Source organism: Streptomyces hawaiiensis, assembly GCF_004803895.1.
GTDB lineage: Bacteria > Actinomycetota > Actinomycetes > Streptomycetales > Streptomycetaceae > Streptomyces > Streptomyces hawaiiensis.
This window is the reverse complement of sequence record NZ_CP021978.1, coordinates 7,966,862-8,079,967: the sequence shown is the minus strand read 5'-3', so window position 1 is coordinate 8,079,967 and position 113,106 is coordinate 7,966,862. Positions and strand designations below refer to the sequence as shown.

At 71.3% G+C, this 113,106-nt stretch carries 102 protein-coding genes and 6 pseudogenes (2 of these 108 only partly in view); 50 read left to right on the top strand and 58 right to left on the bottom strand.

Going from position 1 to position 113,106, the window contains the following annotated elements:
* Positions 1 to 1,510, bottom strand: the 5' portion of a protein-coding gene (locus tag CEB94_RS36715) for a 3-hydroxyacyl-CoA dehydrogenase family protein (protein ID WP_175436257.1). Its footprint begins 224 nt before the window's first position; 1,510 of the gene's 1,734 nt are visible here — the first part of the coding sequence; the start codon lies at positions 1,508 to 1,510; its stop codon lies off the left edge, out of view.
* 33 nt (positions 1,511 to 1,543) lie between these two features.
* Positions 1,544 to 2,878: a crotonyl-CoA carboxylase/reductase gene (gene ccrA / locus CEB94_RS36710; protein ID WP_175436256.1), complete on the bottom strand. Its 1,335-nt coding sequence runs from the start codon at positions 2,876 to 2,878 to the stop codon at positions 1,544 to 1,546.
* Positions 2,879 to 3,130: 252 nt separating this feature from the next.
* Between ccrA and CEB94_RS36705 the strand changes: the two genes are divergently transcribed.
* The 5 genes and pseudogenes from CEB94_RS36705 to CEB94_RS41350 all read left to right on the top strand — a co-directional run.
* On the top strand, positions 3,131 to 3,883 hold the full coding sequence (locus CEB94_RS36705; RefSeq protein ID WP_175436255.1) for a thioesterase II family protein: 753 nt from the start codon (positions 3,131 to 3,133) through the stop codon (positions 3,881 to 3,883).
* A 571-nt stretch (positions 3,884 to 4,454) separates the two neighbouring features.
* A pseudogene (locus CEB94_RS42355) lies at positions 4,455 to 4,859 on the top strand (tyrosine-type recombinase/integrase); the annotation flags it as partial.
* 782 nt (positions 4,860 to 5,641) lie between these two features.
* Positions 5,642 to 5,797 (top strand): DUF6131 family protein, encoded by a 156-nt coding sequence (locus CEB94_RS36695; protein WP_175436254.1) that lies wholly within the window; start codon positions 5,642 to 5,644, stop codon positions 5,795 to 5,797.
* A 150-nt stretch (positions 5,798 to 5,947) separates the two neighbouring features.
* Positions 5,948 to 6,166, top strand: coding sequence for a hypothetical protein (locus CEB94_RS36690; RefSeq protein ID WP_175436253.1), 219 nt, complete (start codon positions 5,948 to 5,950; stop codon positions 6,164 to 6,166).
* Positions 6,167 to 6,303: 137 nt separating this feature from the next.
* Positions 6,304 to 6,411, top strand: a pseudogene (locus tag CEB94_RS41350) (anti-sigma factor antagonist); the annotation flags it as partial.
* A gap of 117 nt (positions 6,412 to 6,528) precedes the next feature.
* On the opposite strand, the pseudogene CEB94_RS41345 reads toward CEB94_RS41350, so the two are convergent.
* A pseudogene (locus CEB94_RS41345) lies at positions 6,529 to 6,705 on the bottom strand (ANTAR domain-containing protein); the annotation flags it as partial.
* A gap of 509 nt (positions 6,706 to 7,214) precedes the next feature.
* Here CEB94_RS41345 and CEB94_RS36680 point away from each other — a divergent pair.
* A complete protein-coding gene (locus CEB94_RS36680) occupies positions 7,215 to 7,793 on the top strand; it encodes a thermonuclease family protein (protein WP_246112028.1) in 579 nt (192 codons plus the stop codon).
* Between the two features lie 116 nt (positions 7,794 to 7,909).
* Here CEB94_RS36680 and CEB94_RS36675 read toward each other — a convergent pair whose 3' ends face one another.
* From CEB94_RS36675 to CEB94_RS36645, 8 genes are all read right to left on the bottom strand, one after another.
* Positions 7,910 to 8,842 carry an anti-sigma factor RsbA family regulatory protein gene (locus CEB94_RS36675; RefSeq protein WP_175436251.1) on the bottom strand — a complete coding sequence of 311 codons (933 nt, stop codon included), beginning with the start codon at positions 8,840 to 8,842 and terminating at the stop codon, positions 7,910 to 7,912.
* Positions 8,842 to 9,177 carry an STAS domain-containing protein gene (locus CEB94_RS36670; RefSeq protein WP_175437318.1) on the bottom strand — a complete coding sequence of 112 codons (336 nt, stop codon included), beginning with the start codon at positions 9,175 to 9,177 and terminating at the stop codon, positions 8,842 to 8,844. Before CEB94_RS36670 ends, CEB94_RS36675 begins: the two co-directional genes overlap by 1 nt.
* Positions 9,155 to 10,435, bottom strand: a complete 1,281-nt coding sequence (locus CEB94_RS36665; RefSeq protein ID WP_281292591.1) for an MFS transporter — start codon at positions 10,433 to 10,435, stop codon at positions 9,155 to 9,157. The genes CEB94_RS36670 and CEB94_RS36665 overlap by 23 nt, the downstream gene beginning before the upstream one ends.
* Entirely contained in the window at positions 10,417 to 10,902 is a 486-nt protein-coding gene (locus CEB94_RS41795; protein ID WP_281292549.1) for an MFS transporter, read from the bottom strand. The genes CEB94_RS36665 and CEB94_RS41795 overlap by 19 nt, the downstream gene beginning before the upstream one ends.
* Positions 10,903 to 11,073: 171 nt before the next feature.
* On the bottom strand, positions 11,074 to 11,280 hold the full coding sequence (locus CEB94_RS41340; RefSeq protein ID WP_246112027.1) for a substrate-binding domain-containing protein: 207 nt from the start codon (positions 11,278 to 11,280) through the stop codon (positions 11,074 to 11,076).
* 643 nt (positions 11,281 to 11,923) lie between these two features.
* On the bottom strand, positions 11,924 to 14,683 hold the full coding sequence (locus tag CEB94_RS36655; RefSeq protein WP_175436250.1) for a helix-turn-helix transcriptional regulator: 2,760 nt from the start codon (positions 14,681 to 14,683) through the stop codon (positions 11,924 to 11,926).
* Between the two features lie 258 nt (positions 14,684 to 14,941).
* Entirely contained in the window at positions 14,942 to 16,426 is a 1,485-nt protein-coding gene (locus CEB94_RS36650) for an RICIN domain-containing protein (protein WP_175436249.1), read from the bottom strand.
* 11 nt (positions 16,427 to 16,437) lie between these two features.
* Positions 16,438 to 18,645, bottom strand: a complete 2,208-nt coding sequence (locus tag CEB94_RS36645; protein WP_175436248.1) for a sulfatase family protein — start codon at positions 18,643 to 18,645, stop codon at positions 16,438 to 16,440.
* Positions 18,646 to 18,849: 204 nt separating this feature from the next.
* On the opposite strand from CEB94_RS36645, the gene CEB94_RS36640 reads away from it, so the two are divergent.
* The 4 genes and pseudogenes from CEB94_RS36640 to CEB94_RS36625 all read left to right on the top strand — a co-directional run bounded on the left by CEB94_RS36640 (position 18,850) and on the right by CEB94_RS36625 (position 24,072).
* Complete coding sequence (locus CEB94_RS36640) at positions 18,850 to 19,722, top strand: formylglycine-generating enzyme family protein (RefSeq protein ID WP_175436247.1); 873 nt, start codon at positions 18,850 to 18,852, stop codon at positions 19,720 to 19,722.
* Positions 19,723 to 20,353: 631 nt separating this feature from the next.
* A complete protein-coding gene (locus CEB94_RS36635) occupies positions 20,354 to 21,847 on the top strand; it encodes a glycoside hydrolase (protein ID WP_175436246.1) in 1,494 nt (497 codons plus the stop codon).
* Between the two features lie 95 nt (positions 21,848 to 21,942).
* A pseudogene (locus CEB94_RS36630) lies at positions 21,943 to 22,287 on the top strand (carotenoid oxygenase family protein); the annotation flags it as partial.
* A 294-nt stretch (positions 22,288 to 22,581) separates the two neighbouring features.
* Entirely contained in the window at positions 22,582 to 24,072 is a 1,491-nt protein-coding gene (locus CEB94_RS36625; protein ID WP_175436245.1) for a family 43 glycosylhydrolase, read from the top strand.
* A 72-nt stretch (positions 24,073 to 24,144) separates the two neighbouring features.
* Here CEB94_RS36625 and CEB94_RS36620 read toward each other — a convergent pair whose 3' ends face one another.
* From CEB94_RS36620 to CEB94_RS36570, 11 genes are all read right to left on the bottom strand, one after another.
* Entirely contained in the window at positions 24,145 to 24,957 is an 813-nt protein-coding gene (locus tag CEB94_RS36620) for a DeoR/GlpR family DNA-binding transcription regulator (protein WP_175436244.1), read from the bottom strand.
* Positions 24,958 to 25,021: 64 nt separating this feature from the next.
* Positions 25,022 to 27,274 (bottom strand): FAD-dependent oxidoreductase, encoded by a 2,253-nt coding sequence (locus CEB94_RS36615; protein ID WP_175436243.1) that lies wholly within the window; start codon positions 27,272 to 27,274, stop codon positions 25,022 to 25,024.
* A gap of 118 nt (positions 27,275 to 27,392) precedes the next feature.
* A complete protein-coding gene (locus CEB94_RS36610) occupies positions 27,393 to 29,156 on the bottom strand; it encodes a glycoside hydrolase family 35 protein (RefSeq protein ID WP_218945954.1) in 1,764 nt (587 codons plus the stop codon).
* Positions 29,157 to 29,218: 62 nt separating this feature from the next.
* Entirely contained in the window at positions 29,219 to 30,175 is a 957-nt protein-coding gene (locus CEB94_RS36605; protein WP_175436242.1) for a MurR/RpiR family transcriptional regulator, read from the bottom strand.
* Between the two features lie 168 nt (positions 30,176 to 30,343).
* Positions 30,344 to 31,684: an ABC transporter substrate-binding protein gene (locus CEB94_RS36600; RefSeq protein ID WP_218945953.1), complete on the bottom strand. Its 1,341-nt coding sequence runs from the start codon at positions 31,682 to 31,684 to the stop codon at positions 30,344 to 30,346.
* 128 nt (positions 31,685 to 31,812) lie between these two features.
* Positions 31,813 to 32,781 carry a carbohydrate ABC transporter permease gene (locus tag CEB94_RS36595; RefSeq protein WP_175436240.1) on the bottom strand — a complete coding sequence of 323 codons (969 nt, stop codon included), beginning with the start codon at positions 32,779 to 32,781 and terminating at the stop codon, positions 31,813 to 31,815.
* Entirely contained in the window at positions 32,781 to 33,698 is a 918-nt protein-coding gene (locus CEB94_RS36590; protein ID WP_175436239.1) for a carbohydrate ABC transporter permease, read from the bottom strand. Before CEB94_RS36590 ends, CEB94_RS36595 begins: the two co-directional genes overlap by 1 nt.
* A 132-nt stretch (positions 33,699 to 33,830) precedes the next feature.
* Positions 33,831 to 34,307, bottom strand: a complete 477-nt coding sequence (locus CEB94_RS36585) for an ATP-binding protein (RefSeq protein WP_175436238.1) — start codon at positions 34,305 to 34,307, stop codon at positions 33,831 to 33,833.
* 214 nt (positions 34,308 to 34,521) lie between these two features.
* A complete protein-coding gene (locus CEB94_RS36580) occupies positions 34,522 to 34,749 on the bottom strand; it encodes a helix-turn-helix domain-containing protein (RefSeq protein ID WP_175436237.1) in 228 nt (75 codons plus the stop codon).
* 340 nt (positions 34,750 to 35,089) lie between these two features.
* The gene (locus CEB94_RS36575) at positions 35,090 to 35,992 is read right to left on the bottom strand and encodes a Gfo/Idh/MocA family protein (RefSeq protein ID WP_175436236.1); all 903 of its coding nucleotides are present in this window, start codon (positions 35,990 to 35,992) and stop codon (positions 35,090 to 35,092) included.
* A gap of 181 nt (positions 35,993 to 36,173) precedes the next feature.
* Complete coding sequence (locus CEB94_RS36570) at positions 36,174 to 38,405, bottom strand: alpha-L-fucosidase (protein ID WP_175436235.1); 2,232 nt, start codon at positions 38,403 to 38,405, stop codon at positions 36,174 to 36,176.
* 449 nt (positions 38,406 to 38,854) lie between these two features.
* Between CEB94_RS36570 and CEB94_RS36565 the strand changes: the two are divergent.
* A pseudogene (locus CEB94_RS36565) lies at positions 38,855 to 39,040 on the top strand (CorA family divalent cation transporter); the annotation flags it as partial.
* A 236-nt stretch (positions 39,041 to 39,276) separates the two neighbouring features.
* Here the strand turns inward: CEB94_RS36565 and CEB94_RS36560 are convergent.
* Positions 39,277 to 40,242 carry a pirin family protein gene (locus CEB94_RS36560; RefSeq protein ID WP_175436234.1) on the bottom strand — a complete coding sequence of 322 codons (966 nt, stop codon included), beginning with the start codon at positions 40,240 to 40,242 and terminating at the stop codon, positions 39,277 to 39,279.
* 165 nt (positions 40,243 to 40,407) lie between these two features.
* On the opposite strand from CEB94_RS36560, the pseudogene CEB94_RS41325 reads away from it, so the two are divergent.
* The 3 genes and pseudogenes from CEB94_RS41325 (at position 40,408) to CEB94_RS36550 (ending at position 41,348) form a co-directional block, all read left to right on the top strand.
* A pseudogene (locus CEB94_RS41325) lies at positions 40,408 to 40,669 on the top strand (hypothetical protein).
* A complete protein-coding gene (locus tag CEB94_RS36555) occupies positions 40,666 to 40,938 on the top strand; it encodes a hypothetical protein (protein WP_175436233.1) in 273 nt (90 codons plus the stop codon). Before CEB94_RS41325 ends, CEB94_RS36555 begins: the two are co-directional and overlap by 4 nt.
* Before the next feature lie 50 nt (positions 40,939 to 40,988).
* Positions 40,989 to 41,348 carry a tetratricopeptide repeat protein gene (locus tag CEB94_RS36550; RefSeq protein ID WP_175436232.1) on the top strand — a complete coding sequence of 120 codons (360 nt, stop codon included), beginning with the start codon at positions 40,989 to 40,991 and terminating at the stop codon, positions 41,346 to 41,348.
* Positions 41,349 to 41,414: 66 nt separating this feature from the next.
* Here CEB94_RS36550 and CEB94_RS36545 read toward each other — a convergent pair whose 3' ends face one another.
* Positions 41,415 to 42,818: a PepSY-associated TM helix domain-containing protein gene (locus CEB94_RS36545; RefSeq protein ID WP_175436231.1), complete on the bottom strand. Its 1,404-nt coding sequence runs from the start codon at positions 42,816 to 42,818 to the stop codon at positions 41,415 to 41,417.
* A gap of 154 nt (positions 42,819 to 42,972) precedes the next feature.
* On the opposite strand from CEB94_RS36545, the gene CEB94_RS36540 reads away from it, so the two are divergent.
* The gene (locus CEB94_RS36540; RefSeq protein WP_175436230.1) at positions 42,973 to 43,617 is read left to right on the top strand and encodes a peptide deformylase; all 645 of its coding nucleotides are present in this window, start codon (positions 42,973 to 42,975) and stop codon (positions 43,615 to 43,617) included.
* 148 nt (positions 43,618 to 43,765) lie between these two features.
* Positions 43,766 to 45,358, top strand: a complete 1,593-nt coding sequence (locus CEB94_RS36535) for an ABC-F family ATP-binding cassette domain-containing protein (RefSeq protein WP_175436229.1) — start codon at positions 43,766 to 43,768, stop codon at positions 45,356 to 45,358.
* A gap of 45 nt (positions 45,359 to 45,403) precedes the next feature.
* On the opposite strand, the gene CEB94_RS36530 is transcribed toward CEB94_RS36535, so the two are convergent.
* Positions 45,404 to 46,834 (bottom strand): dihydrolipoyl dehydrogenase family protein, encoded by a 1,431-nt coding sequence (locus CEB94_RS36530; protein ID WP_175436228.1) that lies wholly within the window; start codon positions 46,832 to 46,834, stop codon positions 45,404 to 45,406.
* A gap of 119 nt (positions 46,835 to 46,953) precedes the next feature.
* Between CEB94_RS36530 and trxA the strand changes: the two genes are divergently transcribed.
* A complete protein-coding gene (gene trxA, locus CEB94_RS36525) occupies positions 46,954 to 47,340 on the top strand; it encodes a thioredoxin (RefSeq protein ID WP_175436227.1) in 387 nt (128 codons plus the stop codon).
* 9 nt (positions 47,341 to 47,349) lie between these two features.
* On the opposite strand, the gene CEB94_RS36520 is transcribed toward trxA, so the two are convergent.
* The 3 genes from CEB94_RS36520 to CEB94_RS36510 form a co-directional block, all read right to left on the bottom strand.
* Positions 47,350 to 48,786 carry a benzaldehyde dehydrogenase gene (locus tag CEB94_RS36520; RefSeq protein ID WP_175436226.1) on the bottom strand — a complete coding sequence of 479 codons (1,437 nt, stop codon included), beginning with the start codon at positions 48,784 to 48,786 and terminating at the stop codon, positions 47,350 to 47,352.
* An 838-nt stretch (positions 48,787 to 49,624) separates the two neighbouring features.
* The gene (locus CEB94_RS36515) at positions 49,625 to 50,662 is read right to left on the bottom strand and encodes a LacI family DNA-binding transcriptional regulator (RefSeq protein WP_175436225.1); all 1,038 of its coding nucleotides are present in this window, start codon (positions 50,660 to 50,662) and stop codon (positions 49,625 to 49,627) included.
* A gap of 94 nt (positions 50,663 to 50,756) precedes the next feature.
* Positions 50,757 to 51,425, bottom strand: a complete 669-nt coding sequence (locus tag CEB94_RS36510; protein WP_175436224.1) for a TetR/AcrR family transcriptional regulator — start codon at positions 51,423 to 51,425, stop codon at positions 50,757 to 50,759.
* A 128-nt stretch (positions 51,426 to 51,553) separates the two neighbouring features.
* On the opposite strand from CEB94_RS36510, the gene CEB94_RS36505 reads away from it, so the two are divergent.
* Positions 51,554 to 52,117, top strand: a complete 564-nt coding sequence (locus CEB94_RS36505) for an NAD(P)H-dependent oxidoreductase (RefSeq protein ID WP_175436223.1) — start codon at positions 51,554 to 51,556, stop codon at positions 52,115 to 52,117.
* A 530-nt stretch (positions 52,118 to 52,647) separates the two neighbouring features.
* On the opposite strand, the gene CEB94_RS36500 is transcribed toward CEB94_RS36505, so the two are convergent.
* The 4 genes from CEB94_RS36500 to CEB94_RS36485 are packed head-to-tail and all read right to left on the bottom strand — an operon-like array spanning position 52,648 to position 57,416.
* Positions 52,648 to 53,778 carry an XdhC family protein gene (locus tag CEB94_RS36500; RefSeq protein ID WP_175436222.1) on the bottom strand — a complete coding sequence of 377 codons (1,131 nt, stop codon included), beginning with the start codon at positions 53,776 to 53,778 and terminating at the stop codon, positions 52,648 to 52,650.
* On the bottom strand, positions 53,771 to 55,885 hold the full coding sequence (locus CEB94_RS36495; RefSeq protein WP_175436221.1) for a xanthine dehydrogenase family protein molybdopterin-binding subunit: 2,115 nt from the start codon (positions 55,883 to 55,885) through the stop codon (positions 53,771 to 53,773). The genes CEB94_RS36500 and CEB94_RS36495 overlap by 8 nt, the downstream gene beginning before the upstream one ends.
* Positions 55,882 to 56,874, bottom strand: a complete 993-nt coding sequence (locus CEB94_RS36490) for an FAD binding domain-containing protein (protein WP_175436220.1) — start codon at positions 56,872 to 56,874, stop codon at positions 55,882 to 55,884. Before CEB94_RS36490 ends, CEB94_RS36495 begins: the two co-directional genes overlap by 4 nt.
* Complete coding sequence (locus CEB94_RS36485) at positions 56,871 to 57,416, bottom strand: 2Fe-2S iron-sulfur cluster-binding protein (protein ID WP_175436219.1); 546 nt, start codon at positions 57,414 to 57,416, stop codon at positions 56,871 to 56,873. The genes CEB94_RS36490 and CEB94_RS36485 overlap by 4 nt, the downstream gene beginning before the upstream one ends.
* 168 nt (positions 57,417 to 57,584) lie before the next feature.
* On the opposite strand from CEB94_RS36485, the gene CEB94_RS36480 reads away from it, so the two are divergent.
* A complete protein-coding gene (locus tag CEB94_RS36480) occupies positions 57,585 to 58,163 on the top strand; it encodes a TetR/AcrR family transcriptional regulator (RefSeq protein ID WP_175436218.1) in 579 nt (192 codons plus the stop codon).
* A 123-nt stretch (positions 58,164 to 58,286) separates the two neighbouring features.
* Here CEB94_RS36480 and CEB94_RS36475 read toward each other — a convergent pair whose 3' ends face one another.
* On the bottom strand, positions 58,287 to 59,192 hold the full coding sequence (locus CEB94_RS36475) for a LysR family transcriptional regulator (RefSeq protein ID WP_175436217.1): 906 nt from the start codon (positions 59,190 to 59,192) through the stop codon (positions 58,287 to 58,289).
* A gap of 115 nt (positions 59,193 to 59,307) precedes the next feature.
* Here CEB94_RS36475 and CEB94_RS36470 point away from each other — a divergent pair, with 115 nt between their 5' ends.
* The 4 genes from CEB94_RS36470 (at position 59,308) to CEB94_RS36455 (ending at position 63,523) form a co-directional block, all read left to right on the top strand.
* On the top strand, positions 59,308 to 59,547 hold the full coding sequence (locus CEB94_RS36470; RefSeq protein WP_175436216.1) for a hypothetical protein: 240 nt from the start codon (positions 59,308 to 59,310) through the stop codon (positions 59,545 to 59,547).
* 297 nt (positions 59,548 to 59,844) lie between these two features.
* On the top strand, positions 59,845 to 60,819 hold the full coding sequence (locus tag CEB94_RS36465; RefSeq protein WP_175436215.1) for an alpha/beta hydrolase: 975 nt from the start codon (positions 59,845 to 59,847) through the stop codon (positions 60,817 to 60,819).
* Positions 60,820 to 60,900: 81 nt separating this feature from the next.
* Entirely contained in the window at positions 60,901 to 62,091 is a 1,191-nt protein-coding gene (locus tag CEB94_RS36460) for a helix-turn-helix domain-containing protein (protein WP_175436214.1), read from the top strand.
* 241 nt (positions 62,092 to 62,332) lie between these two features.
* A complete protein-coding gene (locus tag CEB94_RS36455; protein ID WP_175436213.1) occupies positions 62,333 to 63,523 on the top strand; it encodes a CaiB/BaiF CoA transferase family protein in 1,191 nt (396 codons plus the stop codon).
* Between the two features lie 16 nt (positions 63,524 to 63,539).
* Here CEB94_RS36455 and CEB94_RS36450 read toward each other — a convergent pair whose 3' ends face one another.
* From CEB94_RS36450 to CEB94_RS36440, 3 genes are all read right to left on the bottom strand, one after another.
* Entirely contained in the window at positions 63,540 to 64,520 is a 981-nt protein-coding gene (locus CEB94_RS36450) for a TerC family protein (RefSeq protein ID WP_175436212.1), read from the bottom strand.
* Between the two features lie 84 nt (positions 64,521 to 64,604).
* The gene (locus CEB94_RS36445) at positions 64,605 to 65,249 is read right to left on the bottom strand and encodes a phosphoribosyltransferase (RefSeq protein WP_175436211.1); all 645 of its coding nucleotides are present in this window, start codon (positions 65,247 to 65,249) and stop codon (positions 64,605 to 64,607) included.
* 93 nt (positions 65,250 to 65,342) lie between these two features.
* Positions 65,343 to 66,002, bottom strand: coding sequence for a dienelactone hydrolase family protein (locus CEB94_RS36440; protein ID WP_175436210.1), 660 nt, complete (start codon positions 66,000 to 66,002; stop codon positions 65,343 to 65,345).
* Positions 66,003 to 66,120: 118 nt separating this feature from the next.
* Here CEB94_RS36440 and CEB94_RS36435 point away from each other — a divergent pair, with 118 nt between their 5' ends.
* The 5 genes from CEB94_RS36435 (at position 66,121) to CEB94_RS36415 (ending at position 70,283) form a co-directional block, all read left to right on the top strand.
* Complete coding sequence (locus CEB94_RS36435) at positions 66,121 to 67,101, top strand: GlxA family transcriptional regulator (protein WP_175436209.1); 981 nt, start codon at positions 66,121 to 66,123, stop codon at positions 67,099 to 67,101.
* 5 nt (positions 67,102 to 67,106) lie between these two features.
* On the top strand, positions 67,107 to 67,709 hold the full coding sequence (locus CEB94_RS36430) for a DJ-1/PfpI family protein (RefSeq protein ID WP_175436208.1): 603 nt from the start codon (positions 67,107 to 67,109) through the stop codon (positions 67,707 to 67,709).
* A gap of 56 nt (positions 67,710 to 67,765) precedes the next feature.
* Complete coding sequence (locus CEB94_RS36425; protein WP_175436207.1) at positions 67,766 to 68,221, top strand: archease; 456 nt, start codon at positions 67,766 to 67,768, stop codon at positions 68,219 to 68,221.
* A gap of 211 nt (positions 68,222 to 68,432) precedes the next feature.
* Positions 68,433 to 68,885: a YbhB/YbcL family Raf kinase inhibitor-like protein gene (locus tag CEB94_RS36420; protein WP_175436206.1), complete on the top strand. Its 453-nt coding sequence runs from the start codon at positions 68,433 to 68,435 to the stop codon at positions 68,883 to 68,885.
* A 138-nt stretch (positions 68,886 to 69,023) separates the two neighbouring features.
* A complete protein-coding gene (locus tag CEB94_RS36415; protein WP_175436205.1) occupies positions 69,024 to 70,283 on the top strand; it encodes an MFS transporter in 1,260 nt (419 codons plus the stop codon).
* 71 nt (positions 70,284 to 70,354) lie between these two features.
* Here CEB94_RS36415 and CEB94_RS36410 read toward each other — a convergent pair whose 3' ends face one another.
* Entirely contained in the window at positions 70,355 to 70,783 is a 429-nt protein-coding gene (locus CEB94_RS36410; RefSeq protein ID WP_175436204.1) for a VOC family protein, read from the bottom strand.
* Between the two features lie 278 nt (positions 70,784 to 71,061).
* Complete coding sequence (locus tag CEB94_RS36405; protein ID WP_175436203.1) at positions 71,062 to 71,511, bottom strand: hypothetical protein; 450 nt, start codon at positions 71,509 to 71,511, stop codon at positions 71,062 to 71,064.
* A gap of 247 nt (positions 71,512 to 71,758) precedes the next feature.
* On the opposite strand from CEB94_RS36405, the gene CEB94_RS36400 reads away from it, so the two are divergent.
* Positions 71,759 to 72,949: a hypothetical protein gene (locus CEB94_RS36400; protein ID WP_175436202.1), complete on the top strand. Its 1,191-nt coding sequence runs from the start codon at positions 71,759 to 71,761 to the stop codon at positions 72,947 to 72,949.
* A 63-nt stretch (positions 72,950 to 73,012) separates the two neighbouring features.
* Here CEB94_RS36400 and CEB94_RS36395 read toward each other — a convergent pair whose 3' ends face one another.
* The 4 genes from CEB94_RS36395 to CEB94_RS36380 form a co-directional block, all read right to left on the bottom strand.
* Entirely contained in the window at positions 73,013 to 74,566 is a 1,554-nt protein-coding gene (locus CEB94_RS36395; RefSeq protein ID WP_246112026.1) for a serine/threonine-protein kinase, read from the bottom strand.
* The gene (locus tag CEB94_RS36390; RefSeq protein WP_175436201.1) at positions 74,563 to 75,360 is read right to left on the bottom strand and encodes a serine/threonine protein kinase; all 798 of its coding nucleotides are present in this window, start codon (positions 75,358 to 75,360) and stop codon (positions 74,563 to 74,565) included. The genes CEB94_RS36395 and CEB94_RS36390 overlap by 4 nt, the downstream gene beginning before the upstream one ends.
* Before the next feature lie 87 nt (positions 75,361 to 75,447).
* On the bottom strand, positions 75,448 to 75,927 hold the full coding sequence (locus tag CEB94_RS36385; protein WP_175436200.1) for a hypothetical protein: 480 nt from the start codon (positions 75,925 to 75,927) through the stop codon (positions 75,448 to 75,450).
* Between the two features lie 60 nt (positions 75,928 to 75,987).
* On the bottom strand, positions 75,988 to 76,902 hold the full coding sequence (locus tag CEB94_RS36380) for an SCO2400 family protein (protein WP_175436199.1): 915 nt from the start codon (positions 76,900 to 76,902) through the stop codon (positions 75,988 to 75,990).
* Positions 76,903 to 77,249: 347 nt separating this feature from the next.
* Between CEB94_RS36380 and CEB94_RS36375 the strand changes: the two genes are divergently transcribed.
* Complete coding sequence (locus CEB94_RS36375; protein ID WP_175436198.1) at positions 77,250 to 77,699, top strand: spore-associated protein; 450 nt, start codon at positions 77,250 to 77,252, stop codon at positions 77,697 to 77,699.
* A gap of 59 nt (positions 77,700 to 77,758) precedes the next feature.
* Here CEB94_RS36375 and CEB94_RS36370 read toward each other — a convergent pair whose 3' ends face one another.
* Positions 77,759 to 79,144, bottom strand: a complete 1,386-nt coding sequence (locus tag CEB94_RS36370; RefSeq protein WP_175436197.1) for a glycoside hydrolase family 43 protein — start codon at positions 79,142 to 79,144, stop codon at positions 77,759 to 77,761.
* Positions 79,145 to 79,384: 240 nt separating this feature from the next.
* Here CEB94_RS36370 and CEB94_RS36365 point away from each other — a divergent pair, with 240 nt between their 5' ends.
* The 4 genes from CEB94_RS36365 (at position 79,385) to CEB94_RS36350 (ending at position 83,143) form a co-directional block, all read left to right on the top strand.
* Positions 79,385 to 80,812 carry an amidase gene (locus CEB94_RS36365; RefSeq protein WP_175436196.1) on the top strand — a complete coding sequence of 476 codons (1,428 nt, stop codon included), beginning with the start codon at positions 79,385 to 79,387 and terminating at the stop codon, positions 80,810 to 80,812.
* 19 nt (positions 80,813 to 80,831) lie between these two features.
* Positions 80,832 to 81,050, top strand: coding sequence for a hypothetical protein (locus CEB94_RS36360; protein WP_246112025.1), 219 nt, complete (start codon positions 80,832 to 80,834; stop codon positions 81,048 to 81,050).
* A 134-nt stretch (positions 81,051 to 81,184) separates the two neighbouring features.
* Positions 81,185 to 82,654: an SPFH domain-containing protein gene (locus CEB94_RS36355; protein ID WP_175437314.1), complete on the top strand. Its 1,470-nt coding sequence runs from the start codon at positions 81,185 to 81,187 to the stop codon at positions 82,652 to 82,654.
* Between the two features lie 42 nt (positions 82,655 to 82,696).
* On the top strand, positions 82,697 to 83,143 hold the full coding sequence (locus tag CEB94_RS36350; protein ID WP_053673727.1) for a type II toxin-antitoxin system PemK/MazF family toxin: 447 nt from the start codon (positions 82,697 to 82,699) through the stop codon (positions 83,141 to 83,143).
* Here the strand turns inward: CEB94_RS36350 and CEB94_RS36345 are convergent.
* Positions 83,106 to 83,951 carry a TIGR02452 family protein gene (locus tag CEB94_RS36345; RefSeq protein WP_175436195.1) on the bottom strand — a complete coding sequence of 282 codons (846 nt, stop codon included), beginning with the start codon at positions 83,949 to 83,951 and terminating at the stop codon, positions 83,106 to 83,108. The genes CEB94_RS36350 and CEB94_RS36345 overlap by 38 nt on opposite strands.
* Positions 83,952 to 84,242: 291 nt before the next feature.
* Here CEB94_RS36345 and egtA point away from each other — a divergent pair, with 291 nt between their 5' ends.
* The 5 genes from egtA (at position 84,243) to CEB94_RS36320 (ending at position 88,960) form a co-directional block, all read left to right on the top strand.
* Positions 84,243 to 85,544 (top strand): ergothioneine biosynthesis glutamate--cysteine ligase EgtA, encoded by a 1,302-nt coding sequence (gene egtA / locus CEB94_RS36340; protein WP_175436194.1) that lies wholly within the window; start codon positions 84,243 to 84,245, stop codon positions 85,542 to 85,544.
* Positions 85,541 to 86,878, top strand: a complete 1,338-nt coding sequence (gene egtB / locus CEB94_RS36335; protein ID WP_175436193.1) for an ergothioneine biosynthesis protein EgtB — start codon at positions 85,541 to 85,543, stop codon at positions 86,876 to 86,878. The genes egtA and egtB overlap by 4 nt, the downstream gene beginning before the upstream one ends.
* The gene (gene egtC / locus CEB94_RS36330) at positions 86,878 to 87,669 is read left to right on the top strand and encodes an ergothioneine biosynthesis protein EgtC (RefSeq protein WP_175436192.1); all 792 of its coding nucleotides are present in this window, start codon (positions 86,878 to 86,880) and stop codon (positions 87,667 to 87,669) included. Before egtB ends, egtC begins: the two co-directional genes overlap by 1 nt.
* Positions 87,666 to 88,628 (top strand): L-histidine N(alpha)-methyltransferase, encoded by a 963-nt coding sequence (egtD, locus tag CEB94_RS36325; protein WP_175436191.1) that lies wholly within the window; start codon positions 87,666 to 87,668, stop codon positions 88,626 to 88,628. The genes egtC and egtD overlap by 4 nt, the downstream gene beginning before the upstream one ends.
* A 116-nt stretch (positions 88,629 to 88,744) precedes the next feature.
* The gene (locus CEB94_RS36320) at positions 88,745 to 88,960 is read left to right on the top strand and encodes a dodecin (RefSeq protein ID WP_175436190.1); all 216 of its coding nucleotides are present in this window, start codon (positions 88,745 to 88,747) and stop codon (positions 88,958 to 88,960) included.
* Between the two features lie 35 nt (positions 88,961 to 88,995).
* Here CEB94_RS36320 and CEB94_RS36315 read toward each other — a convergent pair whose 3' ends face one another.
* Complete coding sequence (locus CEB94_RS36315) at positions 88,996 to 89,490, bottom strand: phosphatase domain-containing protein (protein ID WP_175436189.1); 495 nt, start codon at positions 89,488 to 89,490, stop codon at positions 88,996 to 88,998.
* Between the two features lie 336 nt (positions 89,491 to 89,826).
* On the opposite strand from CEB94_RS36315, the gene CEB94_RS36310 reads away from it, so the two are divergent.
* From CEB94_RS36310 to rpmF, 3 genes are all read left to right on the top strand, one after another.
* Entirely contained in the window at positions 89,827 to 90,273 is a 447-nt protein-coding gene (locus CEB94_RS36310) for a DUF485 domain-containing protein (RefSeq protein WP_175436188.1), read from the top strand.
* The gene (locus CEB94_RS36305) at positions 90,267 to 91,862 is read left to right on the top strand and encodes a sodium/solute symporter (RefSeq protein ID WP_175436187.1); all 1,596 of its coding nucleotides are present in this window, start codon (positions 90,267 to 90,269) and stop codon (positions 91,860 to 91,862) included. The genes CEB94_RS36310 and CEB94_RS36305 overlap by 7 nt, the downstream gene beginning before the upstream one ends.
* A gap of 105 nt (positions 91,863 to 91,967) precedes the next feature.
* Positions 91,968 to 92,138, top strand: a complete 171-nt coding sequence (rpmF, locus tag CEB94_RS36300) for a 50S ribosomal protein L32 (RefSeq protein ID WP_031108795.1) — start codon at positions 91,968 to 91,970, stop codon at positions 92,136 to 92,138.
* On the opposite strand, the gene CEB94_RS36295 is transcribed toward rpmF, so the two are convergent.
* Positions 92,121 to 92,831: a nucleotidyltransferase domain-containing protein gene (locus CEB94_RS36295; protein WP_246112024.1), complete on the bottom strand. Its 711-nt coding sequence runs from the start codon at positions 92,829 to 92,831 to the stop codon at positions 92,121 to 92,123. The two genes, rpmF and CEB94_RS36295, sit on opposite strands and share 18 nt — an antisense overlap.
* A gap of 132 nt (positions 92,832 to 92,963) precedes the next feature.
* Here CEB94_RS36295 and CEB94_RS36290 point away from each other — a divergent pair, with 132 nt between their 5' ends.
* From CEB94_RS36290 to CEB94_RS36280, 3 genes are read left to right on the top strand one after another with little or no spacing between them, the layout of a single operon-like run.
* Positions 92,964 to 93,950, top strand: a complete 987-nt coding sequence (locus CEB94_RS36290) for an LLM class flavin-dependent oxidoreductase (RefSeq protein ID WP_175436186.1) — start codon at positions 92,964 to 92,966, stop codon at positions 93,948 to 93,950.
* Between the two features lie 11 nt (positions 93,951 to 93,961).
* The gene (locus CEB94_RS36285; RefSeq protein ID WP_175436185.1) at positions 93,962 to 96,307 is read left to right on the top strand and encodes an ATP-binding cassette domain-containing protein; all 2,346 of its coding nucleotides are present in this window, start codon (positions 93,962 to 93,964) and stop codon (positions 96,305 to 96,307) included.
* 34 nt (positions 96,308 to 96,341) lie between these two features.
* Positions 96,342 to 96,488, top strand: coding sequence for a hypothetical protein (locus tag CEB94_RS36280; protein ID WP_175436184.1), 147 nt, complete (start codon positions 96,342 to 96,344; stop codon positions 96,486 to 96,488).
* Positions 96,489 to 96,678: 190 nt separating this feature from the next.
* On the opposite strand, the gene CEB94_RS36275 is transcribed toward CEB94_RS36280, so the two are convergent.
* The 5 genes from CEB94_RS36275 to CEB94_RS36250 all read right to left on the bottom strand — a co-directional run bounded on the left by CEB94_RS36275 (position 96,679) and on the right by CEB94_RS36250 (position 102,421).
* Positions 96,679 to 97,494, bottom strand: coding sequence for a lysophospholipid acyltransferase family protein (locus tag CEB94_RS36275; protein WP_175436183.1), 816 nt, complete (start codon positions 97,492 to 97,494; stop codon positions 96,679 to 96,681).
* On the bottom strand, positions 97,494 to 98,261 hold the full coding sequence (locus CEB94_RS36270) for a GNAT family N-acetyltransferase (RefSeq protein ID WP_175436182.1): 768 nt from the start codon (positions 98,259 to 98,261) through the stop codon (positions 97,494 to 97,496). The genes CEB94_RS36275 and CEB94_RS36270 overlap by 1 nt, the downstream gene beginning before the upstream one ends.
* A 760-nt stretch (positions 98,262 to 99,021) precedes the next feature.
* Complete coding sequence (locus CEB94_RS36260; RefSeq protein WP_175436181.1) at positions 99,022 to 99,768, bottom strand: succinate dehydrogenase/fumarate reductase iron-sulfur subunit; 747 nt, start codon at positions 99,766 to 99,768, stop codon at positions 99,022 to 99,024.
* Positions 99,765 to 101,714, bottom strand: coding sequence for a fumarate reductase/succinate dehydrogenase flavoprotein subunit (locus tag CEB94_RS36255; RefSeq protein WP_175436180.1), 1,950 nt, complete (start codon positions 101,712 to 101,714; stop codon positions 99,765 to 99,767). The genes CEB94_RS36260 and CEB94_RS36255 overlap by 4 nt, the downstream gene beginning before the upstream one ends.
* A gap of 2 nt (positions 101,715 to 101,716) precedes the next feature.
* On the bottom strand, positions 101,717 to 102,421 hold the full coding sequence (locus CEB94_RS36250; RefSeq protein ID WP_175436179.1) for a succinate dehydrogenase: 705 nt from the start codon (positions 102,419 to 102,421) through the stop codon (positions 101,717 to 101,719).
* 82 nt (positions 102,422 to 102,503) lie between these two features.
* Here CEB94_RS36250 and CEB94_RS36245 point away from each other — a divergent pair, with 82 nt between their 5' ends.
* Complete coding sequence (locus CEB94_RS36245) at positions 102,504 to 103,388, top strand: LysR family transcriptional regulator (protein ID WP_175436178.1); 885 nt, start codon at positions 102,504 to 102,506, stop codon at positions 103,386 to 103,388.
* Between the two features lie 99 nt (positions 103,389 to 103,487).
* On the opposite strand, the gene CEB94_RS36240 is transcribed toward CEB94_RS36245, so the two are convergent.
* The 4 genes from CEB94_RS36240 to CEB94_RS41320 all read right to left on the bottom strand — a co-directional run bounded on the left by CEB94_RS36240 (position 103,488) and on the right by CEB94_RS41320 (position 108,497).
* Positions 103,488 to 105,632 (bottom strand): putative bifunctional diguanylate cyclase/phosphodiesterase, encoded by a 2,145-nt coding sequence (locus CEB94_RS36240; protein ID WP_175436177.1) that lies wholly within the window; start codon positions 105,630 to 105,632, stop codon positions 103,488 to 103,490.
* Complete coding sequence (locus tag CEB94_RS36235) at positions 105,629 to 106,441, bottom strand: SAM-dependent methyltransferase (protein WP_175436176.1); 813 nt, start codon at positions 106,439 to 106,441, stop codon at positions 105,629 to 105,631. Before CEB94_RS36235 ends, CEB94_RS36240 begins: the two co-directional genes overlap by 4 nt.
* Positions 106,442 to 106,771: 330 nt before the next feature.
* Entirely contained in the window at positions 106,772 to 107,761 is a 990-nt protein-coding gene (locus CEB94_RS36230; RefSeq protein ID WP_175436175.1) for an SCO0930 family lipoprotein, read from the bottom strand.
* Positions 107,762 to 108,056: 295 nt separating this feature from the next.
* Positions 108,057 to 108,497, bottom strand: a complete 441-nt coding sequence (locus CEB94_RS41320; RefSeq protein WP_175436174.1) for a hypothetical protein — start codon at positions 108,495 to 108,497, stop codon at positions 108,057 to 108,059.
* Positions 108,498 to 108,525: 28 nt separating this feature from the next.
* On the opposite strand from CEB94_RS41320, the gene CEB94_RS41790 reads away from it, so the two are divergent.
* The 3 genes from CEB94_RS41790 (at position 108,526) to CEB94_RS36215 (ending at position 110,211) form a co-directional block, all read left to right on the top strand.
* A complete protein-coding gene (locus tag CEB94_RS41790; RefSeq protein ID WP_281292547.1) occupies positions 108,526 to 108,657 on the top strand; it encodes a hypothetical protein in 132 nt (43 codons plus the stop codon).
* Positions 108,658 to 108,681: 24 nt separating this feature from the next.
* Complete coding sequence (locus tag CEB94_RS36220) at positions 108,682 to 109,446, top strand: bestrophin-like domain (protein ID WP_175436173.1); 765 nt, start codon at positions 108,682 to 108,684, stop codon at positions 109,444 to 109,446.
* Positions 109,447 to 109,671: 225 nt separating this feature from the next.
* Entirely contained in the window at positions 109,672 to 110,211 is a 540-nt protein-coding gene (locus CEB94_RS36215; protein ID WP_175436172.1) for a hypothetical protein, read from the top strand.
* 112 nt (positions 110,212 to 110,323) lie between these two features.
* On the opposite strand, the gene CEB94_RS36210 is transcribed toward CEB94_RS36215, so the two are convergent.
* Entirely contained in the window at positions 110,324 to 110,812 is a 489-nt protein-coding gene (locus CEB94_RS36210) for a hypothetical protein (RefSeq protein ID WP_175436171.1), read from the bottom strand.
* Positions 110,813 to 111,164: 352 nt separating this feature from the next.
* On the opposite strand from CEB94_RS36210, the gene CEB94_RS36205 reads away from it, so the two are divergent.
* On the top strand, positions 111,165 to 111,833 hold the full coding sequence (locus CEB94_RS36205) for a class F sortase (protein WP_175436170.1): 669 nt from the start codon (positions 111,165 to 111,167) through the stop codon (positions 111,831 to 111,833).
* A gap of 36 nt (positions 111,834 to 111,869) precedes the next feature.
* On the opposite strand, the gene CEB94_RS36200 is transcribed toward CEB94_RS36205, so the two are convergent.
* Positions 111,870 to 112,715 carry a polysaccharide deacetylase family protein gene (locus tag CEB94_RS36200; protein ID WP_175436169.1) on the bottom strand — a complete coding sequence of 282 codons (846 nt, stop codon included), beginning with the start codon at positions 112,713 to 112,715 and terminating at the stop codon, positions 111,870 to 111,872.
* A gap of 89 nt (positions 112,716 to 112,804) precedes the next feature.
* A protein-coding gene (gene lysX, locus CEB94_RS36195; protein WP_175436168.1) for a bifunctional lysylphosphatidylglycerol synthetase/lysine--tRNA ligase LysX crosses the window boundary here: on the bottom strand, positions 112,805 to 113,106 show its end. 2,983 nt of this gene lie beyond the right edge of the window; only the last 302 of its 3,285 coding nucleotides appear in the window; its start codon lies off the right edge, out of view — the gene reads right to left on this strand; its stop codon occupies positions 112,805 to 112,807.

Below are 113,106 nucleotides of genomic sequence, written 5' to 3'. Positions count from 1 at the left end.
CGCCGTACCGGTCCAACAGGCGTATCGCGTCGGCGAGATAGGGGAACAACAGGCGGTTGACGATGAACCCGGCCTCGTCCGGACACTCCACGGCGACCTTGCCGAGCTGATCGCAGAAGGCACGCGCAGCCGCCATCACCTGGTCGCCGGTGTCCGGGGTGCGGACCAGCTCGACGAGCTTCATCACGGGCGCCGGATTGAAGAAGTGCAGGCCGAGGACATCACCGGGCCGATCGGCCGGCCCGGTACATGTGGCGACGGACAGGCTGGACGTCGTGGTGGCGAGCAGCGCACCGGGGCGGCAGACCGAGCCGAGCCGCGCGAACAGGCTCCGCTTGAGCGGCAGGTCCTCGGCCGTCGCCTCGATCACCAGGTCGCAGTCGGCGAGGGCCCCGAAGTCCTCGGCCCCGTCGAGGACAGCGAGCGCCCCGGCCTTCTGATCGGGGGTGACCTTGCCGCGGCGCACCGCCTTGGTGAGCGAGGCGTCGACGGAGTCGAGGGCGCGGCGTGCCTTCTCCTCACTGCGCGCCACCAGGGTCGTACGCAGTCCCGCGACCGCGCAGACCTCGGCGATGCCACGGGCCATGGTGCCGGACCCGAGCACACCGACGCGTGCCACGGGCTGCGCGCCGGGGGCGTCGCTCCCCGCTCCGTCGGTGCCACCGCCCGGGTACGCCCGGCCCTCGTCGTCGTAGCGGTAGAAGCCCTCACCGCTCTTTCGCCCCAGCGCGCCGCCGCGGACCATGGAGGTCAGCAGGGGGGTGGGCCGGAAGGCGTCGTCGCCGGTGCGCGCCCACAGCTCGGACAGGTGGGCGTGGACTCCGTCCAGGCCCAGTTCATCGAGGAGTTGCAGCGGCCCGGCGGGCAGTCCGCAGCCTAGGCGCATGGCCGTATCCACGCTCTGCGCGGGGACGAAGCCCTCCTCGACCAGGGCGACCGCGCGGTTGAGGCTCGCGTACACGAGTTCGGTGGCCAGCGGGCCCGCGTGTGTGCCGACGGCCGTCGGTGCGAGACCCAGCTGCGCCACCAGTTGCTCCACGGTGCTGATGGCGTCGTCCAGGCTCATCGAGGTGAACACGGACTCGACGGCACCACCGACGACCGGCGGCCTGAACAACCGCAGTCCCCCGGTCCGCTCGGGGCGGCCCGAGGCGATGGCGAGGCGGGGCAGCGGAAGCGAAGCCGTGGTGGAGAGGAGCACCGTCTCGTTCGGGCACAGGCTGTGCAGGCGGCGCAGGACATCGACCTTGGTGGCCAGGTCTTCGTCCACGGCTTCGATCACGACGTCGGCGCGGGCCAGGAGCGCCGTATCGTTGGTCAGCGTGCAACCGTCCTTGTCCCAGGTGTGGCCTCCTGACCTGGCCTTCATACGTCGCTCGACGCGGGCCAGCACGTCGAGTTCCCGATCCACCCCCACGGCCGTGTATCCCGCGTCGGCCACCAGGCGCAGCATCGCCTCGCCGACAGCCCCGAGACCCACCACCCCGATGACGCTGGGCTTCTGTGTCATGTACTGCATCCTTGCGTTCTCGTAGACGGTTGATCAGGTGCGGAAGCGGTTGACGGCGTCGAGGTGTTTGGCGCGCATCCCCTCGTCGCGCACGCCCATGCCCTCCTCGGGCGCCAGGCACAGCACACCGACCTTGCCCTGGTGGAGGTTGCGGTGCACGTCGTACGCGGCCTGGCCGGTGTCCTCCAGCGAGTACACCTTCGACAGCGTCGGGTGGATCTTCCCCTTGGCGACCAGGCGGTTGGCCTCCCACGCCTCGCGGTAGTTGGCGAAGTGTGAACCGATGATCCGCTTCAGCGACATCCACAGGTAGCGGTTGTCGTACTCGTGCATGTAGCCCGAGGTCGAGGCGCAGGTGGTGATGGTGCCGCCCTTGCGGGTGACGAAGACGCTCGCGCCGAAGGTCTCGCGGCCCGGGTGCTCGAAGACGATGTCGATGTCCTCGCCGCCGGTGAGCTCGCGGATGCGCTTGCCGAAGCGCTTCCACTCCTTGGGGTCCTGGGTGTGCTCGTCCTTCCAGAACTTGTAGCCCTCGGCGCTGCGGTCGATGATCGCCTCGGCGCCCATCGAGCGGCAGATGTCCGCCTTCTGGTCGCTGGAGACGACACAGATCGGGTTGGCGCCGCCGGCCAGCGCGAACTGGGTGGCGTACGAGCCGAGTCCGCCGCTCGCGCCCCAAATGAGGACGTTGTCGCCCTGCTTCATGCCGGCGCCGTTGCGGGAGACCAGCTGCCGGTAGGCGGTGGAGTTCACCAGACCGGGCGCGGCGGCCTCCTCCCAGCTCAGGTGCTGGGCCTTCGGCATCAGCTGATTGGACTTGACCAGCGCGAGCTCTGCCAGGCCGCCGAAGTTGGTCTCGAAGCCCCAGATGCGCTGCTCGGGGTCGAGCATCGTGTCGTTGTGGCCGTCCGAGGACTCCAGCTCGACGGACAGACAGTGCGCGACGACCTCGTCGCCGGGGCGCCAGGCGTTGACGCCCGGGCCGGTGCGCAGGACGACGCCCGCGAGGTCGGAGCCGATGATGTGATATGGCAGGTCGTGGCGCTTCGTGAGCTCGGAGAGCTTGCCGTACCGCTCCAGGAAGCCGAACGTCGGCAGCGGCTCGAAGATCGAGGTCCAGACGGAGTTGTAGTTGACCGAGCTGGCCATCACCGCAACGAGCGCCTCGCCGGGGCCGAGTTCGGGCAGTGGCACTTCGTCCAGATGAAGCGACTTGCGGGGGTCCTTCTCATGACTTGGAATGCCCGCGAACATCTCCGTATCCTCTTTGCGGATGACAACGCCCCGGTAGCTGTCCGGGAGTCGCAGCGCCGCATAGTCGGCAGCGGTCGCCTCACCGGAGAGGACGGCGTCGACTATTTCCTTCACGTGGGTTTCCTCCCGAAGCGAGCATGACTGCGGCGCATGTGCGCACCACGGTGCGACCCTAGGGGGCGACCCGAAATCTGAGAACCCTTAGGAAATGCTCCCCCCTTAACGCGGCCGCACTGACATCCACAGGGAACGAATGAAGATAGGGGGTCGGGAATTAGGGGGATTTGCAGGTTGCCGCACTGCATACACGTCCTGCAGTGTGAAGTGCTGCAGGACGGTAATCGGGAACGGTCACAGGGAAAGAAATTGAGCGACAGTTACGACGACGGCGCAGCGTGGGTCCGGCGTTTCCACCCATCCGACGGGGCGCCAAGGCGACTCTTCTGCTTCCCGCACGCCGGGGGCTCGGCCAGCTTCTTCTTCCCGACGTCGAGGTCCCTGGCCCCGGGCACGGACGTCCTCGCCGTCCAGTACCCGGGTCGGCAGGACCGGCGCAACGAGCCGAACATCCCCGACATGGCGCAGATGGCCGATCGGGCCGCTGCGGCGCTGCTGCCCTGGACGGACCTCCCGTACGCGCTGTTCGGCCACAGCATGGGGGCCACCCTGGCGTACGAGGTCGCCCGCCGGCTGCAGTCGGCGGGCCGACCGGCGCGCGCGCTGTACGTTTCCGGCCGCCGGGCCCCGCACCGCGTCCTCGACGACGGTCTGCACCAGCTCTCGGACGCCGAAATGGTCGCCGACATCAGCGCGTTGGACGGCACCGGATCACAGGTGTTCGGCGACGCGGAGCTGATGGACATGATCCTCCCGGCGATCCGCAGCGACTACCAGGCAGCGGAGACCTACTGCTACGAGCCTGGGCCGGCGCTCGACTGCCCCATCCACGCCCTCACGGGTTTCTCCGACCCCCGGGTCCCCGTGCGCGAGCTGCACCACTGGAGCGAGCACACCAAGGACTCCTTCGACCTGCGTGTTTTCTCCGGCGGCCACTTCTATCTCGTGGAGCACCACGAGAGCGTCCTGGAGTGCATCGCCGAGGGGCTCCGGGCAATATGACCGTGTACTCGCCAGCTCCGACGTAGGGCGGCATCGGCGCCCTGGGCGCGGGCTCGTACCTGCCGACACGGATCGTCCCGAACGACGAGGTGGCGGCGTCGGCCGGAGTGACGGCCGGGTGGATCGCACGCAAGACCGGCATCAGCGAACGGCGCTATGCCGCACCGCACGAGGCCACCTCCGACCTGGCCGACGAGGCAGCCGCGCGAGCCCTGGACGACGCCGGGGTTCAGGCCCGGGACCTGAGCTGGATCGTGGTGGCTACCTCGACACCCGACCAGCCCCAGCCGGCCACCGCCGCCTTCGTCCACAACCGGCTGGGCGCGACGCGCTCCGCATGCTTCGATGTCCTGGGTGAACTCCGGGAACTCGTTCTCCTGCTCGAACGGCAAGGTGGACGCTCGCGCGTCACAGGGCTCCGACCTGGACTCACTGGCAAGAGTCCTGCCACAGCCACCACAGACGGAGACACCGTGGAATGGCGCAGCACCGCGCATCGGGCGCGCAACGCGCCCAGCCGCCCTCCCGCACACGATGGAACTGCGGAAGACAACGCACGGCGGCGAGTCAGTACGAGCGGCTCAAGCACCGCAAGGTGGGCGAGTACCGGGATGTGCCCCTCCCGGCGCGGGTGCGCCAGACGATCGAGTGGTACGCCGACAAACACGGCACCGTCGACGGCTACCTGCTCCGCCACCCCGGCGATCCGACCCGCACCTTCCCGCATTACCACATCGCCAACCAATGGCAGCGGATCAAGAAGGCCGGCCAGACCGACATCCCCGGCGGGATGGTCGTCTACGGCCTGCGGCACTTCTTCGCCTCCAACTGCCTCACCCACCACATCCCCATCACCGACGTCGCCGAGTGGATGGGCCACAAGACCATCGAGATCACCTTCAAGATCCACCGCCACCTCATGCCCGGCTCCATCAGCAAAGCCGCCAAAACCCTCAACCACAGCCTCGCGGCATAGCTCATCGCCGCAAAAGACCTCACCGAACGCATCAAGGCGACCTTCGTCTACACGGGCATCGACGCCGCCGCCACACCTCTGTTCACCGGAGTCCGCGGCGCCCAGCTCGCGGGCCGCGCCAGCCTCATCACCTGCGGCCCCCTGCCCGCCCGCCCTGGCGCCCGCCGGCCTTTCACCGACCTCACGGTGCGTGAAGCAGTTGGTGGTCCGGCTCATCACCTGGGACCGGGCGAATGCCGCGGTCAGTGAGGGCTTGGTCGACGGCGCTGAGGTAGGCAGTGCGGCAGCCGGTGTGAGCAGAGCTGTTACCAGCCGCACGCGCCCCACCTCCACACGGCTGGACGGGGCTGGGTCATGAAGCGTGGCGGGACGCTGCGGCCGGACCGATGACGTCCGGCCTTCTTGTCACGCACACGGTCGACGGCAGCTTCGACCACCAGATGCTTCGCGGGCGGTATCGAGACTGATCTTCTCGGCGACCTGGTCCGCGTCAAGGAGGTCCTGCAGGTCACGACCGTGCGCGGACAGCGCGCAGGCCCTGTCCTGCCATGGTTTCCCGGGCGACCACGACGGTTGCGGTCTGAATTGGCGCTGGAACGGCTGATAAACCATGCCCCGAGAGCAGCAGGCTTCCGGTGGCGGCAGCCCACCCATGGGGGCCCGGTTACCGCTTCCACCACATAGACGTCTGGCCGATCTCGGGTCGAAAGGTGCACGCCCCTTCCCTGCCGCGGCGTCGCGGTCCACAGTGAAAGCAGCACTACCGCACACCGGAGGCCGTCATGCTCCTTCTCGGCATCATCTTGCTGGTCGTCGGCTTCGTCACCGGCATATCGATCCTGTGGACGATCGGAATCATCCTCGCGGTCATCGGCGCGATCCTGTGGATCATGGGCTCCATGGGACACGCGTTCGCCGGCCGCCGACACTACTGGTGACGTCCTCCAGGGGAGCGCCGGGCTGCGGCCCGGCACCAGCGTCCCCACCGCGTTGCCGGTCGTACCCGGCGTCGGAGGCGGTACGCGACGAGCGCACTCATCCGTAGCGGGTGATGCCTGCCGGGCGTCGGCCGGGTTTGCTTTTGACCCATGCCAGATGATATTGCGACGCGCGCTTATGAGTTCCGTGTCGCCGGCCCAGTCCCGCAGGACATAGCGGAGACGTTCCCCGAGCTGGACACTGTGGCGATCGGCACCCAGACGGTGTTCTACGGCGACGTCGTGGACGAAGCGCATCTGTGGGGCCTGCTGAACCGCTTCCAATTGTGCGGGCTGCTGATCGTTGAAATGCGGCCACGCCCCTCATAGCTAGGTTCGACAACGCGCTCTCCCGGCCCACCGCGCGCTACAGAGGGTCCCGGCCGGCGATCTCACCGGCCCGGTCGGCGAGCAGAGCGATCCGGGCGGTGATGCGCTTGCCGACCGGTTCCTGCTCGATGAACAGGGTGCGGATCGCCGGCGCCCAAAGGTCCGTCCTGCGGGTTCTGGAGCTGGTCGGCATCGACGCCCTCATCACCTGTCACCCCAGTATCGAGCAGGCTCTGAGCGCCTGACCGCCCCTGTCGGGGCCCGTCCGAGGCGTTTCCTTGGCGACGCTGCAGGGCTGCGTCCAGCTCCTGCTCCACCGGCCCGGGAAGCGGCTGCCCCAGCGCCCAGCCGATCACCACTTCAGCGACCGCGTGCAGTTTGAGGTTGGTGTGTTGGGAGACCTCGCGCAGCACCTCGAACCCGGCCGCCGATGCTATCTGGTGGGTCGCGATGAGGATGCCGATGGCCTGGTCGACCGTCGCGTGGGAGTCGACCGCGTGCCGCAGCTGGGCGTTCTCCTGCTCCAGGCGGGACAGCATGGCATCACGACTGTCCTCGGGTCGGGGCCGTTGCGTACGGGAGGTCGTCATCACCAGTCTCCATCGGGGGCAACATCCCCAGTGCGCCTGCCCCGGACGGGAGCTGCAAGACACCCTCGGCACAGCGCGAAGGGTCACAATGGTGTGTGAAGGACTCTTCGCCGTCCGTGGACGGCGAAGAGTCCCAGAGGCTGTATCCCCTCTCCTGCCGAGTCGCCTTCCCGTCCCGGCTCACACCCGCCTTGCGGGCCGAAGCCCGGGGCCCGTGATGTGTCCGGGCCGGAGTCAGATCTCTCCGGCCGCCGTCCGCGAGATTGAGAGTGAGCAGCTCAATCGGGCGCTGGAGAGCCGACCGGTCACGGCTCATTGCCGCCCACGGTATCCGGGTCGGGAGACGCTTCCGTTCCCTCACGAGCTGGCTGGGCAGGCGTCCCCACAGCCCAAGGGCCACGCCGACCACGCCGGCCGCGAAGCCGAAGCCACCTTCGACAGCTCCACCGGGCGTGGTAGTGCACCGCATAATCGACGGTGACACCCTCGAGGTGCGCGGCGACGGCCGGGTCCTGCCGAAGGACACCGTGGCCCGGGTGCGGCTTCTGGAGATCGACACCCCGGAGGGCGGTGCCTGTTTCGCTGACGACGCCACCGCCCGCACCGCCACGCTCCTGCCGCCGGGCAGCCACATCCGCGCCGAACGGGACGTCGAACTCACCGACCGCTATGACCGGTACCTGTTGTACGTGTGGAACGAGCAGGGCACCTTCGTCAACGAGGCCCTCGTTCGCAGCGGTCACGCCGAGGCGGTCCTCTATCCGTCCAACGACAAGTACTGGACAAGGATCTCTGACGCCGAGGACGCCGCCCAGCAGGCCGGAGCCGGCCTGTGGACCGCCTGCCCAGAGCAGCCGGAGACCTCCCTCGCTCCCCCGGACTCGCCTGCCCCGGCACGCCCAGATCTCCCGGGCGGGCCTCCCGCCGGTGTCCCCGATGTGGACTGCTCGGACCTGTCAGGCCCCGTCTGGGTCGGCCCCGACGACCCGCACCGCCTGGACCGGGACGGTGACGGCATCGGCTGCGAGGCCAACTGATCCGCTGACCGACCACGGTGCGAATAGCGCACGCTGCGAATACTGCCTCTTCACCAGTAGGTCCGCGAGACGAGCGGGGCGGGCGGCCACCCGGGCAGGTGGCCGCCCGCGCGTTGTCACAGGCTGAGGTAGAAGCGCACGGTGGTGCCGTCGTCGCTGGTGTGCACGCGCACCAGGTCGGCCACGTAGTGGACCAGCATCAGGCCCCGGCCGCCCAACTGGTCGCGCTCCGGCGGGCGGCGGCCGGCCAGCGGATCGGCCAGTCGGCCCGCATCGCGGACCTCACACACCAGCTGCCGATGCTCGGCCCAGACCGCGAGTGTCCCGCGGCCTCCGCCGTGGACCACGCTGTTGGTCGTCAGCTCCGCGACCGCCAGCTCCACATCCATCAGCCGCTCCCCGGCCATGCCCACCCGCATCGCCTGAGCGAGAGCGAACTGGCGGACCGCCGGAAGGTCCTCACCACCGTAGGAGAAGGCCGCGGCGTCCGGTGCAGGCGCAAGCGCCTGGTTGTACCGATCGACGACCGCCTGCCAGTCGTAGACGTCGCTGACCGACTCACGGCCCTCCCCACTGATGAGGGTCGGGTGGGTAACCCGCGCATCGGCGATCACAAGCGGATCCAGCCGCACCTCGTCGTAGGGGCACAGGATCGTCACCGCCCGGCCCTCGAACGCGGCGTTGATCAGCGCCTCGTGCTGCGCGCACGCCGGGTACTCCACCGCGCTGCGCCCAGCCCAGATCGGCTCGCCGATGATCCGCACACGCCCCTTCGGGTGGGCGTCGGCGAATCCGCGCAGCACCTTGGGGATGATCCGCCCCGGGTTGCGGCCGGCCTCGGTCATGTCCAGGAACAGGATGCCCTCGGCGTCTCCGCCCAGACCTGCCTTGATCAGCTCCAGGTTGGGGCCGGGCACCGCCACAGCCATCGGCTCGCCGTTGGTCAGACCCTCGCGCAGGAAGGCCACCGTCTGCTGCGTGTACTCCTGCTCGGTGCGGTAGAAAAGGGCCGGGTGCACGAACGCCTCATGGGTGGTCACCGTGCTCATCACAGAGCCACCTCGATCCGGTCCAGGCCCGGCCAGAACATCTCCAGAACCCGCGGCAGCTGCGGCGGGGGATTCTCGACCACAACCCTCCCGTCGGGCAGGTTCATGGCGGTGACCGCCAGCGCGGTTACCCCGGCCACGTCGACGAACGCCACATCCGACAGCTCCACGTACGACACGCCCGCGTGCCGCCCAGCAAGCTCGGACAGGGCCTCCTCCCAAGACGGGCGAGTGAGGGCGCTGATCTCACCGCGGGCACGTATCCCGGAACGACCGGGCAACAGGCTCACCTCCAACGCGGCCCTCCCGGGCTCAGCCGGGGCGGGCCCGCCCACCGCATGTGGGGCATCCACGCTCGGACTCCTTCACATCAGCCGCCTGCCAACCGTCCCGGCACGCGCAGAGGAAAAGCTCCCCCGACAGGGCAGTGTATCCAGGCGGCAGACACGCCTGGTTCTGTAAGTGGGAGCGAGTAACGCTCATCGAGGTTTCGGACAGTGCTCGGGGATCGCGCCGCCCGTGCGGCCCGGTCCACTGCGTAGCGCAGCGCCTCGTCGCCAGTGAGCACCACGGCGTCTGCCTCGTGCAGCAGTTGTAGCCGTCGGCGAGAGCCCGTTCGGTGAGCGGGGCGAGTTTGGCGCTGAGCGGGCCGAGTTCGGCGGTGTGCAGAGCGATGGGCCCGCCCGCGTCGAGGACAGCGGTGGCGGTTCCGTGTTCGGCGGACGTGAGTCCCGCGCCCGCGAGGCTGTCCGTCAGCTTGTTGGTGGCCATGCCGAGGGCGACGGCGCCGACGAGAGCCGGGCCGAGGGTCTGGCCGAGGTCGCGGACGAGGCTGGTGGTGGCGCTGGCCATGCCGGTCAGACTCGGCGGTACGACGTTGACGGCGGCGGTGATGGCGGCGACGACGAGGCCGAAGCCGACGCCGTTGAGGATCAGCGGGCCGAGGAGGGGAACCAGGCCGGTCTCGTGGATCGGCACCTCTCGCAGCCAGAGCTGGGCGGCGGCGAGCGCCGTGAAGCCGGCGACGAGCATCAGTCCGGGACCGACCCGGTGCAGCAGCCGGACCAGTAGCGGCCAGATGAACGGAGTGATGCCCTGGATCACCAGGAAGGGCACCGCGGTCTCCAGCGGGCTCTTGTGCTGGATCACGCCGAGCCGAATGCTCAGGTCGTAGGCCCCGCCCAGGAAGCCGAACATGCCGATGATTGCCATCGCGGCCGAGGCGGCGAAGGCCGGGATGCGAAACAGCTCCAGGCGCAGCATCGGCGAGCCGCTGCGGTTCTCCGCCCAGATGAAGGCTCCGAGCAGGGCTGCCGCGGTGACGAAGGACAGGACAACGGGCGCCGAGCTCCAGCTGTCCGAGGGGCCCTGGATGATGCCGTACAGCAGGGCCAACAGCGACAGCGCGACGGTGATCTGCCCCAGCCAGTCCAGCGAGCGGCCCTCGGGGGCGCTGGACTCGCCGGTCAGGAGCCACGCCGCTGCCGCCGCCACGAGCGCGAGCAGTCCGGTGGCGGCGAACGCCCAGCGAAAGGAGGTGTGTTCGACGATCGTGCCGGAGAGCAGCGGGGCGATCAACGCTCCGAGGGACAGGGCGGTGGTCCACGAGGCGAGCGCGCGGGCCCGGGCGGCGGCGTCGGAGTACTCGCGGTGATCACGGCCAGCGAGGCGGGGAAGAGGGCGGCGGCGCCGATGCCGGAGAGCGCCTGACCGGTGATCAGCTGCGCCGCGGAGTGGGAGGTCGCGGAGACCGCGTACCCGATGGCGGCCAGCAGCGCGCCGCCCACCAGCAGCTTCTTGCGTCCGTACAGGTCACCGAGGACGCCGAAGGTCAGCGCGAGCACGGCGGCCGGGACGAGGAACGCGTCGCTGATCCAGGTCAGTTCGGCGCCGGAGGTCTGGAGGGAGTGCTGGATTACGCCGTTGATCGCGGCGGGCAGCACCAGGCCGATCTGAGCCAGGCACACGGCCAGACAGCCGGCGACGATCGTCGCGGTGTGCCGGGGCGTCGGAGCGGCCGACGGGTCGGCGGGTGGGTCGTAGGCAGGGCTGGAGACCATGTCTCCTCCTTGGGATGGTCACAGGGCGGACGGTCCGGGGAATGACCGGCGGCTCAGAAAGCGGTGCGGGCGCAGGCGAGTTCGGCCATGCGGCCGAACAGGCCGGGGCCGTCGAGGAGAGGCAGGGAGGGGTCGAGGTCCCGGTAGACGGTGTGCACGTTGACGGCGAGCTCACCCCGTGGCCGACGGGGGCCCGCTGCTGTCCCGTACGACGAGCTCGGTGGCGACCTCGGCCCTGATTGTCTCCGGCTGCTGTCCGGACAGTAGCCGGAGCACCATGCGGGCGGCGAGGACCGTCATGTCGGCGAGCGGGGTACGCACGGTCATCAGACGCGGGGTCACCCAGTCCGCGAAGGGTAGATCGTCGAAGCCGACCACACTGACGTCGTCCGGAACGCACAGCCCGAGCGACGCAGCGGCGCAGCTCCAGAGCGTGCTGATGCGCGAGGCCGTGGGTGAAGTCGCCGTAGCGCACCAGGCCAGGATCGAAGGGGGGCGTGGTGACGCCACGGATCTTCAGGTCCGGATGCGCCTTCTTGTACTGCTGGGCCGCGGGTGTGCGGGCGTTGTCCATCCAGACCAGCAACTCCCCTTCGCCGCCGCCCGACATGCCGCTGCCGCCGCCGGTGCCTCCACAGCCGGAGAGCAGGAGGAGAGCGGGGTGGGGAAGACGATGTCTGGCCAGCCGCTCTTGGTGCGGTTGGCGAGTGACACCTTCATGGGGACGTAGCCCGCGTCGCCCGCCGAGGCCTCGACACTCGCCTCCGAGGAGTTCGACTACGCGGCCCCGCTCGGCGACCTCGTACCGAAGTCCACCCGTAGCGGCTTCGCTCCCGGGGCCCTGGACACCGGCACCTTCGGCGGCCGGACGTACTGCCTGCGCAACGACATCGCGCCGACCGTCCTGTGGTACGACGCGAAGCATGGGCAAGCAGAGGCGGAGCTCAGGGCATGAACGCTCAGGGAAGCCGATCGTTTGGGCCGCGTCAGGGCCGCGCGAGTGCCTCGGCGGTCCATACCGTCAGGGTGTTCGTACGTACTGCTGGATGAGATCGCGGAGTTGGCGGCGGCCGTCGAGACCAAGCTTGGCGTAGACGTTGCCAAGGTGGTACTCGACGGTCTTGCTGCTGATGAAGAGCCGTCCGGCGATCTCCTTGTTCGTCAGGCCCTTGCCGACGAGGTGGGCGATCTCCCGTTCCCGGACGTTGAGGCTGTCCGGCACGGCGACGCCGCCGGGCGGGGTCACGGTGGTCCCGAGGTCGGCGAGATCGGCGTCGCAGCGCCCGAAGTAGGCGGTCGCGTTCATCTCTCCGTATCGCCGCCGTGCGCGCTCGAGCCAGGTCCGCGCCCGCTGGGCATGCCCGGTGGCGGTCAGGTGACGACCGTAGGCGTGCTCGAGGAAGGCTCGGTGGAGGGAGTTGTCGTTCTCACCGGCGCTCGCGGCAAGGCCGGTCTCGTAGGAAGCACGGGCAGCGTCGATGGCCCCCCGGGCTTCGGCGAGCTGTCCGGACAACCATGCGGCTGCCACGGAGAGGGCGGGGTGGGCGGCGGTCATGGCCCGTAGTCCGTCGACCTCGGCCGCGGCTTCGACCAGGCGCCCCGTACGGATGAGCGCCTCGGCGTGCAGTGGCTTCCAGAGCACTCGGTGTTCGGCGTTGTGGATCAGTGGGTCACGCGGCGACCTGTTCACCGCTTCGAGCATCGCGGGCCAGTCGGCTCGTGCCTGCGCCTCCAGCGCCCGTCCCACGTGGAGTAGGCCAGCCTGGTACGGCAGGATGTGCTGCTCGGCCGCGTCCAGGAAGTACCGCGCGCGATCGGCGTCCCCCCGGCCGGCCGGAACCCAGGCGGAGACCGCGTAGATCCCGCCGTACGCGTACAGGCGGTGTTCGGTCGTGGCGGTGGTCAGGGCGGCTGCGGCGTGGATGGCCGCGTCGTCCCACGCACCTGTCCAGTGGCAGGCGATCGCGAGGTAGAGGAGGGCGGTCTCCTCCAGCCCTTGACCTGCTCCGGTCTCACTTACTTCCAGTGACCGCACAAGGTCCTCACGCCCCCGGGCCGGCAGGCCGCACAGGACGTGGGTGCAACCCCGCAGGATCAGCGTCCACGCATGGTCCGGGGTGACGTCGCGCGCCGATGGGAGCGGGGAGACGGCCTGGAGTTCCCTCAGTCCCGCCTGTGGCCCGTCCGCGCTCATGCGCCCGAGGACAAGAGTGCACTTCGCCCACATCGTGAGGGAGGCGTCGAGGTCGTCCAGGGAGAGCACCTGCCGGGAGACCCGTACGGTGTCCTCCCCGGGTGCACCGCTGAAATAGTGCGTGTAGCCCAGCCCTCCCCCGGCTACGCCGGCGATCCAGTGCAAGGACGGATCGGCCCGGGCCCCGTCGAAGGCTTCGGCGAGATCCGGTCCGGCCGCGTCCAGCCTCCCGGTCGACATCGCGTACAGGCCGGTCACCAGAGCGCGCAGAGGGTTGCGGGCACAGGGCCGGACGGCGTCGATCAGCGGCGCCACACGACCGACTCGGGTGGCGATCGCGAGATGCGCGGCGGCGGTGAGCAGCAGACGTTCCCGCTCCCCGCGGGTGGGGACGAGGTCGGCGGACCAGAGCAGGAGGGTGGCGGCACGGTCGACGTCGCCCGAGGTCAGGCACATGCGGGCGGCGCGTTCCAGGTCCTGGGCGAGAGCGGGGTCCGGGCCGTCGGCGGCGGCGACCTTGTGACGCCATGACGCGCCGCTGGCGACCAGACCGGCCGCCCGGGTGTGCAGGGCGCGTCTGCGGAGGGGGTCCATCGCTTCGAGGACGGCGTCCTGCTGGAGGGCATGAGTGACCTCGACCGGGCAGAAGGGTTCCGCGGGCCACCACCGAAGCAGATCGGCCCGGAGCGCCGGTGCCAGGGCGGCGGACGGCTCGGAGACCTCGGCCAGTTGCCCCACCGTGCGCAGGGGCCGGCGGCCACCGAGTACGGCGGCCGCTTCCACCACGGCGCGCGCGTCGGGCGTCAGCCCGGCCAGCTGCATTCGAATGGCCGAAGCCAGACTGGTGGGCACGGGCAGGGACCGGTCGGGATCGCTGTGCAGCCGGTCGGCCGGCACCTCCGACAGAATGGTGCGCAGATAGAGCGGGCTGCCGCCGGTGTGCCTCCAAAGCCGTCGTACGACCGCCGGATCGAGTTCCCGGCCAGTGGCGGTCCGGGCGAGGTCGGCCACCGCGTCCTCCTCCAGCCCGGCGAGCGCCAGCACACCGTCCCGCTCGATCGCCGGCCTGCGCAGCTCATCGGGAGCGGAGGGACGGGCGGTGAGCACCGTGAGGATGCGATCGGCCTCCAAGCGCCGCAGCACGAATCCGATGGCCTGCAGCGACCTCTCATCGGCCCAGTGCACGTCCTCCACCACCACCAGGACCGGCGACTGTCCTTGCAGGTCGTCGAGCAGCCCGAGCATCTGGCCACCGACCTGCACCACGGACGCCCGGACCGACGGAGCGCCCCTCAGGAGCGTGTACCGGTCGAGCAACGCGGGCGGCGCCTTCCTCGCCAGCTGCTCCACCACGCCGTACGACACATCCGACTCGGCGAGGTCGCAGGCCGCCCGGAGAACGAAGAAGCCGGAGGAGCTGGCGCCCGTCAGCCACCGCCGCAGCAAGGCGGTCTTCCCGACGCCCGCTTTGCCCTCCACCAGGACCACGCCCATGCGGCCGGCCCTGGCGGCTTGCGCCGCCCGGTCGAGGACGGCCAGCTCGGCGCCGCGCCCCACGAACAGCGGCTCGGCGGCTGCAAGGTCCATGCGCACCACACCTCGGAGAGCCGTTAGTGCTTCGACTCCCAAGGTAGATCAGGGGACGCGACGCCGTGCTGTCGAGCGACGGACTCATGGCGGGCGGGGACGTCGGTGCGGTCGAACCAGCGGGGCGCAGGTTTTCCAGTCCAGGCCGGGGTCCCGTACGTCCCGCTCGGCCGCGCGGTGCTCTTCGCTCAGCGGACGCGCGTGGTCCGGGGCCGGACGGCATCGTCGACCGGCCCCGGACCACGGGGGAAGGAGGGATCACACCGTGAGGCGCTGGAACTGCTGGTTGGTGGCGCTGCCGCAGGTGTACTGGATGAGCCGGGCGCCGTTGGCGACGGAGGCGCTCGCCACATCGAGGCACTTGCCACTGTGCCGGGCCACGAGGCGGTAGTGGCCGTTCCCCTGGTCCTGGAACTGCCACTGCTGGTGGGTGGCGCCGTTGCACGGGTACTGCTTCACCGCTGCGCCGTCCGTGGTGACGGCACCTCCCACCTCGAGGCACTTGCCACTGTGCTGGGCGATCAGACTCACGTAACCGTTGCCCGCGTCCTTCGTCCTCCACTGCTGGTTGAGTCCGCCGGTGCAGGTGTACTGCAGGGCAATCACGCTGCTGTTGGAGGAGGCCTCGCTGATGTCCACGCACTTGCCGCTGTGGCGGGCGACGAGGCGGTGGTACGGCCCTCCCCCGACGCCCTTGATCGTGCCGGCCGCGGTGTCGATGGACACCTGCGGATACCAGGGCAGGACCATCGTCGTGGGGCTGGGGAAGAGGAGGGGCAGCCAGATGTACTGGGAGTCGTTGACCGTGCCGTTGATGAGGCTGGAAGCGCCGTGGCGGTCTCCCATGTAGAGGTACGACGTGCCCGCCGTGCCCTGGACCGGCAGCACGAACGTGGTCTGGGAGCCGTACCCCGTGGGGTCGCCGACGGAGGCCATGGTGGTCCAAGGGCCGCGAATGTCCGTGGCGGTGGCGTACTGCTGCTGGTTCGGTTCCCAGCCGCTGTTGCCCGACGTGAGCATGAAGTACACGCCGTTGCGCTTGAACAGGGCGGGTGCCTCGCGGTACTTGCCGTCCCATGGGTTGACGACCGAAGTGCCGGTGTCATACCCGGTGTAGTCGGCGTTCAGCTTGTAGATGTGCAGGTCGGCGTTGCCGTCGGCGGACGTGACCTGGTAGGCGGTGCCGTCGTCGTCCTTGAACAGCGTCTGGTCGCGGGAGGTGGTGCCGCTCGGCGGGCGGAAGCTGCCTTTCCAGGTGTAGGCCCCGTCGACGGTGTCGGACACGGCGACCGCGGCCCGGCCCTCCGTGTAGTTGACGCCGTTCTCCTTGTGCATCCACATGACGAACGTGCCGGTGCTGCTGTTGTAAATGACCTTCGGTCGTTCGATGTTGGCCACGGCCAGCTCGGGGTCGCTGGCCTGGGTCAGTACGTCCCGCCGGAACTCCCAGGTCTTCAGGTCGGTCGACCGGTATACGGAGACGGCCTTGAAGGTCCAGTCGGGGTTGCGGTTCTCGCCGAACCAGTAGTAGTAGGAGCCGACTTTGATCATTCCGCCCGCATGGGCGTGGATCACGGTGCCGTCGGTGGTCGTGAACTGGGTCGCGTTGGTGACGGTGACCGGGGCGGCCTGCGCCGGCGCGCCCGTGGCGAGCAGGGTGAGCACGCCGAAGCAGGCGACCAGGAGCCGCAGAAGGGTGCGTACGAACGTCGAGCGCTCTTCGCCCCAGAGCCGAAATCGCATGGTGTCTCTCCTCAGAGCGTGATGAATGCGGAGGCCCACGAGGTGTGGTCGTAGGAGCCGAGGTCGTTGGCGTCCTGCACGATCAGCCTCAGAACCTGTACACCCGTCACGTCCACGTCGACCTTCTTGCCTCCGGACGCGGCCGTGATCTTCAGGCTGTCGAAGATCTGCGCACCGTCAGCGACCACGGTGGCCCGGACGCAGCCGGCAGTGGACTGGTTGGCGGAGAAGTCGTCGATGCCTACGGTGGCGGTGAACCGCTTCGCCTTGCCGCCCAGGTTGTAGAGGATCTCGGAGGGCGCGTGGACGCCCAGCCCCTTGGTGTAGGTCGTCCCGGCGATGCTGATCGCCGGACCGTCGCCCGCCCCCTGTTTGCCGTTGCTCATGTCCCGCTCGACCGGCCCCCATCCGTTCTTCGCCCAGACCCACGGCAGGTCGCTCAGATACGCGCTGGCCGTGGGCGGCGCGGGGATGGTGGAGACCACCTCGGTCAGTTCCTCGTCGGTGAACTTCACGGGGTTCCCGTTGTAGGTCGCGGTGGCCTCGGCGCGCAGGGTGACCGGCGCCGGCGCCGCGGCCGAGGGCGGCGTCACCTCCCAGGTCACGACGGAGGAGCCGCCGGCGGCTATCTGGGGCTGCGTCGTCGGGGTGGTGGCACGGACCTGCCAGCCGGTCGGCGCGGTGAGCGTCACCAACGGGTTGGTCCAGGTGGACGTGGAGGCGTTGCCGACGGTGGCGCTCACGGTGAAGGTCTTGCCGGGAATCGCGAGGCCGGGACCCTTCAGGTTCAGTCCGAAAGCCTTGCGGATGTACTTGTCCACCCACGAGGACCGCATCAGCGCGGTCATCGCCGCGACGTCCGTGGGGCGGGAGGCCGCGATGTTCGTCGCCTCCCCCGGGTCCGTCGCCAGGTCGTAGAGCTCGAAGTGCCACTGGGAGTCCGGCGCCGTCCTGTCGCGCGCCGGGGCGAAGCGGACCGCCTTCAGGGGGCCCTTGCGGACGGCCTCCGCGACGCGGTTCCACCGCCCGCTGTCCGCCTGACCGGAGAGCGTGCTGCTGTACGGATCGTTGCGCATCCAATACAGGTGGTTGTGCCACTGCGACGAGGTGCTGCTCAGCAGGGAGACCACTGAGATGCCGTCGATGTCGCTGGGTGCCGGCGCGCCGGCCAGCTGGGCGAACGTGGGCAGCAGGTCGGTCAGCGGAGTGGGACGGTCCGTGCTGCCCACCCGCACCTTCCCTGGCTGCCAGGCGATGAGCGGGACGCGCACGCCGCCTTCGTACAGGTTGCGCTTGATGCCGCGCAGCGGACCGTTCGCGTCGAACGTGTTCGGGTTGACGCCGCCTTCCTCGTGCGGGCCGTTGTCGCTGGCGATGAGGACCAGCGTGTCCTGGGCGATACCGAGGGCCTTGAGGCGGTCCACGACCCTGCCGACCATGGTGTCGAGCCGCGTGACCTGGGCCGCGTGCTTCTTGTCCGCGGAGGACCAGGACTCGCCGGCGTACTGGTCGGCGTGGGGGATGTCCGAGGGGGCGTGCGGAAGAGTGGGGGTGAGGAACAGCAGGAAGGGCTCGGTCGAGTGAACGTCGATGAAGTCCAGCGCTCGCTGCTCCATCAGATCGGGCGCGTACGTGCCCATGGCACCGTTCGCGTTCTCCGGGATGTCGACCTTCTGGCCGTTGTGCCACAGGTACGTCGGGTAGTACTCGTGAGCATGGCCGTGGTTGATGTAGCCGTAGAACTCCTCGAAGCCTCGTGCGTTGGGGTGGCTCGGCTGGTCCGCCAGGTCCGGCCCGAAGCCCCACTTGCCGATGCAGGCCGTGTGGTAGCCGCGGGACCGCAGCACCTCCGCGAACGTGGTGTCGCCCTCCACGAGTGAACCCTGCGGACCGCTGAACGGGTTCTGGCGTACGGTGGCGTGCCCGGTGTGCAGACCGGTCAGGAGTGAGCAGCGGGAGGGTGCGCAGACCGCCGCCGGCGCGTACGCCCGTGTGAAGCGGAGGCCCTGCGCGGCCAGCTCGTCGAGCCTGGGGGTGTCGATGAGCTTCTGGCCGTAGGACCCCAGCTCGCCCCAGCCGAGGTCGTCGGCGAGGACCAGCACGATGTTGGGCGCCCGGCCGGCGGTGGTCGTCGCCGCCGCCGCGGTCGGAGCCCCGGGCAGGGTGGCGAGGGCCAGCGCGGCGGCGGACCCGGAGAGGAACTGGCGGCGACTGGGCAAGGCGACTCCCTGGGATGTAACTGACGGGCGGATCCAGCGTTGGATCACGGCGGTTTTTGTTGAGGCCGAATGATGGTGGCTGATAATCCATGTCCGACTCGGAGGTGTCCATTGACCGCTCATGACAGTGATGCGACTGCCGGCAAGGGGCTTGACTCCTGCTGCGCGCCGGCCGGAACGGAGCGAGCCCGTCCGGCGCCCCTCATGCCGCGAGCGCGGCGGGCTTCCGGCGCGGGGATGGTGACGCTGCCCGGCGGCATGTTCCGCATGGGGAACGAGGACGCGTACGCCAACCCCGGCGATGGAGAAGGGCCGGTGCGCGAGGTCACCGTCCCGGCTTTCCGCGTGGACGAGAAGGCCGTCACGAATGCCCGGTTCGCCGCGTTCGTCAAGGACACCGAATACGTCACCGCGGCTGAGCGTTTCGGCTGGTCCTACGTCTTCGCCGGGTTCCTCGCCCCCGAGCAGGTGCGCGCCACCCGGGGCGCGGCGAGCACGCCATGGTGGCGGGGGGTGGAAGGTGCCTGCTGGCGGACTCCCGAGGGCCCGGGCTCCGGCGTCGACGACCGGGCCCACCATCCTGTCGTCCACGTGACCTGGGACGATGCCTGGGCGTATGCGGCGTGGGCGGGCAAGCGGCTACCGACCGAGGCCGAGTGGGAGTACGCGGCGCGCGGCGGCCTGGATCAGGCGCGGTACCCGTGGGGCGACGAACTGACCCCTCGTGGCCAATGGCGCTGCAACATCTGGCAGGGCGATTTCCCGGTCGTCAACACGGCCGACGACGGACACCTGGGTACAGCTCCCGTCGATGCGTACCGTCCCAACGCGTACGGCCTGTTCAACATGGTGGGCAACGTATGGGAGTGGGTCGCCGACCGGTTCACCGCTGCCCACTCGGCGGCCCCTTCCACCGACCCGCGCGGCCCGGCGGAGGGCGACCGACGCGTCATGCGCGGCGGCTCCTACCTGTGCCACGACTCCTACTGCAACCGCTACCGGGTGGCCGCCCGCACGGCCAACACGCCGGACTCCAGCAGCGGCAACTGCGGTTTCCGCTGTGCGGCGGACGTCTGAGGCACGGAGCGCACACCGCTCAGGCGATCTGAGCGATCCGCTGCGGCCGGGCGAGCCGTGACAGCGCGACGGGGGCCGTCACTGGATCGCATCCTCGCAGGTCATACGGTGGTACGCGGTCGATGCCCGGGACCCACCGGGTGCGTGGCGGCGATTGCCGTAGGGAGTCCGCTGGGCGGCGGGCGCTTCGGCACGAGGATCGCGATGGAATGCTGGGACACGACCTGCCCCGCCCGAAGCTGGCACGCCCTCTACCGAAGGCGGTCACAGGCCCGGCCCGCCGGATCACGCCGTCCGCTCCCCCGAGGCCGGCACCGATCCGGCGGTCCGGAACCCCGGGGCGCGCCTCTCGGCATCTGGGGCAGGCACGGCACGTCGGGTCTCTCCCCGGAGGGCCCGACGTGCCTTTCTGCTTTCGGCTCGACCCCGCGACCAGAGCCGCGGCGACGTGACCCTCGGCGGTCCGGTGTTGTCGTACGGGCCGTGTCACCGCTCATCGGTCGTGAGCACTTCGCTGATGAAAGCGCACAGGACTGGACGAGCTCGCACATCGACGCTGATGCTCCTCGCCAACCAGGTCTGCCGGATAACCAGTCCGACCACCGGTGACCGATCGAACGGAGACACCCTGATGACGCGAAGAAGAACACTCTTGGCCGCAGCGGGCGCCGGTGTCCTCGGCAGCATGCTGGGCATGGGCACGGCGCGCGCGGACGCGACGATCGCCGTCGACCCCTCGAAGGACTACGGCACTTGGGAGGGCTGGGGCACGTCCCTTGCCTGGTGGGCGAAGGTCTTCGGGAACAGTGCCGAGTACGCCGACGTCTTCGCCGACCTCTTCTTCACCGACAAATGGGTGAACGTCAACGGCACGTCGCTTCCCGGCCTGAATCTGAACATCGCCCGCTACAACCTCGGCGCGTGCAGTTGGAACGACGTGAACGGGGCCCGGATGGTCGCCTCCCCCAACATCCTCCCCCACCGGCAGATCGAGGGCTTCTGGCAGGACTGGCGGAACGAGGACCCGACGTCCTCGGCCTGGAAGTGGGGCGCCGACGCCGCGCAGCGGGCCATGCTGGTCAAGGCGACGCAACGGGGAGCGATCAGCGAGCTGTTCGCGAACTCCCCGATGTGGTGGATGTGTGTCAACCACAACCCGTCAGGGGCGCCCAACCCGTACCAGAACAACCTGCAGTCCTGGAACTACCGACAGCACGCCTCCCACCTTGCCGCAGTGGCGCTGTACGCCAGGCAGAACTGGGGCGTCGACTTCGTGTCAGTGGAGCCCTTCAACGAGCCCAGTGCCTCCTACTGGTACGCGACGTGCAAGCAGGAGGGCTGCTACATGAGCCGGGACGTGCAGGCCGCCGTCCTCTCGCACCTCCGCCGCGAACTCGACAGGCGCGACTTGACGTCGATGCGCATCGCGGCGTCGGACGAGACCAGCATCGACCACGCGCGCGCGACCTGGAGCGCCTTCAGCTCCTCGACCAAGGCCCTCGTGGACCGGGTGAACGTTCATGGCTACCAGGAGGGCGGAGGGCCCCGCGGCTTGCTCTACGACGAGGTTGTCAACGCCTCGGGCAAGAGCCTGTGGAGCTCCGAGAACGGCAACGCGGACCCCGGAGGATTCTCCATGGCGGCGGGCCTGCTGAGCGACCTGTACGCGCTGCATCCGACGGCCTGGGCGTATTGGCAGCCGCTGGACACCAACGAGAACTGGGCCATGATCCAGTACACGCCGCCGAACGCCACGAACCCGGTGCCGACGGTGGGTGCGGTGAAGAGCAAGTACCACCTCATGGCCCAGTTCAGCCGGCACATCCGCCCCGGGATGAAGATGCTGGACACCGGTGTCAGCTCCGCGGCCGCGGCTCTCGACGAGAAGGCGAACAAGCTTGTCATCGTCGCCGCCAACAACTCGACCACCACGCTCACCAACCTGACCTTCGACCTCTCGCGCTTCACCACGGTCACGGGCAGGAACGGTGTGGTGAACCGTTGGAACACGGGCGCCGGCGATGCCTACGCCGCCCGTTCGGCGACACTGAACGGCAAGTCGCTGACCGTCCCGATCAATGCTCGGTGTGTCCAGACTGTGGAGGTGGAGGGCGTCTTCAGGTAGGGCGAGGGCAGCGCCGTGCCCGGGGCACGAGTGGCAGGGGGCAACGGCCGGTACTTGACTGTTCGAGTGCCCGTATGCGGCCTCGGGAGGATGCCATGGCCGCGCGCACCGCCTTCGACCCCACGCGTACAGCACACCTGAACGGACGCTTCGCCCCTGTCACCGAGGAAGTCGACGCGGTGGATCTTGAGATCACGGGAGAGCTGCCTGCCGAGCTGGACGGCGTCTACCTGCGCAACGGTCCCAACCCCCGTTTCACGCCGGTCGGCAGCTACCTGTATCCGCTCGACGGTGACGGCATGATCCACGGCGTGTGGCTGTCGCAGGGCCGCGCCCGCTACCGCAACCGCTTCGTGCGCACTCCCGCCATGATCGCCGAGGAGAAGGCCGGACGGGCCCTGTGGGGCGGTCTCGAATCCATGCTGCTCCCCGGGCCCGACGCCGACGACCCCGCCCATGGACCGGTCGCCCGAGTCCGCATCCCCGTCCGTGTCCCCCTGGGGCTGCACGGCACGTGGCTGCCCACCGAAGAGTGAGCCAGAGGGACGGCGACCGGCCCCCGCGCCGCGCGACTGCTCACCACGCCCGAGCAATCGGCGCGGAGTGAGGCTTCAGCAGGGCTCCGTCGTGGACGCAGGCTTTGCGGGGGAACAAATCTCTTTCAGTAGCGGCTCAATATCGCTGTCATCGTGATAATTTCTTGCAACTTTGAGCCGCTGTTCACTGGAGAACCCATGAACGTTCGAACACGCGCCCCTTACCTCACGACTCTGACCGCCGCGCTGGCCCTTGCGCTGACCGGCAGCCTCAGCGCACCCGCGCATGCGACGGTCCCCGACTCGGTCATAGCCAACGACACCGTCTGGAAGGACACCGACGGCAACCCGATCCTCGCGCAGGGCGGCAACGTCCTGAAGGTGGGCTCGACCTACTACTGGGTGGGCCAGAGGCTGGTGAAGGGGCAGCCCAAGGCGGTCAACCTGTACAGCTCGACCGACCTGGAGAACTGGAAGTTCGAGGGCCCCATCCTGAGCCAGTCCGGCACGACGGGCCCCCTGGCGACCGGTCGGTGGCTCGGACGCCCCCAGCTCATGCGCAACCCGAACGGGACGTTCGTCCTGGTGGTCGAAGTCAACGACGGTCCGGGCGGACGCAACCAGATGCTCTTCGCAACAAGCCCGACGGTCGACGGAACCTACACGCCGACGACCCAGAACTCGGTCAAGGTCAACGGCAACACCACCGGCGACCACTCGGTCTTCGTGGACGGACCGAACGCGTACCTGGTCTACATCGGTGACACCAGCACCGGCATCAACCAGACGGTCAATATCGCGCGGCTGAACGCCGACTGGACCGCGGTGGCCGATGAGCCGCCCATCTGGTCCGCGAGCAACTCGGCCCACACCGAGGCGCCCGCGATCGTCAAGGTCGGTGCGACCTACTACCTGTTCGCCTCGGGCATGGACTGGTGGGACGCCACGCCCACGTCGTACCGCACCAGCACGGCCATGACCTCGGCCGGGTGGAGCCAGGGCTCCTGGCAGCGCGTGGTGACACGGCCCGGGTCGGCCAACTCTTTCGGCACGCAGTTCGAACAGATCATTCCCGTCGTCGGCTCGCAGGGGACGTCGTACCTCTACAACGGCGACCGGTACTCGCAGTTCTACTGCGACGACACCACGAAGGCGCCCGGAGGCGTCGGCCTGAACGCCTGGTACCCGCTGACGTTCGAGGCGGGCGCGCCGGTGCTGCACGGCAACACCGACGTCGATGTCGACGTGGTGAGGGGGAAGATCACCGGCAACCGGGTCGCCAACGGCCGTTTCGACCAGGCCGCCGCCGGCCCCGTGACCAACTGGGTGGTCAAGGCCGGTTCCTCGGCCGAGACCCAGGAGTCCAGCGCGGTCCCCTGCACGGATCGCAAGAACCGGCAGCTCAGCGTGTACTCCGGGTACGTCAGCCAGCACCTGTCCCTGCCGAACGGCACCTACGAACTGTCCTTCGACTACCGGTCCAGCGGGGGGCAGAAGAACGCCTACGTCGAGGTGAAGAACCACGGTTCGACCACGCCCGTCCGAGTCCACGTGAACACGAGCCAGTACGAGTGGGCGACGAAGAAGATCACCTTCACCGTGACCTCGGGCAAGGCGGACCTCGGGGTCTGGGCGGACGCCGGAGGGTGGCTCAACATCGACAACGTCTCGGTGTGGCCCACGACCTGAGCGACCTCGAACAGATCGCCGCGGCGTCCCTCGAGGGACGCCGCGGCGACGGGCTGAGCGCTCCGGCCGGGGTCAGGCCGAGCGCATACGTGAGCTCGCGACGCCGGCCGGAATCATCACGAGCGTCGTGTGGACGCCGATCCGGCGGAGCGCGGCCACCATCTCCGCGTTCGCCTGCGAGTCGGTGACGACGGTGTCGATGGATCTCATGTCGGCGGTCTTCGCCTGCTGCACCCGGCCCAGTTTCGAACTGTCGACGACCACGATGCCGTGCTCCGCCTGTTCCAGCATGACGCGGTCGATCTCGGCACCGCGCGAGCTGTACCTGGTGGGCCCGAACTCCGGGCCGAGCCCGTCCGCACCGACCACCGCGAAATCGAACCGGTAGGAGCGCAGAGTCTTCTCGGCGGCTTTTCCGACAAGGTCGTTGGACAGCGGTCGCGCGGTACCACCGGTGACCACGACATCGACCACCTGCCGCGCCATGAGCGACGACGCCGTGTCGAGGCTGTTCGTGACGACCGTCAGACCCGACCGGCCGGCCAGACTCCTGGCGACGAAGCCCACGGTACTGCCGCCGCCGAGCGCCACGGTGAGAGGGCGGGACGGAATGAGCGAGGAGGCCAGGGCCCCGATGCGGCGCTTCGCCTCGACGTTCCGCGAGCGGCGCAGGCTCACGGGCAGTTCCCCGTCGCGGCGCGCCGCGGCAATCTTGCCGTACGACCGCCGAATGAGCCCCGTCTCCTCCATCACTGCCAAGTCCCTGCGGACGGTGGCCCCGGAGACGCGGAGCATCGCGGGCAGCAGACGAACCTGTAGCTCTCCCCGTCGCGCGAGAAGGGTCAGGACCATGGAGATGCGCGCATCCTGTGTTCGGCCACTCATCGGTTACTCCACACGCCGTATAGAACCCGGCGTTCGCGGACCGGGGTCCGCGAACGCCGTGACATCAGTGCTCCGTGGCGAAGACGCGCAGAGCGACGACCGTTGCCCACTCCGATCCGTTGGTGGCCAGGACCGTCAGCCGCAGGGCCGTGGCCCGGAGCCTTTCCCCGAGCACGTGCGACCGCCGCCGCTCGCGGTTGTCCTCGACGGTGACGACCGTCTGCCAGGCCCCGTCGACCAACGCCTCCACCCGGTAGTCCCTGACCAGTTCGGGCATGACGGGAAAGGGGGTGCGATGGTGGTGGAGGTTGATCAGGTCGATGTCGACGTCGTCGTTGAAGATGATGTCGAAGGAGCCGATCTCCTGCACCTCGTCCCAGTCGAGCCTGACCCACGGCCGGGGATCGATGGCGAGCGCTTGGGACGACCACATGCGCGGTCCGTGGTACGGACGTTGCAGCGGGCCGGTAACCTGCACCGCGGCGAGCGCGCTGCTGTCGCCGTGCACCACCACCGCCGGGCAGCGCCGCCGCAGTTCCTCCGCGGACCACGCGTTGGACTGCGGCCGCCCGGTGACCGTCCGGGGGGTACGGCTCACCAGTGCCAGGACGCCGTAGGGCCCCGGCCGGTCGACGACGAGGAGGGCCGCTGCGGGGTTGCGCCGGAGCAGGAGGACCACGTTCTCGCCGTCGGGGGCCTTGTGACCGAACGGCGCGCGCACCCAGTGGGTGCCGGCCTCGGCACGGGCCACCGCCTCGTCCAGTTTCTCGACCGGTATGTGGTTCTCGCCACCGCCCGTGGACCACAGTTCGAGCCGCACGCCGGTCGCCTCGGACGCCTCCAGGAGCACCTCTACGGACTCGATGGCCGGCTGGACCGGGAGGACCAGTCCCACGTCCTGCCCGTCCAGCGAGTGGCGGCTCGGCTCCTCGCCCGGGCGTGGCCGTACGGACAGCGTGCGCAGTTCGCTCGACGCGGTGACATGCGCGGACGCGGCCAGATCGGCCGGATCGTGCCATTCGACACCGAGCAGCGAGGCGTCGTTGCGCAGGAGCGTCCGCTGGAGGAGATCGATGTGGTCCGTGGCCAACTGGCGGGGACTCAGGCCGTCCCGTACGCAGAGGCCCGCCGCGGCCCCCGCGGCCTCGCCCGTCACGGCGCAGGTGGCCATCACCCGTGTGGTGCCGAACGCCACGTGGGTCGCCGAGATGTCCCGGCCGGCGAAGAGGAGGTTGCCGGTGTTGCGGGAGTACAGGCTGCGGAAGGGGATGTGGTAGAGGCCGGCCGGGTAGAGGTGCTTGGAACCGTCCTCCTCGGCGTACATGCCACCTGCCGGATGTAGGTCGATGGACCAGCCGCCGAAGCCGATGGTGTCGGGGAACCGGCGCTGCTCGATGACGTCCTGCTGCGTGAGCACGTGGTCGCCCACGAATCGTCGGTACTCCCTTTTCCCCGGCACCGAGCCGACCCACTCCAGGGTCAGGGTGTCCGCGTCGAACTCCCCTGAGTTCTTGATGTGGTCCCAGATGCCGTAGATCACGGCCCACAGTTCGTCGCGGATCTCCTCGTGGTCGGCGACGACGTCGCGGTCTCCGCCGTACTCGATCCACCAGTAGTCGCATCCGTTGGCATTCGCCCTGATGGGGCGCCTGCGCACGATCGAGGTGGCGGCGACGTCCTTGGCGATGGAGGGCGGGACGAAGCGCACCGGCTCCCCGGTGTCCTTCGTGTAGAAGAACATCGTGCTGCCGAGCATCTCGGAGTCGGGCTGGTCGGGTGCCCACTCCTCGCCGTACTCGTGCGCCGCCTCCCGACCCGTGCGGTGCCACGCTCCGGCAAGAGCGCCGACCAGGCCGTCTCCGGTGGCGTCGACGAACATGCGCGCGGAGAAGCGGATGATCCGCTCCGAGCCCATCTGCCAGCCGGTGACGGCGCGAACGGTCCGTCGGTCGTCGCTGCCGTCGGCCTCCACCTCGCGCACGTCGGTGTTGAGGTAGAGCCGGATGTTCGGCTCGGCGCGGACGGCGTCGAGCACGACCTGGTCCCAGAGGAAGGGGTTGCCCTCCGGGTTCCGGTACTGGTTCTCACGGAACAGTTCACCCATGACGCCGGTCTCGCGCGCGTACTTCTGAGCGCCGTGCGCGGTGGCCCCGCACACCCAGACCCGTACCTCGCTGCTGGCGTTGCCGCCGAGTACGGGACGGTTGTTGATCAGGGCCACTCTGGCACCGGTCCGGGCCGCGCCGATGGCGGCCGCGACACCGGCGAGGCCTCCCCCTACGACGGTGACGTCGGTGTCGACCGAGAGCCGTTGCATGGCAGCTCGCCTTCTTGCGCGGATGCGCTCTTGGTTCGGAGTAAAGTGAAATGGATTATCTGTCTGCGTATAACTGTGCATGATCTCAGCAAAAAATTTGCGCGAAACCCGTGCGTACTCACTCGGGAAAACCGAGGTCCGCCGTCTGGCGCAGATGGGCCACCGGGTCGCCGACGCCGTGCAGTTCGAGCAGAACGATCTCGTTGGCTCCCTCGCGCAGCACCGGCCCGGGCATGTACAGAGAACGCTGCGGACCCCGTGACCAGTAGCGGCCGAGCGCGAACCCGTTGATCCAGGCGTTGCCCTTGCTCCAGCCCGGAAGGTGGAGGAACGAGTCAGCGACCTGGGGCACGTCGAAGGTACCCCGGTGGAAGGCCGGGCCGGGCTCGATGTCCTGACCCTCGTACGACAGGCCGTCGAGGGCCGTCAGGGGCAGCGGCGTGACGGTCCAGCCGGTCAGGGTGTCCCCCTTGAAGGTGACCGGTCCCGCGATTCCCTTCCAGTCCCGAAGACGGGGACCGTAGTTCACCCGCCCCTGGTTCTCGACGAGGATCGAGAGCCTGGCGTTCGGGGCCGGCGACCTCAGACTGAGGGCGGTCTCCTCGCTCTCCCGCTCCAGGGTGCCGATCGGCTGCCCGTCCACGAAGACCTGGGCACGGTCGTGTACCCCTGCCGTACGGAGCATGCCCGCACCTGCGCTCGGCAGCACCGTCTCGTACAGGACGAACCCGAAGTTCTGGCCCAGCTCTTCCATCGTCGGGGGCGTCGTCGCTCGCCGCGGGGCGCCGAGCCGGCTCGCCTGCGCCAGCAGCGAGGCGTGTTCGGTGAGCCGGATGCCTTCGAGGGCGAGCTTGGGTCCTGCCGCGGGCACCGGTTCCGCGGCCAGGGGCGCGTACTTGGCGATCGTGTCGCGGAAGAGCCAGTACTTCTCGGTGGGGTCTCCGGCCTCGTCGAGCGGGGAATCGTAGTCGTACGACGTGACGGTGGGCCGATAACGTCCCTTGTCGTTGGCGCCGTTGGTGAAGCCGAAGTTGGTGCCGCCGTGCACCATGTAGATGTTCACGGAGGCCCCGGACGACAGCATCTCGTCCAGGGACTCGGCCTTCGCCGCGGCCGACCGGGTCTCGTGCCCGCCGCCCCACCTGTCGAACCAGCCCGACCAGAACTCCGCGCACATGAGCGGGCCCGCGGGCTGGTGCTCGCGCAGGGTCGCGAGGTTCTTCATGGCGTTGCCACTGAAGTTCACGGTCCGCAGGATGTCCGGCAGACCACCGTCGGCGAGGTCGCCCGCCTGGTCCGATGTGAACAGCGGGACGTCGACGCCGCCCGCGCGGAGCGCGGCGACCAGACACTCCAGGTAGGCGGTGTCCCGCAGTCCCGAGGCCCCGTACTCGTTCTCGACCTGGACGGCGATCACCGGGCCGCCCTGGGTCGCGAGGTGGGGGCGCATCAGCGGCAGCAGCTGCTCGAAGTACCGCTCCACCGGCTCCAGGTAGCGAGGGTCGGAGGTGCGCAGTCGTATGTCGGGTTCTGTCAGCAGCCAGGCCGGCAGGCCGCCGGCCTCCCACTCGGCACAGATGAACGGGCCGGGCCTGAGCAGTACGTACAGGCCCTCCGCGGCGGCCAGGTCCAGGAACCGGGGCAGGTCCAGTCCCTCCTCCATGGTGAGGGGGCTGCCCCGGTGCGGCTGGTGGAGGTTCCACGGCACGTAGACGTCGACCGTGTTCAGGCCCATCAGGCGTGCCTTGCGCAGCCGGTCGGCCCATTGTCCGGGGTGGATCCTGAAGTAGTGCAGGCTGCCGGAGATGATCTGCAGTGGTTCGTCGCCGATGCGGAAATCCGTGTCGGTGATGGTCAGTTCGGGCATGGGTGTGGTGTCCATCCGGTCAAGGTGGCTCATGTGGGTGTGGCGTGAGGTGAAGGGCAGGGGTGGAGTGCATCAGGTCAGTGCATCGTGTCCTTGAAGAAGTCCTGACCGCGGGCACCAGGCCCGGAATCGTCACCCCGGTTCATCCGGTCGTAGATCCGGTCGGGGACCCGCTGGGCTACCAGCGCCCACAGAAGGGCGCCGACCAGGGAGTCGCTCGACCTTCCCGCGAAGTAGTCCGTCCAGGAGTTCCCCGTTCCGGTGCCGGTGTGCAGGGGCACATCGACCGCCGCGGCGAGCGGGGACTGCGGATCGCCCGTGATCAGCACGGTCAGTGCGCCGTGGTCGCGGGCCACCTCGACGAACTTCATGGCGATGGGGCTCTCGCCCGACCGGGAGACGACCAGGGCCACATCTCCTTCGCCGAGCAGGCTCGCGCCGACCTGGGCGAAGTAGGCGCCGTCGTCGAACCAGACCGGGATGCCGATCCGGAACAGCCGCAGGTACAGCTCCTGGGCCGGCGGGGCGTCCCCCCACTCGCCGAAGAGCTGCACGCGGCCGGCCGACACGATGCGGTCCGCCACCTGTGCCATGGCCTCCAGGTCCACCGACGCCGTCGCGTTGCGGGCCGCGCTGAACTGGTTCGCGGCCAGCGTGCTGAGCACCTTCGCGGGAGTATCCTCCGGGGTGATGGCGGAGCCGATGTCCTTCTCCCAGCCCGCCTGCATGTCCCGTCCGTGCTCCCGGGCGAGGGCGGCCCGCAGTTCCGGGAATCCGTCGAAGCCGAGCGCGGTCGACAGGCGGGTGATGGTCGCCGCGGAGGTCTGGGCCTCCTGCGCGAGCCACGTGATGGAGCTCCGGCCCGCGACGGTGGGATTGCGCAGAATCACCTCGGCGACGCGCAGCTTGGCTCCGGTGAGGTCCGGCAGTTCGGTTCTCAGCAATTCGAGCGGGCTGACCTCGCCCACTCCTTCGGCGCGCCTTCTCCCCGCGGGAGCCGAGTCGTCCCGGCCCCGGTTCGGTGTGCGGCTCACAGACTGCTCCCCCATGACGACTCGAACAACTTTTCACTCCTCCAGGACGTCCCGATCGGAGTGCCAGGTTATGCCTGCTCGGACGACCGGTCACCGGACCGGGCCCGGCCTCCGCCGACGGCGGTGACGGGGCCGCCCCTCCGGACGGCCCGCCCTGTTCCGCCTTCGTCAGTTCATGGCGAATCCCTGGTCGGTGCCGTACGCGACCAGCGCCTTCTGCCAGGCGTTCAGGCCCTCCTGCAGCGTGAGCGATCCGGTGAACGCCTTGCCCACCTTGTCGTTGAAGATGCTGATGGCGTAGACGTCGTAGGGAAGGTACTGCCAGCCCTCGTGCACGGCGCCGAGCGAGGAGGTGAAGATGCGGTTCACTTCCTGGCCGCCGAAGTACGGGTCCTTCTCAGCGAGGAACTTCTCGGACTCGAGCACCTTCGTGCGGGCCGGGAAGGAACCCGTCGCCTGGGTGATGTCCGCGCCCTTGCCGGCGCTCACGTACCGCAGGAAGGCCGCGGCGGCGAGCTGCTTCTCGCTCTGCTTCAGCATCGCCAGGCTGCCGCCGCCGTTCACGGAACTCGCCGGCTTCCCGTCGTACGTGGGCAGAGGGGCCACCCGCCAGTCACCGGCCCCGTCGGGCACGCCGGACTTCAGCGTGCCCCCCATCCAAGCTCCGGACAGCAGCGTGGCGATGTTGCCCTTGGCCAGGCCCGCGTACCACTCGTTGCTCCAGCCGGCGACGGGTGACAGCAGCTTCTCGTCGATGAGCTTCTGATAGGTCGTGGCGAACTTCTTGGTGCCGGCGTCCTGGAGGTTGATGCTCACCTTGTCGCCGTTGGCGCTGAAGGGCTTTCCGCCGGCCGCCCAGATGAGGCTTTCGGTGAGGCCGGCGTTGCCGTTGTCCGCAGCGATGTAGCTGTTCGGATCGGCGGCGTGCAGCTTGCGGCCCGCGTCAATGTACTCGTCCCAGGTCTTCGGCACAGCGATGTCGTGCTTGTCGAAGGTCTTCTTGTTGTAGAAGAGCGCCATCGGGCCGGCGTTGAGAGGAAGCTCGTAGAGGCCGTCGTTGACGTTTACGGCGTCCCAGGTGGCCTTGGTGAATTCCTTCTCCAGGCTGCCGAACTCGAACCTGTGCAGGTCGACCAGCGAGCCGGACAGGGCGAACTGCGGTATCGCGCTGTACTCGACGGTGGCTAGGTCGGGCCCACCGGAGCCCGCCTTGATCGCGTTCTGGAGCTTCGTGTACTGCTCCGCGCCGGTGCCGACGTTCTGCACCTTGATCTTGATCTTCGGGTGCTCCTTCTCGAAGGCCTTGGCGACGTCGGGGAGGCTTGCGGACCAGCTCCAGACGGTGAGCTCCGTGGGCTTGTCGAGGGCCTTCTGGATCTCCTCCTCGCTGACGATATCCGGCTTGGAGGCGTCGTTGGTGCCGCCGCCGCATGCGGCCAGACTCACCGCGGTGAGTGCCGTGCCGAGGAGCACGGATGTCGTTCTGAGCAGGCGAAGTCTGTTGTTCACGGGGATGTCCCTTTCCATGGAGCTGGAGCGCCCGGACGAAGCTCTTTCCGGGGTGTAGGTGTCACAAGGCACTGCGAGGGGTGAGAGGAGACCGGGTGGCGATGGCGGAGTGTGCCGTCGCTCCGGCGTCAGCCCTTCGTGCTGCCGGCGGCCAGGCCGGAGCGCCAGAAGCGCTGAAGAACGAGGAAGATGATGATCAGCGGGATGATGGTCAGGAACGAGCCCGTGATGACGAGGTGGGTGATGACCTCGCCGTCGGCGGTGGCCGCCTGGTTGTTCCACTGGTTCAGGCCGACGGTCATCGGGAACCACGAGGGGTCGTTGAGCATGATGAGCGGCAGGAAGTAGTTGTTCCAGGCGCTCACCACTTCCAGCAGGAAGATGGAGACGAGCGCGGGGGAGAGCAGGCGCAGCGCCATGGTGAAGAAGATGCGGAACTCGCCCGCGCCGTCGACGCGGGCGGCGTCGAGGATCTCGTTCGGTACGGCCTCGTTGGCGTAGCTGTACAGGAGGAACAGGCCGAACGGGGTGACAAGGAGCGGGATCAGGACCGCCCAGGGCGTGTTCGTCAGGCCGAGTTCGCCGAAGAGCAGGAAGGCGGGCACCGCCAGTGCCGTGCTCGGTACGGCGACGGCTCCCACGACGACGGCCAGGAAGGCGCGCCGGCCGGGAAACTCGTACTTGGCCAGTCCGTATCCGGCGAGTGCCGCCAGGAGGGTCGCCCCGATGGCGCCGACCGCCACGTACAGCACCGTGTTGGCGAGCCACCGTAGGTAGATGCCGTCGTTGTACGTGAGGACACCGACGATGTTGTCCCACAGGGCGAAGTCGTCGCCGAACCAGAGCCCGAACGTGGAGAAGAGCTGCTCGCGTGACTTGGTCGAGTTGATCGCGAGCCAGACGAGCGGCATCAGGCTGTAGAGGAGCGGAAGCGTCATCAGCACGGTCAGCAGGACCGAGCGGCGCGGCTTCTTCGATCCGCCGTCGGGCTGCCGGCGCCTGACGCGGCGGGCCGGTGGCTGGGTGCGCCGACTGTCGGGCGCCGCGTGGGCGGCCTCGGTGTGGACCGGGTTCGGGTTCGGGTTCGCGGTGAGCATCACGCCACTCCCCTCATGCCGCGCCGCTGCACGACGAACGCGAACACGCCGGTGACGACGCCCATGATCACCGCGACGGTGGCGGCGGCGTTGTACTGCTGTCCGGCGAAGGAGAGGCTGTACGCGTACATGTTGGGCGTGAAGTCACTCGTGATGACGTTGGGCACCAGTCCTCGCAGAATGTTGGGCTCGTTGAAGAGCTGGAATCCGCCGATGACGGAGAACATCGTGGTGACCGCCACCGTGGAGCGGATGGCCGGCAGCTTGACGTGGACGATGACGTGCCAGGTCCTGGCCCCGTCGAGCTTGGCCGCTTCGAAGACCTCGGAGGGGATCGCCTGGAGCGCGGCGTAGATGACGAGCATGTTGTAGCCGACGTAGAGCCACAGCACGATGTTGCCGATGGACGGAATGACCAGGGTGCTGGACAGGGGGTCCGGCAGCGCGATGCCGAGGTATTGCTCGACGTCCCCGACCAGGCCGAACTGGGTTCCGTAGATGTAACCCCACAGCAGGGTGGCCACCACACCCGGCACGGCATAGGGAAGGAAGATGCCGAGCCGGAAGATCGCCGGTGCGTACAGCTTGACGCTGTCGATCGCCAGGGCCGCGGCCAGCGCCAGGAGCATCATCAGCGGCACCTGGATCAGCAGGTAGAGGCCGACCCGGGCGACCGCGGCCCAGAACTGGGGATCGCTGAGCTGGTCGCGATAGTTGTCCAACCCCACGAACGACACTCCACCGATGAGGCGCTCCTGGAACAGGCTCAGACCGAGGGTGTAGAGGATCGGCGCGACGACGGCGAGCAGGAACGGCGCCGTGAAAGGCAGGACGAACGCCCACCCGGTGAGCCGTCGCCGCAAGGGCTGCCGCGCGGCCGCGGGCACCCCGAGGGCTGATGGGCCCGACTTCTTCATAGGAACTCCAGAGCTGCTGAGACGCACGACGGCAGGGACCTGGCGTTGCGCCGACCAACCGAAGGGATTCAAATTTATTTCGCAGACACTTCATCTGCATAGCCCTACGGATAATTTTTTTCACGTGCCCGCTCACGTGGAGACGGTGACCCAATGCGTGGCCATGCCGTCCGCACGAATGAGCGTGCCCTGGCCGTCGGTGAGCGCCTCGACGATTCCGAGGCCCCTGCCGTGCTCGTCATCAGTGCATGAGGTGGTCCACGGACCGTGGTGCGACGCGGGTCCGCCGTCGGAGACTCCCACCCACACCTGCTGCGCGATCGGATCACGACGCAGGTGCAGGGCCAGTGGAGGCAGAGCGTGCTCGATAGCGTTGGTCACCAGTTCGGAGACGACGAGCACCACCGTGTCGACCTCGGCGACCTTCAGGCGACCCAGCAATCCCTCCACCATGCGCCGGGCCGTGGCAACGGCCTCCGCGGAGTGATCGAGCGGGCGGATCACGTCTGCCGCCCCGGGGTGGCGGAACTGCTCGGCGAGACGACGAACACCCTCTTCGGCATGCCTCGCGCCATGATCACTGGTCCTGCCGGTGTCCGTGACGTACATGGCGATCACCTCGACGACCTTCCCTGGAGCCGTACCTCTTACGAGCTATGTGATCTATGAGAACTCCGACTTCGGCCTCGGGTCCCCAGGGAAAGTCCCTAGCCTGGGCCGCCGGCCCTCGAGTCACCGCCCTGTGCCCGGCCGGGCACGCCGAGTGTTCGTCGAGGCTCCTGCTCACCTCTGGCCGCCCACGGTCACTGGCGGCTCGCGCCCCTCACCCGAGGAAGGCACTGTCCTGCTGGACCAAGTTGCGGAGCTCGCGGCGCCCGAAGAGGGACAGTTCTTGGCAGATGTGGCTGAGGTGGTACCCCACCGTCTTCCTGCTCACGAACGGCCGTGCGGCGATCTCCCCGTTGGTGAGCCCACCGCCGATGAGCTGGGCTATGTCGCGCTCGCGGTCGATCAGCTCCGGGACGGAGACGCCACCCGCACGGTGGCGCAAGGGGGGTGGTCCGCGAAGTCCTCGCGGTACCGCGGGAGGAACGGCTGGGCTCCCAGGCCCGCGAACAGGTCGCGGGCCTGGGCGTAGCGGGCGGCTGCCCGTCGAGGCTCCCCCGCCCCTCCAGCAGTGGATACCGGCCCAGGGGCACCTGATACCCGCTGGGCTGGACGAGCACGCTCGACGCCTTGCCGGACTGCGCCTCCCGCAGACACTGGGTGATGCTCTCCAGCCCACAGGCCCGACGAATGTGCTGCCGCCGACACCGGCCGTCACGGGGCGCAGCTCCGGTAGGGCGGAGGGCGCGCCGCGGGCGCGAACGCACGGACCTCGATCAGCGCCCTCACACTGGATCACCACCTGGCGAACCCTGGACGGTCCAGTCCCGCACTCCCCCATCCCACGAGCTGTGGACGCTCACCGTCGTACCGCGGTCGGGTCGGCGTCGACGTCGGCCGGCGGCGATGCAGCGGGCCGCTTCGGCAGCCTCGTAGCACAGCCCGCCCTCGATCAGCTCGGGAGTGAAGGTGTCGAGCATCTCGTGGTCGGGGCTGATGAGGTGCACGGCCGCCGGTGCGTAGAAGTGGCCATCGATTTCCAAGCGAGCACGTGTACCCGAGATCGACGCCTTCGTCGGAGTGCGGGCGAAGAGCGACGTGTTCAACACGCCGTGCACCCCCGACTCACCCGTGACGATGATCGAGGCCTGCCCGTCGACGCCGGTGAAAGCCTTCGTACCCACGGCAGTAACGGACGCGAAGGGGCGCAGCACCCTGTGGGCGAAGGCAACCGGGTAGACGCCCAGGTCGAGCAGGGCGCCGCCGGCCTGGTCGGGGTCGAAGTGACGGTGCGTCGGGTTCGGCTTCCCGGGCAGAACGTGGTCGGCCATGACCGTCTGCACCTCACCGAGCAGCCCCGACTCGAGGACCTGGCGTACGGCGTCGATGTGCGGTAGGAAGCGCGTCCACATCGCCTCCATGAGGAACACGCCCCGCTCCCGGGCGGCCTCGATCACGTGCGCGGCCTCGCGAGCGTTTCGGGTGAACGCCTTTTCCAGCAGCACGTGTCGGCCGGCCTCGATCGCCTGCAAGGCCTGATCGTGGTGACCGGAATGCGGCGACGCGATGTAGACGATGTCCACGTCGTCGTCGGCGAGAAGTTCCTCGTAGCTGCCGTAGGCCGCCGGGATGCCGTACCGGTCCGCAAAGGTGAGGGCCCGCTCGGCGTCGCGCGACCCGACCGCCACCACCCGCTGCTGGGTTTACGTCTGCAGCGCCTCGACGCAATAGCCTGCGATCCACCCCGGGGCTATCACTCCCCAGTTCAGGGCCGGCGCTTCTTTGGGGGAAGGCGTCCGTGGCGCTCATGAGTCATGAGTAGTTCCCCGCCGACGGACGCGCCCTTTGCCCCGGGCTTGCGCTGCGCGCTCAGAGTGCCGTGAGAACCCAGATCTGGTCCGTGGTCTCCTCCTGCTTCCGCTGAATGAGGACCGATCCGGAGGCGGCCTTGCCGTTTCCGTCGAGGCGCAGGCCCGTGGCGCGGTTGGCGATCGTGAAGAGGCCGTCCCCTACGGATTCGATCGTCCACTGCTGGCTGGCGGCCCCGTTCCAGGCCGCTTGCTTCACGGCGGAGTCGTCGGCTGTGGCGTTCCAGCCGTCGGCGACCATTCCGTTGGCTCGGTTCACGATCTTGTACGCACCGTTGCCGACGGCGACCAGCTGCCACTGCAGGTGGGTGCTGCCGTTCCACGTCCATTGCTTGAGGGAGGAACCGGAGGCCACGACGCCCCCGCTGTCCACCGCCAGGCGGTTGGTGAGGTTCTCGATGCGGAAATAGGCCGTCGGGGAGAACTGCACCTTCAGTGAGGTCACCGTGTCGTTGGTGCCCGTCGTCCTCATGTCGCTGTGATCGATCGTGAAGGTCCACGCCGAGCCCGAGAAGTTGTCACCGGCGTAACCGATGAGACGGTAGCCGCGAGCCAGCCAGAGGGAGGAGAGGCTGGCCGCGGGCAAACCGACGGAAGCCAGCTTCTGTGCCGTGTATTCGCCGACGGCGAGGCCCGCCGGGGTGCCGACATAGCCGGCCTCCTGGAAACCGACGGCTCCGGACATCCGCCTGAGCGGGGGAATGGCACCGGAGAACGTCAGCTTCACCACGTACGCGTTGGCCGTGTACGGCGCGGTGGACGGCAGGGTGACCTTGAGTCCGGAGGCGTCCTGGGTGGGCTTCGCCAGGCTGATGTAGGTGCCTGCGGTCGAGCCGAGCAGCTGTGCCGAGACGAGCGGGGACATGTTGATGCGGTCGGAGTTGAGCGACTTGATGGTGAGTGCCGCGCCCGGCCACCCCAGGACCGTTGCGTAGAGGACGTTGTTCGCCTTGTTCCGGGTGAAGCGGATGTCCTGTGTGGTGCCGGCCGTGGGCGAGGTGAACGTACCGCCGCCCATGAGCGTCGGGCCTTCGCCGTACGCCGTCCAGGCCCTCGTGGCGTACACCGACTCCCCGAAGCGCTTGAGGTGGTCGCCTATGCCGAGCAGGATGTTCTTCTGCCCCTGGGGGATGGTGCCATCGGCCATCGGCGCGATGTTCAGGAGCATGTTGCCGTTCTTGCTGACGCGGTCGAGGAGCGCGTGCAGGACCTGCTTGGTGGTGTAGTAACCGATTCCCTGGGTGTAGCACCAACTGCTGCTGGAGACGCTGTCGTCGGTGAGCCAGTAAGGGGTGGTGATGTCGATCGGGCCTCCGCGCTCGTAGTCGAAGACCGCTCCCCCCTGGTTCAGTCCGTCCTTGTAGGTGGCGACGACCTCACGGCCCCAGCCGGCGGCCTGGTTGTAGTAGTACGACAGGAACTCGAGACGCTTGGTCTCGTCGACCCCGCTGAGCGCGAAGTCCTGCCAGAGGATGTCGGGCTGGGAGCGGTCGATGACCTCCTTGAGCTTGTCGTACCAGAGCTGGTTCTCCTCCGTGGCGCTCAGCCGGCCGTACAACTTCTTCAGGCTGGGGTCCGTCTGCGCGGGGGCGAACTCGAAGAAGCCCCTGTAGTTGTACGCGTGGTGCATGGCGACCAGAAGCTTCAGACCCTTGCCGCGGATCGCCGTGGTGAAGAGGTTCAGGAGGTCGAGCTTCGGCCCCTTGTCCACCGAGTTCCACTCGTTGACCTGGCTGTCCCACATGGAGTAGCCGTCATGGTGCTCGGCGACCGGACCCGCGAACTTGGCGCCGGCGTCGACGAACAGCTGGGCCCACTCATGGGGATCGAACGCGCCTCCCGCCGACTTCAGCTTCGGCGCGAACTGGACATGGTTACCCACCAGGTCCGGCGCCCCGTTGATGAAGTTGTGGTACTGCCACTCCGTCGGGGGCCCGTACTTACCGGCATGGTAGGTGTTGGTCGGGTTGCCGGCCTTGTACATGGTCCGCGGGTACCACTCGCTGCCGTAGGCGGGGACGCTGAAGACACCCCAGTGGAAATAGATGCCGAACTTAGCGTCCTGGAACCACTCCGGAGCCGGCTTGTGCTGACCGACCGAGCTCCAGTCGGGGGTGTAGGTGTTCGCCACCGCCCGAGCGCGGCCGGCGGAGAGCACGCCTCCGGCAAGGGCAGTGGCAGCGACGGCCGTTGCGCCGGCCAGGAACTGACGTCTGTTGACGGAACTCGGCATGAGGCATCCCTGATCTGAAGCACGACGACAATGGACGAGCAGGACGCTGGGCGGATGCCGACCGGGCCCCCAGGGCGCCGGTCGCTCGTGACCGGTCGGCCTCCACACGGTGAGACGGGTACTGACGGGAGGCCGGAGGGACCAGGCATCACCCAGCGTTCGCAAATAATTATCACGAACGCACGAAATTTCACCTTGTCGTGCAAGAGATTTTTCGAAGCGGGGTGCCGGGTGTTCCAGCGATGCACCCTGCAGCTCCCGCCGGATGGGTCAGCGTCGGAAGGCGCCGGTGAGCCTGTCGGGACCGTTGCGGTTCATCCACTCGATGGCGTTCTCCGTCCCTGCGTCCCGCGCCGCGGCCAGGGTCCGGTCGACGAGTTCCTCGAGCAGCGCGACCGGCTGGGATCGGGAGGACCGCCTGGTCGCTGACGGGCGGTGGCTCCGCGACACTCAAGAAGATCGCCTCGTGGGCGGCCATTCTCCTTGCACCCACCCTCGTGGGAACGATCTACGGCATGAACTTCGACCTCATGCCGGAGCTGCACTGGGTGTACGGCTGTCCGTTCGCGATCCTGCTGACGGCGGTGGTGTGTTCGAGCCTGAACGTGGTCTTCAAGAAGCGGGACTGGCTGTAGAAGTCGGGCCGGACGCGCCAACCTGAATTCGCACCGCGAACGCGGCGGAACGGCCGTTCTGGCCCCTTGGGGAGAACGCGCCGCGCGGCTGCCCACGGCGCTTCTCCCCCGCCGGCCCTGTTCTACGTCTACCGGCGCAGCCACCCTCATCGGCACATGACTACGCGACGTAACGAAACTCGGTCAGGCCCTTCTGGTGTCCCGGGGACAGCTGAGTCTCTGTCAGTTCCTACAGGTCAGCGAGCCCTTCCGCGCGGCTTAAGCGGCACTGGAGGCAGCGCAGGAGCAGGCAGCGGAGCGCCGTCGTAGCCCTTCACCTCGCCGAACCGTGTCCCTTCCATCCAGCCCTGACGAGCCTGTACGATCTCCTCCTGCGACCGTCCGATCCAGTTCCAGAACATGATCAGCTCCTCCTCGAACGGTTCGCCGCCCAGGAGCATCAGGCCCGCCTCCGACTCCGCCCGCAGGGGCAGTTCGCTGCGGCCGCAGCCGAGGTAGAGCATGGAGCCGGGCAGGACCGGGACGCCGTCGACGTGGGCCTCGCCGGACATGGACAGGACGGCGTACTCGAAGTCCGGTTCCAGGGGGAGGCGTACGTCCGCCCCTCGCGTCAGGGCCAGGTCGGCGCCGACGATCGGGGTGTACGCGGTGCCGGGTGAGGTCGCGCCGTCGAGGCCGCCGAGGATCAGCGTGGCCGTGACGCCGGGTGCCGTGACGACCGGCAGATCGGCGTGGTGTTCGAAGCGCGGCTCGGTGTGACGGTAACTGTCGGGGAGGGCGACCCAGAGCTGCGCGCCGTGCAGGAAGCGGGCGTGCGAGCGCGGGCTCTCCTCCGAGTGGCTGATGGCCCGGCCGGAGGTCATCAGGCCGAGTTCGCGCGGGCGGATCGTCTGGAGGCTGCCGGTGGAGTCACGGTGCAGCACCTCTCCCTCGTGCAGCCAGCTCACGGTCTGCAGACCCATGTGGGGATGCGGCGGCACCTGCATGCCGGGCTCGTTGGCGATGTCGTCGGGACCGTAGTGGTCGACGAAGCACCAAGCCCCGACCATCCGGCGGCCGAGGTTGGGCAGCAGCCGGCGGACCTCACTGGACTCGCCCAGCCTGACCTGGCGAGGGCTGAGGAGTTCCCGCACCGGCTCCGCCACCACGAAGCCACGGCCACCGCACAAGGAGGGGGCCGCCTCGCGCTCTAGATTGCTCATGGCGCACAACCTAGTGCGGCACAAGGGCTTGCGTCAGCGCCACGTTCGGGTCGCGCCGCAGACCAGCAGAATGGCAGCCATGTACATAGTAGCCATGTACTGTATTTGCTGCGGACCACCGTTCCGAAGGTGCGACGCCCCGGGTTTCTGGTGTGGCGGCTGTCGATGAAGTGGCGGGTCGCGGTCGACCGCGCGGTGGCCCCGCTGGGACCCCCGCGCCCCGCGCGCGGTCCAGCTCGCGCTCACCGAGCAGGGCAGCGAGGTCACCCAGCGGGCGATCACGGTCGTCCACGGGCTTCTCCAGCAGCTCCTCGACCCGCTCGGCGGCCTCGGCAGTGCCCGCGCTCGTGAGTTCACACGCGAACTGACGGCCCTGCTCGACGCGCCTCTCGACCCTTCCCCCGAGAACGAGACGGAGCAGTCATGACCACCACCGCGCCCCTGCTCGACCCGCGTGTCATCGCCCTGGCCCACTACGCGGTGCTCGAGAGTGTGCTGACTGGCACGGGCGTACGGATCACGGACGCCGGGCGGGAGCGGTACGCCACGACCTCCGGCGAGACGGCACCGATCACCGCCCGGATCTACGACGGCATTCCGGCGGAGGATCTCGCCGTCGCCGGCCGGGTGCTGAGACTGATCACCGGGCGGGCGGATGCCGAGCCGGCGGCGCTGCGCGGTGAGCCGGACCGGTAGTGGAATATTGAACCAATGAGTTCGGTTGTCGGCCTCGAAGGAGGCCCCGAGTGAACACCACGCAGGACACGACGTACTACGCCCACGGAACCCCGGCCGAGCGCTGGGAGCGCGCGCAGCTGTTCTTCGACGCCAAGGACTACGCCGCCGCCGCGCGCGTCCTGGCCGGGCTGGTCGAGGAAGTCCCCGAGCAGACCGGGCCCCGGCTGCTCCTGGCGCGCTCGTACTACCACTCGGCCCAACTGCGGCGCGCCGAGGGCGAGTTGCGGATGATCGTCGAGCGGGACCCCGTGGAGCACTACGCCCGCCTGATGCTCGGCCGCACACTCCAGCGGCAGAACCGGCACGAGGAGGCGGAGTCACACCTGCGGATCGCCTCGGCGCTCGCGGGTGACTTCGAGCAGCGCTGACCCACGCCGTACAAGGAAGATGCCCGGCTCCGTGGGGAGCCGGGCATCCGTGTGTCGGCGGGTCCGCTACCCGACCGGCGTCCCGTACGACCGCCGCCCCCGCCGGTGGGCGATCTCCCCCAGCAGGATGTCGACGGCGAGGAAGGCCGCCAGCGGGATGCCGAACAGGGGCAGGAAGTACCCGAGTACGGCGACCCCCGCCAGCAGCGGTACGAGGATCTGCGGCGGGACCTGCTGCCAGGCACCCCGTGGGACCGGGCGGCCGAAGGCGGTGCCGCGGCCGCGCTGCCACCACATGCGGTAGCCCCAGACGATCAGCAGGATCAGGGAGAGCGCGAGCAGCATCAGGGCGATCTGGTTGGCCAGGCCGAAGAGGATGCCGGTGTGCAGGTCGATGCCCCATCGGGTGAGCTTCGCGAGCACGGGATGGTCGGCGAACCGCAGCACGTCCGTGACCTCGCCGCCGGCCGGGTCGATCGCGACGGCGTCCTGCTTCGAGGGCCAGCTGCGCTGCACCTGCCGGACCACGTACGCCGAGTTCGCGTCCGCGGGCGGCACGATCTCCACCGGGTCGCCGAGCCCCTCGGCCCGCGCAGCGGCCAGGACCTTGTCCAGGCCCACGCCGTGCGCGGCATCGCCCGCCTGCCCCGCGGCGGCACCGTGGCCGTCGTGCTCGCCTCCGGCCGCCGCCGACACCGACGGGGTGGCCTGGCCCAACGAGGTCCGCAGCTCGTCGATGCTTGCCCCGGCGTGGGCCGACCAGGTCAGGCCGGTGGCCGAGAGGAAGAAGAACCCGGCCGCCGCCCACACGCCGACACCGCCGTGCAGCCCGAGGGTGCGACGCCGTCCCTTGACCCCCCGCACCTTGCGCAGGGCACGGCGGCGGGAGAACCACAGCACCAGCCCGCCCGCCGAGATGACCCACAGCCAGCTGGCCGCCAGCTCGCTGTACAGCCGCCCCGGCTCACCCAGGCGCAGGTCCCGGTGGAACTCGTCGATCCAGGTGCGCAGCGGCAGCGCGCCGGTCGAGCCGTACTGTTCGAGGGAGCCGCGCACCTGCGCGGTGTACGGGTCGACGAACACGGCGAGCGTGTGGCCCTCGTCGACGCCCGGGACGCCGGACAGCAGCACCCTGGTCGTCGCGTCGGCCTCGGGTGAGGGGCGTACGGCCGAGACCGTGCCCTCGGGGTGGGCCTTGCGGGCGGCGGCCACCTGCTCGCTGATCGGCAGCTTCTCCTCTCCTGCGGGGACGGTCAGTTCGTGGTCGTACACGAGCTTCTCGGCCTGGAAGGAACCGGCGTACAGCAGGCCGGTGACGGCCGCGACGAGGAGGAACGGCGCCACCAGCACCCCGGCGTAGAAGTGCAGGCGGAGGATCAGCGGGCGCAGGGGGGCCCATCTGTTCTTCGACGGTGCCGGGGCGGCTGGCTGCGGGGCCTCGTCCGTGGTGGGCGAGGGAGCGGTGGTCATCGGCGGGCTTCTCCGGGGGACGTCTTCTGGGCCGTTGCGGTGTGGGCGGTGGCCGTTGCGGTGCAGTAGTCGGGGCGGCGGGGCGTTCAGTTCCCGGAAAGCATGTATGACGTGTGCCACACAGGGGTGGGGGGCGCCGTGCCATCCTGACGCGATGGGAACTCCGAGCGATCGCGCACCTCTGGCCGAGCGGGTCGGGCAACTCCTCGACAGGGGCCTGCCGTTGACCATCGTCGCGGCCGGTGACCCGGTGCTGCGGCACGGCACCGAGCCGTACGACGGTCAGCTGGAGCCCGCTCTGCTGGCCCGGTTCGTCGAGGCCCTGCGGGTCACCATGCGCGCGGCGCCCGGAGTCGGCCTGGCGGCGCCGCAGGTCGGTGTGCCGCTCCGGATCGCGGTGATCGAGGATCCGGCGCCGGTCCCGGAAGAGGTGCGCCTCGCGCGCGGGCGGGTGCCGCAGCCGTTCCGCGTGCTGGTCAATCCCGCCTACGAGTCCGTCGGCGAGGGGCGGGCCGCGTTCTTCGAGGGCTGCCTCAGCGTGCCGGGCTGGCAGGCGGTGGTGGCGCGCCACGCCGAGGTGCGGCTGACCGGGCAGGACGAGTACGGGCGGGCCCTGGACGAGGTGTTCACGGGCTGGCCGGCCCGGATCGTGCAGCACGAGACGGACCACCTCGACGGCGTCCTGTATCTGGACCGCGCCGAGCCGCGTTCGCTGTCGTCCAACCAGGCGATGGCGGAGCGCTGGGCCCAGCCGACGCCGTCGAAGGCGGCGCGGGCGCTCGGCTTCGAGCTGCCGTAGCGCTCAGGGCCGTCCGGCCGAAATCCGGAGGCGCCCGGCGAGGCGCCTCCGTTACCGTGACCGCATGTCTACGCCCCGAATCTCCTAGCCGAGGACCCACTCCCACGCCACCCGTGCGCGTCCTCTTGCTTGTTCGGAGCGTTTTCTCATGATCACCGTTCGTGACGTCGACGTGCGCGTGGGCGCGCGTCTGCTGCTGTCCGGCGTCTCCTTCCATGTCTCCCCCGGCGACCGCATCGGCCTGGTCGGCCGCAACGGCGCCGGGAAGACGACCCTATTGCACACTCTGGCGGGCGAACTGCGGCCCGCCGCCGGCTCGGTCGTCCGCTCGGCGGATGTCGGGCATCTCCCCCAGGACGCCCGCGCCGCCGACCAGTCGGTCACCGTCACCGACCGCATCCTGTCCGCGCGGGGCCTGGACCGTGCCGTACGGGCGCTGCGCCACGCGGAGAGCGCGATGGCCGACGGCACGGAGCGGTCGATGAACGCCTATGTGCGGGCCGAGGCCGAGTTCCAGGCCCGCGGCGGTTACGCGGCCGAGGCGGAGGCCGCCCGGGTCGCGGCCGGTCTCGGTCTGCCGGCGGGGCTGATGGAGCGGCGGCTCAGCACACTGTCGGGCGGTCAGCGCCGGCGCGTGGAGCTGGCCCGCATCCTGTTCGCCGGGCACGGCACATTGCTGCTGGACGAGCCGACGAACCATCTGGACGCGGCCTCGATCACCTGGCTGCGCACCTTCCTGACGAGCCATCAGGGATGGTTGGTGATGATCAGTCACGACACCTCCCTGTTGGCAAGCACCGTGAACCGGGTCTTCCACCTGGATCCCGGCCGGGCCGCGCTCGACATCCACAACACCGGCTGGGACACCTACCTCGCGCAGCGGGACGCCGACGAGCGGCGCCGGGTGCGCGAGCGGGCGAACGCCGAGCGCAAGGCGGCGGCGCTGCACGCCCAGGCCGGCAAGATGCGGGCCCGGATGTCGACGGCGGTGGCCGCCCGGAACATGGCCCGCCGCGCCGACCGCCTGCTCGCGGACCTCGAACCGGCCCGGCGCGCCGGGAAGACGGCCAGGATCCGGCTGCCCGAGCCGGCGCCCTGCGGCCGGATCCCGCTCGGCGCCGTGAGCCTGACCAGGTCGTACGGCGGCCGGCACGTCCTGCGAGGTGTCGATCTGGCCGTCGACCGGGGCAGCCGGCTGGTGGTGCTGGGGCCCAACGGTGCCGGGAAGACCACCCTGTTGCGCATCCTCGCCGGGCACGACAGGCCCGACGGTGGCCGGGTGGTCCACGGACACGGTCTGCGCCTGGGCTGTTTCGCGCAGGAACACGACACCCTGGACCCGGAGTCGACGGTCCGCGAGCACCTGGCCGGTGCCGCCCCGCACCTCACCGACGGTGAAGTCCGCCAGGTCCTGGGCGCGTTCCTGTTCACCGGCGACGACACCGGCAAGCGCGTCGGCGTCCTCTCCGGCGGAGAGAAGACCCGGCTCGCGCTGGCGGGCCTGGTCCACTCGGGCGCGAACGTCCTGCTCCTCGACGAGCCCACCAACAACCTGGACCCGGCCTCGCGCGCCGAGGTCCTGGCGGCGGTGGGCACCTACCCGGGCGCGATCGTCATGGTCACGCACGACGAGGGCGCCGTCGACGCGCTGCGCCCGGACCGGGTGCTGCTGCTGCCGGAGGCGGAGGAGGACGTGTGGGACGACGCCTACCGGGATCTGGTGGTGCCCGCGCACGCCTGACCCGGGCCGGGCCTGCCGCGCACGGGGCCCGGGACGAGCCGCGGGTCAGGCGTCCCGGTACGCCTCCAGCAACCGCAGCCACACCTCGCTGATCGTCGGGTAGGACGGGACGGCGTGCCACAGGCGGCTGATCGGGACCTGGCCGGCGACCGCGATGGTCGCGGAGTGGATGAGTTCGCCGACGCCGGGTCCGACGAGGGTGACGCCGCGCAGGATCTCTTCCTCGAGGTCGACCACCATGCGGGCGCGGCCCTGGTAGCCGTCGGCGTACAGGCCGGCTCCGGAGACGGAGGACAGGTCCACATCGACGGCCTTCACCCGGTGCCCCGCCTGCTCGGCCTCGGCGAGGGACAGGCCGACGGCCGCCACCTCCGGGTCGGTGAAGACGACCTGGGGGACGGCCGCGTGGTCGGCGGTCGCGGCGTGGGCGCCCCAGGGCTGGGCGGCGAGGGTCTCCCCGGTGGCCCGCGCGGCGATGGCGGCGCCCGCGACGCGGGCCTGGTACTTGCCCTGGTGGGTGAGGAGGGCGCGGTGGTTGACATCGCCGACCGCGTACAGCCAGTCGTGGCCGGTCACGCGGAGGCTGTCGTCGACCGGCAGCCAGGATCCGGCGTCGAGGCCGACGGTCTCCAGGCCGATGTCGTCGGTGCGCGGGGCACGGCCGGTGGCGAAGAGGATCTCGTCGGCCTCGATGCGGTCGCCCGTGCCGGTGACCGCCACGACCGTCCCGTTCTCACGGGTCACCGACTCCACCGAGGTGCCCGTACGGATGTCCGCTCCGGCCTCCGTGAGCGCCTCGGCGATCAGTTCGCCGGCGAAGGGCTCCATCCGGGGGAGCAGGCCCTCGCCGCGGACCAGCAGGGTGACCTTCGAGCCGAGGGCCTGCCAGACCGTGGCCATCTCGGTGGCGACCACGCCGCCGCCGATCACGATCAGCCGGCCGGGGACGGTCTTGGCGCTGGTGGCCTCCCGGCTGGTCCACGGCTTGACCTCGTCGAGCCCGGGCAGGCCGGGCAGGGCGGCGCGGCTGCCGGTGCAGACGGCGACGGCCTGCCGGGCGGTCAGGACGCGCTCGCCGCCGTCCGGGCCGGTGACCGTCACCGTGCGCGGGCCGGTGAGGCGCCCGTGGCCGCGGTACAGGTCGGCGCCGATCGAGTCGAGCCACCCGACCTGGCCGTCGTCCTTCCAGTGGGAGGTGAAGTAGTCCCGGTGGGCGAGGACCGCGGACGCGTCCAGGGGCCCCTGCACCGACTGGCTCAGGCCCGGCACGCGGCGGGCGTCCGCACGGGCGATGACCGGCCGCAGCAGGGCCTTGCTGGGCATGCACGCCCAGTAGGAGCACTCGCCGCCGACGAGTTCGCTCTCCACGACCGCGGTGGTCAGTCCGGCGGCGCGGGTGCGGTCGGCGACGTTCTCCCCCACGGGCCCGGCCCCGAGCACCACGACGTCGTACGCGTTGGTTTCCGTTTCCGTCATGGGGTCAGTCTGGTGGGTGGTGTGCGCCCTGGCCACATGGGTAGGGGCGCGGAATACGTGTCCGGTCGGCCGTGTTGTGCCGACGGCTTGACCCCACACCAGGAAGAGGGATTTACGCCATGAGCAGCACCGTGGAGCTCACCAAGGAGAACTTCGACCAGACGGTCACGGACAACGAGTTCGTCCTGATCGACTTCTGGGCCGACTGGTGCGGGCCGTGCAAGCAGTTCGCCCCGGTCTACGAGAAGGCGGCGGGAGAGAACCCGGACCTGGTGTTCGGCAAGGTGGACACCGAGGCGCAGCCCGAGCTGGCCGCGGCCTTCGGTATCCAGTCCATCCCCACGCTGATGATCGTCCGTGACCAGGTCGCCGTGTTCGCCCAGCCGGGCGCCCTGCCCGAGGCCGCCCTGACGGACGTCATCGGGCAGGCCCGCGACCTCGACATGGGCGAGGTCCGCAAGGCGATCGCCGAGCAGCAGGCCCAGGAAGGCCAGCAGGCGGGCTAGCGGACGCTCCTAGAAGGGATACGGAGCCACGTCTCCGCGTACCGTCGTCCAGCGCAGTTCGGTGAAGGCCTCCAGATTGGCCTCACCGCCGAAGCGGGCGCCGGTGCCGGAGGCGGCGACTCCGCCGAAGGGCGCCACGGCCTCGTCGTTCACGGTCTGGTCGTTGATGTGGACGATGCCGGTCGGGATGCGCTCGGCGAGGTCCAGGCCGCGGGCCGGGTCCCTGGTGACGATGCCCAGGGAGAGGCCGTACGGGCTCTGCGCGGCCAGGGCCGCCGCCTCGTCGGCGGTGGTGAAGGAGCGGACGGGCGCCACCGGGCCGAAGACCTCCTCCGTGTAGGCGGGGGTGCGGTCGTCGACATGGGCGAGGACCGTCGGCCGGTAGAAGAGCCTGTCGTGGGTGCCGCCGGCGGCGAGCTTGGCGCCCGCGCTGGTGCTGGCCTCGACCAGGCCGCTGATCTTGGTGAGCTGGCCCGAGTCGATGATGGGGCCGAGGTGGACCTGGTCCCGGTACGGGTCGCCGACGGCGAGGGAGTCCGCTTTGGCGGCCAGCCGCTCGACGTACTCGTCGTAGAGGGACACGTGGACCAGATGGCGTCCCGTGGTCATGCAGATCTGACCCTGGTGGAAGAACGAGCCCCAGGCTGCCGTGGAGATCACCGCGTCGAGGTCGGCGTCCTCCAGCACGATCATGGCCGAGTTGCCGCCCAGTTCCAGGTGGGCCCGCTTGAGGTGGCGTCCGGCGGCCTCGCCCACGGCCCGTCCGGCGGCCGTGGAGCCGGTGAAGGAGATGATCGGCACGCGCGGGTCGGCGACCAGAGCCTGTCCGGCGTCCGGTCCGCCGGGCAGCACGTGCAGCAGGTCCTCCGGCAGGCCCGCGGCGGCGAAGACCGCGGCGAGGGACAGCCCTCCGCAGACGGCCGTGCGCGGGTCCGGCTTCAGCAGGACCGCGTTGCCCAGCGCCAGGGCCGGGGCGACGGAGCGGATGGACAGGATCAGCGGCGCGTTGAACGGCGAGATCACGCCCACCACACCGGCCGGGACGCGGCGCGTGTACGACAGGCGTGGCGCCTCGCTGGGCAGGACTTGGCCGGCCGGGCGGGAGGCGAGCGCGGCGGCCTCGTAGCACTCCTGGGCGGCGACGTGCAGTTCGAAGTCGGCCTTGCCGGGTACGGAGCCCGATTCGCGGACCAGCCAGTCACGCAGTTCGGCGGCGTGCTCGGTGAACAGGTCGCCCGCCTTGCGGAGTACGGCGGCACGGGCGAAGTGCGGGGTGCGTGCCCATGCGCGCTGGGCGGTGGCGGCCCGCCCGGCGGCGACCCCGACGTCCTCCGGGGTGGCGAGGGCGAGGGTCCCGAGGGCCTGGCCGGTGGCGGGTTCGGTGACGGTGTACCCGGGCCCCGCGAGGCTGCGGGACTGCCAGCTCCTGGTGTCGAGCAACGACATGACGGCTCTCCGATCGATCGGTCACCGGCTGACGGGGTGGTCGCAACTCCCGTGCGTGCGCGGCCGGTTCGGCGGTCAGATGGCGGGACGTGTCGAGCGGGCGCAGCACTGTGCGCCACGGCCCGCGCAGAAACGCGCCCCCGTTTTGTTGAGCATGCAACATCCTAGCCGTGCCGCGACTGGAAAGCCGGGGAGTGGGCCCGCCCGGGGGTCGGGCCTACGCCGGGGAGTCCGCCCCCTCCCGGGGGCGGGCGCCTGCCGGAGGGCGGGCGCCTGCCGGAGGGCGGGCGCCTGCCGGAGGGCGGGCGCCTGCCGGAGGGCGGGCGCCTGCCGGGACCCCACCCCGGGGGCGGACCCCTGCCTAAAAGTCGGGCCCCCGCCGGGGAGCCGGCCCCGCCCCAGGAATCGCCCCCGCCCGGCGAGCCAGCCTCGCCCCAGGAGTCAGGCCCGCCGGGGAGTCGAGCCTGCCCGAGGGGCCGCGCCCCTGCCGGGGAGTCGCCCCCGCCCCGGGGGGGCAGGCCCCTGCCGGGGGACGGGCCCCGCCCCGCGGCGCACGGCTGCCGGGGCCGCACCGGGGGGCGAGTGGTCTGAGAAACACTGGGCCCATTGGTCAGGGAATCACCCCCGCCCGGGGGTCGGGCCTGCCCGGAGGGTCGGGCCCACCCCAGGAGTCAGGCCCCGCCCGGGAAGTCGGGCCCCTGCCGGGGAGTCGCCCCCCGGGGGGCGAGCCCCTGCCGGGGGCGGGCCCATGCCAGGGAGCCGAGCTCGCCCCGGGAGTCAGCAGGGAGCCGGGTCCGCCCCGGGAGCCAGGCCCCGCCGGGGAGGCGCGCCCGTCGGATCAGCTCGATTCGCGGTGCAGCACCTTCGCACCCAGCACCTTGTGCGTCTCGGGCTCCGTGGTGGGCTTGCGCACCGCGCGGTCGACCAGTTCGGCGAGTTCACGGCCGCAGGGCAGCTCCAGATGGACCGTGCTCAGCCGGGGCCGCAGCAGCCGTCCGAGCATCAGGTCGTCGGCGCCGACCACGGCCGTCTCCTCGGGGATGCGGATGCCCTCGTCCAGCAGGGCCCGCATCAGCAGCATCGCGTACTCGTCGTTGTAGGTGAACACGGCGTCCAGGCCCAGGGTGCGCCAGCGGGCGGCGAGGCGCGCGGCGGCCTGCTCGTCGTAGGCGAGGGGCAGTTCGGTCACCGTGGCGTCCGTGCCGCGCACGGACTGGCGCACGCCGTCGAGGCGGGGTGCGGAGAACGCCTCGAGGCCGGGCTCCTGCGGGACGACGACGCCGATCCGGCGCCGGCCGCGGTCGTAGAGGTGGGCGCCCGCGCTGTGACCGACGACGTCGTGGTCCATGAGCAGCGCGTGTGCGCCCTCGATGGTCTCGGGGCCGAGGGTGACCACGGCCCGCGCCCCCGAGCGCTTGAGCACCGCGACCCCGCGCGGGCCGAGCCCGGAACCGGGCACGAGCACGGCCACGGGCCTCAACTCGGCCCAGGCACGGGCGGCTTCGTCGCCGTGCGGGCCGCCGGTGCCGTACTGCACGACCGTGTAGTCCAGGCCGGCAAGGGATCCCTGGAGTTCGGTGAGGAACCGGCTGTAGAGCGGGCCGACGGGGAAGGTCGGCGCAGGGATCAGGACCATGCGGCTGTGCCCGGCGCGCAGGCTGCGGGCCGCCGCGTGCGGTACGTATCCCAGCTCCTTCGCGGCCTGGTGCACACGGCGGCGGGTCGGTTCACTGATCCGTACGGCGCTGGTGTTGTTGAGGACGTAGGAGACGGTCGCGCGCGAGACGCCGGCCAGGCGGGCCACATCGGCGCTCGTGGGTACGGAGCGCGACGGTGCGGGGGACGGGGGCGCGGGCGTTTTCGGTATCTGCACCATGACGTACGGCATCTTGGCAGAAGCCCCAATGCGCGCTTCGGGCGGGGGAGTTGTGAGGAACCCGTGAGCGCTCACGAGGTGGGGCGCGGGTCGTTCAGCGGACGGCGCCCGCACCCGTCACCCGGTCGACCAGGTCGATCCAGGCGACCTCGAGGCGGGACAGAGGTATGCCGCGCTGCCTGGTCAGGTGATGGATCAGGGCCGGGTCGAGCTGCCCCATCAGCGTGTGGGAGAGCAGTTCGCAGTCCGCTGCGGGGACCGCCTGCCGCAGCAGCATCTCCATGTGGTGCCGCAGCACGCGGCGGGCGGGGACGACGTGGCGGCGGTTCGCGCCGGGCTCGGCCGCCAGTTGCAGCTCCAGTTCGTCGGCCGAGCGCCGCAGCATCCCGCAGCCGAACGCCCGCAGCCGCTCCACGGGCGGCGCTCCGGGCCCGAGCGGCGGCGGGCCGCCGAGGAACGCGGCCTGGAACTTCTTCTCGGAGTGGTCGAGCAGCGCCGTCAGCAGGCCGGTGCGGTCGCCGAATCTGCGGAAGACCGTGCCCTTGCCGACACAGGCCTCGGCGGCCACCGCCTCCATCGTGACGGCCTCCGCGCCGCGCTCCGCCACCAACCGCCCGGCGGCTTCCAGCAGCCGGGCGCGGTTGCGCGCGGCGTCGGCCCGCAGGCACGGCTCGTCGTCCTCCAGGCCGGTGCCGAGCTGCAACAGCTCGGGGTGGTCGACGGGCTCCTGGGGCGTCGGGAAGGGGGGCGGGGCGGCGGACATGAAGCCAGCGTAAAGCATCGGGAACAAAACTGGACCGCGGTCCGGTTAGGATGCTAGAACGTTAAACGGACCCCGGTCCGGATCGTTCAGCAGTGTTTCAGAGCAGTGCCTCATATGTGGGAGTCAGCATGTCCGTTCGTATCCTCGCCCTCGTCGGCAGCCTTCGCGCCGGTTCGCACAACCGCCAGCTCGCCGAGGCGGCCGTCAAGCTCGCCCCCGAAGGCGCCGAGGTGGACCTGTTCGAGGGTCTGGCCGAGATTCCCTTCTACAACGAGGACATCGACGTCGAGGGCGGCGTCCCGGCCGCCGCCGCGCGACTGCGTGACGCCGCGAACGCCGCGGACGGCCTGATCCTCTTCACGCCCGAGTACAACGGGACCATCCCGGCCGTCCTGAAGAACGCCATCGACTGGCTGTCCCGCCCGTACGGTGCCGGTGCCCTCAGCGGCAAGCCGGTCGCCGTGGTCGGCACCGCGTTCGGCCAGTACGGCGGTGTCTGGGCGCACGACGAGACCCGCAAGTCCGTGGGCGTGGCCGGCGGCAAGGTCCTGGAGGACGTCAAGCTTTCCATCCCCGGCTCGCTGACCCGCTTCGCAGAGACCCACCCGGCGGACGACGCCGAGGTCGCCGAGCAGCTGACCGAGGTCATCGCCCGACTGCAGGGTCACGCCTCGGAGCCCGCCGCTGCCTGACCGTCCTCACTCGCGCCCACGGAGGGGCCGCGGCCGGCAACGGCCCCGGCCCCCTCCGGCATGCCGTCGGCAGGGTCTCGTCCCGGGCTGGTCGGGCGCCCGGCGAAATCGCCGTGTGCCTGTTCCGGGGTCGGTCGGGTGTCGGGTCGGGATGCTGGGCGGTCTGCTCGGGGCTGGCCGGGCACCCGGCGAATCGCCGCACGCCCGTCCCGGGCCGATCCGGGGCTTGCCCGGGACGGGCGTGTGTCTGTCCGGATCGGGCCGCGAGTCTGCCCGGGACAGGCGTACACCTTGCCCGGATCGGGCGTGCGCCTCGCCCCGGGACGGGCGTACGCCGTGCCCGGATCGGCCCGCGAGCCTGCCCGGGACAGGCGTGCGCCTTGCCCGGATGGGTTGTGCCCCTTGCCCGGATCGGCCCGCGAGCCTGCCCGGGACAGGCGTGCCCCTTGCCCGGATGGGGCGTGCCCCTTGCCCGGGACGGGCGTGCGCCTGCCCCGGCCGCCGGCCTGCTCCCGGGCGGGTCGGCATACTCAGGCCGGTTGCGGACACGCCTCTCGCCCGCGCCTGTGGATCGGTGTGGCCGAACCGGTGAGCGGTGCCCCCGTGCCGCCGTGTCGTGCCGCGACGATCTCCGCCGCGATGGACACGGCGGTCTCCTCCGGCGTACGGGCTCCCAGGTCGAGGCCGATCGGCGACCTGAGCCGGGCCAGCTCGCGCTCGCTCACGCCCGCCTCGCGCAGCCGCCGGTTGCGGTCCTCGTGGGTGCGGCGGGAGCCCATGGCGCCGACGTAGGCGACGGGCAGCCGCAGCGCCTCCGTCAACAGCGGGATGTCGAACTTCGCGTCGTGGGTGAGCACGCACAGCACCGTGCGCCCGTCGGTCTCGGTGCGCCGGAGGTAGCGGTCGGGCCAGTCGACGACGATCTCGTCGGCCTCCGGAAAGCGGGCCCGGGTGGCGAAGACGGAACGGGCGTCGCACACGGTGACGTGGTAGCCGAGGAACCCGCCCGCCCGGACCAGGGCCGCCGCGAAGTCGATCGCACCGAAGACGATCATGCGGGGCGGCGGGACGGCCGACTCGACGAGCAGGGTGAGTCCGCCCGGGCAGTGCGACCCGTCCTCGGAGAGTTCCACCGTGCCGGTGCGGCCGGTGTCCAGCAGGGCGCGGGCCCGGTCGAGCACCGTGCGATCCAGGTCCGGGACGCCGCCGAGGCCACCGTCGTACGAGCCGTCGGGCCGGGCCAGCAGGGCACGGCCGAGGAGGCCGGCCGGCCCTCGGACCACCCGGGCCAGGGCCACCGGCTCGGCCCGGGCGGCAGCCGCCAGCGCGGCCTCCTCGACCGTACGGCCGCCCGTGAACGGGGTGATCATGACGTCGATGATGCCGCCGCAGGTCAGCCCCACCGCGAAGGCGTCCTCGTCGCTGTAGCCGAACCGTTCGACGCGTGTCTCACCGTCCTGGAGGGCCTGGACGCACAGGTCGTACACCGCTCCCTCCACACAACCCCCGGAGACCGAGCCGATGGCCGCGCCGTCGGCGGAGACGGCGAGCGCGGCACCGGGCGGGCGCGGGGCGCTGCCGCCGACGGCGACGACGGTGGCGACGGCGAAGTCCCGGCCCTCCTCGGTCCACGCGTGCAGGGGCCCCGCGAGATCAAGCATCGCCGCCCGCCAGCAGCACGCGGTCGGGCCGGATCGGCAGATCCCGGTGGCGTACGCCGGTGGCGTGCCACACCGCGTTGGCGACCGCCGCGGCCGCTCCCACGATGCCGACCTCGCCGATGCCCTTGATGCCGACCGGGTCGTCCGGGTCGGGGTCGTCCACCCAGTCGGCCTCGATGTGCGGGACGTCCGCGTGCGCGGCGACGTGGTAGCCCGCGAGGTCGGCGCCGTAGACGCCGCCGGTGGCCCGGTCCCGGACGGCTTCCTCGTGCAGAGCCATGGACAGGCCCCAGATCATGCCGCCGACGAGCTGGTTGCGGGCCGTGAGCGGGTTGACGATCCGGCCGGCCGCGAAGATGCCCAGCATGCGACGCACACGGACCTCTCCGGTGGCGGGGTCGACGGCGACCTCGGCGAACTGCGCCCCGAAGGAGTGCCGTTCCTTCTGCGCGAGGGCGCCGATGGCCTCGGCCGTGTTCGACCGTACGGTGACGCCCTCCGGCGGGATGTCGGCGCCGGGCGCGAGGCTCCGGCGCAGTTCCTCGGCGGCGGCCGTGACGGCCCAGCCCCAGGAGCGGGTGCCCATCGAGCCGCCGGCGATCATCGCGGCGCCGAGGTCGCTGTCCCCGATCCGCACCAGAACGCGGTCCGTCGGCACCTCCAGGGCGTCGGCCGCGACCAGGGTGAGCGCGGTGCGCGCGCCGGTGCCGATGTCCGCGGCGTTGATCCTGACCGTGAAGGTCCCGTCGGCCTCCGCGGTCACGGCCGCCGTGGACGGCATGACCTGCGCGGGGAAGGAGGCGGCCGCGGTGCCCGTGCCGAGCAGCCAGCGCCCCTCCCGGCGGACGCCGGGCCGGGGGTCGCGCTCCGCCCAGCCGAACCTGCGGGCCCCTTCCCGAAAGCAGGCGATCAGGTTGCGGCTGCCGAACGGCAGCCCGGAGACCGGGCCCACCTCGGGTTCGTTGCGCAGGCGCAGCTCGATCGGGTCGATGCCGCACTTCTCGGCGAGTTCGTCGAGCGCCGACTCCAGGGCGAACGAGCCCGGTGCCTCGCCCGGGGCGCGCATCCACGTCGGGGTCGGTACGTCGAGCCGCACGAGGCGGCTGACCGTGTGGTGGGCGTCGGCGGCGTACATCGAGCGGCTCGCCCCCGCGCTCGGCTCGATGAACTCGTGCACGGTCGAGGTCTGGTTCAGGGACCGGTGCTCCAGGGCGCGCAGCCGCCCGTCGGGGTCGGCACCGAGCCTGACCCGCTGGGCGGTGGGGCTGCGGTAGCCGGCGAGCGAGAACATCTGCCGGCGGGTCATGACGACCCGGACCGGGCGCTGCAGGACGGTCGCGGCCATCACGGCGGCGACCTGGTGCGCGCGGACGCCCTTGCTGCCGAAGCCGCCGCCGACGTGCTCGGACCGCACCCGCACGGAGGCCGGGTCGAGGGAGAACAGGCTGGCGAGCTCACCGGCGACCCAGCCGGTGCCCTGGTTGGAGTCGACGACGTCCAGCCGGCCGCCTTCCCACAGGGCCGTCGCCGCGTGCGGCTCCATCGGGTTGTGGTGCTCCTCCGGGGTGGTGTACTCCCGGTCCACCACGACGGCGGACGCTTCGAGTTGGGCCTCCAGGTCGCCCTTCTCCACCACGGCCGGCAGGTGTCCGTCGAGCGGGTACGCCTCGGCGTCGCGCCCGGCGGAGAACGCCACGTCGTGCGGCTCCTGGTCGTAGTGCACCACGAGGGCCTCGGCGGCCTCCCGGGCCTGCTCGGAGGTCTCGGCGACGACCAGGGCCACCGGCCAGCCCGTGTGGAGCACCCGGTCGTGCTGGAAGAGGCCGACGGTCGGGTCCGGCGGGACGCCCATGATGCCGATGTAGCCGGTGTCGACGCGCGGGGCGTTGGGGTGGTGCAGGACGGTGAGGACGCCGGGCATGCCGAGGACGGCCTCGGTGTCGATCGCGCGGACGCGGCCACGGGCGACGGTGGAGAGCACCAGCCAGCCGTGGGCGAGTTCGGCGAAGGGGATCTCGCCGGCGTAGCGGGCCGCTCCGGTGACCTTGTCGCGGCCTTCCACACGCGTGTGCGCGCTGCCGACGGCTCCCCTGGTGGCGGTGGTCATCGGGCGGCCTCCTCGGCGAGTTCGCTGAGGACGGCCACGACGAGGTTGCGCATCAAGGTCACCTTGTATCCGTTGTGGGGCAGGGGCCTGGCGGCCGCCAGTTCGGCGTCCGCGGCGGCCGCGAAGGTCTCGGCGCCGGCCGGTGCGCCGGTCAGGACGCTCTCGGCGGTGCGGGCCCGCCAGGGACGGGAGGCGACGGCGCCGAAGGCCAGGCGGACGTCGTGCACGAGGCCGTCCCGGATGTCGAGCGCGGCGGCGACGGAGCCGATGGCGAAGGCGTACGAAGCGCGCTCGCGCACCTTGCGGTAGCGGGAGTTGGCCGCTGCGGCGGTGGGCGGCAGGGTCACGCCGGTGATGAGCGCGCCCGGCGGCAGGGCGGTCTCCCGCTCGGGAGTCTCCCCCACGGGCAGATAGAAGTCGGCGAGCGGCACCTCGCCCGGCCCGTCGGCCGTCTCGTACGACACCAGGGCGTCGAAGGCGGTCAGCGCCACGCCCATGTCGGACGGATGGGTGGCCACGCAGTGGCCGGAGGCGCCCAGGATGGCGTGATTGTGGTGCTCGCCGGTGAGGGCGGGGCATCCGCTGCCCGGATCGCGTTTGTTGCAGGGCGAGTTGACGTCGGTGAAGTAGCCGCAGCGGGTGCGCTGGAGCAGGTTGCCGCCGACGGTGGCCATGTTGCGCAACTGCCCGGAGGCCCCGGCCAGCACCGCCTGTGCGAGTGCCGGGTAGCGACGCCGGACCTCGGGGTGGGCGGCGAGGTCGCTGTTGGTGACGGTCGCCCCGATGCGCAGCCCGCCGTCCTCGGCCGGCTCGACGCGGTTCAGGGGCAGTTCGCGTATGTCGACGAGCCGGGCGGGGCGCTCGACGCCGGTCTTCATCAGGTCGACGAGGTTGGTGCCGCCGCCCAGGAAACGGGCTTCCCCGTCGCCGTCGAGCAGCGCCACGGCGCCGGGGACGTCGTACGCCCGCTGGTAACCGAACTCCCTCATGCCGCCGCTCCGTTGGTCTGCGCGGCGGCCTGGGCCACGGCCTGGACGATCGACACGTACGCGCCGCAGCGGCACAGGTTGCCGCTCATGCGCTCGCGGATCTCCTCCGGGGTGAGCGGTGGTGGTCCCGCCTCGGGCCGGACGTCGCCGGTGGCCGCGCTCGGCCAGCCGGCCGCGTGCTCCTCGATCACGGCGATGGCCGAGCAGATCTGGCCCGGCGTGCAGTAACCGCACTGGAAGCCGTCCAGGTCGAGGAACGCCTGCTGCACGGGGTGCAGCTGCTCGCCCTCGGCCACGCCTTCGATGGTGGTGATCTCGCGTCCTTCGGCGGCCGTCGCCAGCTGGAGGCAGGAGACGGCCCGGCGGCCGTCGAGCAGGACCGTGCAGGCACCGCACTGGCCCTGGTCGCAGCCCTTCTTGGTGCCGGTCATGTCGAGTCGTTCACGCAGGGCGTCGAGCAGGGTGGTGCGGTGGTCGACGGTCAGCGTGTACTTTTCGCCGTTGACGGACAGGGTGAGGTCGCTGGACGTCGATGGGGGCATGGAAGCCTTCTCTCTCACATCGCGAGGTCGTGGGCGGGGTGTCCCTTGGGGCGGCGCGCCGATACGATGGACCAAGCGGACAGGTGTCCGTTACTCGGGAAAACGTAACGGACACCTGTCCGCTTAGACAAGGGTCTGGTTTCGGCCACGGCTCCGCGAGGAGGGCGAATGCGGGAGAGGAAGGACGCTCCGTTGCGGTCGGACGCGCAGCGCAACCGCGAGCGCATCCTGGAAGTGGCGCTGGACGAACTGACGCGTTCGGCGGACGCCCCGCTGAGCATGATCGCCAAGAAGGCGGGCGTCGGGCAGGGCACCTTCTACCGCCACTTTCCCACCCGTGAGGCACTGGTCCTGGAGATATACCGGCACGAGATGCAGCAGGTCGCCGACACCGCGGCGCCGCTGCTCGAGAGCCGGGAGCCGGACAGGGCCCTGCGCGAGTGGATGGACCGGCTGGCACGGTTCGCCATGGCCAAGGCGGGCCTGGCCGACGCCATCCGCCAGGCCACCAGCGCACCGGGAAAGCCGGCGAAGCCGGGGCACGCCCCGGTGACCGAGGCGGCGGAACTCCTGCTCCGGGCCGCCGAGGAGGCCGGCACCATCCGCCCGGGGATCACCGCGAGCGACCTTTTCCTCGCCATCGGCGGTATCTGGACGCTGGACCCCCGCACCGACTGGCAACCGCGCGCCACCCGCCTGCTGGATCTCGTCATGGACGCACTGCGCGTGGGGGCACCCGGACGGTGACGCGCGGCGCCTTCGATGTGGCCGGGGCGCGCGGGTGGGGCTGCGCAGCGCGGACCTACGGGGCAAGTGCTCGGACCGTCCACGTCCTTCGGGATGAGTGAGGCCTTCGGCCACCCGGGTGCTTCAGGCGACCGCCGTCGGTGCCAGGTTCCGTAGTTCCTCGAGTGCCGCCGCCACCGCCGGTCGGACGTGGACGCCGGCCCGGGTGCAGGTCAGGAGCTTGCGGTGGGGGCTGCCGGTGCAGCGGACCCGGACGATCGGCAGGTGCGGGGTCAGGTGTGCCAGGCGCGGGATGAGGGCGACGCCGAGCCCGTGGGCGACCAAGTGAGCGGTGACGTTCCAGTCGAGGGCGTGATGGACGACCTCGGGGGTGAACCCGGCCGCGCCGCAGGCGGACAGGACGCGGGGGCGGCAGGGACTGTCCTCCACCGGCGCGATCCACGCCTCCCGCGCCGCCTCGGCGAGCTCGACCCGGGCCAGCCCCGCCAGCCGGTGCCCTTCCGGTACGACGAGGTCGAACGGGTCGTCGAGCAGCGGCCGCTGGTCGAACCGCGAGTCGCTCAGCGGCGGGTTGTGCGGGGTCGCTTCGATGACGGCCAGGTCGATGTCACCCTCGAAGAGCAGGTCGAAACTCTCCAGGACACCCGCCTCGGTGATCCGGACGGACAGCCTCGGATGCCGCTCCCCCAGCCGGGCCGCCATCGGCGCCAGCAACACCGAGACGGCCACCGTGAAACCGGTCACCCGCAGCACCCCGGAAGGCGCCCCGCGGTCGGCCCGCAGATCGAGTTCGGCCAGGTCCCAGCGCGTCTGGATGGCGTCGGCGTGCGCGAGCAGGCTCTCGGCGGCCGGGGTGAGCCGTACCCCGCGTCCCTGCGGCTCCAGCAGGTCGACGCCCAGATCCCGGGCGAGCTGCCGGACCTGCTGCGAGGCGGCGGAGGGCGTGAAGTGCAGGGCTCGGGCGGCCGCGGTGACCGTGCCGTAGTGGGCGACCGCCCTCAGGACGTGGAGCCGGCGCAGGTCAATCATGAAGGCCAGGCTTCACAGTGACGTCCACAAAGTCAACCTGGACGTGTACGGATCCCCGCACGCACCCTGGCTGTGTCGCGACGACCGACCAGCCACGACGTACGAGGAGTCAGTCATGCCCAGCGCCGATGCCACCACCTGCCCGCACTGCGGCTGGCCGGACGGGGGCGAGCCGTTCCGGGTGCTGTCCCGGCACACCACCGCGACGGGCCACACGGAGTGGACCCGCTGCGGCTGCGGCTCGCTGCAGGTCCGGGTCGCCGACGGTCGCGGCACGCGCGTCGTCTCGCGCAGCGGGCCGGCTCCCGGGCCGGCTCCGGCCCAGGCGGACACGGCGATCCGCTGCCGCCGCTGACCGCCCGCGCCCCCGCGTGCGCAACCGGCGTGCACAACCGGCTCACCACCACGTTCGCGACCTGCGCGTATCTTGGTGGCGCCGTCGGCTCGCGCCGGGGGCACAGGCGCGTACGGCAGCGCCGAAGGGCCCTCGGGGCGCGCGCTGGTCGTCGTGTGCACCGCGGTGGTCTCACGCGTCACCGCGACGCCACCCGCCGTACGGCGGGCAGCTTCCGCCGCCCGGCGGCGTCCCCGGCCGGGGTACTGGACGGACCATGGCCGCACGAGCCGCCGCGACCTCGCGTGAGGAGACGCCATGACGCACGTTCCGCCCCCGTTCGACCCCGAACTCGCCGCCGCCCTGGAGCTGATCAAGGACATGATCAGCCCGGGGCTCACGCCGGACGAGATCGCCGAGGTGCGCCAGGGCCCGGGCATACAGATGCTGGCCGGGCTGGACCTGACCATGGGCGGGGCGTTCGAGGTGGAGGAACGGCAGGTACCGGGGCCGGAGGGCGAGCCGGACATCTCCCTGCTGATCTGCCGCCCGGCCGCGCCGGAGTCCGCCGGGCCGCGTCCCGTGATCTACCACGTGCACGGCGGCGGCATGATCATCGGGAACAACCGGGTCGGGGTGGACGTCCCGCTGGCGTGGGCACAGGCGCTGGACGCGGTCGTGGTGTCGGTGGAGTACCGGCTGGCGCCCGAGCATCCGCATCCCGCGCCGGTCGAGGACGTGTACGCCGGGCTGCTGTGGACGGCTGACCACGCCGCCGAACTCGGGGCCGACCCCGAGCGGATCGTCATCGCGGGTGCGAGCGCCGGCGGCGGGCTGTGCGCGGCCCTGGCCCTGCTCACCCGGGACCGCAAGGGGCCGCAGCCGATCGGGCAGGTGCTGATGTGCCCGATGCTCGACGACCGCAACGACACGCCCTCGACCTACCAGATGGCGGGTCTCGGGGTGTGGGACCGCACCGCCAACGAGACCGGCTGGAACGCGCTGCTGGGCTCGCGCCGCGGCGGCCCCGACGTACCGGCGTACGCGGCACCGGCCCGGGCCGAGGACCTGACGGGGCTGCCTCCGGCCTTCCTCGACGTCGGCTCGGCGGAGACCTTCCGCGACGAGGTCGTCGCCTACGCGTCGCGCATCTGGCAGGCCGGCGGGGTGGCCGAACTGCATGTGTGGCCGGGCGGCTTCCACGGTTTCGACGGGTTCGCCCCGCAGGCGGCGGTGTCGCAGGCGGCTCGTGGGGCGCATGTGGCCTGGCTGCGGAGGTTGTTGGGGGTGTGAGGGGCCGGGGGCGGCGAGCCCCGGTGAAGCCGTCGAACGCCGACCGCCCGCGAACGGGGCCGCATACCGCACCATGGGCCTATGAAAGAGCTGGCCGGGCGGCTGACCGCCCTCGATCCGGATGCCGGTGCGGCGGTCCGGGTCATCGCCTACTTCGACCGCCTGGCCGAGTCCAGGGCCGGGGTGGAGGCACTCGTGCGCGGTGCCGCGGTCCTGGCCGGCTGCCCGGCCCGGCTGGTGGATCCGGATCGGCGCGTGCACGTCCGGGTGGAGGCCGACGGCATCCGGCGAGACGCCGGGCCCCCGCCGGACCCCGCCTGGCCGTCGGCACCGCTGGACCCCGAGGGTGCCGGGGCGCTGTGGCTGGAGCGGGCCGGGGCAGGGCCGGGCGCGGTCTCCACCCGCGCGGAGCCCACGCGGGTGGGGACCGAGCCCCTCGCAGCCGCGCCCAGCGTGGTCGACGCCGTGCTTCTCGAGCGGGCCGCCGGCGCGCTGCGGGTCGTGCTCGACCGGACCCGCGGCCGGGCCCCGGCCGACGATCCGGCGCTGGTCGAGACGCTGCTCGACGCCACCGCCCCGGAACAGGCCCGTGTGCACGCTGCCCGGCGCCTCGGGCTGGATCCCGCCTCCCCGGCCCGGGCCGTCGCGCCGCTGAACGGGCGGCCGCGGGTGATCTCCGGGGTGGTCCCACCCGGGGGCCCGGCGCGTGCGGATGCCGCTCTCCCGTTCAGCGTTCTGCGCGGCACCGTGGACGCCGGTCCGGGCGGCGCCCCCGCCCGGACCGAGGGCGCGGACCCGGCAGCCGAACAGGCCGGGACCCGCTCCGGCACCGGTCTCCCCGCCGCACGGCTCGGCATCGGACCCGCCGTCCCGGTGCTGGAGTTGCCCCGGTCCTGGGCCGAGGCCCGTACCGCCCTGCGGTTCACCGCCGAGGGCACCGCGCAGGACCCCGGGCCCCGGGTCGTGTACGCCGACGAGCTGGGCGGTATCGCCCTCCTCGCCGATCTCGTCGCGCCGGGCTCCGAGCCGCCGCCCGACGTCCGTGCCCTGGAGACCGCCGCAGCGACCGCCCCGTGGTTGCCGGCCACCCTGCACGCGGTCGCGTCCACGGCGAGCCTGCGGGCGGCCGCCGCCGGGATCAACCTCCACCACTCCACGCTCCAGGACCGCCTCACCCACGCCGAGCACCTCCTCGGCTGGCCGATACGCACCCCGCAGGGCCGGCTCCGGCTGCAACTGGCCCTCGCGATGCGCCGACTGGCCCGGCCATGAACGCCGCACGCCCGACCGCGTCCGCCGCACCCCCGACCATGAACACCGCACGCCCCGCCGCGTCCGCCACGCCCCCGACCATGGCCCGCGTCGCGTCGATGAAAGCCGTACCCCACCGGCACCGCCACCCGCCGAACCGCCCTGCGGCGTGATCCGGATCGCGCCGGTGGCCCGCCCGGCCGTCCTTTCCCTGCGGCAGACTGTCCGAGCGCCCCCCGTACGCGATTCAGGAGCTTGAGGCATGAGCGTGCAGCGGTATCCCCTGGCCGGGGTCACGGTGGTCAGTCTGGAGCAGGCCGTGGCCGCGCCCTATGCCACCCGGCAGCTCGCCGACCTGGGTGCCCGGGTGATCAAGGTGGAACGCCCGGGCGGTGGCGATTTCGCCCGCCGGTACGACACGACCGTGCACGGCCACTCCAGCTACTTCGTCTGGCTCAACCGCTCCAAGGAGTCCCTCACCCTCGACCTGAAGGACCCCCGCGGCCACGAGATCCTGCACGACCTCCTCGACGGCGCCGACGTCTTCGTGCAGAACCTCGCCCCGGGCGCCGCCGCCCGCCTCGGTCTGGACGCCGCGACCGTCACCGGCCGCCGCCCGGGCCTGATCCCGTGCACGATATCCGGCTACGGCACGACCGGACCCTGGGCCGACCGCAAGGCCTACGACCTGCTCGTGCAGTGCCAGACCGGGCTGGTGTCGCTGACCGGAACCCCCGAGGGGACCGCCCGGGCCGGGATCTCGGTGGCCGACATCGCCGCCGGGATGTACGCCTACAGCGGCATCCTCACCGCCCTGTACACGCGTGCCACCACCGGCGAGGCGCATCCCGTGGAGGTGTCTCTGTTCGAGGCGCTCGCGGAGTGGATGGGCCAGCCCGCCTACTACACCCGGCACGGCGGCACCCAGCCCCCGCGTCTCGGCACCCAGCACGCCACCATCGCGCCGTACGGGACGTACACCGCCGGCGACGGCAAGGAGGTGTTGTTCTCCATCCAGAACGAGCGGGAATGGACGGCCCTGTGCGCCGAGTTCCTCGGCCGACCGGAGCTGGCCGACGATCCGCGCTTCGCCACCGGCTCCGACCGCGTCAGCCACCGCGAGGAGCTCAACGCCGTCGTCGCCGAGCGTGTCGCCCGCTCCGGCTCCGACGAGATCCTCAAGGACCTGGAGCGCATCGGCATCGCCTGCGCGGGGGTCAATGACGTCGCCGCCTTCCTGGACCACCCCGTGCTGGCCGCCCGAGGCCGCTGGAGCGAGGTCGAGGTGCCGGGGGCCACCGTGGAGGCTCTGCTTCCGCCCGCCGACCTCGCCGGCGTGCCCGCGCGCATGGACCCGGTCCCGGCGGTGGGCGAGCACACCGAGACGATCCTCACCGAACTGGGCCGCACCACTGAGGAGGTGGCGGCCCTCCGCGCGGACGGCGTCGTCTGACGGCGTGCCCCCCGGGTTAGCGGGACTCCGTGGCCGGCCGGTCCGCCGCCTCGGCCTCCTGCTTCCTCGACGCGCGCAGGCTGGTGAACGTCGTCACGGCCAGGACCAGCACGATGAAGCCCAGCGAGAACGGGATACCGATCTCGGGGACGTGGACGCCCGACTCGTGCAGCGCGTGCAGCACCAGCTTCACACCGATGAAGCCCAGGATGATCGACAGACCGTAGGAGAGGTGGACCAGCTTCTTCAGCAGGCCGCCGATGAGGAAGTACAACTGGCGCAGGCCCATGAGGGCGAAGGCGTTCGCGGTGAACACGATGTACGGGTCCTGCGTCAGGCCGTAGATGGCCGGGATGGAGTCGAGGGCGAACAGCACGTCGGTGGAGCCGATCGCGAGCATCACCACCAGCATCGGGGTCATGATCCGCTTGCCGTTCTCGGTGATGAACAGCTTCGTGCCGTGATAGCGGTCGGCCACGCCGAAGCGCTCCTCCGCCATCTTCAGCAGCTTGTTCTCCTGGTACTCCTCCTCGTGGTCCTGCTTGCGGGCGTCCTGCACCAGCTTCCAGGCGGTCCAGATCAGGAACGCGCCGAAGAGGTAGAACACCCAGGAGAAGGTGGAGATGATCGCCGCGCCGGCCGCGATGAAGACGGCCCGCAGCACCAGGGCCACCAGGACGCCGACCATCAGCACCCGCTGCTGGTACTGCGCGGGCACCGCGAACTTCCCCATGATCAGGACGAAGACGAAGAGGTTGTCGACGCTGAGCGACTTCTCGGTGATGTACCCGGCGAAGAACTCGCCGGTGGGCCCGCTCCCACCGAAGTACCACAGCCCCACGCCGAACAGCACGGCCAGGACGACCCACACCACCGTCCACGTCCCGGCTTCTCGGATGGACACCTCGTGCGGCTTGCGGCCGACGAAGAAGTCGACGGCGACGAGCACGCACAGGGCTGCCACCGTCAGCAGCCACACGGACAACGAGACGTTCACTTGATACTCCTGGTGCAGGTGTGGGGAAGGGACATCGTCGTCCGTGTGGCTTGTTTCCGCCAGTCCTGCCAGGTGAACAATGGATCACAGCTGCACGTGCAGCGCCTCCAGGACGTCCTGGTCCGTCAGCTGGTCGAAGTTCTCGTACCACAGGCCCACGGCCATGAACGCGGCCGGCCGGTGCAGGCAGATCACCTCGTCGGCCTCGGCGCTCATCAGCTCGGCCCCCTCCGGGGAGCACACGGGCGCGGCCAGCAGCACCTTCTCGGGCGCCTGACGGCGTACGAAGCGCAGCGCGGCGCGGGCCGTGGAGCCGGTCGCCAGGCCGTCGTCGACGACGATCACGGTCCGTCCGCGCGGGTCCGGGGCGGGTCGGCCCTGCCGGTACAGCCGCTCCCGGCGGCGTAGTTCGGCGCGCTCCCGCTCGATGACGGGGGCGAGGGCGGCCTCGCCGATACCGAGGTGGCGCAGGGCGTCCTCGTCGAGGAGCGGCACCTCGTCCCCGGCCATCGCGCCCACCCCGAGCTCCTCCTGGTGGGGAGCCCCGATCTTCCGTACGACGAGCACGTCGAGCGGGGCGTCCAGCGCGTCGGCGACCTCGCGTGCCACGGCGACACCGCCGCGGGGCAGGGCGAGGACGAGGGGATCGGGCAGGGCGCCCTCGCGCTGCCGGATGCGCAGTGTTTCGGCCAGTTCCTCACCGGCCTGCCGGCGATCACGGAACCGCATGACGGTCACCTCTGCTTCCCGCACGGGGAGGGGCCCTCGGCCGGCCCGGCTTCCGCGTACCCCGGGGCCCGCCGGACGATGCACGCCGGCCGGTCAGCGGCCCGGGGCGGTCTGTACCTGCTCGTCGCACCACTGCCGGGCGGCCTCGGTGACCTGGTCGAGTGCGCCCGGTTCCTCGAACAGGTGGGTGGCGCCGGGCACCACATGGAGGGCGGTCGGCACGGGCAGGCGCCGGGCCGCCTCCTCGTTGAGCCGCAGCACGTGCGCGTCCCGGCCGCCCACGATCAGCAGCACCGGGGCCCGTACGGCGTCCAGGGCGTCGCCCGCCAAGTCGGGCCGTCCGCCGCGCGAGACGACCGCACGTACCCGGTCGGGGCGTCGCGCGGCGGCGACGAGGGCCGCGCCCGCGCCGGTGCTGGCGCCGAACAGGAGGACGGGCAGGCCCGAGGTGTCCGGCTCCCGCGCCAGCCAGTCGAGGGCGGCCACCAGCCGGCGGCCCAACAGGGGGATGTCGAAGCGGAGTTCGGCGGTGAGAGCGTCCTGCCGTTCCTCCTCCTCGGTGAGCAGGTCGATCAGCAGGGTGCCGAGCCCGGCGGTGCGCAGTCCGGCGGCGACCTCGCGGTTGCGGGGACTGTGCCGGGAGCTGCCGCTGCCGTGCGCGAACAGCACGAGCGCGCGGGCGTCGGGCGGCACGCTCAGGTCGCCGACGAGGCCTGCGCGGCCGGCGGGCAGGGTGACGGTCCGGGAGATCATCGTCGGCCTCCTCTCCCCCGGTTCCCGTGGTACCCACGCGGCGGTGGACGTCCCATGGCGCGATCTGTGGGATGTGTGTCGTTGACGCCATGGCGCGGGTCGTTGGAGCGTGAGGGGCGTGACCGATCGCCGTATCGTCTTCGTCGTCTTCGACGGCTTCCAGCCGCTCGATCTCACCGGACCGCACGAGGTGTTCCACAGCGCGGGCGAGTACGCCTGCGAGGTCGTGGCGGCCCGGGCGGGGCCGGTGCGGTCGGTGAGCGGGCTGCTCGTGCACGCCGGGCACGGCGTCGCGGACCTCGACCCGGCCGGGACGGACACCCTCGTGGTGGTCGGGGGCCGGGGCGTGGACCGGGCCCGGGAGGACGAGGCACTGGTCGCCTGGGTCGCCGCCGCGGCGGCCGGTGCCCGGCGGGTGGCCTCGGTGTGCAGCGGGGTGTTCCTGCTGGCCGCCGCGGGGCTGCTGGACGGGCGGCGGGTCACCACGCACTGGGCCCGGGAGGAGCAGCTGGCCCGGGAGCATCCCGAGGTGCGGGTGGACTGCGACCCGATCTTCGTCCGGGACGGGCGGGTGTGGACGTCGGCCGGAGTGACGGCCGGGATGGATCTGGCGCTCGCCCTGGTGGAGGACGATCTGGGCCGGGACATCGCGCACGAGGTGGCCCGAAGGCTGGTGCTGTTCCTCCGCCGTCCGGGCGGCCAGTCACAGTTCAGCGTGGCGCTGTGGTCGCGGCAGCCGGCGACGGACCCGGTGCGGGCCGCCGTCGCCGCGATCCACGCCGATCCGGGCGCCCGGCACGACATCGCCGGCCTCGCCGCGCACGCCGGGCTGAGCACGCGTCATCTGCAACGCCGCTTCACCGCCGAACTGGGCGCGCCGCCGGCCGCGTACGTCGAACGGGTGCGCGTCGAGGCGGCCCGGCGGGCGCTCACGGACGGGGACGAACCCGTCGAGGCCATCGCCCGCCGCTGCGGCTTCGCCACCGCCGAGACCCTGCGCCGCACGTTCCACCGCCGGCTCGGTGTCGCGCCGTCGGACTACCGCGCCCGGTTCCGCTCCACCGCAGGACCCCTGACAGATTCCGCAGAGGAAGGATGAAGCGCATGACGACGTACGGCCTGCTGGTCTTCGAGGACGCCGAGGAGCTCGACTTCGTGGGGCCCTGGGAGGTGTTCACCGTCTCGGCCCGGCTCCGCGACAGCGCCGACACGGCCGTGCTCGTCTCCGAGCACCCCGGGCCGGTGCGCTGCAACAAGGGCCTGCGCGTCCTGCCCGACCACTGCCTCGACGACCATCCGCCGCTGGACGTGCTGCATGTGCCGGGCGGACGGGGCGCACGTGAGACTCAGCTGCACAACCCGGTGGTCACCGACTGGATCGGGAAGACGGCGGAGCGGGCCGCGTGGGTGCACGGCGTGTGCACCGGCACGTTTCTGCTGCATGCCGCCGGGCCCGCCCGGGGCCGCCGGGTGGCCACGCACTGGAGCCATGAGGACACCTTGGAGGCGCGGGGAGATGTGACGGTGGTCCGGGACGCCCGCTATGTGGTCGACGGCAACCTGGTCACCAGCCAGGGCGTCTCGGCCGGTATCGACAGCGCATTGTGGCTGGTCGGGCGGCTGCACGGCCGTGAGCACGCGCGGGCCGTACGGCGCTGCATCCAGTACGACCCGGCTCCGCCGTATCTCGCGGACGAGCCCGTCTGATCAACGCGTCGGCGCCCAGGCCGCATGGTAGGGCGAGCCTCGGGAAGGCGATGTTCATGGGCGGCGACACGGGCGACGGCGGGCAAGGGCGGCAGCCGGGCGAGTTCGGGCACCGGGCGGTGCCGCATCCTGGCGATATCCGGATCGAGGCGTGGGCGGCGTGCCGGGAGCACTGTCTGGCGGAGGCCGTCCTGGCGATGGTGGAGTGTTTCGCGGACGTCTCCGGGGTGCGGCCCACGGCCGTGGACCGGGTGCGGCTGCCCGAGGCCAGCGACGACGACCTGCTCGCCGCGCTGCTGGACGAGATCATCTTCCGGCTGGAGGCGTACGGGCAGGTGCCCGTGGACGTGGAGGCGGACGAGCTCGACGGCGGCCTGGACGTACGGCTGGCGGTCACCGGTGTCGCGGACGTGGAGATCACGGGAGCGGTTCCGACGGCGGTGGCGTGGAACCGGCTGCGGATCGGGCCGGATCCGTACGGGTGGTCGTGTGCGGTGACGGTCGACGCCTGACCCCGGCCCTGGCGGTGTGAACGTCAGCCCGCCCAGGCCACGAGCCGTTCTCGGGTGTCCGGCTCCCGCAGCCGGGCGAGCGACTCCTTCTCAGGGGAGACATCGTGGGGTTCCTCCCTCTCCCGCCTCGTTCCGGCTCGCCCTGGCGGGTACCCGGGGGAATCGGTCCCGAACCGTGTGCCCCGGGGCCCTCGGGGGTACCCCGGGGCACATGACCGGCATCGAACTCAGCAGCGACGCGTTCAACGACCACTCCTTCATCGCGCGCCGGCACGCGTACGAGGGACCGAACGTCTCTCCCCCGCTGGCCTGGAGCGGTGTACCGGACGACGCGGCCGAACTGGTCCTGCTGTGCGAGGATCCCGACGCCCCGTCGGGCACCTTCGCGCACTGGGTCGTGGTCGGCATCGACCCGCACAGTGACGGCGTCGAGGCCGGGCAGAGCCCGCCGGGCGGCACGGAACTGGTCAACGGCTACGGGCAGCACGGCTGGGGCGGCCCCCATCCCCCGCCGGGTGACGACGCCCACCACTACTTCTTCCGGGTCTACGCCCTGTCCGAACCGTGTGTCCTGCCCGACGCGCCGCGTGCGGACCAGGTGCACGAGGAGGTCGAGAAGCGCCGCATCGCGGACGGAACGCTGGTGGGGCTCTACCAGCGCTGAGCCTTCGCCCGAGCCCACGTCACAACGGTTGGTTGTGGCGTCGATGCCGGATGGTTGTTTGCCCGGCACCTCGGCTTCTCGCTTGGATGACCCCCGGACAACACCGGGTTGTCCGGGAGAGCGGGGAGTGCGCCGGGTATGGCGGGCAGACGGTCGCTGGGGCGGCGGTTTCGGTGGCTGTGGAGCGCGTACGCGGTCAGCACGGCGGGCACATGGCTCGCGTTCGACGCGTTCGCCCTGATCGCGGTCCTGGCACTGGACGCCGGACCGACGCAGGTGTCGCTGCTGGCCGCGGTGGGACCGGCGGTCGGCGCGGCGGTGTCGGTACCCCTCGGGCCGTGGGTGGAGGTCCGCCGCAAACGGCCGGTGATGATGGCGACGGACCTGGTCCGGTGCGCGGTGCTGCTGAGCATCCCCGCGGCCTTCGCCCTGGGCCGGCTGAGCTTCGGCCAGTTGATGCTGGTGTCGGTGGCCGTCGCGGCGGCCGACATCACCTTCAACGCGGCGGCCGGGGCGTTCCTGAAGGACCTGCTGCCGCGGCAGGACCTGCTCGTGGCGAACGGACGGTTCGAGGCGACCACCTGGACCGCCAGCATGGTCGGCCCGCCGCTGGGCGGAGCCGCGATCGGCCTGTTCGGTCCCGTGGCGACGGTGGTGGCCGACGCGGTGAGCTATCTGCTCTCGGCGTTCGGCATCCGCGCGATCGGCGACGCCGAGAAGCACCGTCCGCGACCGGAACCCACGGTGACCCGGGCCGGGGATCTGCTGGAAGGCTGGCGCCACATCCTGGCCGATCCACAGCTGCGCCCGCTGTTCCTCAACACGCTCCTGGTCAACTCCCTGATCATGGCGGCGTCTCCGCCGCTGCTGATCCTGATGGTCGACGACCTGCACTTCGCACCCTGGCAGTACGCCCTCGCCTTCGCGGTGCCCTGCACCGGCGGCCTGCTCGGCTCCCGTCTGGCCCCGCGCCTCGTCGCGCGCCACGGCCGGCACCGGGTCCTGCTCGCGGCGGGGGCGCTCCGGGTCTGCTGGCCGATCGGCCTGGCCTTCACCGGCCCCGGCACGCCCGGCCTGGCCCTGGTCATGCTGGTCGAGTTCGGCCTGATCACCTGCTGCGCCGTCTACAACCCGGTCCTCGCCACGCACCGCCTCGACCGCACCCCCACGGGCCGGGTCACCCGCACCCTGTCCGCCTGGTCGGCCACCAGCAAGGTCACCACCGCGACGATGACCGCCCTGTGGGGCGTACTGGCCGCCCGGACCGGCCCCCGCACGGCCATCGCACTGGCCGGTGTCCTGCTCCTCGCCACGCCGCTGCTGCTTCCCCGCCGGGGTCACGCGCCGGGGGCCGGTCCTGAACGGGCCCCCGTGGCAGTGGAGTCGGACGGCGGCTGACCGCCACGGCCCGCTCGGCCGGTCCGGGACGGAAGCGGCAGTGCCTCCGCCCCGAACCGGCCGGGCTCGGCTCAGACCGCCCCGGGCACGTCCTCGGTGACCCCGTTCAACTCGGAGTCCGGGTCCGTGCCGTACGGGCGGGTGAGGATCTCCAGGCCGTGGCCCGCCGGGTCGAGGAAGTAGACGCCCCGGCCGCCGTCATTGCGGTTGATACGGCCCGGGTGGTTGCCGTGCGGGTCGGCCTGGATGGGGATGCGGGCCTTGACGAGGCGGGCGAGGGCCTCGTCGAACTCGTCCTCGGAGACGAGGAACGCGTAGTGCTGCATGGGGATGTCGGCGTCGATGGTGAGGAAGTCCAGCGTGACGCCGTTGGCGGTCGTCACCGGCAGGAACAGCCCGGCCGGTGCCCCGACCTCCAGTCCCAGGATCTCCGCGAGGAAGTGAGCGGACTTCTCCCGGTCCCGGGACAGGACGATGGTGTGATTGAACTCGACTGACACGGTTGAATGCCTCCACGGGCATCTCCGCGGCGCCTCCATGCCTCACCCGGACGGTGACCGGCACGCGATGCCGCGCGGTGGATCGTAAACAGGGTGCGGGCGGGTCGTCGAGCGATTTTCGGCCGTGTTCGAGGTCCGTCGGCCGGGCTCTCCCGCCCCCGGCGACCCGATCCTCACCTCTGTCTGCGTCCGGGCCACCGACGCACCGTCCCCCGCACACGCCTGCGGCGGGCCACCGCGAGATCGGTGGCCCGCAGACGGGTGGCGTCCGGTGCGGCTCAGTACCAGCCGGTGTTCACCAGGTCGTGGCCGTCGCACGCGAGCAGGGCGCGCGAGACCCGGCCGTTGAGGTTGTTGCCGATCTTCGTGTAGGCGTAGTTGATGCCGGAGTCGACGGTCTCGGAGACCCAGCCGTCGTTGCGGCCCGTGCCGTTGTCGGAACGCTGCAGTACGGCCACGCAGCCGGGCCGGGAGTTCTCGATCCGGGCGAACGAGCCGCACTTGTCGGAGTAGAAGTACTTCAGGGCCATGCCCTCGGCGTACTGGGTGGGCCCGATCTGGCGGAACGTGCCCGTGCAGAACGAGGTGGTCGGGTACTGCCCCTCCATGCCGTAAAGCCCGTAGTTGCCGCCCGAGAAGGGCTCGGCCTGGGCGGTGGCCGGAAGGAGCGCCATCACCACGGCGGCGCCCCCCGCGGCCAGCACGGTCCTGAGTGATCGGCGGCTCATGAGCCCTCTTTCGTGTGTCGGCGGGTGATCCGGTCGTGCGCTGCGGCCGGCCGCAGCTCGCTGGTCGTGACCGTACGGGGCGTCACCCCACCACCGACACCTGACACTTATCAGGGTCGAAGCCGCAGGTCGCCCCGCTCCGCCGGAGCCCTGACATTCGTCAGGACCGCCCGCCGGCCCGGGCTCCTATCGTGGCGCCGCGGGCCAAGGCCCCGTCGGACAACCGGGCGATCCAGGAAGGGCAACCATGCGCATGCTCCTGCGCGGCGCCGCCGCGCTCGCGGCCGTCGTCACGGTCGCGTCACTCACGAGCGGTGCTGCGGCACACCCCCGTGCGGAGAGGGCCGCCGGAACCGTCCAGACCTCCGAAGCCGCCCAGATCCCGGCCGGCGTCACCGCCGGCGTCGCCGTCTTCGACCGCCGGGCCGGCACGTTCACGGAACAGGTCAACGAGAGCGCGCAGTTCCGGTCCGCCTCGGTCGTCAAGCTCCTGCTGACCCTGGACTTCCTGTGGAACCGCGGGCCCGACTACACCATCCCCCCGGCCGACCGCGCCCGGCTGGAGCCGATGCTGCGCGGCAGCGACGACGACGCCGCGGACCACTACTGGTCGACGTACGGAGGCTCGGCGATCATCAACCGGATGACCGCCCGGACCTCGCTCGGACTGCGCGACACGGCGCCACCGCCCGCCGGGTACCCGGGCTTCTGGGGCTACACCGCCGTCTCCGCCCGGGACACGGTGGCGATCTACCGGTACATCCTGGAGAAGGCTCCCGCGCCCGTCCGTGACTTCATCATGGACAACCTGCGTCGCTCCACCCGCTGCTCCTCCACCGACCACTTCGACCAGCACTTCGGCATCGCGGGGTCGTTCGACCGACCCTGGACGGTGAAGCAGGGCTGGTCCGGGAAGTACGGGAAGGGCACCTGCGGCTCCGAGGCGGAGCCCGCGGGAACCCAGGCGGAGCCGGCCGCCGCCGCTCCCCGCGCCGCCGCCGACGTGAACCTCACCCGCCCGGCGCTGCACACCACCGGCACGGTGGGCGCGGACGACCGCACGATCGTGGCCGTACTGACACTGCACCCGGACGGCACGTCGTACGGCAAGGCGTACACCGACATCGGCCGGCTGACCCGCTCGCTGAACGTGCCGGGCGGGGTACGGCCAGCCGGGACCTGGTTCGGCACCTGGGGCGAGCTCGTGAGCGTCCGCAAGGGCCCGACCACGGGCGACGACCGGATCACCCGGCTCCCCGCCGGCGTCGAGGTGCTGGTCGGCTGCCAGACCCGGGGCCAGGTGGTCGACGTGCCGCCCTACACCAACGAGTGGTGGGCCTATCTGCCCCAGTACGGGGGCTACATGTCCAACATCTACATGAGTTCGCCGGACAACCGGCTGCCGAACGTCCCGGAGTGCGGCTCGCCGCGGCCGTGACGGGAACGGGGGACGAGCGGTGGGCGGGGCCGAGGCCCCGCCCACCGCTCGCGTTCGTGCGGCTCAGCCCTCGTACTCGGCGAGGTAGCGCAGCACCCTGTCCACGTGCGGCCGTACCCGCTCCGGTACGCCGCGCTCCTCGATGACCGCGCGGTCACTGGTGCGGTAGCCGGCCGCGACGAGCGCGGGAAGGTCCTTCTTCGGCAGCCCGGCCTGCTTGAAGCGCTGGTCGAGCCAGCACACGTACAGGCTCATGGTGGCGATCGCGTCCGGTGGCGACATGTGGTCCTTGTCGCCGTCGCCGTCCCCGTCGACGGCCCAGGCCCGGAACACCGACGGCGTCCACATGGCGATGCCGTACTCCTCGCTCTCCGGGCGGGAGGCCTTCGCGTCGAAGTCGCTCTCCGCTTTGATCAGCGCGGCGAGCAGGGCGGGCGTGATCTCCTCGTCGGTGCAGCGGTGGGCCGCACGGGCGATGACGGGGCGCAGCGCCTCGGGTACGTCGGAGTTCTCGGGGATCTCACCGGCCGGCGGGCTGGGCGTACCGGTGACGGCGGGGGTGTCGCGGTCTCGGTCGTCGTCCTGGGTGCCGCCGCCTCCGCCGAGCAGGGCCGCCCCGGCGACCGCGGCGGCGGTCAGGACGACGAGCCCGGCCCCGGCAGCGGGCACCAGGCGTCTTCGGCGGCGGTGCGGACCGCCGGTGGCGGCCTCGACCCGGGCGGCGACGTTGTCGGCCGTGTGCGGGAGACGGGCGGCGTGGTCCGGGGCCAGGCAGTCGGCGATCAGCCGGCGCATGTCCTCGTCGAGGCCGGCGTCGAGCCGCAGGGGCGCGGTGCCGCGCGCGTAGGCCTGGGCGGCGAGCGAGCGGGCCCGGGCCGTCGCGCCCGGGAAGGGATGGAGCCCGCCGGTGAGGACCTGGTGGGCGAGGACGCCGAAGGCCCAGATGTCGGCGGTGGGCCGGACGACGGAGCCCTGGGTGCCGGTGCGCTGGGACCACCACTCGGGCGGCAGGTGGTCGAGGGTGCCGAGCGGCGGCAAGTGGGCGTGCGTGCCGTCGAGTTCGGCGGCCAGGCCGAAGTCCGCCAGCCACACCTGACCGCCCGGGCCCAGCAGCACGTTGGCGGGTTTGAGGTCGCCGTGCACCCATCCGGCGTCGTGCATGTGGGCGAGTCCGGCGGCCACCCCGCGCAGCACGCGGCCGGCGTCCGCGATCGGTCCGCCCGTCCCGGCGGCGTCCAGTACGTCCTTCAGGCTTGCCTCGGCCCGGTCCATGACCAGCGCGATCGCGCCGTCCAGGGCGGGCAGTCGTGGTGCCTCGACCGTACACACGGCGTGCGTGCGGACGAGGTGCGGGTGGTCGGCCTCCGCGCTGAAGCGGACCTCGCGCGCCACGAGTTCACCGAGCGCCGCGCGCTGCCCGGGCCCCAGGGCACCGGTCGGGAGCACCTTCACCGCGACGGGCGTGCCGTCGGCGACCGTACGGGCCTCGTACACGGTCCCCCAGCCGCCGGAGCCGATGACCGCGCCCACTTCCCAGCCTTCGATACGGAAGCCCTCCGGGAGGCCGGGCGGGCGGGGCGCTTCCATCTCGTCGTCCCGGTCGTCTGGCATCGTCATGCGCCTGCCTCCTGCGGGTCGGCGAGGCGGCCGGCGCCGCGGGGCGGCAGCAGGCCGAGGTGTTCCTCGCGGACCAGGCCGAAGCGCAGGGCGAGGGAGGCGAGCCGGGTGCGCTTGGCGCCGGTGCGGCCGCCCTCGGCCGTGGTCGTGGCCTCCTCGCCGAGGTCCAGGCGCAGTTTGGCGAAGGCGAGGTAGTCGATGTGGTAGTTGACCGCGGACCGCGTCAGGTCCCGGCAGGACTCCAGCGGCCGCAGCCGCTCCACGATCTGGCCGACGCCGGGCAGTGCCGAGTCGGAGGGGTCGCGCAGGCGGGGTTCGCACAGGGCCACCAGGACGAGGAAGTACTTCGACGTCGGGTCCAGGGCGAAGGGGTGGACGGTCTGTTCGCCACCGCCCGGCACGGAGTGCTCACCGAGGTAGGCATGCTGGGGTGCGAACACCTTGAACGTGGCGGTACCGGACAGCGCGGGCAGCACCACCCGGGAGAACTCGAAGGGCACGGGCGCCCCGAGCCGCCCGGGTGCGACGGTGAGGTACTCGCCTGCCCCCTCCAGGTTCTCCACCACGTACGACACACTGCGGCTGAAGTTGGACAGCCGCCAGTAGTCACCCGCGGCTTCCAGTTGCCCGGCCCGACGGGAGATGCCGGGGTCGGTCAGCACGATGCGCACTCCCGTTCCGCCGCGTCCGAAGTCCGCGATGTCCCCCGGCCCCAGGTGAATCAGTTCGGGACTGCCCGTCTCACCCGCACCCCATGGGCTGGTACCGGGCAACTGCACGATGATCGTTTCCACGCGGACTCCCCCGCTGATGTCGCCCCCGATTTGGTCGCGAGGATTGTACGGTCGGCTTCCGCTTGCCGCGGAGCCGGCGGGGCCGCCTCAGCGGGCGGATTCCGGGCGTCGGGCGACGAACACGAACTCCCGGCCCGGCCGGTCCGGTGCGTCGCGCACGTCCTCCACCTCGAACCCCTGCGCGGCGAGTTCCGCCTCGACCTCCCGCCGCTCACGAAAGCGCAGCGTCGAGTCCGACGTCAGCACCTGCCCGTCCGCGGCGAACACATAGGTCCACCGGAACGTCACCAGCGGTCCACTCACGTCGAGCAGGTCGACCCAGGACTCGACGGCGCCGACGCCGGCTATGTCCGTCACGCCGTACGTGGCCTCGCGGTTCCACTCCTGCCAGGCGCGGCGGGCCGGTATCCGCGTCTCGAACACCAGGCGCCCGCCGGGCCGCAGCGCAGCGCGGACCCCTCCCAGGGTCCTGTGCCAGTCCTCCGGGCCGGCGAGATCGCGACGGCCGGGGTCGAGCGCGTCGTACACCGCGGCGAGGCGGGGGTGCCGGAAGCACTCGTGGGTCATGCGCCCGAAGGTACGAAGGGCGGCTGCGCGCGGCCACCGGTTTTCGGTGGCCGCGGTCCCTCAGCCGAGGCAGATGACGAGCAGGCAGAGTTCCTTCGACTTGGAGTCGGAGGGAGGTGTCTCGGGCGGGGTGGTCGCCGCGGGCGGGGGTGTCGAGGGGGGTGCCGGCTGCTGCGCGTCCGAGCCGGTCCCTGCGGCCGGCGGTGTCGTCGGCTCGGTGACCGTCGACCCGGACGAACCGGAACCGGCGTTGCCGGTGACCGCGTCGACGGTGTTCTGGACGGTCTTGCGCTGCGGCGGGGTCGTCAGCGGCAGCTCGCGAGGCGCGGTGGCGGCGTCGGTGCGGGTGTCCGTCGGCGTGGTGCGGGGGTCGGCGGCCCGGGGCTGCTGGTGGCGCGAGGCCCGGTCGGTGTGCGGCGCGGTGGCGGGCGAGGAGCGCGGGGTGTCGTGCCGGCTCGACGTGGGTTCGGTGTAGGCGGGCAGCTCCCCCGCCGCGCCTCCCATGGTCTTGTCCTCCGGTGTCGTGGCCGCCTGCACGCCGGGCTTCGCGTTCCCGTTCATCGCGGCGACGGTCAGACCGCCCCCGACGAGCGCGACCGCCGTCGCCACCACGGCCCGGCGCTGGTTCTTCTTCCAGCGGGCCATCTGACGCCGCCGGGCCGCCCGTCCCTCCGGCCGGGCTTCATAGCCCTCGGCCGTGTCGGTGTCCGGGGAGTCGTACCCTTCGCTCGAGCCGGAGCCGGGGCTCTGCTGCGGACGCGCGGGGGTCTCGTCCCACACGGTCTCCTCGTGCCAGGTGCCGGTGGCGGCCGGGTACTCCCAGGCGGCCGGTCCCCCGGAGGCCATGGCGAGCGCGGGGGCCGGGCCGGTACGGCCGCCGATGGCGGACGGGTCGATGTCCGGGGCGTAGGCACCGCACCCCGGGCAGACCAAGGCGCCGTTGAGGTGCCGACGGCACGAGGAGCAGTAGTCCATGTGTGGTTTTCCCGATCTGGCTGTTCCGGCGGCTCGCCGGCCGCGCCCTGGTCACGTTCGCACGTGGGATCGAGCCGTAACGCTAACGAGACTTTGGAAGGGCGGTGTGCAGTCTGTGTGACACCCCTGCACAGATCCTCTGGATCTCGCGTGTGCCATAAGTGACTCGCGAGTAAAAGGGTCGAGGAGTGGGAACGCTTGGGCACCCTCGGTCACGGAACGGGGCCCCCGCTCGCATCCGCCCCCAACTCCCCCAATTTTCCTGCGAACTGACGCACAACCCTTTGGGCACCACGACGGTCACACCATGCAGGAGCAACCACCTCGAAGAGTTGCAAGGGGGAAATATGCGATTCACCCGTTCCGTCCTGGCCGCGTCCGCCGTGGCGGCACTGTCCGTGGGGACCATGACCGCCCTGGCGTCACCGGCTTCGGCCGCGCCCAACACCACCCCGCAGAAGGTCTGCGGGAGTGGGTACAAGACGGTCAACTCGGCGTCCGTCGGCTCGCTGGGGACCGTCTACCTGACCTACAACGCCTCCAACGGCCAGAACTGCGTCGCGACCATCCGCAACAACCCGGGCAAGGCCGTGAACATGTCCGCCTGGATCTACGTCCCGGACACCGAGGAGAGCCACTACGACGAGGGCCTGTTCTCGTCGTACGCCGGACCGACGTACGTCTACGGCAAGGGCCACTGCGTGGACTGGGGCGGCAGCATCGCCAACACGTACGTGCAGGTGTACGGCTCCAACTGCGGTTCTCTGAAGGAGCACCGGGTCACCTTCACTCGCTGACCCCCGCTCCAGCCGGGCCCCACGGGCGACCGTGGTGGCCCGGCTTCTCCGTGCCTGCCCTACGCCCAGGCCGTCACCGGCACGAACGAACTGTCCTGCCGGAACAGGTCCGTTGCGTCGGAGCGCTCCACGCGGAGCTGGTAGGCGTAGTGGCGCAGGTAGTACCCCGGGTAGTTGTACGACTCGAAGCGGACCGAGCCCGAGGAGGCGCCGGCGCGGAGGATGAACGTGGCGTCCTTGGCGAAGGTGCTCGTGCCGTTGTTCGGGTCGAACCGGGCGCGGAAGTCCCAGTGGCGCAGGTAGTTGCCGGCCGCGTCCCGGAAGGAGTAACCGCTGCCGTCGGCCAGACCGGCGACGACCGTGAAGGTGGCGGCCTGCTTCTCGGCGGTGGTGCTGGAGGCGCTGACCACGGGCAGGTTGAGCAGCGAGGACTGCTGCTCCCAGTAGCGGGTCGCGTAGTTGGCCGAGCGGAAGGAGCGCGTGATGTTCCGGGCCAGGGTGGGGCCGCCCGTGACCGTCTCCTTGACCACCGTGAAGTGGCGCGCGGTGCCGGAGATCGCGGGCAGCGCGGCCGGCGCCGTCCAGGTGGCGAAGGTGTCGTAACTGTCGCTGTAGTAGTAGTTCCCGTCACCGTAGCCGTCGAAGAAGATCCGCCAGCCGCCGTTGTCGAGCCGCACCAGGGCCGGGCCCTCGCGGTAGCTGCCCCAGCCCGCCCAGTCGCCGGTCCGGCGGATCGTGTACGGGCCGGTGAGGTTCGAGGCGGTGGCGTACTCGATGTACTTCGTCGTCTCGTTCTTCGGGAAGGCGTGGTACGTCGAGCCGATCTTCACGATGAACGTGTCGATGTGGTTGGCTCCGATGCCCGCGAGCGCGACCGGCGAACTCCACGCCGTGAGCGCCGAGTTCGTGGCCCTCAGCAGGTACGGCGTGAAGATCCACTCGTCGTTCGCGGTGGAGCAGGACACGATGACGCTGACGCTGCCGTCGCTGTCGACGAACCACTCGGGTGCCCAGGCGCGGGAGAGGTTCGCGACGGGGACGGTGTAGTCGTACAGGAACGTCCAGTTGACGCGGTCGGAGCTGCGGGCGAAGCCGATGGTCGTGCTGGGGTCCTGCCAGGTGTGGGTGGTGTAGGTGACGTAGTAGAAGCCGTCGGTGTGCCTGATGACGCTCGCGTCACGGATCCGGTTCGCGGGTGGCGTGTACGCGGAGGAGCGCAGCAGCCGGAAGTCGGTGGCGTCGTCCGACTGGTAGACGTTGACCGTGCCGTCGTCGCTGTTGAGGAACGGCACGACGGTGTAGCGGGTGGCCGAGCCGCTCGGGGGTGCGGCGGCCAGGGCACTGCCGAGCAGTCCGGGGGTTTCGCCGAGCAGGATCGCCGAGGCGGGCAGGACGGCCAGGGCGCGCAGCAGCGCGCGGCGGGACGGGGCGGGGTGTGCGGTCACGGGCGGCTCTCCCTGGGACACCAGGATTCGATATACCGAACACGGTTCGGCAAATCGATCAGAAGTAGGGGCTCAGAACGTAAGGGCGAAGCGGAAGGCCGTCAATGGTTTGAACAGGGGCTGATGTGCCCAGTGAGGAAGATGTGGCCGGTGGGTGAACTTCCACTCCTGTCGTCGGCATTCCGTCACCGGCCACCGGACGTTACCGTTCGGTAGACAGCCGCTTCCGGAGGTGTCCGTATGACGCTCGACCGTTCCGAAGGCCTGGCGGAGGCCGCCCGTGCGCTGGCCGCCGGGGAGGTGACGTCGCGGGCGCTGGTCGAGCGGACCCTGGCGCGGATCGAGGCGACGCAGGGCAGTCTCAACGCCTTCCGGATCGTCCGGGCCGAGGCCGCGCTCGCGGAGGCCGACGCCGCGGACCGGGAACTGGCGTCCGAAGGCGCGCCGAGGCCGCTGCTCGGCGTCCCCGTCGCCGTGAAGGACGACATGGACGTGGCCGGTGAGCCGACCGCCTTCGGCTGCTGCGGGGAGTTCCCGCCGGTCACCGAGGACGGCGAGGCGGTGCGGCGGCTGCGCGCGGCCGGGGCCGTGATCATCGGCAAGACCAACACCTGCGAGTTCGGTCAGTGGCCCTTCACCGAGGGTCCCGCCTTCGGAGCGACCCGCAACCCGTGGAGCACGGAGCACACGCCCGGCGGTTCCTCGGGCGGCTCGGCCGCCGCGGTCGCCGCCGGTCTGGTGCCGGCCGCGCTCGGCTCGGACGGTGCCGGTTCGGTGCGGATCCCGGCCGCGTGGACGCACCTGGTCGGCATCAAGCCGCAGCGCGGACGCGTCTCCACCTGGCCGCGCGGCGAGTCCTTCCAGGGCATCACCGTCAACGGCACCCTGGCCCGCACGGTCGCCGACGCGGCCCTGCTGCTGGACGCCGCGAGCGGCAACCACGCCCAGGACCCGCACCGGCCCCCGGCCCTCGACGTGTCCCGGGCCGTCGGCCGCGACCCCGGGCGGCTGCGCATCGCGCTCTCCCTCAAGCCGCCCTTCACGGCGGTGCCCGCCCGGCTCCTGCCCGAGGTGCGGACCCGGGTGGTCGAACTGGCCGAACGGCTGGCCGCGCTCGGGCACTTCGTCGAGGAGGCCGATCCGCCCTACGGGCAGATCGGGCTGACCTTCGTGCCGCGCGCCACGGCCGGGATCGCCGAGCGCGTGGGCGAGGCGCCCTTCCCGGCGCTACTGGACCGGCGCACCCGGGACGCGGCCCGGCTGGGCCGGCTGCTCGCCGGTGCCCCGCTGCGGGCGGCCCGGCGTGCGGAGACCGCGCTGCACCGGCGCATCGGCTCCTTCTTCACCTCCTACGACGTCGTTCTCGCGCCCACAACGGCCGCTCCCCCGCCCCGGATCGGCGCCCTGCTCGAACTGAGCGGGTTCGCCACCGACCGGGCGATGATCGCCGCCTGCCCGTACGCCTGGCCGTGGAACGTGCTGGGCTGGCCGGGCGTCAACGTGCCCGCGGGTTTCACGCCGGACGGCCTGCCGGTCGGCGCGCAGTTGCTGGGCCCGGCGAACAGCGAGCCCCTGCTCGTGCAGGTGGCCGCCCAGTTGGAGGCGGACCTGCGCTGGGCCGAGCAGTGGCCGTCGCCGCCGGTCACGGCACGTTCCGCTGCCGCCTGAGCGACCGTACGCTGTGCTCATGGCGGACGCGTCGATGGTCGGGCTCATGGGGCGGGTCACCGGAACGATCGGGCCCGGGCTGGTCGGTGAGGTGATCGTCCGGGTGCGCGGCGGCGCCGAGCACTTCCTCGCCCACCCCGCCTCCGCGACCGACCGCATCGAGACGGGGACGGTCGTGATGGTGATCGAGTACCTGCCCCCGAGGACGGTCTACGTGGCGGCTGCGTACGACAGTTGAGCCCGTTGCGACGCAGGTGAGAGCCGTACGCGTCAAGCTTCGGCCAAGGATGCGCCGGTGTCTGTACCCGGGCTCCGCGCAGGAGCACACTCCCCTTCGTTCGGTGCCGAGAGGGCACCATGCAGAGGGGGCGAATGCCGATGGTCGTCGGCGTCGTTGCGGGGGTGGCGGTTGCCGCCGTCCTCGTTCTGATCGGTCTGTTCAAGCTCATGTGGCGGGTCGCCGAACCCAACGAGGCACTGATCATCTCGGGGTCCAAGCACCGCACGGAGGGCATCGAGGAGGGCTTGGGGTTCCGCATCGTCACCGGGCGCGGCACGCTCGTGATGCCCGGAGTGCAGGCGGTGCGCAAGCTCTCGCTCGACCTGAACGAGACAGAACTCCAGGTGGACTGCGTGACCCACCAGGGCATCCCGCTGAAGGTGCGGGGCGTGGTCATCTTCAAGGTGGGCGACGACTTCGTGTCGATCGCCAACGCGGCCCGCCGGTTCCTCGACCAGCAGAAGCTGATGTCGGAGCGGGTGCACAACGTCTTCGCCGGTCATCTGCGGTCCATCGTGGGCGGGCTGACGGTCGAGGACATGATCCGGGACCGGGAGAAGCTCACCGGGCAGACCCGTGCCGCGTGCGGCACCGAGATGGAGAAACTGGGCCTGATCGTGGACTCGCTGCAGATCCACGAGATCGAGGACCCGACCGGGTACATCCAGAACCTCGCCATGCCGCACGCGGCGGCCGTGCAACGCGACGCGCGGATCGCGCAGGCGGAGGCCAACCGGCTGGCCACCGAGGCCGAGCAGCAGTCGTTCGCGCGGATGGCGGAGGCGACCCGGGACAGCGAGATCCTCCAGGCCGGTTACCAGGCCGAGCGCGACACGGCGGCCGCCAAGGCCCGGCAGGCCGGGCCGCTCGCCGAGGCCGGCGCCCGGCAGGAGGTCGTCGTCCAGGAGACGCGGGTGGCGGAGCTGGAGGCGCACCGGCGCGAGCAGCAACTCCAGGCGGACGTCCGCAAACCCGCCGACGCGGCGGCCTACGAGACCCGCACCCTGGCCGAGGCCGACCGCGACGCGCGCATCTCGTCGGCCCAGGCGCAGGCGAAGGAGACGGAGCTCGCGGCGGCCGCCGAGGCCACCCGGGTCAAGACGGCCGCGGGCGCCGAGGCCGAGGCGACCAAGGCCCGGGGCGAGGCGGCCGCGCAGGCGACCCGGGCCACCGGTGAGGCCGAGGCGGCGGCGGCACAGGCCAGGGGCCTGGCCGAGGCCGAGGCGGCCAGGGCGAAGGGCCTCGCGGCGGCGGAGGCCATCAAGGCCCGCGCCGCCGCCCTGGCCGAGAACCAGGAGGCGGTCGTCGCCCAGCAACTCGCCGAGAACTGGCCGGAGATCGTGCAGGCCGGCGCGTCCGCCTTCGGCAACGTCGACAACATGGTGCTGCTCAACGGCGCCGACGGCATGGCGGACGTGTTCGCCAAGGCGCTCACCATGGGTGGCACGGGGCTGGGCCTCGCCCGTCAGCTGCTCGCCTCGATGGACCGGAGCGGGCAGGCACCGCAGGACACCTCGCCCCTGAACGGGCAGACGCAGAAGGTGCCGATGGACGACAGGTGACCCGGGCGGCGTGCTCACGGGGGCAGCCTCTAAGGTGCCCCCGTGAGCACGTTTGCCGACGAGAACGTCCCCGGCCGTCACGGCCCCTCCGCCACCGTCCAGGCCGACCCGCGCGAGGTGGGCCGGGTACGGACGGAGTACTCGCCCGCGCACGACGGCGACCCGGACCCCGGGGAGATCGTCTGGACGTGGGTGCCCTACGAGGAGAACGACGGCCGTGGCAAGGACCGCCCGGTGCTGGTGGTCGCCCGCGAGCCGGGCGGCACCTTCCTGGCGGTGCGGTTGTCCAGCAAGCGGCACGACGGCGACCGGGAGTGGGTGCCGATCGGCAGTGGGCCGTGGGACCGGACGGGCCGGGACTCGTGGGTCGACGTGGACCGGGTGCTGCGCCTGCACGAGGACGGTATGCGCCGGGAGGCGTGCGCCCTGGACCGCATGCGCTTCAACCTGGTCAGGCGCCGCCTGCAGGAGCGCTACGGCTGGAGCTGAACGCCTCCTCGAAGGCGCCCGTCACCGCACGGTCCCGCGTCCGGTCAAGGATCCCGAACACGACATGCTCGAAGGCCTCCGCGAAGCGGCCGCCGGGCCCCAGCAGCGCCCGGAACGCCTCCGCCACCTGCGCGGGGTCGTTGCGGAACACCCCGCAGCCCCAGGCGCCGAGGACGAGTCGACGGTAGCCGTGGGCGGCGGCCGTCTCCAGGACGCGTTCGGCCCGGACCGCGAGGGCCCGCGGCAGTTCGGGGGCCCGTTCGGGCGCCGTGCGGAGCACCACGCCCGCGTTGGGCGCGGGCGAGGTCAGGAAGCCGGCGGTGTACGGCTCTGCCAGCAGGCGGCCCCGGTCGTCGCGGAAGACGGGCACGGCCGGTGAGTGGATGACACGGTCCGTGTAGAACGGGTCGCGGTGGGCCCGGTGGTGGTCGTAGAAGGCCCGGGCCTCCAGGAGGCAGGCGTACAGCGCGGAGGCCCGGCACAGGGCCTCTTCCTGGGCCTGGGCGCCGTTCAGATAACCGCCCCCGGGATTGCGGGCCGAGGCGAAGTTCAGCACGGCCACGTGCCCGCTCAGCCGGCGGGTGGCCTCCAGGCTGCTCTCTCCCGTGACCTCGACCAGCGTCTCCCGCGCCCCGGTCACCCGATCGGCGGGCACCGGCACCGGTTGCGGCCCGTACAGGCGCGTACCCTCGCGCGCCGCCCGCAGCTGCGCCGCGATCGAGACCTCGCGCCCGTCCGACGCACGGTAGGCCCCGGCCGCGACGATCTGCTCGGTCTGCCGCGCGATACCGCGCAGGCGCGCGCTCACGGCGCCACCCCCGTGCGCGCCGTGACCGCGTGCCGCGCGGCCCTTCTTGTCGTGCTCACGCAGGCATCGTGGGCGATGCCCGACCCCCGGTGCAACACAGTTTTCGCCATCGGAGAACGCCCGGGAAAGTCCTTGGAAACACCGGGCCGGACCGTATGGCCGCCCGGGAACGCCCCGGTTAGTCCCCTTGTGCCGAGCGGCATGAGCGTCTTGGGTGGGACGGGTGATCCCGGTCCGGGCCACCGGAGAGCCCGGACCAATGGCATGGTGGAATCTCAGGAGGATCCCGACATGTCCGATTCGGTAGGTGGCTGTACCCGGCCACGCACCTCACTGTCCGAAGCCGAGGTCGAGGCTCTGGTCCACGGCATCTGCTTCAAGACCGGCCCGCCACGCCGCCTCGGCGTCGAGGTGGAATGGCTCGTCCACGAGCTGCGCGCACCGCAGCTCCCCGTCACACCCGAACGACTCGAAGCGGCCTACGCCGCACTGCGGCCCCTGCCTCTGAGGTCGGCGCTCACCGTGGAACCCGGCGGCCAGCTGGAGCTGAGCTCGCCCCCCGGCGCCTCGCTCACGGAAGTCATCGGTACCGTCTCCGCCGACCTCGACGCCGTCCGCGCGGTCTTGCGCCAAGACGGCCTCGCCCTCGTCGGCCTCGGCCATGATCCCTGGCACGAACCCCGCCGGTTCCTGCGCGAACCGCGCTACGACGCCATGGAGGCGTGCCTGGACCGCACGGGCCCCGCCGGTCGCGCCATGATGTGCACCTCCGCCTCCGTGCAGGTGTGCCTGGACGCCGGCCACGAGGAGCCCGGGCCGCAGGGCCTGGTGCGGCGCTGGTGGCTGGCCCACCATCTGGGCGCGGTCCTGGTGGCCGCGTTCGCCAACTCCCCGCTCGCCGGGCACCGTCCGACCGGCTGGCTGTCCACCCGGCAGCTGGCGTGGACCAGGATCGGCGCCGGCCGGGCGGGCGGACCGCGCCTGGACACCGACCCGCGCGGCGCCTGGGCCCGGCACGTGCTGGACTCCCCCGTGATGTGCGTCCGGCGGGACGCCGGGCCCTGGGACGTCCCCGAGGGGCTCACCTTCCGGGACTGGATCCGCACGGGCACGCCCCGGCCGCCCACCCGGGAGGATCTCGACTACCACGTCACGACCCTGTTCCCGCCGGTCAGGCCGCGCGGCCATCTCGAACTGCGCATGATCGACGCGCAGCCCGGGGACGACGGCTGGATCGTGCCGCTCGCAGTGACGGCGGCACTGTTCGACGACCAGGAGGCCACCGAGACCGCCTACCGGGCCGTGAAGCCGCTGGCCGAGCGGACGCTGGGGCTGCCAGCGCCGCACAACCCCCTGTGGCTCGACGCGGCCCGTGGCGGACTGGCCGACGCGGAACTGCGCGAGGTGGCCGTCACGTGTTTCACGACCGCGCTGGAGGCCCTGCCCCGGCTCGGCGCCGCCCCCGAGGTCATCGAGGCCGTCACGGCCTACCTGGACCGCTATGTCGTCCTGGGCCGCTGCCCCGCCGACGACCTGCTCGACCGACAGCGCGGCACGGACGGTCGCGCCCACGGGAAGGACCTCCGCCCATGACCGACACCGATCCCGCTGTCGACGCCGGGACCGTCGACCCCGAGGTGCTCCGTGAGCGGGCGGTCGCCTCACTCGTCGTCGCCCGGGACCGCACCACCCTGCTGACAAGCTGCGTGGAGGATCCCGACCTGACCGCCCAGCACTCGCCGCTGATGTCGCCGCTGGTGTGGGACCTCGCGCACATCGGCAACCAGGAGGAGCAGTGGCTGCTGCGGGCCGTCGCCGGGCACGAGGCGATACGCCCCGAGATCGACGGCCTCTACGACGCCTTCGAGCACCCGCGCGCCGAGCGGCCGAAGCTGCCTCTGCTGTCGCCGGCCGAGGCGCGGACGTACGCGGCCGATGTGCGCGGCCGGGCCCTGGACGTGCTGGAACGGGCCGCGTTCCACGGGACGCGGCTGACGGAGGCCGGGTTCGCCTTCGGCATGATCGCGCAGCACGAACAGCAGCACGACGAGACGATGCTGATCACCCATCAGCTGCGCAAGGGGCCGCAGGCGCTGACCGCCCCGGACCCCGAGCCGGCGCCGCTGTTCACCGGTCCGTCCGAAGTCCTCGTCCCGGGCGGCCCGTTCACGATGGGCACCTCCGGTGAGCCGTGGGCGCTGGACAACGAACGCCCCGCGCACCGACGCGAGGTGGCGCCCTTCCACATCGACACCACGCCGGTGACGAACGCCGCCTACCAAGCGTTCATCGAGGACGGCGGCTACGACAATCCGCGGTGGTGGACGGCCGACGGCTGGGCGCACATCCGCAGGCACGGCATCGACGCCCCGCTGTTCTGGCGGCGCGACGGAAAGCAGTTCCTCAGGCGCCGCTTCGGCGTCACCGAGGTCGTCCCGCCGGACGAGCCGGTGCTGCACGTGTGCTGGTACGAGGCCGACGCCTACGCCCGCTGGGCGGGACGCCGGCTCCCGACCGAGGCGGAGTGGGAGAAGGCGGCCCGGCACGACCCGGCCGGCGACCGCTCGACGCGCTACCCGTGGGGCGACGCCGACCCGGGACCCGAACACGCCAACCTCGGCCAGCGCCACCTGCGTCCGGCGCCCGCCGGAAGCTACCCGGCCGGTGAGTCGCCGCTCGGCGTACGGCAGTTGATCGGCGACGTGTGGGAGTGGACGGCCAGCGACTTCCTGCCGTATCCGGGGTTCAAGGCGTTCCCGTACAAGGAGTATTCGGAGGTCTTCTTCGGGCCCGGGCACAAGGTGCTGCGCGGCGGTTCGTTCGCGGTGGACGCGGTGGCCTGCCGGGGCACCTTCCGCAACTGGGACTACCCGATCCGGCGGCAGATCTTCTCCGGGTTCCGCACGGCCCGGTCGGAGGACGCCTGATGTGCCGTCATGTGGCGTATGTGGGGCCACAGGAGTCGCTGGGCCGGCTCCTCGTGGAGCCCCCGCACGGGCTGTACCGGCAGTCGTGGGCGCCCCGGCACCAGCGGTACGGGACGGTCAACGCCGACGGTTTCGGCGTGGGCTGGTACGCCGAGGGCGACCCGGTGCCGGCCCGCTACCGCCGGGCCGGGCCGATCTGGGCGGACCTGTCGTTCACCGATCTCGCCCGGGTCGTACGCTCCACCGCGCTGCTCGCCGCGGTGCGGGACGCGACACTGTCGGGCGCGGACGCGGAGGCCGCGGCGGCGCCGTTCGCCGCGGGGACCTGGCTGTTCAGCCACAACGGGGCGGTCAAGGGCTGGCCCGGCTCGCTCGCGCCGGTGTCCCGCACCCTGTCCCCCGAGGACCTGTTGTCGCTGGAGGCCCGCAACGACTCGGCGCTCGTGTGGGCCCTGGTCCTGGCCCGGCTGAGGAGCGGCGACGAGCAGGGCCAGGCGCTGGCCGACACGGTCTGGGAGGTCGCCGCCGCCGCGCCCGGTTCCCGGCTCAACCTCCTGCTCACCGACGGCGACACCATCACCGCGACCGCCTGGGGCGACACCCTCTGGTATCTCACCCGGCCCGGCGGCGGCACCGTCGTGGCCTCCGAGCCCTACGACGACGATCCGCACTGGCAGGAGGTGCCCGACCGCACCCTGCTCGCGGCGAGCCGCACGGACGTGCTGCTCACGCCGCTGAAGGAGCCGACCGAGGCCTCCGCGCCCGCACCCGTGAAGGAGCCCCGTACGTGAGCCCGTTCCACCTCACCCGCACGCTGCCCGAGGACGCCACGGACGCCGCGCTGCGCGCCGACGTCCACCGGGGGCTGTCCGGCCGCCCCAGGACACTGCCGCCGAAGTGGTTCTACGACGCGCACGGCAGCGACCTGTTCGAGAAGATCACGGAACTGCCGGAGTACTACCCCACGCGCGCGGAGCGGGAGATCCTCCTCGCGCGCTCCGGCGACATCGCCGCGGCGACCCGGGCACGCACCCTGGTCGAGCTCGGCTCCGGCTCCTCGGAGAAGACCCGGCATCTGATCGACGCCCTCACGGAGCTGCACACCTACGTCCCGGTCGACGTCAGCGAGAGCGCCCTCAGCCAGGCCGGGCAGGCGCTCGCCGCCGAGCGGCCGGGGCTCGACGTGCACGCGCTGATCGCCGACTTCACCGCGGAACTGACCCTGCCGGACACGCCGGGGCCCCGCCTGGTGGCGTTCCTGGGCGGCACCGTCGGCAACCTGCTGCCCGCCGAGCGCGCCGCGTTCCTGGCGTCCGTACGCGCCCTGCTCGCCCCGGGTGACGCCCTGCTGCTGGGCACGGACCTGGTCAAGGACGAGGAGGTGCTGGTCCGGGCGTACGACGACGCGGCCGGGGTGACGGCCGCGTTCAACAGGAACGTCCTGAGCGTGATCAACCGCGAGCTGGGCGCCGACTTCGAACCCGCCGCGTTCGACCATGTGGCGGTGTGGGACGCCGGGCACGAGTGGATCGAGATGCGGCTGCGCTCCCGTACGGCGCAGACGGTGAAGGTGCCGGCGCTCGACCTCGCCGTCGACTTCGCGGCGGGCGAGGAGATGCGGACCGAGGTGTCGGCGAAGTTCCGGCAGGAGGGCGTGCGCGCCGAACTGTCCGCCGCGGGACTGGACCTGGCCCACTGGTGGACGGACGGGGCGGGCCGGTTCGCGCTGTCGCTGAGTGTGGCGCGCTGACACCGGTGAGCCCCGGGGCGGCGGCGACGGCGGGAGACGACGTCTCGCGCTTCGCCGCCGCTTGGGGCACGGTGGAGTGAGCGTGACACTCCCGTCACTGGAAGAGGAGCAGCGGCATGTCGAACCACACCTACCGGGTCACGGAGATCGTCGGCACCTCACCGGACGGCGTCGACCAGGCCGTCCGCAACGGCATCGAGCGGGCCTCGCAGACGCTGCACAACCTGGACTGGTTCGAGGTGACGCAGGTGCGCGGCCAGCTCGAGGACGGGCGGATCGCGCACTGGCAGGTGGGCCTGAAGGTGGGCTTCCGGCTGGACGAGTCCGAGTAGACAGGCGGGCTCCGGCTCTCCTCCGTTAGGCGCTCTCAGGTCCGCCCTTCCCGCTCCTGCGCCGACTTCAGCTCGGCGGACCGGGTCACCCAGTCGGCCCGTACGACGGTGAAGCCCGCACGCCGGGCGTCCGCGCAGACCAGTTCGTCGTCGTCCACGAGGACGCGGATCTCGCGGGTGCGGGCGAGGCGCCGCAGGATCTCCAGCTTGGTGAAGCGGGCGGGCCGCCGGTCGGCGTCCCGCCGCATGTGCACGCGCCCTTCGGGCAGCCCCTGGGCGGCTAGCCAGTCCAGCGTGTCGCGCCGGCAGCGCTCGGGCCGCCCGGTGAGGTAGACGATCTCGCACTCCCGCGCGCTCTCCCGGACCAGCGCGATGCCCTCCGGGACCGGCGGGTCCTGCGGCGCCGCCGAGAAGAACCCGTCCCAGTCCTTGGGCCGGCGCTCCAGGAACTTCTGCCGGTGCGTGGTGTCGGCGAGGGTGTTGTCCAGGTCGAACACGGCCAGCGGGGCCTTGCTGCGGTCGTCACTCACGCCGCCCAGACTAAGCGCATGTGAGACAGCCCGCGTGAACAAGCCATGCACGCGGGCTAATTCACCCGCACAGTTGATGGCTCAAGCACAGCACTGACATACTCCGCTTTCAGCCTCGCCACCACCCGCGGCCGAGGCTGGTCGGGGATCTCCACACAGAACCCCGAGGCCGTCCGCGTGCATCCGGAAAAGCGAGTTCTCCGGATGCACGAGCCCCCACAGAGCCCGCACCCCCACCGCGCGTCCGGCACCCCTTCCCCCTGCCCGGAAACCGGACGCGCCCACCGACCCGACGGGGTCGAGTGCGGGGCACGATGCAGCGAAGAAGGTGCGCCTGTGCCCGAATATTCACCGCGGCGGGATGACACTCCCGCATTTCCGCTTCCGCACATCGAACGTACTCCGCCGTCTCGCATATCCGACCATCCCGAATTTCACTCTCTGCGTCGCGCGCAGCGCCGGTTCGGCATCCGGGCGACGATCCTGTCCGTCGGTGGATTCCTGCTGTATGTACTGCTGTCGAGTTTTGCGCCCGCGGTGATGAACCAGCCGCTGTTCGGCCGCCTCACGGTCGGACTCGTCCTCGGGCTCGGGCAGTTCGTCGTCATGGGCGTGACCGCGTGGTGTTATGTCCGGCACATGCGCACCCGGGTCGATCCGCTCGCCCGCGGCCTCAGGTCCCGGCTGCACGAGACCGAGAGCCGCCGCGCCCGTTCGGCGGTGCCTCCACAGGGGGCCGGGCAGCCGCTTCAGCACGGGACGAGGGGGTTCCGCACGTGGTGACCGCCGCCGCCATCGACGACAGCAGTCTGCAGCTGACGTTCGTCCTGTTCCTGACCGTGGTCGTGATCACCCTGTTCACGGCGCTGCTGACGGCTCCTCAGCGCGACGAGATCAGCGAGTTCTACCTCGGCAACCGCGCCATGTCGCCGCTGCGCAACGGCCTCGCCATGTGCGGCGACTACCTGTCCGCCGCCACCCTGCTGGGCAGCACCGGGCTGGTCGCCCTGACCGGGTACGACGGGCTGATGTACCTCGGCGGCACCACGGTCGCCTGGATGATGGTCCTGCTGCTGATCGCTGAACCCCTGCACCGCACGGGCAAGTTCACACTGGGCGACACGGTGGCGCTGCGCCTGCCCCGGCAGCAGCGGCCGGTACGGGTCGCGCTGGCGGTCTGCATCCTGGCCATCGCCACGCTCTACCTGGTGGCCCAACTGGTGGGCAGCGTGGCCCTGCTGACGCAGTTCACCGGTGTGCCGAGCGGCACCACCCGCACCCTGTGCGTGGTCGTGATCGGCGTCTTCGTGATCCTGTACGCCTCCCTCGGCGGCATGCCCGGCGCCACGGTCATCCAGATCATCAAGGCCGTCATGCTGGTGGTGGGCGTGCTGTTCACCGCGGGATGGGTGCTCCACCACTTCGACTGGAACCCCAACGCGCTGCTGGAGAGGGCCTCCGAACGCAGCGGCTCGGGCCTGAGCTTCCTCGAACCGGGGCTGCGCTACGGTGGCACCGTCAGCAACAAGCTGGACTTCCTCAGCCTCGAACTGGCCATCGTGCTCGGCCTCGCCGCCCTCCCGCACGTGCTGATGCGGTTGCTCACCCCGCGCAACAGCGGCGTCCTGCGCTCCTCCGTGCTGTGGGCCATCGGCCTGGTCGGCGCGGTCTGCTTCGGGGCGGGCATCATGGGCCTCGGTGCCACCGCGCTGCTCGGCCGGGACACCATCGAGAGCACGGACCGCACCGGCAACGCCTCCGTCCTGCTGCTCGCCCACGAGCTGGGCGGCAGTGTCCTCACCGCGCTGCTGACCTGCCTGGCCTATCTGACGCTGCTCGCCGTGGCGGTCGGTCTCACCCTGGCCGCGGCGTCCTCCCTCGCGCACGACCTGTACAGCGAGGTGATCCGCAAGGGCCGGGCGAGCGAGACGGAGGAGCTGACCGTGGCCCGGCTGTCCGGGGCGGTCATCGGAGTCCTGGGCATCCTGCTGGCCCTCGTCGCGTGGGGGGCGAACACCGCGACGCTCGCCTTCCTGGCCTTCGCCATCGCGGCGTCCGCGATCCTGCCGACGATCATCTACACCCTCTTCTGGCGGCGCTTCAGCGCGAAGGGCGCCCTGCTCAGCCTCTACGGCGGTCTGCTCTGCTCCGTCCTGCTGGCCACCTTCTCCCCCGTCGTCTCCTCGGCCCCGGGCTCGTTCTACCCCGAGGCCGACTTCGCCTGGTTCCCGCTGCAGAACCCCGGCATCGTCTCCATCCCCATGGGCTTCCTCCTGGGCTGGCTCGGCACGGTGCTGGACAAGAGCCCGGGCGAAGAGGCCGGCGCGCACGAGGAGTTCGAGGTGCGGATGCTCGTGGGCGCGGACGACTGACACGCCTGTCCGGGACAGCGGTGGCCGGGCATCTCGACGCACATTGTTAATGGGATCCATTTTCATGTAGCGTTCTCGGTGCCCGCCCACCGAGGAGGAGTCCCCATGGCTGTCCCCAAGCGGAAGATGTCCCGCAGCAACACCCGTCACCGCCGCGCCCAGTGGAAGGCGGCCACCCCGACGCTGGTCCCCGTCACCGTCGACGGCGTCCGTCACCTCGTCCCGCAGAACCTGGTCAGGGCCTACGAGCGCGGCCTGCTACGCCCCGACGGCTGAGCGGGCCGCCTCCGGGTAGAAGTGCGCCCGGACCCGGTGCAGCCAGGCCTCCACCGGCGCCTCGTCGGGCTCGTCCGGCAGCGCTGTGGGGCCCGCGTCGAAGGCGGCCTCGTAGTGCCTGAGCAGAGGCAGCGCGGCCGACGGGTCGGCGGCGACGCGCTCGCCGAAGGCGTGGTACTCGTCCGGGTTCTCGACACGGATCGTCAGCCGCCCGGTGGTGTACAGCTCCAGGCCCTGGCCGCACAGCCGCTTGAGATGCCGGGCGTGCTTCGCGGTGCGCTTGCGGGTGTCGGCGGAGAACGAACCGTCGCCGCGCGCCTCCAGCCGCCGGAACTGCTGGGTGGCGTACCCGAGATAGGCGTCCCTCACGCGCCGGGCGCTCAGGAACGCCGTACGGATGCCGATGAGCTCGTCGCCGAGCGGGGTGCGCACCTCGTACAGGTCGTCGGGGAGCCACACCAGCTCCATCGCGGTCGGGTTGCCGCCGAGGGCCAGCCGGCACCACTTGGCCGCCTCGTGCAGGGTGTGGTCCGGCGCGGTGCTGACGTGCGACTCCTTCGGCCGGCGCAGACCGTGCAGCTCTCCGGTGGGCGCGGCGAACAGGCCGAGGCGGTCGATGTCCGAACCCGGGCGGGCGAGGCCATAGGCGGTCGATCCGACGATGCCGGAGAGCAGGACGTTGGGGACGGTCACGGTGGGCCGCCTTTCGCTACGGGATATCGGAACATTGTCCTGACGTGGCAGGACGCGGTCACCCGGTTTTCCGGCGGTGGTCCCCTTGGCGGCGCCGGAATACCGGCGGCCCCGTCCGGCGTAGAACCTGGTATGGAACCCGTGCGTCTGTCCGTCCTCGACCGCTCCCGCACCCGCGAGGGGCACACCCACTCCGAGGCGCTGCGCGACACCGTGCGGCTGGCGCGGGAGCTGGAGCGGCTCGGCTACCACCGGCTCTGGGTCTCGGAGCACCACGGCGTGCCCGGGGTCGCCGGTTCCGCGCCGACCGTGCTGGCCGCGGCTGTCGCGGGCGCGACCCGGACGATCCGGGTCGGCACCGGCGGGGTGATGCTGCCCAACCACAGGCCGCTGGTCGTGGCCGAGCAGTTCGGGGTGCTGGAGTCGCTGTTCCCCGGGCGGATCGACATGGGCCTCGGCCGGTCCGTCGGCTTCACGGACGGGGTGCGCAGGGCCCTGGGCCGCGACAAGGGCGACGCCGAGGACTTCGAGGCCCAGCTCGGCGAACTGCTCGGCTGGTTCCGGGGCACCTCCCCCACCGGGGTCCACGCCCGCCCCGCCGAGGGCCTGAGCGTGCCGCCGTTCGTCCTGGCCATGGGCGAGGGCGCCGGCATCGCCGCCCGCGCGGGGCTGCCCATGGTCATCGGCGACCTCAGGAACCGGGACAAGATGCGGCGCGGCATCGACCACTACCGCGACCGTTTCCGCCCCTCCCCCTGGGCCGCGGAGCCCTACGTCGTCATCTCGGGCACGATCGCCGTGGCCGACACCCCCGACGAGGCCCGGCGGCTGCTGATCCCCGAGGCCTGGTCCATGGCGTACTCCCGCACCCACGGCACCTTCCCGCCCCTGCCGCCCGCCGAGCGCGTGGAGGCGCTCACGATGACCGGCAAGGAGCGCGGCTTCTACGAGTCCGGCCTGACCGGCCACATCGCCGGCACCGAGGAGCAGGTGGCGCACGAGCTGGAGACGGTGCTGAAGGAGACGGGCGCGCAGGAGATACTCGTCACGACCAGCACGTACGACCGTGAGGCCCTGCTGGACTCCTACCGGCGGCTGGCCGCGATCACCTCCGGTTAGAGTCGTTTCCCATGCACGACCGCGACCCCCATGACCCGTTCGTCCGTGTCCGCGGCGCCCGCGAGCACAACCTCCAGGGCATCGACGTCGACATCCCGCGGGACGTGCTGGCCGTGTTCACCGGCGTGTCCGGCTCGGGGAAGTCGTCGCTGGCGTTCGGCACGATCTACGCGGAGGCGCAGCGGCGCTACTTCGAGTCGGTCGCGCCGTACGCACGCCGGCTGATCCACCAGGTCGGCGCCCCGAAGGTCGGGGAGATCACCGGTCTGCCCCCGGCCGTCTCGCTCCAGCAGCGCCGCGCGGCGCCCACCTCTCGCTCCTCCGTCGGCACCGTCACCAACCTCTCCAACTCCCTGCGGATGCTGTTCTCCCGCGCCGGCACCTACCCGCCCGGCGCCGAGCGGCTCGACTCCGACGCCTTCTCGCCCAACACGGCCGTGGGGGCCTGCCCGGAGTGCCACGGGCTCGGGCAGGTGCACCGTACGAGCGAGGAGCTGCTGGTCCCCGACCCGTCGCTGTCGATCCGCGACGGGGCGATCGCCGCGTGGCCGGGCGCCTGGCAGGGCAAGAACCTGCGGGACATCCTCGACGCGCTCGGCCACGAGGTGGACCGGCCGTGGCGGGAGCTGCCAGCGGACCGGCGGGAGTGGATCCTGTTCACCGACGAGCAGCCGGTGGTCACCGTGCACCCCGTGCGGGACGCCGACCGGATCCAACGGCCGTACCAGGGCACCTACATGAGCGCCCACCGGTACGTGATGAAGACGTTCTCGGACTCCAAGAGCCCGGCCCTGCGGGCGAAGGCCGAGCGGTTCCTCACCAGCGCCCCCTGCCCGGCGTGCGGCGGCAGCCGGCTGCGCCCCGAGGCCCTGGCCGTGACGTTCGGCGGCCGGACCATCGCCGAACTGGCCGCACTGCCGCTGGTTGAGCTGGCCACCGGTCTCGACGCGACCTCGGAGGCCGCCAGGGTCCTCACCGACGACCTGCGGTCCCGTATCGCGCCGGTCGTCGAGCTGGGTCTCGGCTACCTCAGTCTCAACCGGCCCACACCCACGCTCTCCGCGGGCGAACTGCAGCGCCTGCGTCTGGCCACCCAGCTACGCTCGGGCCTGTTCGGGGTCGTCTACGTCCTCGACGAGCCGTCGGCCGGCCTGCATCCAGCGGACACCGAGGCACTGCTCACGGTGCTGGAGCGGCTGAAGGCGTCCGGGAACTCGGTGTTCGTGGTGGAGCACCACCTCGACGTGGTGCGGGGGGCCGACTGGCTGGTCGAGGTGGGCCCGGACGCCGGTGAACACGGCGGGCGGGTGCTGCACAGCGGTCCGGTGGCCGGGCTGGCCGGTGTCGAGGAGTCGGCGACGGCCCGTTACCTGTTCGACCGCTCCCCCGTCCCGGCCCGGGACGTGCGCGAGGCGACCGGGTGGCTCGAGACCGGCCCGGTCTCGCGGCACAACCTGCGCGGCGTGACAGCAAAGTTCCCGCTCGGCGTGTTCACCGCGGTGACCGGGGTGTCCGGCTCCGGCAAGTCCACGCTCATCGGTGAGATCACGGAGGACTCGGCGGGGGTCGGCCGGCTGGTCTCGGTCGACCAGAAGCCGATCGGCCGCACCCCGCGCTCGAACCTCGCCACCTACACGGGCCTCTTCGACGTCGTACGCAAGGTCTTCGCGGCCACCGACGGGGCCCGCGCACGCGGTTTCGGCGTCGGGCGGTTCTCCTTCAACGTGGCGGGAGGGCGCTGCGAGACCTGCCAGGGTGAGGGGTTCGTCAGCGTGGAGCTGCTGTTCCTGCCGAGCACGTACGCGCCCTGCCCGGACTGCGGCGGGGCCCGCTACAACCCTCGGACGCTGGAGGTGGCATACCGCGGGCGGAACATCGCGCAGGTGCTGGATCTGACAGTGGAGAGCGCGGCGGAGTTCTTCGCGGACACCCCGGCCGTGGCCCGCAGCCTCGGCACCCTGCTCGACGTCGGCCTGGGCTACCTCCGCCTCGGCCAGCCCGCCACCGAGCTCTCCGGCGGCGAGGCCCAGCGGATCAAGCTGGCGAGCGAACTGCAACGCGGCCGGCGCGGCCACACGCTCTACCTCCTCGACGAGCCCACGACCGGCCTCCACCCGGCGGACGTGGACGTCCTGATGCGCCAGTTGCACGGGCTCGTCGACGCCGGGCACACCGTCATCGTCGTCGAGCACGACATGTCCGTCGTCGCACGCGCGGACTGGGTCATCGACCTCGGCCCGGGCGGCGGCGACGAGGGCGGCCGGATCGTGGCGTCGGGGCCGCCCGCGGACGTCGCCCGCTCGACGGAGAGCCGGACGGCACCGTTTCTGGCGCGTACGCGGTCCGGGGGCGGCTGAGGCCCGTCCGGCGTCGGCGAGGACCTCCTGCGTCGTGCACCGGCCGGCGCACGACGAGCCGCCGGCGCTGTCCGCGTCCGGCCGCGGCGAGCAGCTGCCGCCGGTCGGCGAACCGCACGGCCGCGTCCCCGGGGGCGGGCCGCACAGCCCGGACACGCGCACGCTGTCCGGGCACCACTGAGGAACGTCCGGTGCGGGCAGGGACGTCCGGCGCCGTGCACCGGCCGGCGCACTGCGAGCCGCCGGCGCTGTCCGCGTCCGGCCGCGGCGAGCAGCTGCCGCCGGTCGGCGAACCGCACGGCCGTGTCCCCGGGGGCGGGCCGCGCAGCCGGAACCAGCCCTTACGGGGGACGGCCCGGTCGGCGCACTTCCTACGCCACGAGCGCCGTGTGCGTCCACGACGGTGCCGTCGTCTCCGGTGGCTGGGCGGCGCGGGCGAGAGCCCGGCGGTCGGGGCTGCTGCCCGGTGGGACGGGGGCCCGTACCTCGACCTCCGCGATCAGGCCGCGGGCCGTCGCCACCCGCCACAGGGAGGCCAGCAGCGTGTCCTCACCCACGTACGCGGGGGCCGTGGTGGCCGTGCCGCCGCTGAGCCGGTAGCCGATGCGCACCGGCTGGACCGGCACCCCTGCGTCCAGGGCGGCCTGGAAGACGGCCCGGCGGAAGGAGCCCTGGGCCCGGCCGCACCAGGTGCTGCCCTCGGGGAAGGCCGCGACCGCGGCGCCCTCGCGCAGGGCTCCGGCGATCCGGGCGACCGTGTCCGGGAGGGCCCGCAACCGGTCCCGGTCGATGAACAGCGTTCCGCCGCGCGCGGCCAGCGCCCCGGCGACGGGCCAGCTCCGTACCTCGGTCTTGGCCAGCATCCTGGCGGGGCGTACGGCGGCGAGCAGCGGGATGTCCAGCCAGGAGATGTGGTTGGCGACCAGCAGCAGTCCGCCGGTGGGGGCGGCGGCGCCGGTGATACGGACCCGGACCCCTGCCGCCCGCACGATCCACCGGCACCACCGCCGGACCAGCGACGCCGGTATCCGGGCGCCGAAGGGCGTCAGCGCGATCCCCGCGAGGAGGAGCAGCAGGAGCGCGGTGAGCCGCAGCACGGCCCGGGGCACGGCCCGCGCCCGCACGGCCGCGGACCCTTCGACACAGGCCTGCGGCGTGCAGGGCGCGGTGGGCAGCCAGGCACTCATCAGGCCGGTACGAGGGAGAGGAAGTGGCGCAGGTACCGGGCGTTGACGCGGCTCATCGGCAGCAGCACGTACAGGTCGGCGACGCCGAAGTCCGGGTCGTGGGCCGGTTCGCCGCACACCCAGGCGCCCAGGCGCAGGTAGCCGCGCAGCAGGGCGGGGAGTTCGACGCGGGCGGCGGGCGCGCGGCCCGGCGTCCACGGCAGCAGCGGCCGCACCCGGAACTCCTCCGGCGCGAGGTGCCTGTCGCTCACCCGCTCCCAGGTGGCGGACGCGAGGGCGCCGCCGTCGGTGAGCGGGACGGAGCAGCAGCCGGCGAGCCACTCGTGGCCGCGGTCGACCATGTAGCGGGCGATGCCGGCCCAGATGAGGCCGATGACCGCCCCGTCGCGGTGGTCGGGGTGCACGCAGGAGCGGCCCACCTCGACGAGCTGCGGCCGGATCCCGTCGAGCGCGGTCAGATCGAACTCGCCCTCGGAGTACAGCCGCCCGGCGACCGCCGCGCGCTCCGGCGGCAGCAGCCGGTAGGTGCCGACGACCTGGCCGGTCGTCTCCTCCCGGACGAGCAGGTGGTCGCAGTGCGCGTCGAACGGGTCGACGTCGAGGCCCGGCTGCGGACCGGAAAGCAGGGCCCCCAGCTCCCCGGCGAAGACGTCGTGCCGCAGCCGCTGGGCGGCACGCACGTCCTCCTCGGTCCGGGCCAGGGCGACGGTGTAGCGGGTGGGGGCCGTGGGCTGCGCGGGGCGGTCGACGGTCAGTACGCCGGTCATGGCTCTCTCCTGGTCACGGGCCGGTGCGGTGGAGGCGGGGCGGGACGCTGCGCGGTGTCGTGCGAACCTTCACCCCTGTTCTCCCGAGACCGGCTGACCTTCGCGTGTCATGCGCAGAGAAAACGGGTGTGAGGTTGTTGAACGCCTCGCGCCCACGGGCGCGGCCCGGATGGCGCACGCAGACGTGCGTTCTGCTCGGTGAGCGCGTCACGCGCGGCGCGTGAGGACAGCGCCGGGTCCGTCTGCCCCTCTGGTCGACGACGACCGGCGCGCCGAGTTCGTCCGGGCCGTCGGCGAACTGGCCCGCGACGCCCCGTCGCGACGGTGTGGCGGCCCGGTCCTCCACGGGCCGGCAACCGTCGTGCCATGGAGGTCACCGTGTCAGGCCCTTGAATCCCGTACTCCTTCGCCAGGCCGGACCGGGTGGAGTGCGCCGTGCACCGGGAGGTCCGCGCGTGACCGTGCCGGTCACCGGTGGATTCCGACCGCACGGTGGTGCCGTGACCTGGCGGTCCTGGTCCTGACCGTGGGGGCTGCGGCGCGGCGACCTCAACCTGGACCTCGGCCCCCTGGGCCCCCTCCTGGCCGATCCCGGCCCGTGACACGCGCATACGAGACGGGACCGGGATGAGCACCACTCCCGGTCCCGCCCGTCCGCACCTACCGGCGAACGTTCACTGCGACCCCCTGGGGGCGCGGGGAACCGCGCGACCAGCCACGAGCCACCCGCGGCCGCCGGACAACCGCCCCCGCGACGGCGCTACCGCTTCACCTTCCGCGCGGCCCGCAACCACTCCTTGTTCATGCTCGTGATGGACATCAGCGGAATGCCCTTCGGGCAGGCGGTGGCGCATTCCCCGGCGAGCGTGCACCCGCCGAACCCCTCCTCGTCCATCTGCTCCACCATGTCCAGCACCCGCGTCTCCCGCTCGGGCGCCCCCTGCGGCAGCACGTTCAGATGGTTGATCTTCGCCGACGTGAACAGCATGGCCGCCCCGTTGGGACAGGCCGCCACACACGCCCCGCATCCGATGCACTCGGCGTGCTCGAAGGCGAAGTCGGCGTCCGGCTTGGGCACCGGCGTGGCGTGCGCCTCGGGAGCCGCCCCCGTGGGCGCGGTGATGTACCCGCCGGCCTGGATGATCCGGTCGAAGGCCGACCGGTCCACCACGAGGTCCTTGATCACCGGGAACGCCGACGCACGCCACGGCTCCACGTCGATCGTGTCGCCGTCCTTGAACGACCGCATGTGCAGCTGACAGGTCGTCGTCCGCTCGGGCCCGTGCGCGTCGCCGTTGATGACGAGCGAACACGCGCCGCAGATACCCTCACGACAGTCGTGGTCGAAGGCGACGGGGTCCTCGCCCTTGACGATGAGCTCCTCGTTGAGCGTGTCGAGCATCTCCAGGAAGGACATGTCGGGCGAGATCCCGTCCACCTCGTACGTGGACATCGTGCCGTCGGCGTCGGTGTTCTTCTGCCGCCAGACGCGCAGGGTGAGCTTCATGCGTAGCTCCGCTGGGTGGGGTGGACGTACTCGAAGACGAGGTCTTCCTTGTGCAGGACGGGAGCCTCGCCGGTGCCGGTGAACTCCCAGGCGGCCGCGTACCCGAACTCCTCGTCCCTGCGGGCGGCCTCGCCGTCGGGCGTCTGGGACTCCTCACGGAAGTGGCCGCCGCAGGACTCCTCGCGGTGCAGCGCGTCGAGGCACATCAGCTCGGCGAGCTCCAGGTAGTCGACGACGCGGTTGGCCTTCTCCAGCGACTGGTTGAACTCCTCGCCGGTGCCGGGCACCTTCACGCGCCGCCAGAACTCCTCGCGGATCTGCGGGATGCGCTCCAGCGCCTTACGCAGCCCCGAGTCGGTGCGGGCCATGCCGCAGAACTCCCACATGAGTTCGCCGACCTCTCGGTGGAAGGAGTCGGGGGTGCGGTCGCCGTCGACGGACAGCAGCAGGTTGAGCCGGTCCTGGGTGTCGGCCAGCACCTCCTGGACGACGGGGTGTCCGTCGGTCACCGCGTCGTCGTGGGGGTTGCGGGCCAGGTAGTCGTTGATGGTCGAGGGGAGGACGAAGTAGCCGTCCGCGAGTCCCTGCATCAGCGCGGAGGCGCCGAGGCGGTTGGCGCCGTGGTCGGAGAAGTTGGCCTCGCCGATCGCGAACAGCCCGGGGATGGTGGTCTGGAGGTCGTAGTCGACCCACAGTCCGCCCATCGTGTAGTGCACGGCGGGGTAGATCCGCATCGGCACCTGGTACGGATCCTCGTCGGTGATCCGCTGGTACATGTCGAAGAGGTTGCCGTACTTGGCCTCGACGGCGCCCCGGCCCATGCGCGCGATGGCGTCGGCGAAGTCGAGGTAGACGCCCTGCCCGCCCGGCCCCACTCCCCTGCCCTCGTCGCAGACGTTCTTCGCGGCACGGGAGGCGATGTCACGAGGCACGAGATTGCCGAAGGACGGGTAGATGCGCTCCAGGTAGTAGTCGCGCTCGTCCTCGGGGATGTCGTTCGGGGGCCGCTGGTCGCCCTTCGCCCTGGGCACCCAGATGCGCCCGTCGTTGCGCAGCGACTCGCTCATCAGCGTCAGCTTGGACTGGTGGTCGCCGGTGCGCGGGATGCAGGTGGGGTGGATCTGGGTGAAGCAGGGATTGGCGAAGTGCGCTCCGCGCCGGTGGGCCCGCCAGATGGCGGTGGCGTTGGAGTTCATGGCGTTCGTCGACAGGTAGAAGACGTTGCCGTAGCCGCCGGAGGCGAGCACGACGGCGTCCGCGAAGTACGTGTCGATGCGCCCGGTGACGAGGTCCCGCGCCACGATGCCGCGCGCCCGCCCGTCGACGACGATCAGGTCGAGCATCTCGGTGCGCGGGTGCATCTCGATGTTCCCGGCCGCGATCTGCCGGCTGAGGGCCTGGTAGGCGCCGAGGAGGAGCTGCTGGCCGGTCTGGCCGCGGGCGTAGAACGTGCGCGAGACCTGCACGCCGCCGAACGACCGGGTGTCGAGCAGCCCGCCGTACTCCCGGGCGAAGGGCACGCCCTGGGCCACGCACTGGTCGATGATCTCGACGGAGATCTGCGCGAGCCGGTGGACGTTGGACTCGCGGGCCCGGAAGTCGCCACCCTTGACGGTGTCGTAGAACAGGCGGTGGACGGAGTCGCCGTCGTTGCGGTAGTTCTTCGCGGCGTTGATGCCTCCTTGCGCGGCGATGGAGTGGGCGCGGCGCGGGGAGTCCTGGTAGCAGAACTGGACGACGTGGTAGCCCTGTTCGGCGAGGGTGGCCCCGGCGGAGCCGCCGGCGAGGCCGGTGCCGACGACGATCACGGTGTGCTTGCGCCGGTTGGCGGGGTTGACCAGTTTGGCCTCGAAGCGGCGCTTGTCCCAGCGCTCGTTGACCGGCCCGGTGGGGGCCTTGGTGTCGGCGACCGGCTCACCGGTCGCGTAGTCGGCGTAGGAAGTCATCTTCAGCTCACCACTCCGGTCATGACGCCCACGGGTACGGCGATGAAACCGGCCGTGAGCAGCAGTGCGAGGACGTCGGCGACGGTCTTCAGGGCGCGGTCGCGGGTGCGGCTGCCGACGCCGAGGGTCTGGGCGGCGCTCCAGAAGCCGTGCCGGACGTGCAGGCCGAGCGCGAGCATCGCGACGATGTATATGGCGTTGCCGTACCAGGTGGAGAAGGTGTCCAGGACGTTCTGGTACGGGTGGCCGGGCTGGAAGCCGGGGTGCACGGTGCCGGTCGTCAGGTCCAGGACGTGCCAGACGATGAACAGCCCGAGGATGATCCCGCCCCAGCGCATGGTGCGGGTCGCGTAACTGGCCCGCGGCTTCTTGTGCGCGTACTTGCTCGGCCGGGCCCTGATGTCGCGGCGGCTGAGCTGGTACGCCGAGGTGGCGTGCGCGACGACGGCGACGACCAGCACGACCCGGATGAGCCAGAGCGTCCACTCGTAGTGCATGAACGGCTCGCCGACGGTGCGCAGCCAGTGCGCGTAGCGGTCGAACTCGCCCGCCCCGAAGAAGATCTTCAGGTTTCCGATCATGTGGGCGACCAGGTACAGCAGCATGATCAGACCGCTGACCGCCATCACGGTCTTCTTGCCGACGGTGGAGTCCCACACGGTGCGTGCGAAGGACGGCCGTCGGTCCGTCCGCGTTGCCAGAGCCATGCTGAGCACGCTACGGACGGGCGGCCGATCGGTCCAAGACATGGTGCGGCTTGAATCCATAGGCTGGAGCTATCGTAGGAGCATGCAGTTCCAGCAGCTCCAGTACTTCGTGGCCGTCGCCGAGACCCGGCACTTCACCCGGGCCGCCGATCTGGTCCATGTCGCGCAGCCGTCGCTGTCGCAGCAGATCAAGGCGCTGGAGCGGGAGCTGGGCGCGGACCTGTTCCGGCGCGCCCGGGGCAACATCACGCTCACGGACGCCGGGGAGGCGCTTCTCCCGCTGGCCCGGCGCATCCTGGCCGACGCGGACACGGCGCGGCAGGAGGTGCAGGAGCTGGCACAGCTGCGGCGGGGGCGGGTGCGGCTGGGGGCGACGCCGAGTGTGTGCACGGGTCTGCTGCCGGATGTGCTGCGGGCCTTCCACGATCGCTATCCGGGTATCCGGCTGCTGATCGAGGAGGGCGGGTCGCACGATCTGGTGCGGGAGCTGGCGCGTGGCGCGCTGGATCTGGCGCTGGTCGTGCTGCCGCTGCCGACGCCCTCGCCGGCGCTGACCACGGTGGAGCTGCTGCGTGAGGATCTCGTCGTGGTCTCGTCCCCGGACGCGCCGAGTCCCGGCCGGGGGCGGCGTACCGTGCGGGTCTGCGACCTGGAGGGTGAGCGGCTGGTGATGTTCCGGCACGGGTACGACCTGCGGGAGCTGACCGTGGCCGCCTGCCGGGCCGAGGGGTTCGAACCCGACTTCGCGGTGGAGGGCGGGGAGATGGACGCGGTGCTGGGTTTTGTGCGAGCCGGGCTGGGGGTCGCCGTAGTACCCCGGATGGTGGCGGCCAGGTCCGGGCGCGGACTGCGGGTGACTCCGCTGGCCCGGCCCGGACTGCATCGCGTGATCGCGCTGGCGCACCGCAGTGACGTGGCTCCGCCTCGGGCCGCTCGGGAGTTGCAGCGGATGCTGCTCGAGCGGTGAGGCGGATGCGGGAGCGCCGTGGGGTGTAGGCGCCGTTTCGGAGTACGGGTGCGTCGTGGTTGTTCGCGCGGTTCCCCGCGCCCCCAAGGGCGCTACCCCCTAGCCCGTTGCGTCGACCAGGGCCAGTTCGTGCAGCCTCTCCGGGGGGCCCGGCCTTGCGTAGTACCAGCCTTGTGCCGTGTCGCAGCCCAGTATCCGCAACTGCTCGGCCTGCGCACCCGTCTCGACCCCCTCCACCGTCACCGCCAGATCCAGGCTGTGGGCCAGGGAGACGATCCCCTCGACGATCTTGAGGTCGACCGGATCGGCCGGGAACTGCTGCATGCTCTGAGTGAAGGACCGGTCCAGCTTCAGGATGCTGACCGGCAGCCGGCGCAGGTTGGCCAGATTGGAGTAGCCCGTCCCGAAGTCGTCCAGGGCGATGTCGACGCCCATCTCCGCCAGCCGCCGCAGCGGCTTCAGCAGATCGTCGTCGGCACCGATCAGCGCCGACTCGGTGACCTCCAGGCACAACGCGTCCGGCGAGACGCCGGTGCACTCCAGGATGTCGACCGTGTCCTGGACCAGCCCGGGATGCGTCAACTGGCACGGCGACAGGTTCACGTTGATCCGCAGCGGTCCCACCGCCTCGACGCCGCCGTGCAGTTCCCGCCACTCGCGGGCCTGGCGCACCGACTGCTCCAGGACCCAACGGCCCAGGGGCACGATCAGGCCCGTGTGCTCCGCGAGCGGGATGAACCGGTCCGGCCCGAGCACGCCGTGCTGCGGATGCAGCCAGCGCACCAGGGCCTCGGCGCCCCGGACGCTGCCGTCGCCGAGATGCACCAGCGGCTGGTACTCGATGAAGAACTCGCCCCGCTCCAGCGCCGTCGGCAGCGCCGTGGTCAGGCCGTGCCGCGTGATGGCCCGGGCGTCCGCCTCCGGATCGGCGAGTTCGAAGCGGTTGCCGCCCGCCGACTTCGCCCGGTACATGGTGATGTCCGCGCTGCGCAGCACCTCCGCCGGGCTGCGTTCCCCGGCCGGGCCCTCGACGATGCCGATGCTGCCGCGCACGGTCAGCTCCCGGCCGTCGACGCTGATCGGCGCGAGCAGCGCGTTCATGATGCGCCCGGCGAGTTCGTCGACCTCACGCTGGGTGTCGGGCCCGGTGGTCAGCGCCACGAACTCGTCGCCGCCGAGCCGCGCGACCATCTCGCCCGGCGCGGTGGCGCAGGACTGCAGCCGGTCGGCGACCTCCACCAGCAGCCGGTCGCCGGCCGCGTGACCGAGGCTGTCGTTGACGGTCTTGAAGCCGTCCAGGTCCAGGTAACAGAGCCCGAACCGCTGGCCTTCCCCGGCGCCCAGCGCCTTCTCCAGGCGCTCGAAGAAGAACGTGCGGTTCGGCAGCCCGGTCAGCGCGTCGTGCGTGGCCTCGTAGCGCAGCCGCAGGTTGAGCAGCCGCCGCTCGGTGGTGTCCTCCATGAGGGCGAGCTGGTACTGCGGATCGCCGTCTGCGTCCCGCAGCAGGGAGACCGTCAGGTTCGTCCACAGGACGGTTCCGTCAGGGCGGTAGAACGCCTTCTCCAGGTGGTAGTGCTCCCGCTCGCCCCGCACGAGTTCGTCGTAGAGCCGCCAGGTCTGCGGAGCGTCGTCGGGGTGGGTCCAGTCCCGGACGTTGCGGCTGCGCAGCGTCTGGTCGGAGACCCCGAACATGCGCAGCAGCGCGCCGTTGACCTGCAGTATGTTGCCCTCGAGGTCGGCCATGCCGATTCCTATGGCCGCGCCCTCGAAGACGGCGCGGAAACGCGCCTCGCTCGCGTGCAGGGCCTGCGCCACCACGCCCTGCGCCTGGAGGGCGGCCTGTGCGATGGCCTCCTGCTCGGCCAGGGTCCGCCGGCGCAGCGCCCGGGCGAAACCGGCGGCCATCGCGTGCTGCAGCCGCGCGCACCGCGCCCGCAGGTCCTCCTGGTCGCCGTCGCCGCCGCAGTACAGGACCAGATAGGCGTCGACGCAGTCCAGGGTGCGGCTGAGCGCCTCGGGGTCGGTGCAGTGCGCGTCCACGAGGGCGGCGCCGACCTCCCTGCCCGCCTCGGAGTCGAAGGCCCGGGCCAGCAGCGCCTCGCTCAGCCGCCGGGCCAGGGGCAGCAGTTGTCTCTCGAACTCGGGGCGGGTCGACGACGTCGAGGTCACCGGGAAGACGGCCCGGCTCCAGATCGTCGCGAACCGGCGCAGTCTGTCCTCCGGCCCGTCCGGTTCCGCGATCACGCCGTACGCCCCACGCCCGCGAACCCGGAGAACGCATACGGATCCTCGTCCTCCGGTGCGGTGTCGGGCCGCCAGCGCGGCATCGCCACCAGTCCGGGTTCCACCATGTCGTACCCCTCGAAAAACCGCGCGATCTCCTCGCGCGAGCGCATGATCAGCGGGTTGCGGATGCCCTCGTACACGTCCACCGCGCCTCCGGCCCGCTCCGGCGGCAGCGGGATCCCCTCGTAGGAGGCGTGCGTGAGCACGAGCAGGCTGCCGGGCGCGAGCGCCTCGCCCAGTTCGGCCACGGCCCCGTACGGGTCGTCCTCGTCTTCCACGAAGTGCAGTATGGCAACGAGGAGCAGCGCCACTGGCTGATTCAGGTCGATCAGCCGCTCCACCTCGGGGCTGCGCAAAATCTCCTGGGGCTTGAGCAAGTCCGCGGCGACGACGCCCGCGTCGTCGTAGCCCTCCAGGACCGCCTGGCTGTGCGCCACGGCCACCGGGTCGTGGTCGACGTACACCACGTGCGCGCCGGGGCGGGCGGCCTGCGCCACCTCGTGGACGTTGCCGAAGGTGGGGATGCCGGAGCCGATGTCCAGGAACTGGGAGACGCCCTGGTCGGCCGCGTAGCGCACGGCGCGGCGCATGAACGCGCGGTTCGCCTGCATGATCTTGGGGAGTCCCGGCATGAACTCCATGGCCCTGCGGGCCGCTTCCCGGTCGACCTCGAAGTTGTGCGATCCGCCCAGGTAGTAGTCGTACATCCGGGAAACGCTGGGCACCGAGATGTCGATGCTCCGTGGGGCCCAGGCGGGACGCTCCATCTATCTCTCCAAGGCGTAGGCGATCCGGTGTTCGAGCAGAGGCTACTGATCGCCCGCCAATGGAGCGACCCGAAACGGAAATTGACCATCCGTTCCCGGTCACTGCCTGCGGCACGTGCCGAATTGATACCCCTCCGCATGCCCGTCGAACATATGACGAACCGTGCCCGGGGCATTCCGGAGAGTGCCGGTCCGGAAGGAGAAGAGTGTTAAGAATTCAACGAGTTCAGGTGAAGCACGGCAAAACGGTCCGCTCCTCCGTGAGGCACGGAGGAGCGGACCGGGTCTGCGCTTCGGGTGGACGAGATGATCAACCCTGGGGAGGTTTCTCTACTTCTCCGACGCGCCGACCAGCTTTCCGTCGGGCCGGACGGCGTACCAGGTGCCGCCGACGCCCTGGCCGTTGGTGTCACCGGGAGCCTTGTCGCCGGCGAAGGTGTAGATGGGCGAGCAGTTGATCGTCTGCTGCTTGCCCTTGCCGTCGGTCCGGTCGAAGATCATGTAACCCTTCTCCTGGATGCCCTTGGTGTCGGCGTAGTCGACGGGCTCCACGAGCGGCCACTTCTCCAGGCACTCCCCGGAGCAGTTGGAGACCGGCTTGGGCCAGGCCTCGTCCTTCTTGAACCGGTAGACGGTCATGCCGTTCTTGTCGATGACGATCTCGCCGAGCTTGGGGTCGTTGCGCGTGGACAGCCCGGCCTGGACCGCTTCGCCGCCGTCGGCTCCGGCTCCGGCTCCGCCCCCTTGCGCCTTCTTGCCGTCGGGGGCGAGCGCGTACCACTTGCCGCCCACGCCCTGGCCCTTGACGTCACCGGCGTTGACGTCCTTGGCGTAGCGGTAGGCGGGCCAGCCGGCCACCGTGAGCTGCTTGGTGCCGTCGGCCCGGGTGACCGAGCCGAGCAGCGCCTTGTCGATACCCTCGCCGGCCTCGGCGTCGTCGGCCGGGACCGGCGGCCAGGTCTTGGCGCAGTCGCCGTCGCAGTTCGACTTGGGCGGCTGCTCGGTGTCCTGGTCGAACCGGTACAGGGTGAGGCCGAGACTGTCGGTGACCACCTTGCCGACCTTCTCGGCGGTGGAGACGGACAGCTTGCCGGCGGGGTTGGACGGGCTGGAGGGGCTCGGCGCGGCCGGCTGGCCGGTCGCGGTGCCGCCCGCGCCGGTCCCGGTGCCCGCACCGATGCTCCCGTAGTCCCCGGGCGCGGCCGTGGCGCCCACGTTCTGGCTGGCCGCCGGTGGGCTGTCCTGACCGCACGCCGTCGTCAGCGCCAGGACCGCCGCGGCGCTCGCCACGAGTGAGGCGCTCCGCCAGGAGGTCTTCATCGTCAACTCCCCATAATCGCAAGGGTGTTGCAGCGCCCTGCTGCGCCGCCGCACGGTCATGAGTACGCACGGGGGCGGTGATTGTGTTCAACCGTCGCCCACATTTCTTTCCGGCACCTGTGCCGACCCCCCGGCCGCACCGTCGCACACACGTACATATCGAGCCGACTGCGGGCGATCGCCGATCAAACCGATGAGACCCGGATATCCCTCTTTCGGGGCAATCCCCTTGCGGCCCGGCACGTCGGGGCGCAACAGGGCTCATGATCTTCGTCGTGCATGGACCCCTCTCGACTCAATCCGCCCTTGCGGCACGGGCCTTGGCGGCGGCGACGCTGACCTGGGCGCTCGTCGGCGCACCGGCCGGGGTCGCGGTGGCCGACGTCTGCGCGTACGCCTCGACGGGGCCGGACGGCACCGAGGCGGTGGCGTACGCCGGAAGCAGGAAGACCTGGCCGACCAAGCCGCCGTGCCCGCCACCCACGCCGAGCCCCTCCCCCACGCCGACCCCGACTCCGACTCCGCCGCCGAAGCCGACGCCCCCGCCGAAGCCGACCCCGGACCCGCCGCCTCCCCCGAAACCGACGCCCCCGCCCCCGAAACCCACCCCCACGGCCAGGCCCGAGCCGCCGCCTCCACCGCCGCCGCCGCCCGCCCCGCGCCCTGCGCCGCCCCGGCCGGTGCCGGTACCACCGGCGCCCGCTCCCCCGGCACCGGCACCGGCTCCGCCGGCCACCCCCGCGCCGCGTCCGTCCGCGACGCCCGTGCACTACCCGCGCTACCGCGCCTCGTCTCCCCGGCCACGGCCGGCGAAGGGCGCGATGTCCCCGCTCACCTTCGTCCTGCTCGTCACGGTGCCCGCGGTGGTGGCCGTCGCCGCGCTGCGCGCGCGCTGATCCCTGAAGCCCTGGAGGTACCTCTTGCCGGAATGGCTTGTTCTCACCCTCGCGATGCTGGCTGCCTGCGCCGTGGTGGTCGTCATCACCCTTGTGCGGCACCGCAGGGCGCCCGAGGACGAGGACCCCAGTGAGACCCCCGACGTCATCGAGTACATGACGATGTGGATCGGCGTGGTCTACGCCATCGTCCTCGGTCTGGCGATCGCCGGTGTCTGGGAGGCGCGCAACGCCGCCCAGGACCACGTCCAGGCCGAGGCCACCGCGCTGCACGAGATCTCGGAGCGGGTACGGGTCTACCCGGCCGATGCACGCGACCGCATCCGGGAGGACATCCGGACGTACGTCGGCCACGTCGTCACCACCGAGTGGGACACCATGGCCGACAAGGGCGAGGTCACCGAGCGCGGCAGCCGGCTCTTCGAACGGATCCGCCAGGACGTCACCGACTACGAGCCGGGGACGGACTTCGAGGCCCAGGCCTACCAGCCGCTCATGGACCAGGTGACCGCGGCGAGCCAGGCCCGGATCGCCCGGGCGGAGTCGACCGGGGAGACCATGCCCGGAGTGGTGTGGTTCGGGCTCATCACCGGAGCCGTCGTCACCATCGGAATGATCTTCGCCCTGCAGATCCGCAGAACGACCCGCGAACTGATCCTCGCCGGGGTGTTCTCGGCGCTGATCGCCTTCCTGCTGTTCCTGATCTGGGACTTCGACGCCCCCTTCAGCAGGGGTGTGTCCGCCTCGACGGACCCGTTCCTGAACCTCTTCCCGGGCGTCGGGGACTGACGGCGCCTCGCACCACGGATCCCGGCCGGGGGGCGCGCGACACACCGTCGCCGTCCCCCGGCCGCGTCAACGGCGTTCCCCCGGGCGGCCCACACCCGTGCCCCATTCGCACTACTGCGATCGCGCCACCACGCGCGCGTTCTTAGCGTTTCGGACATCGAGGTGCATGTGTGTCGTGAGCGGAACAGGTCCGCGGCTGCTCCTCGGGGACCCGGAGGATTCACCATGCGCGCGATATGCGTCGCTTCGGCCGTACTGCTGGGCGCCGGCGCCCTCGCCTCCTGCGTGCCCGCCGCCGACGCGGCGGTCCACACCGGTTTCGGCTTCAGCGTCGAGCCCTCCACCGTCGCAGCCGGGGGTGAGGTCACTCTGCGGGTGGTGCGCAACGAGGCGTGCCGGGGGGAGGCGGCGGTCAACTCACCGGTTTTCGACGTGGTCACCATCCCGCCGGAGGAGTCCTGGGCGACGGCCGTCGTCGACTGGGACGCCAAGCCCGGTGCCGTTTACGACGTCGAGTTCCAATGTGACAAGTCGAGCGGCACCGCGCGTCTGACGATCGCGGGCGGCCGTCCGACGCACCACCCCACGCACCACTCGACGCACCACTCGACGCGCCACCCCCACAAGGGTGTGCATGCCGGTGAGGGCGGCACCGTCGCCGGCTTCGACCTCAAGGAGATCGGCCTCGGCGCCGCACTGATCGCCGGATCGCTTGGCGTCGCCTACCACTTCTCGCGCCGCCGCACCGACGAGGACGCCGGCTGACCCGTCCCGCGGCCGCAGGTCTTCGCCCCGGCTCCCCTGGTGAGGCAGCAGCCGGGGCGAAGGCCGTTCACGTGCGAGGCGACGAATCGTCCAAGAAGCGCGGAGCGAGGCGTCAGATGCGGCGCTCGGCCCGGCGGCGCATCCAGAACACGCCGCCGCCGCCGACCGCCGCGGCCACGAGACCGCCGCCGATGGCCATGTCGGTCGGTGTCGCACCGGTGGTGCTGCTGCCGCCGATGCCGCCGCGGACACCGCCGATGACGGTGAAGGCCTGCGGCTTGGTCATCCGCTTGCCGGAGCAGTTGACGGTGATGTCGTACGGCCCCGGGCGGGCGTTGCTGTTGATGGTGGCGGTGCCCCTCGCCGTCTCGCGAGAACTGCCGTGGACAGGCGAGAGCTTGGTCGGCGAGAACGCGTTGGACGTCGCCGTACCGCCGTGGCGGCAGCCGTCCACCGTGATGGTCAGCTGGCCGCCGCGGGCGATCACGCTGGGCAGGACGACGATGTTGCTGGGCGTGTCCCACGCGACGGCCGCTGGGGCGGAGAGCCCGAGAGCGGCGACCGCTGCGCCGGCGACCGCCAGGGCACGAGTGTTACGCATGTGAACCTCCGCGGAAGACGCCCCGGGACCCGTCCCCGGTCGATCGGCGAGAAAGCGCCTCCCAGAAAGACAGTCAGTTGCCGTGCCGCGAGCCGCATTTCGGGAATGGTCCGTCCTGGTGAGAGAAGGCGGTGCGGGAAAACCGCACAATCGGATATCGCCGCAGGTCACGGACCATCAGAAATTTCCTCGGCGCGGCAACTCGGATGGCGCACCTCACCTCCGCGGACCGCCCCTTTTCACCCTCGGGCCACCCGTTCGCCCCCGCCCCGTCGCCGGTTTCGCGCGTGCCGTTTAGCGTGCTGATATGCGCGATTGACACGGCGACGGCCGCGTCGAGAGGGGATGGCGAATGTCTGCGTCCGAGCTGGCCGAGGCGGAAGAGGAGGCGCGGCGGAAGAAGCGCGCCCCGTGGGGCGTGATAGCGCTGGTTCTGCTGACCGGCCTCGCGCTCATCCGGAATGGTTCGGGGGAGTTCGACGAGGGCCCGCCCCAGCCGGCGACGGCGGCCGCGGCGGACAGCCGGGTACCCGGGGGCACCTTCGCCGGGACCGTACGGCCCTTGCCCTACGCCCTCCCGGACCGGGTCAGGATCCCGGCGATCCAGGTCGACGCACCGATCATCCCCGTGGGCCTGGACGCGGACGGCTGGGTCGGCGCGCCACCGCCGGAGGACCCCAACCTGGCCGGCTGGTTCACCGGCGCCGTCACCCCCGGCGAGAAGGGCACCGCGGTCGTGGTCGGCCATGTCGACAACCAGCAGGGCCCCGCCGTGTTCTACGGACTCGGGGCCCTGAGGAAGGGACATCGCGTCGAGGTCGCCCGGCAGGACGGAAAGACCGCCGTGTTCGAGATCTACGGCATCGAGGTGTTCGAGAAGAACAACTTCCCCGGCGACCGCGTCTACGCCTCCAAGGGCGCGGCGGAACTGCGGGTCATCACCTGCGGCGGCGGTTTCTCCCAGCAGGAAGGCTATGCGGGGAACGTCGTCGCCTTCGCCCGCCTGGCCGAGGTGCGCTGAGCGTTCCCGGCCGGGCGGGCGAAAGCCCGACGCCTGTTACGCGTAATGCCGCCGGGGCACGGTGACGTGATAGCCGGAATCCAGTAGTTCGGGCAGATAGCGCCGCAGGGCCCGCACACTCTGCGAGCGGTCGCCCCCGGCGTCGTGCGAGAGCACCACGACGCCGGGGGCGGCGCCGCGTTCGACCCTCTTCGCGATGGACCGGATCCCGGGGGTGGTCCAGTCGAGGGTGTCGACCGTCCAGCCGAGCGGTTCCATGCCGAGTTCGGCGCCGAGCTGGAAGGCGGCGCGGTTCCAGGCGCCGTAGGGCGCGCGGAACCACTCGGGGCGCTCGCCGTAGGCGTCCTCGATGACGTCGCAGGTGCGTTCCATCTGGGAGCGGATCTGCCTGCGGCTGAGGCGGGTCAGCAACGGATGGGACCACGTGTGGTTCCCCACGACGTGGCCCTCGTCGGCCATCCGGGCCAGCAGGTTCCTGCTGCCGGCGACCATCTCCCCGCACACGAAGAACATCGCGCGCACGTCGTACTCGGCCAGGGTGTCCAGGATGTCCGGGGTGTAGCGGGGATCGGGGCCGTCGTCGAAGGTCAGCACCATGGTGCGGCCCCGGCCGGACACGCGCAGCAGCGGTTCGCGGCGGACCAGGGTCCGCCGGGGCGCGGCGCGCGGCGGGCCGTAGCCGGTCAGGGGCTGCAGCCGGTACGCGGAGGACTTGACGAGGCGGCGTGCCTGGGAGCCCGCGGCCGGGGCGGAGGTGACGGGGCCGTCCCCGGTGACAGCCGTGACCACTCCGGCCGTCGCGGCCGCTCCCACGGCGCCGGCCCCCGCGATCAACACCCGGCGCCGGGTGAGCAGCCGGGTGAGCAACTGATCCTTCTTCATGACTCATCAGTCGCCCGGCGGCAGGCCGACGCACACGAGCAACACCGGTGTGGCGGCACACATTCACCCGTTCGGCCCACGCAGGTGGGTCAGCGGCGGCGCACCAGGGGGAAGGGCAGGGTCTCGCGGATCGTCAGTCCGGTGAGGAACATGACCAGCCGGTCGACGCCGATGCCGAGGCCGCCTGTGGGTGGCATGGCGTATTCGAGGGCGTCGAGGAAGTCCTCGTCGAGTTCCATCGCCTCGGGGTCGCCCCCGGCGGCGAGCAGGGACTGGGCGGTGAGGCGGCGGCGCTGCTCCACGGGGTCGGTGAGCTCCGAGTAGGCGGTGCCGAGCTCGGTGCCGAAGGCGACGAGGTCCCAGCGTTCGGCGAGGCGCGGGTCGGTGCGGT

Coding starts and splice junctions, on each gene's coding strand:
- CEB94_RS36560 (WP_175436234.1), bottom strand. CDS start 40,242: ATGAGCAATCTAGAGCGCGAGGCGGCCCCCTCCTTGTGCGGTGGCCGT.
- CEB94_RS36275 (WP_175436183.1), bottom strand. CDS start 97,494: ATGAGTGCCTGGCTGCCCACCGCGCCCTGCACGCCGCAGGCCTGTGTC.
- CEB94_RS36625 (WP_175436245.1), top strand. CDS start 22,582: ATGAACGTTCGAACACGCGCCCCTTACCTCACGACTCTGACCGCCGCG.
- CEB94_RS36215 (WP_175436172.1), top strand. CDS start 109,672: ATGCGCGCGATATGCGTCGCTTCGGCCGTACTGCTGGGCGCCGGCGCC.
- CEB94_RS36235 (WP_175436176.1), bottom strand. CDS start 106,441: ATGGAGCGTCCCGCCTGGGCCCCACGGAGCATCGACATCTCGGTGCCC.
- CEB94_RS36500 (WP_175436222.1), bottom strand. CDS start 53,778: ATGCTTGATCTCGCGGGGCCCCTGCACGCGTGGACCGAGGAGGGCCGG.
- CEB94_RS36440 (WP_175436210.1), bottom strand. CDS start 66,002: ATGATCTCCCGGACCGTCACCCTGCCCGCCGGCCGCGCAGGCCTCGTC.
- trxA (WP_175436227.1), top strand. CDS start 46,954: ATGAGCAGCACCGTGGAGCTCACCAAGGAGAACTTCGACCAGACGGTC.
- CEB94_RS36555 (WP_175436233.1), top strand. CDS start 40,666: ATGACCACCACCGCGCCCCTGCTCGACCCGCGTGTCATCGCCCTGGCC.
- CEB94_RS36320 (WP_175436190.1), top strand. CDS start 88,745: ATGTCGAACCACACCTACCGGGTCACGGAGATCGTCGGCACCTCACCG.
- CEB94_RS36610 (WP_218945954.1), bottom strand. CDS start 29,156: ATGGACACCACACCCATGCCCGAACTGACCATCACCGACACGGATTTC.
- CEB94_RS36465 (WP_175436215.1), top strand. CDS start 59,845: ATGACGCACGTTCCGCCCCCGTTCGACCCCGAACTCGCCGCCGCCCTG.
- CEB94_RS36405 (WP_175436203.1), bottom strand. CDS start 71,511: ATGAGCCGCCGATCACTCAGGACCGTGCTGGCCGCGGGGGGCGCCGCC.
- CEB94_RS36355 (WP_175437314.1), top strand. CDS start 81,185: ATGCCGATGGTCGTCGGCGTCGTTGCGGGGGTGGCGGTTGCCGCCGTC.
- rpmF (WP_031108795.1), top strand. CDS start 91,968: ATGGCTGTCCCCAAGCGGAAGATGTCCCGCAGCAACACCCGTCACCGC.
- CEB94_RS36595 (WP_175436240.1), bottom strand. CDS start 32,781: ATGCTCACCGCGAACCCGAACCCGAACCCGGTCCACACCGAGGCCGCC.
- CEB94_RS36250 (WP_175436179.1), bottom strand. CDS start 102,421: ATGGCTCTGGCAACGCGGACGGACCGACGGCCGTCCTTCGCACGCACC.
- egtA (WP_175436194.1), top strand. CDS start 84,243: ATGTCCGATTCGGTAGGTGGCTGTACCCGGCCACGCACCTCACTGTCC.
- CEB94_RS36200 (WP_175436169.1), bottom strand. CDS start 112,715: ATGAAGAAGGATCAGTTGCTCACCCGGCTGCTCACCCGGCGCCGGGTG.
- CEB94_RS36470 (WP_175436216.1), top strand. CDS start 59,308: ATGCCCAGCGCCGATGCCACCACCTGCCCGCACTGCGGCTGGCCGGAC.
- CEB94_RS36515 (WP_175436225.1), bottom strand. CDS start 50,662: ATGGTGCAGATACCGAAAACGCCCGCGCCCCCGTCCCCCGCACCGTCG.
- CEB94_RS36445 (WP_175436211.1), bottom strand. CDS start 65,249: ATGCGGTTCCGTGATCGCCGGCAGGCCGGTGAGGAACTGGCCGAAACA.
- CEB94_RS36475 (WP_175436217.1), bottom strand. CDS start 59,192: ATGATTGACCTGCGCCGGCTCCACGTCCTGAGGGCGGTCGCCCACTAC.
- CEB94_RS36380 (WP_175436199.1), bottom strand. CDS start 76,902: ATGGACTACTGCTCCTCGTGCCGTCGGCACCTCAACGGCGCCTTGGTC.
- CEB94_RS36260 (WP_175436181.1), bottom strand. CDS start 99,768: ATGAAGCTCACCCTGCGCGTCTGGCGGCAGAAGAACACCGACGCCGAC.
- CEB94_RS36255 (WP_175436180.1), bottom strand. CDS start 101,714: ATGACTTCCTACGCCGACTACGCGACCGGTGAGCCGGTCGCCGACACC.
- CEB94_RS36285 (WP_175436185.1), top strand. CDS start 93,962: ATGCACGACCGCGACCCCCATGACCCGTTCGTCCGTGTCCGCGGCGCC.
- CEB94_RS36695 (WP_175436254.1), top strand. CDS start 5,642: ATGCTCCTTCTCGGCATCATCTTGCTGGTCGTCGGCTTCGTCACCGGC.
- egtB (WP_175436193.1), top strand. CDS start 85,541: ATGACCGACACCGATCCCGCTGTCGACGCCGGGACCGTCGACCCCGAG.
- CEB94_RS36375 (WP_175436198.1), top strand. CDS start 77,250: ATGCGATTCACCCGTTCCGTCCTGGCCGCGTCCGCCGTGGCGGCACTG.
- CEB94_RS41795 (WP_281292549.1), bottom strand. CDS start 10,902: ATGGTCTCCAGCCCTGCCTACGACCCACCCGCCGACCCGTCGGCCGCT.
- CEB94_RS36290 (WP_175436186.1), top strand. CDS start 92,964: ATGGAACCCGTGCGTCTGTCCGTCCTCGACCGCTCCCGCACCCGCGAG.
- CEB94_RS36510 (WP_175436224.1), bottom strand. CDS start 51,425: ATGTCCGCCGCCCCGCCCCCCTTCCCGACGCCCCAGGAGCCCGTCGAC.
- CEB94_RS36615 (WP_175436243.1), bottom strand. CDS start 27,274: ATGCAACGGCTCTCGGTCGACACCGACGTCACCGTCGTAGGGGGAGGC.
- CEB94_RS36495 (WP_175436221.1), bottom strand. CDS start 55,885: ATGACCACCGCCACCAGGGGAGCCGTCGGCAGCGCGCACACGCGTGTG.
- CEB94_RS36420 (WP_175436206.1), top strand. CDS start 68,433: ATGACCGGCATCGAACTCAGCAGCGACGCGTTCAACGACCACTCCTTC.
- CEB94_RS36655 (WP_175436250.1), bottom strand. CDS start 14,683: ATGGACCTTGCAGCCGCCGAGCCGCTGTTCGTGGGGCGCGGCGCCGAG.
- CEB94_RS36270 (WP_175436182.1), bottom strand. CDS start 98,261: ATGACCGGCGTACTGACCGTCGACCGCCCCGCGCAGCCCACGGCCCCC.
- egtC (WP_175436192.1), top strand. CDS start 86,878: ATGTGCCGTCATGTGGCGTATGTGGGGCCACAGGAGTCGCTGGGCCGG.
- CEB94_RS36385 (WP_175436200.1), bottom strand. CDS start 75,927: ATGACCCACGAGTGCTTCCGGCACCCCCGCCTCGCCGCGGTGTACGAC.
- CEB94_RS36505 (WP_175436223.1), top strand. CDS start 51,554: ATGTCCGTTCGTATCCTCGCCCTCGTCGGCAGCCTTCGCGCCGGTTCG.
- CEB94_RS36650 (WP_175436249.1), bottom strand. CDS start 16,426: ATGCGATTTCGGCTCTGGGGCGAAGAGCGCTCGACGTTCGTACGCACC.
- CEB94_RS36205 (WP_175436170.1), top strand. CDS start 111,165: ATGTCTGCGTCCGAGCTGGCCGAGGCGGAAGAGGAGGCGCGGCGGAAG.
- CEB94_RS36455 (WP_175436213.1), top strand. CDS start 62,333: ATGAGCGTGCAGCGGTATCCCCTGGCCGGGGTCACGGTGGTCAGTCTG.
- CEB94_RS36640 (WP_175436247.1), top strand. CDS start 18,850: ATGCCGCGAGCGCGGCGGGCTTCCGGCGCGGGGATGGTGACGCTGCCC.
- CEB94_RS36520 (WP_175436226.1), bottom strand. CDS start 48,786: ATGTCGTTGCTCGACACCAGGAGCTGGCAGTCCCGCAGCCTCGCGGGG.
- CEB94_RS36365 (WP_175436196.1), top strand. CDS start 79,385: ATGACGCTCGACCGTTCCGAAGGCCTGGCGGAGGCCGCCCGTGCGCTG.
- CEB94_RS36430 (WP_175436208.1), top strand. CDS start 67,107: ATGACGACGTACGGCCTGCTGGTCTTCGAGGACGCCGAGGAGCTCGAC.
- CEB94_RS36230 (WP_175436175.1), bottom strand. CDS start 107,761: ATGAAGACCTCCTGGCGGAGCGCCTCACTCGTGGCGAGCGCCGCGGCG.
- CEB94_RS36535 (WP_175436229.1), top strand. CDS start 43,766: ATGATCACCGTTCGTGACGTCGACGTGCGCGTGGGCGCGCGTCTGCTG.
- CEB94_RS36460 (WP_175436214.1), top strand. CDS start 60,901: ATGAAAGAGCTGGCCGGGCGGCTGACCGCCCTCGATCCGGATGCCGGT.
- CEB94_RS36675 (WP_175436251.1), bottom strand. CDS start 8,842: ATGAGCACGGTGACCACCCATGAGGCGTTCGTGCACCCGGCCCTTTTC.
- CEB94_RS36590 (WP_175436239.1), bottom strand. CDS start 33,698: ATGAAGAAGTCGGGCCCATCAGCCCTCGGGGTGCCCGCGGCCGCGCGG.
- CEB94_RS36545 (WP_175436231.1), bottom strand. CDS start 42,818: ATGACCACCGCTCCCTCGCCCACCACGGACGAGGCCCCGCAGCCAGCC.
- CEB94_RS36360 (WP_246112025.1), top strand. CDS start 80,832: ATGGCGGACGCGTCGATGGTCGGGCTCATGGGGCGGGTCACCGGAACG.
- CEB94_RS36245 (WP_175436178.1), top strand. CDS start 102,504: ATGCAGTTCCAGCAGCTCCAGTACTTCGTGGCCGTCGCCGAGACCCGG.
- CEB94_RS36485 (WP_175436219.1), bottom strand. CDS start 57,416: ATGCCCCCATCGACGTCCAGCGACCTCACCCTGTCCGTCAACGGCGAA.
- CEB94_RS36540 (WP_175436230.1), top strand. CDS start 42,973: ATGGGAACTCCGAGCGATCGCGCACCTCTGGCCGAGCGGGTCGGGCAA.
- CEB94_RS36620 (WP_175436244.1), bottom strand. CDS start 24,957: ATGAGTGGCCGAACACAGGATGCGCGCATCTCCATGGTCCTGACCCTT.
- CEB94_RS36480 (WP_175436218.1), top strand. CDS start 57,585: ATGCGGGAGAGGAAGGACGCTCCGTTGCGGTCGGACGCGCAGCGCAAC.
- CEB94_RS36530 (WP_175436228.1), bottom strand. CDS start 46,834: ATGACGGAAACGGAAACCAACGCGTACGACGTCGTGGTGCTCGGGGCC.
- CEB94_RS36490 (WP_175436220.1), bottom strand. CDS start 56,874: ATGAGGGAGTTCGGTTACCAGCGGGCGTACGACGTCCCCGGCGCCGTG.
- CEB94_RS36400 (WP_175436202.1), top strand. CDS start 71,759: ATGCGCATGCTCCTGCGCGGCGCCGCCGCGCTCGCGGCCGTCGTCACG.
- CEB94_RS36570 (WP_175436235.1), bottom strand. CDS start 38,405: ATGCCGAGTTCCGTCAACAGACGTCAGTTCCTGGCCGGCGCAACGGCC.
- CEB94_RS36395 (WP_246112026.1), bottom strand. CDS start 74,566: ATGACGATGCCAGACGACCGGGACGACGAGATGGAAGCGCCCCGCCCG.
- CEB94_RS36635 (WP_175436246.1), top strand. CDS start 20,354: ATGACGCGAAGAAGAACACTCTTGGCCGCAGCGGGCGCCGGTGTCCTC.
- CEB94_RS36415 (WP_175436205.1), top strand. CDS start 69,024: ATGGCGGGCAGACGGTCGCTGGGGCGGCGGTTTCGGTGGCTGTGGAGC.
- CEB94_RS36690 (WP_175436253.1), top strand. CDS start 5,948: ATGCCAGATGATATTGCGACGCGCGCTTATGAGTTCCGTGTCGCCGGC.
- CEB94_RS36585 (WP_175436238.1), bottom strand. CDS start 34,307: ATGTACGTCACGGACACCGGCAGGACCAGTGATCATGGCGCGAGGCAT.
- CEB94_RS36210 (WP_175436171.1), bottom strand. CDS start 110,812: ATGCGTAACACTCGTGCCCTGGCGGTCGCCGGCGCAGCGGTCGCCGCT.
- CEB94_RS36425 (WP_175436207.1), top strand. CDS start 67,766: ATGGGCGGCGACACGGGCGACGGCGGGCAAGGGCGGCAGCCGGGCGAG.